81 protein-coding genes and 1 riboswitch are annotated in these 85,662 nt (G+C 52.7%); of the genes, 15 read left to right on the forward strand and 66 right to left on the reverse strand.

Annotated features, from left to right (window positions below):
• The 10 genes from B5F29_RS13775 to glgA all read right to left on the reverse strand — a co-directional run.
• A partial coding sequence (locus B5F29_RS13775; protein ID WP_143449164.1) for a hypothetical protein occupies positions 1–181 on the reverse strand: 181 nt, incomplete at its 3' end.
• Between the two features lie 354 nt (positions 182–535).
• Positions 536–1,969, reverse strand: coding sequence for a tyrosine-type recombinase/integrase (locus B5F29_RS13780; protein ID WP_087155202.1), 1,434 nt, complete (start codon positions 1,967–1,969; stop codon positions 536–538).
• Complete coding sequence (locus B5F29_RS13785; protein WP_162608441.1) at positions 1,953–2,639, reverse strand: Spy0128 family protein; 687 nt, start codon at positions 2,637–2,639, stop codon at positions 1,953–1,955. Before B5F29_RS13785 ends, B5F29_RS13780 begins: the two co-directional genes overlap by 17 nt.
• A 1-nt stretch (position 2,640) precedes the next feature.
• On the reverse strand, positions 2,641–3,411 hold the full coding sequence (srtB, locus tag B5F29_RS13790) for a class B sortase (protein WP_087155204.1): 771 nt from the start codon (positions 3,409–3,411) through the stop codon (positions 2,641–2,643).
• Between the two features lie 211 nt (positions 3,412–3,622).
• Positions 3,623–4,777, reverse strand: coding sequence for a QVPTGV class sortase B protein-sorting domain-containing protein (locus tag B5F29_RS13795; RefSeq protein WP_087155205.1), 1,155 nt, complete (start codon positions 4,775–4,777; stop codon positions 3,623–3,625).
• Between the two features lie 150 nt (positions 4,778–4,927).
• Positions 4,928–5,617 (reverse strand): signal peptidase I, encoded by a 690-nt coding sequence (gene lepB / locus B5F29_RS16890; RefSeq protein WP_242955677.1) that lies wholly within the window; start codon positions 5,615–5,617, stop codon positions 4,928–4,930.
• Positions 5,610–5,840 carry a hypothetical protein gene (locus B5F29_RS13805; RefSeq protein ID WP_087155206.1) on the reverse strand — a complete coding sequence of 77 codons (231 nt, stop codon included), beginning with the start codon at positions 5,838–5,840 and terminating at the stop codon, positions 5,610–5,612. Before B5F29_RS13805 ends, lepB begins: the two co-directional genes overlap by 8 nt.
• 5 nt (positions 5,841–5,845) lie before the next feature.
• Entirely contained in the window at positions 5,846–9,988 is a 4,143-nt protein-coding gene (locus tag B5F29_RS13810) for a DUF7604 domain-containing protein (protein WP_087155207.1), read from the reverse strand.
• Between the two features lie 360 nt (positions 9,989–10,348).
• Positions 10,349–11,188, reverse strand: a complete 840-nt coding sequence (locus B5F29_RS13815; RefSeq protein ID WP_087155208.1) for a tyrosine-type recombinase/integrase — start codon at positions 11,186–11,188, stop codon at positions 10,349–10,351.
• A 268-nt stretch (positions 11,189–11,456) separates the two neighbouring features.
• The gene (gene glgA / locus B5F29_RS13825) at positions 11,457–12,908 is read right to left on the reverse strand and encodes a glycogen synthase GlgA (RefSeq protein ID WP_087155210.1); all 1,452 of its coding nucleotides are present in this window, start codon (positions 12,906–12,908) and stop codon (positions 11,457–11,459) included.
• Positions 12,909–13,074: 166 nt separating this feature from the next.
• Here glgA and B5F29_RS13830 point away from each other — a divergent pair, with 166 nt between their 5' ends.
• Positions 13,075–14,715, forward strand: coding sequence for an ABC-F family ATP-binding cassette domain-containing protein (locus B5F29_RS13830; RefSeq protein ID WP_087155211.1), 1,641 nt, complete (start codon positions 13,075–13,077; stop codon positions 14,713–14,715).
• A 75-nt stretch (positions 14,716–14,790) separates the two neighbouring features.
• Complete coding sequence (locus B5F29_RS13835; RefSeq protein WP_087155212.1) at positions 14,791–16,170, forward strand: alanine/glycine:cation symporter family protein; 1,380 nt, start codon at positions 14,791–14,793, stop codon at positions 16,168–16,170.
• A 51-nt stretch (positions 16,171–16,221) separates the two neighbouring features.
• On the opposite strand, the gene B5F29_RS13840 is transcribed toward B5F29_RS13835, so the two are convergent.
• Complete coding sequence (locus tag B5F29_RS13840; protein ID WP_087155213.1) at positions 16,222–16,545, reverse strand: PTS sugar transporter subunit IIB; 324 nt, start codon at positions 16,543–16,545, stop codon at positions 16,222–16,224.
• A 33-nt stretch (positions 16,546–16,578) separates the two neighbouring features.
• Positions 16,579–17,604, reverse strand: a complete 1,026-nt coding sequence (gene galE / locus B5F29_RS13845; protein ID WP_087155214.1) for a UDP-glucose 4-epimerase GalE — start codon at positions 17,602–17,604, stop codon at positions 16,579–16,581.
• Positions 17,605–17,747: 143 nt separating this feature from the next.
• On the opposite strand from galE, the gene B5F29_RS13850 reads away from it, so the two are divergent.
• Entirely contained in the window at positions 17,748–18,269 is a 522-nt protein-coding gene (locus B5F29_RS13850) for a hypothetical protein (protein ID WP_087155215.1), read from the forward strand.
• Here B5F29_RS13850 and B5F29_RS13855 read toward each other — a convergent pair whose 3' ends face one another.
• Positions 18,270–19,178, reverse strand: a complete 909-nt coding sequence (locus B5F29_RS13855; protein ID WP_087155216.1) for a radical SAM protein — start codon at positions 19,176–19,178, stop codon at positions 18,270–18,272.
• Between the two features lie 113 nt (positions 19,179–19,291).
• On the opposite strand from B5F29_RS13855, the gene B5F29_RS13860 reads away from it, so the two are divergent.
• Positions 19,292–20,419 carry an AI-2E family transporter gene (locus B5F29_RS13860; protein WP_087155217.1) on the forward strand — a complete coding sequence of 376 codons (1,128 nt, stop codon included), beginning with the start codon at positions 19,292–19,294 and terminating at the stop codon, positions 20,417–20,419.
• Here the strand turns inward: B5F29_RS13860 and truA are convergent.
• From truA to B5F29_RS13970, 22 genes are all read right to left on the reverse strand, one after another.
• Positions 20,416–21,159 (reverse strand): tRNA pseudouridine(38-40) synthase TruA, encoded by a 744-nt coding sequence (gene truA, locus B5F29_RS13865; protein ID WP_087155218.1) that lies wholly within the window; start codon positions 21,157–21,159, stop codon positions 20,416–20,418. The two genes, B5F29_RS13860 and truA, sit on opposite strands and share 4 nt — an antisense overlap.
• Positions 21,160–21,167: 8 nt before the next feature.
• Positions 21,168–21,698: a cob(I)yrinic acid a,c-diamide adenosyltransferase gene (locus B5F29_RS13870; RefSeq protein ID WP_087155219.1), complete on the reverse strand. Its 531-nt coding sequence runs from the start codon at positions 21,696–21,698 to the stop codon at positions 21,168–21,170.
• The gene (cbiB, locus tag B5F29_RS13875; protein WP_087155220.1) at positions 21,686–22,654 is read right to left on the reverse strand and encodes an adenosylcobinamide-phosphate synthase CbiB; all 969 of its coding nucleotides are present in this window, start codon (positions 22,652–22,654) and stop codon (positions 21,686–21,688) included. Before cbiB ends, B5F29_RS13870 begins: the two co-directional genes overlap by 13 nt.
• Positions 22,630–23,235, reverse strand: a complete 606-nt coding sequence (locus B5F29_RS13880; RefSeq protein ID WP_087155221.1) for a histidine phosphatase family protein — start codon at positions 23,233–23,235, stop codon at positions 22,630–22,632. Before B5F29_RS13880 ends, cbiB begins: the two co-directional genes overlap by 25 nt.
• Positions 23,228–23,608 carry a bifunctional adenosylcobinamide kinase/adenosylcobinamide-phosphate guanylyltransferase gene (locus tag B5F29_RS13885; protein ID WP_087155222.1) on the reverse strand — a complete coding sequence of 127 codons (381 nt, stop codon included), beginning with the start codon at positions 23,606–23,608 and terminating at the stop codon, positions 23,228–23,230. The genes B5F29_RS13880 and B5F29_RS13885 overlap by 8 nt, the downstream gene beginning before the upstream one ends.
• Positions 23,605–24,369, reverse strand: a complete 765-nt coding sequence (locus B5F29_RS13890; protein ID WP_087155271.1) for an adenosylcobinamide-GDP ribazoletransferase — start codon at positions 24,367–24,369, stop codon at positions 23,605–23,607. Before B5F29_RS13890 ends, B5F29_RS13885 begins: the two co-directional genes overlap by 4 nt.
• On the reverse strand, positions 24,366–24,908 hold the full coding sequence (locus B5F29_RS13895; protein WP_087155223.1) for a bifunctional adenosylcobinamide kinase/adenosylcobinamide-phosphate guanylyltransferase: 543 nt from the start codon (positions 24,906–24,908) through the stop codon (positions 24,366–24,368). The genes B5F29_RS13890 and B5F29_RS13895 overlap by 4 nt, the downstream gene beginning before the upstream one ends.
• Positions 24,902–26,272: a cobyrinate a,c-diamide synthase gene (locus B5F29_RS13900; protein ID WP_087155224.1), complete on the reverse strand. Its 1,371-nt coding sequence runs from the start codon at positions 26,270–26,272 to the stop codon at positions 24,902–24,904. Before B5F29_RS13900 ends, B5F29_RS13895 begins: the two co-directional genes overlap by 7 nt.
• Complete coding sequence (gene cobK / locus B5F29_RS13905; RefSeq protein ID WP_087155225.1) at positions 26,269–28,302, reverse strand: precorrin-6A reductase; 2,034 nt, start codon at positions 28,300–28,302, stop codon at positions 26,269–26,271. Before cobK ends, B5F29_RS13900 begins: the two co-directional genes overlap by 4 nt.
• A 1-nt stretch (position 28,303) precedes the next feature.
• Complete coding sequence (locus tag B5F29_RS13910; protein WP_087155226.1) at positions 28,304–29,365, reverse strand: cobalt-precorrin 5A hydrolase; 1,062 nt, start codon at positions 29,363–29,365, stop codon at positions 28,304–28,306.
• Positions 29,362–30,501, reverse strand: coding sequence for a cobalt-precorrin-5B (C(1))-methyltransferase CbiD (gene cbiD, locus B5F29_RS13915; protein ID WP_206414219.1), 1,140 nt, complete (start codon positions 30,499–30,501; stop codon positions 29,362–29,364). The genes B5F29_RS13910 and cbiD overlap by 4 nt, the downstream gene beginning before the upstream one ends.
• 14 nt (positions 30,502–30,515) lie before the next feature.
• On the reverse strand, positions 30,516–31,577 hold the full coding sequence (cobT, locus tag B5F29_RS13920) for a nicotinate-nucleotide--dimethylbenzimidazole phosphoribosyltransferase (RefSeq protein WP_087155227.1): 1,062 nt from the start codon (positions 31,575–31,577) through the stop codon (positions 30,516–30,518).
• The gene (locus B5F29_RS13925) at positions 31,574–31,867 is read right to left on the reverse strand and encodes a GNAT family N-acetyltransferase (RefSeq protein WP_087155228.1); all 294 of its coding nucleotides are present in this window, start codon (positions 31,865–31,867) and stop codon (positions 31,574–31,576) included. Before B5F29_RS13925 ends, cobT begins: the two co-directional genes overlap by 4 nt.
• A 15-nt stretch (positions 31,868–31,882) precedes the next feature.
• Complete coding sequence (locus tag B5F29_RS13930; protein WP_087155229.1) at positions 31,883–32,512, reverse strand: precorrin-8X methylmutase; 630 nt, start codon at positions 32,510–32,512, stop codon at positions 31,883–31,885.
• Positions 32,512–34,008: a cobyric acid synthase gene (locus B5F29_RS13935; RefSeq protein ID WP_087155230.1), complete on the reverse strand. Its 1,497-nt coding sequence runs from the start codon at positions 34,006–34,008 to the stop codon at positions 32,512–32,514. The genes B5F29_RS13930 and B5F29_RS13935 overlap by 1 nt, the downstream gene beginning before the upstream one ends.
• Positions 34,009–34,015: 7 nt before the next feature.
• Complete coding sequence (gene cobD / locus B5F29_RS13940; RefSeq protein WP_087155231.1) at positions 34,016–35,110, reverse strand: threonine-phosphate decarboxylase CobD; 1,095 nt, start codon at positions 35,108–35,110, stop codon at positions 34,016–34,018.
• Positions 35,111–37,504 carry a uroporphyrinogen-III C-methyltransferase gene (cobA, locus tag B5F29_RS13945; protein ID WP_087155232.1) on the reverse strand — a complete coding sequence of 798 codons (2,394 nt, stop codon included), beginning with the start codon at positions 37,502–37,504 and terminating at the stop codon, positions 35,111–35,113.
• Positions 37,505–37,513: 9 nt separating this feature from the next.
• Positions 37,514–38,245: a precorrin-3B C(17)-methyltransferase gene (cobJ, locus tag B5F29_RS13950; RefSeq protein ID WP_087155233.1), complete on the reverse strand. Its 732-nt coding sequence runs from the start codon at positions 38,243–38,245 to the stop codon at positions 37,514–37,516.
• Positions 38,246–38,248: 3 nt separating this feature from the next.
• On the reverse strand, positions 38,249–39,427 hold the full coding sequence (hemA, locus tag B5F29_RS13955; RefSeq protein ID WP_087155234.1) for a glutamyl-tRNA reductase: 1,179 nt from the start codon (positions 39,425–39,427) through the stop codon (positions 38,249–38,251).
• Positions 39,427–40,182 carry a precorrin-4 C(11)-methyltransferase gene (gene cobM, locus B5F29_RS13960; RefSeq protein WP_087155235.1) on the reverse strand — a complete coding sequence of 252 codons (756 nt, stop codon included), beginning with the start codon at positions 40,180–40,182 and terminating at the stop codon, positions 39,427–39,429. The genes hemA and cobM overlap by 1 nt, the downstream gene beginning before the upstream one ends.
• 3 nt (positions 40,183–40,185) lie before the next feature.
• A complete protein-coding gene (gene cobI, locus B5F29_RS13965; protein WP_087155236.1) occupies positions 40,186–40,884 on the reverse strand; it encodes a precorrin-2 C(20)-methyltransferase in 699 nt (232 codons plus the stop codon).
• Positions 40,885–41,016: 132 nt separating this feature from the next.
• A riboswitch (cobalamin riboswitch) is annotated at positions 41,017–41,221 on the reverse strand.
• Positions 41,222–41,289: 68 nt separating this feature from the next.
• A complete protein-coding gene (locus B5F29_RS13970) occupies positions 41,290–41,904 on the reverse strand; it encodes a helix-turn-helix domain-containing protein (protein ID WP_087155273.1) in 615 nt (204 codons plus the stop codon).
• A gap of 185 nt (positions 41,905–42,089) precedes the next feature.
• On the opposite strand from B5F29_RS13970, the gene B5F29_RS13975 reads away from it, so the two are divergent.
• Both B5F29_RS13975 and B5F29_RS13980 read left to right on the forward strand, forming a co-directional pair.
• Positions 42,090–42,485 (forward strand): BlaI/MecI/CopY family transcriptional regulator, encoded by a 396-nt coding sequence (locus tag B5F29_RS13975; RefSeq protein WP_087155237.1) that lies wholly within the window; start codon positions 42,090–42,092, stop codon positions 42,483–42,485.
• 12 nt (positions 42,486–42,497) lie between these two features.
• Positions 42,498–44,300, forward strand: coding sequence for a BlaR1 family beta-lactam sensor/signal transducer (locus tag B5F29_RS13980; protein ID WP_087155238.1), 1,803 nt, complete (start codon positions 42,498–42,500; stop codon positions 44,298–44,300).
• Positions 44,301–44,318: 18 nt separating this feature from the next.
• On the opposite strand, the gene B5F29_RS13985 is transcribed toward B5F29_RS13980, so the two are convergent.
• Positions 44,319–45,302 (reverse strand): penicillin-binding transpeptidase domain-containing protein, encoded by a 984-nt coding sequence (locus tag B5F29_RS13985; RefSeq protein WP_206414220.1) that lies wholly within the window; start codon positions 45,300–45,302, stop codon positions 44,319–44,321.
• 135 nt (positions 45,303–45,437) lie between these two features.
• Positions 45,438–47,294 (reverse strand): ATP-dependent zinc metalloprotease FtsH, encoded by a 1,857-nt coding sequence (gene ftsH / locus B5F29_RS13990; protein WP_087155239.1) that lies wholly within the window; start codon positions 47,292–47,294, stop codon positions 45,438–45,440.
• Positions 47,295–47,483: 189 nt separating this feature from the next.
• Between ftsH and B5F29_RS13995 the strand changes: the two genes are divergently transcribed.
• A complete protein-coding gene (locus tag B5F29_RS13995; RefSeq protein WP_087155240.1) occupies positions 47,484–48,449 on the forward strand; it encodes a carbohydrate kinase family protein in 966 nt (321 codons plus the stop codon).
• A gap of 66 nt (positions 48,450–48,515) precedes the next feature.
• A complete protein-coding gene (locus B5F29_RS14000) occupies positions 48,516–48,821 on the forward strand; it encodes a hypothetical protein (RefSeq protein WP_087155241.1) in 306 nt (101 codons plus the stop codon).
• Between the two features lie 47 nt (positions 48,822–48,868).
• On the opposite strand, the gene ybaK is transcribed toward B5F29_RS14000, so the two are convergent.
• Entirely contained in the window at positions 48,869–49,354 is a 486-nt protein-coding gene (gene ybaK / locus B5F29_RS14005; RefSeq protein ID WP_087155242.1) for a Cys-tRNA(Pro) deacylase, read from the reverse strand.
• A 132-nt stretch (positions 49,355–49,486) separates the two neighbouring features.
• On the opposite strand from ybaK, the gene B5F29_RS14010 reads away from it, so the two are divergent.
• Complete coding sequence (locus B5F29_RS14010; RefSeq protein ID WP_087155243.1) at positions 49,487–50,251, forward strand: ABC transporter ATP-binding protein; 765 nt, start codon at positions 49,487–49,489, stop codon at positions 50,249–50,251.
• Complete coding sequence (locus B5F29_RS14015; protein WP_087155244.1) at positions 50,244–51,047, forward strand: ABC transporter permease; 804 nt, start codon at positions 50,244–50,246, stop codon at positions 51,045–51,047. The genes B5F29_RS14010 and B5F29_RS14015 overlap by 8 nt, the downstream gene beginning before the upstream one ends.
• On the opposite strand, the gene B5F29_RS14020 is transcribed toward B5F29_RS14015, so the two are convergent.
• Both B5F29_RS14020 and B5F29_RS14025 read right to left on the reverse strand, forming a co-directional pair.
• The gene (locus B5F29_RS14020) at positions 51,044–51,994 is read right to left on the reverse strand and encodes a P1 family peptidase (protein ID WP_087155245.1); all 951 of its coding nucleotides are present in this window, start codon (positions 51,992–51,994) and stop codon (positions 51,044–51,046) included. The two genes, B5F29_RS14015 and B5F29_RS14020, sit on opposite strands and share 4 nt — an antisense overlap.
• A 21-nt stretch (positions 51,995–52,015) precedes the next feature.
• Positions 52,016–52,621: an ECF transporter S component gene (locus B5F29_RS14025; protein ID WP_242955678.1), complete on the reverse strand. Its 606-nt coding sequence runs from the start codon at positions 52,619–52,621 to the stop codon at positions 52,016–52,018.
• Between the two features lie 370 nt (positions 52,622–52,991).
• Between B5F29_RS14025 and B5F29_RS14030 the strand changes: the two genes are divergently transcribed.
• Complete coding sequence (locus tag B5F29_RS14030) at positions 52,992–53,273, forward strand: autorepressor SdpR family transcription factor (protein ID WP_087155247.1); 282 nt, start codon at positions 52,992–52,994, stop codon at positions 53,271–53,273.
• Positions 53,260–53,916, forward strand: coding sequence for an SdpI family protein (locus B5F29_RS14035; protein WP_087155248.1), 657 nt, complete (start codon positions 53,260–53,262; stop codon positions 53,914–53,916). The genes B5F29_RS14030 and B5F29_RS14035 overlap by 14 nt, the downstream gene beginning before the upstream one ends.
• Before the next feature lie 74 nt (positions 53,917–53,990).
• Here B5F29_RS14035 and B5F29_RS14040 read toward each other — a convergent pair whose 3' ends face one another.
• The 5 genes from B5F29_RS14040 to B5F29_RS14060 all read right to left on the reverse strand — a co-directional run bounded on the left by B5F29_RS14040 (position 53,991) and on the right by B5F29_RS14060 (position 58,526).
• Positions 53,991–55,040 (reverse strand): ABC transporter permease, encoded by a 1,050-nt coding sequence (locus B5F29_RS14040; RefSeq protein WP_087155249.1) that lies wholly within the window; start codon positions 55,038–55,040, stop codon positions 53,991–53,993.
• On the reverse strand, positions 54,934–55,941 hold the full coding sequence (locus tag B5F29_RS14045; protein WP_087155250.1) for an ABC transporter ATP-binding protein: 1,008 nt from the start codon (positions 55,939–55,941) through the stop codon (positions 54,934–54,936). The genes B5F29_RS14040 and B5F29_RS14045 overlap by 107 nt, the downstream gene beginning before the upstream one ends.
• Before the next feature lie 13 nt (positions 55,942–55,954).
• Positions 55,955–57,121, reverse strand: a complete 1,167-nt coding sequence (locus tag B5F29_RS14050) for a COG1470 family protein (protein WP_242955679.1) — start codon at positions 57,119–57,121, stop codon at positions 55,955–55,957.
• Positions 57,122–57,298: 177 nt separating this feature from the next.
• Positions 57,299–58,168, reverse strand: coding sequence for an SseB family protein (locus tag B5F29_RS14055; RefSeq protein ID WP_087155252.1), 870 nt, complete (start codon positions 58,166–58,168; stop codon positions 57,299–57,301).
• A gap of 16 nt (positions 58,169–58,184) precedes the next feature.
• Positions 58,185–58,526: a cupin domain-containing protein gene (locus tag B5F29_RS14060; protein WP_087155253.1), complete on the reverse strand. Its 342-nt coding sequence runs from the start codon at positions 58,524–58,526 to the stop codon at positions 58,185–58,187.
• Positions 58,527–58,713: 187 nt separating this feature from the next.
• Here B5F29_RS14060 and B5F29_RS14065 point away from each other — a divergent pair, with 187 nt between their 5' ends.
• Entirely contained in the window at positions 58,714–59,229 is a 516-nt protein-coding gene (locus tag B5F29_RS14065) for a transcription repressor NadR (protein ID WP_087155254.1), read from the forward strand.
• A 98-nt stretch (positions 59,230–59,327) separates the two neighbouring features.
• Entirely contained in the window at positions 59,328–60,386 is a 1,059-nt protein-coding gene (locus B5F29_RS14070) for a PTS transporter subunit IIC (protein WP_087155275.1), read from the forward strand.
• A gap of 23 nt (positions 60,387–60,409) precedes the next feature.
• Here B5F29_RS14070 and B5F29_RS14075 read toward each other — a convergent pair whose 3' ends face one another.
• The 5 genes from B5F29_RS14075 to B5F29_RS14095 all read right to left on the reverse strand — a co-directional run bounded on the left by B5F29_RS14075 (position 60,410) and on the right by B5F29_RS14095 (position 66,781).
• Positions 60,410–61,774 carry an MATE family efflux transporter gene (locus B5F29_RS14075; protein ID WP_087155255.1) on the reverse strand — a complete coding sequence of 455 codons (1,365 nt, stop codon included), beginning with the start codon at positions 61,772–61,774 and terminating at the stop codon, positions 60,410–60,412.
• A 4-nt stretch (positions 61,775–61,778) separates the two neighbouring features.
• Positions 61,779–62,204, reverse strand: a complete 426-nt coding sequence (locus tag B5F29_RS14080; RefSeq protein ID WP_087155256.1) for a MarR family winged helix-turn-helix transcriptional regulator — start codon at positions 62,202–62,204, stop codon at positions 61,779–61,781.
• A 152-nt stretch (positions 62,205–62,356) separates the two neighbouring features.
• A complete protein-coding gene (locus tag B5F29_RS14085) occupies positions 62,357–64,099 on the reverse strand; it encodes an ABC transporter ATP-binding protein (RefSeq protein ID WP_087155257.1) in 1,743 nt (580 codons plus the stop codon).
• Entirely contained in the window at positions 64,096–65,874 is a 1,779-nt protein-coding gene (locus B5F29_RS14090; protein ID WP_087155258.1) for an ABC transporter ATP-binding protein, read from the reverse strand. Before B5F29_RS14090 ends, B5F29_RS14085 begins: the two co-directional genes overlap by 4 nt.
• Before the next feature lie 289 nt (positions 65,875–66,163).
• Positions 66,164–66,781: a TetR/AcrR family transcriptional regulator gene (locus B5F29_RS14095; RefSeq protein WP_087155259.1), complete on the reverse strand. Its 618-nt coding sequence runs from the start codon at positions 66,779–66,781 to the stop codon at positions 66,164–66,166.
• Positions 66,782–66,932: 151 nt separating this feature from the next.
• Between B5F29_RS14095 and B5F29_RS14100 the strand changes: the two genes are divergently transcribed.
• Positions 66,933–67,286: a DUF3784 domain-containing protein gene (locus tag B5F29_RS14100; protein WP_242955680.1), complete on the forward strand. Its 354-nt coding sequence runs from the start codon at positions 66,933–66,935 to the stop codon at positions 67,284–67,286.
• A 10-nt stretch (positions 67,287–67,296) separates the two neighbouring features.
• Here B5F29_RS14100 and B5F29_RS14105 read toward each other — a convergent pair whose 3' ends face one another.
• The 16 genes from B5F29_RS14105 to B5F29_RS14175 all read right to left on the reverse strand — a co-directional run.
• Positions 67,297–68,148 carry a nitroreductase family protein gene (locus B5F29_RS14105; protein WP_087155276.1) on the reverse strand — a complete coding sequence of 284 codons (852 nt, stop codon included), beginning with the start codon at positions 68,146–68,148 and terminating at the stop codon, positions 67,297–67,299.
• Positions 68,149–68,234: 86 nt separating this feature from the next.
• Positions 68,235–69,395, reverse strand: a complete 1,161-nt coding sequence (locus B5F29_RS16895) for a Wadjet anti-phage system protein JetD domain-containing protein (RefSeq protein WP_242955682.1) — start codon at positions 69,393–69,395, stop codon at positions 68,235–68,237.
• Positions 69,322–72,801, reverse strand: coding sequence for an SbcC/MukB-like Walker B domain-containing protein (locus B5F29_RS14115; RefSeq protein WP_143449165.1), 3,480 nt, complete (start codon positions 72,799–72,801; stop codon positions 69,322–69,324). The genes B5F29_RS16895 and B5F29_RS14115 overlap by 74 nt, the downstream gene beginning before the upstream one ends.
• Complete coding sequence (locus B5F29_RS14120; protein ID WP_087155277.1) at positions 72,761–73,432, reverse strand: DUF4194 domain-containing protein; 672 nt, start codon at positions 73,430–73,432, stop codon at positions 72,761–72,763. The genes B5F29_RS14115 and B5F29_RS14120 overlap by 41 nt, the downstream gene beginning before the upstream one ends.
• A 4-nt stretch (positions 73,433–73,436) precedes the next feature.
• Complete coding sequence (locus B5F29_RS14125) at positions 73,437–74,852, reverse strand: Wadjet anti-phage system protein JetA family protein (RefSeq protein ID WP_206414221.1); 1,416 nt, start codon at positions 74,850–74,852, stop codon at positions 73,437–73,439.
• Positions 74,849–76,810 (reverse strand): SUV3 family DEAD/DEAH box RNA helicase, encoded by a 1,962-nt coding sequence (locus B5F29_RS14130; protein WP_087155262.1) that lies wholly within the window; start codon positions 76,808–76,810, stop codon positions 74,849–74,851. Before B5F29_RS14130 ends, B5F29_RS14125 begins: the two co-directional genes overlap by 4 nt.
• Positions 76,811–76,993: 183 nt before the next feature.
• Complete coding sequence (locus tag B5F29_RS14135) at positions 76,994–77,335, reverse strand: hypothetical protein (protein WP_087155263.1); 342 nt, start codon at positions 77,333–77,335, stop codon at positions 76,994–76,996.
• A 182-nt stretch (positions 77,336–77,517) separates the two neighbouring features.
• Positions 77,518–81,951: a suppressor of fused domain protein gene (locus tag B5F29_RS17325; protein ID WP_087155264.1), complete on the reverse strand. Its 4,434-nt coding sequence runs from the start codon at positions 81,949–81,951 to the stop codon at positions 77,518–77,520.
• Between the two features lie 42 nt (positions 81,952–81,993).
• Complete coding sequence (locus B5F29_RS16900; RefSeq protein ID WP_143449166.1) at positions 81,994–82,209, reverse strand: hypothetical protein; 216 nt, start codon at positions 82,207–82,209, stop codon at positions 81,994–81,996.
• A 4-nt stretch (positions 82,210–82,213) separates the two neighbouring features.
• Positions 82,214–82,417: a hypothetical protein gene (locus tag B5F29_RS16905; RefSeq protein WP_087155265.1), complete on the reverse strand. Its 204-nt coding sequence runs from the start codon at positions 82,415–82,417 to the stop codon at positions 82,214–82,216.
• A 35-nt stretch (positions 82,418–82,452) separates the two neighbouring features.
• Positions 82,453–82,701 carry a hypothetical protein gene (locus tag B5F29_RS14150; protein WP_087155266.1) on the reverse strand — a complete coding sequence of 83 codons (249 nt, stop codon included), beginning with the start codon at positions 82,699–82,701 and terminating at the stop codon, positions 82,453–82,455.
• Between the two features lie 9 nt (positions 82,702–82,710).
• The gene (locus B5F29_RS14155) at positions 82,711–83,715 is read right to left on the reverse strand and encodes a hypothetical protein (protein WP_087155267.1); all 1,005 of its coding nucleotides are present in this window, start codon (positions 83,713–83,715) and stop codon (positions 82,711–82,713) included.
• A gap of 13 nt (positions 83,716–83,728) precedes the next feature.
• A complete protein-coding gene (locus tag B5F29_RS14160; protein ID WP_242955681.1) occupies positions 83,729–84,004 on the reverse strand; it encodes a hypothetical protein in 276 nt (91 codons plus the stop codon).
• Positions 84,005–84,018: 14 nt separating this feature from the next.
• Positions 84,019–84,720 (reverse strand): hypothetical protein, encoded by a 702-nt coding sequence (locus tag B5F29_RS14165; RefSeq protein WP_087155268.1) that lies wholly within the window; start codon positions 84,718–84,720, stop codon positions 84,019–84,021.
• Positions 84,721–84,766: 46 nt separating this feature from the next.
• On the reverse strand, positions 84,767–85,147 hold the full coding sequence (locus B5F29_RS14170) for a hypothetical protein (RefSeq protein WP_087155269.1): 381 nt from the start codon (positions 85,145–85,147) through the stop codon (positions 84,767–84,769).
• A gap of 6 nt (positions 85,148–85,153) precedes the next feature.
• The coding region (locus tag B5F29_RS14175) for an NADAR family protein (protein ID WP_143449167.1) at positions 85,154–85,662 on the reverse strand (509 nt) is incomplete at its 5' end.

An 85,662-nucleotide genomic window follows, 5' to 3' on the forward strand; every position in this document is an offset into this window, starting at 1 on the left:
TGACCGGAAGGGTTTTCGTGCCCTGGAGAAATTCCAGGAAGCGCTCCCGGCACTCCTGGTTGAGTTTCCAGAACGGGATCCTCAGTTTGGGGTCACTCACCACCTCTGCTAATACATCCTCTCTGGACACGTGGAAAGGTTTCCAGTTCCCCTGCATATTCATTGTTTCGTTTTGTTTCAATTTTCCTCCTTTTCCGCTTCCGTGGACAAAAAGGCGCCGCAGACGGCAGGACATGCTGGTAGGTATCTGTCCACTTTCTGCAATTTTATTTTCTTTTTTAATCCGGGAAATATTGGCGGGAACCCGCCGGAACGTTTCCGAAATTATCTGATGGGCTTAATGTAGCATATCCCCTCACCAGGTGCAAGGCCCTGGATGAAAAAATATGAGATCTATAAATATGACAGATGATAGAAACGGCAAATATATAAACTCAAAAAATATATAAACACCGGATACAGAAACGCAAAATATGGCCGGGAAAGCCTGGCATCCCGGAGCAGTCCCGATTCTCCACACTTTCCTGACCGTATATCATCCAAACATTTTCTTTACCAGTTCACTTTTATCCGTCACGTTTTTCGGCATATACCTCCGGATCACCTGCTGGGAGGAAGCGAACCCCATCAGCTCCGCGATCATGTCCGAGCTGGCTCCGGCACGAACTGCCCGGATCGCATAGGTATCCCGGAGCATGCGCGGCGTTACGGAACCCATGCCGCAGGCCTGCGCCCGGCGCATCAGCACAGCCCGCATCCGGTCCATGCGCACGGGCTTTTTCTCAGAGCCGCCCAGCACAAAGCCGTCCGGTTCCCCGCGGTATTCCCGCTTTACCTGTTCCAGCTGCTCCGCAATAAAGTCAGGTACCGGCACTTCCCGCCTTTTCCTTCCGCTTAATGCTTCCAGTTCATAATGACGTTCTTCCGCGCCTCCGGTCCCCAGCTCTCTCTTCACGGCGACGAAATATTCCAGGCGAAGTCTCCTTCTTTCCAGGTCCACGTCCCTCCAGCGCAGCGCCGCCGCCTCGCTCAGCGAGATCCCGGTATAAAGCACCAACCGGAACCCGAGCCCGATGGGGTACCCTTCTTCATCCTGGTAAGCAGACAGCTCCGGTTCCAGTATCCGCACCTGTTCCTCGCTCAGCCATTCCTGCCGTTCCCATACGTTTCTGCCCTGGAGGGTCCAGGACGGCCCGATGCAGGGATTGCGGTCGATCAGACCGGACTTCTGCGCGTCCTTCATGCACCCGCTTAGTACAGACAGGGTGTTGCGCACGGTTCCTTCCGTCATATGACCGTTCTGCGTCCCGGCCAGGGGCATGCTCTCCAGCCCCCGGAGCCATCCGGAGACTGCCTCTTCCGTCAGGTCTTCCAGCTTCCGGTCTCCCAGGGCAGGCAGGATATGCCGCTCCATAGTCTCCGCGTACATGCGGATCGTGGTCTCCTTCACCACATGGGGCAGTACGCTGCGGAGCCATACATACACCCAGTCTTCCAGCGTAACGATCCTGGAGGTATCACCCTTCTGGAAAGCTTCCCTCTTCGCTTCCAGCGCTCCGTCATACTGGCGCTCCAGGTAGTCTCCTTTTCCCGGACGGATCCGGTCGCAGCCGCAGCTTTTTACCTTGCCGTTTTTCAGGTCTCTGGTGGCAATGCTCTTTTCCCTGCCGCAGTCGCAGCGGCAGATGACTTTCTGGAGTGTCGTGTGATTATCCAAATCTTCCGCGATGACCGTCAGTTTTCCAAACCGTTTCCCTATCATTTTATCAGCCGTAGAACGAATGCAGCCGCAGCTTTTCCTGCGGCCGCTTTTCAGCAGATATCCTTCTACCCTGCAGGTATTGCCGCAGTCGCAGCGGCACTCCCAGAGTGCCACCCGCTGTCTGCCGGCCTGGCCGTAACCGGCGAATCCGGTCACCACCAGTTTTCCAAATCGTTCCCCGGTAATATCCCTACCGGTCCTCGACATTCGTATCCTGCTCCTTTCCGCGGTGATATCCTGCCGCCAGGATCAGCACCACCAGGGAGACCACGGCCAGGAATATCCACAGCGTCAGGTTGGCGCTGTCGCCGGTCTTCGGTGTGGACACTGCGCTGGTCTGGGATACGGGCGTCGCCGTCCCGGAGCTTTCTCCGTCGGAATCGTCCCCGCCGCCTCCGCTGCTCCCGCTGCCGCGGTAGCTGTTCTCAAAGCGGATCGTATCCGTCTTCTCCGTGCTGTCTCCTTTCACTGCCCAGAGCTCCGCGCTCAGGCCTCCGTCCTCCGCGTTCGTCACGCGGACTGTCACCTGGTATGCCGCGGTGTCATAAGTACACCGGGAATGTCCCATATCCTTCTGGGTGATCCGGTATGTATAATCTCCGGGTACCGTATAAGTGATCGGCCCGAACAGCCTCTCGCTCGCTCCCAGCATGCTCAGTGTCGTCTCCGCGGGCATGGGCGCGCCTTCCGTCACTGCTTCCAGTACCACCTGGTATTCCGCGTCCTTCGGGATCGACCGTCCGGATACGGCTACCTCCACCGGGATCGATACCGATCCGGTACTCCCCGCTGCCCGCGCCGGAACCAGCAGCACGGCAAACAGAACCGGAAGGAGCAGCAGCGCGCAGAACTTCTCGATCTTCTGAATCATCTTCATCTCAGGCACCTCCTTCCTGTATTTCATTCATCGGGTCCAGCCGGCCGAATACGATCACCCGGCCGTTGGTCTCCGCCTCCGCGCAGGTGGACAGCCCGATGATCCGGTCGTCTTCCGTCATGCCGATGTCCCGGTACTGTGCCGCCTGTTCTTCTATATAATCCAGCAGCGCACCCGTCCCTTCCCCGTTTACCGCAGAAATATTATAAATCTGCTGGTCATAGGCGTCCGCCTCCACACAGGCGAACAAAGTGATCGAATACGTGCTGTCCGGCAGGTACAGAGTACCTGCCGTATGTTCCTCAAAATACGTCCGGTCCGTGAATTCCACTACGTCTCCGAACATGGCCCCGTTATCCATATGGTGTCCATATACCAGCGTATACGGATCGGAAAAATCCGGACTGTTCTGGCTGGCCATGAAGATGGCTCCGGACAGGGCAAAATCCCCATACACGTCCTTATTCACATACTCCATGTCCGTTTCCCCCTGGACCACCGGATAATCGATGTGCGTGCCGTCCACCGTCAGCCAGGCCCGCACGTCCGGGTTGATCTGCTGCAGCTCGGCAAGCGTGGGATTCCCCGCCTCCGTGCTGTCTCCGGAGGGTTTAAACTGCAGGAGGTCGTTGGAAACGAACGCGCCCCGGTACACTGCCCAGGTGTCCCAGAGGGAGTACGCCCCGTACACGAACATCAGGGCGATTAAAAGCAGGGCAATGAAGCTGATGAGCCGGTTGCCGGCCCTGGCAAGTCTGGCGGCTGCTCCCATGGGGTCCTCCTTACACTGTCTGTGGTATGTCCGGCCTGCAAGGGGCAGGCCGGGGCATGTGGTTGTCAGTTACATCAGTTATCATTCACTGTGATTAATTGATTCATTACAAGTAAAATATGTATCTTCGGTTATCGGGTTATGTAACCGTATCCGTATATCCGTCGGCAAATGGAATGCTTAGGAAAACGCTGGTTTAATCAGCATGTCCTTAGAATTCGCTGTGTCTTCTGCGCAGGAACAGGAACGCAACGCCTGCTGCCGCGACTACCATGATAGCGTAGGGCGCGATGGTCATGGCGATGCCGGTGGGGGTGGAAGCAGTCTTGTCGTTGGTGTATACAACAGACACATCAGCATTGATGCCATCCTCTTCTTCGACCGTCAGGCCTCCATTCAAATTATACGTTACTTCATCGACAGTTGCCGTAGTGGTATAACCCTCTTTCGTACCATAGCTTTCTACAATCGTGTATGTATCTTTTGCGCTCAGGCCATAGATGGTAATCGACTCATTATTGCCAAGGGTAACAACGGTACCCTCGTTATCTCCGATTATTCTATCTTCCTCCCCTTGTTGTCTGAGAACAAATTTGTCGTTAACATTATCGGCATTGATCGTAACTGTAAAATCAAATTCATCGTTTAGATTTGCCACGTTTCCGGTGATTTTTTTGGTAAGTGTCAAATCGTATACAGTATCTTCTCCACTTTCATCCTTACCATATTTATTTGTGAAACTGTCATCTTTATATGCAGAAGCTTCAGGATTCTCTCCAGCATTTACCAACATAACATAGGCAACTTCACGATCAGGTATTTTATCATTATTTTCATCGATATAATTTCCGTCCTGATCAAGTTTATTTTGAATATAAACGTAAAGGTCTTTTGCTTCAGTGCTGTAGGTGACTCCGTCATACGGATTTGTGCTATCCTCTGCAACGGAATATTTATAAATACCAGGCGCATTATACATACTAAGGTTAACTTTAAATGTAGCCTTCTCATCTTCTGTACGATCCACAGTCGGTACCGTCGTACCCGGATCAAAATTAGCGCCTACAGTTTGTTCTATATCTCCCGTTGTACCTGCCTGGACCGGGATGTCACCAATTGTCTGTTCTCCAACATTTGTAGCTCCAGTAATCGTGAAACCGAACGTTACATCCGGAGTCATGATATAAGCCGGAATCTTCAGATGCTTGGTGATAGTAAAAGTATCGCCCGTAGAATAAACATACTCCGATTCCGCCGGATCACCCTGTTGTGCAAACGCTGTCATCCCTACCATGGATACCATCATTGCTCCTGCCATCACGGCTGCCGCCAGCCGGCGGGAAATGTTTTTGTGTTGATGTTTCATAACATTCTTCCTCTCTTTTTCTTTTTATAGGTTTGCCTTTCGGCTGTGTATCGGCGGTTTCCCGCCTCTATCTCAGGAAAATCTGCGGACAATTCATGCCGACATATCCAGTCTCCGTACCTTTCCTGTGATATTCTTTAAATGTTCCTCTTATAACCCGGACCTCCGGATCACGGTAATCACTTTGCCTTTGATCTCGTCCCGGCTCACCGGGCCAAAGTACCGGCTATCCCGGGCTCCTTCCCGGTAATCGCAGAGGATAAAGTATTCTCCCTCCGCCATCGTCACCGGATAGTCAGGTCCATTCTCATACCGGGGCGTGGAATAATAGATGTCCGTTTCCAGGACAGTGCTTCCGTTTACCACCAACGTTGCTTCTTCCGTCACTTCCACGGTGTCCCCGCCGCGGGCGACCACGCGTCCCACGTACTGTTCCCCGTCCTTCTGGAATACCATCACGTCGCCGCTGACGTAATCATCGGCGAGCCGGTAGTACAGGAGCAGATCCCCTGCGGAGATGCGCGGGGACATGTCGTCATCCGCCATGGGCGTGACTCCGAACACGAAGCCGAACAGCAGCGCCAGCAGCACCGCCATGGCGGCCAGCCTGGTAATAAAGGAGACGATATCCTCCGCGTCCGCGCACCGTCTGCGTTTCCGGCGGATCACTTCCTCCGGGGTAACAGGCACGCTGCCTGCCCTGCTGCCTCGTTTGCCGTGCCGCTTTATCTTTTCCCCACGGCTTTGGTTTCTTTTCTTCACCGGTTTCCCGGGACTGTCTCCCCTGCCCGCCGTGGCAGGAGGCTTGTCCCTGACAACCGGACATTTATGTTCAGCCATGGGCATCACCGCCGCCCTTCCGGTCTTTTACCCTTGCCAGCGCCTGGCCGCGTTCATCGATCAGCGCCTGGTAGTAGGCAGCCTGCTCGTCATAGACCAGCTGATAGGTACGCTGGAGATTTTCTATCTGCCTCCATACATCTGCCTCATCCACGCCGCCGAATATCTTTCTGCGAAACTTCATATTGGAAAGTAAATCTGCAATATTCTGCATAGTACGCATGACAATCACCTATCGCGTCGACGGCTGATATGATAAATAAAGAAGCCTCCGAGTAATACCAGTCCCGTAACTGCAGCAATTGCGGTCATCAGAACGAACGGCGTATTGTTTTGGTTTAATCCGGTAGGTACACCTGTATCAAGTGAATTTATGACTGTCACATTTGTGTCCTTTGTTATACTACCTGACGCATTTGATTCATTAGACCAGCTTGTATCATCCACAGTGATTCGAGCCGTATAATCACCTCTAGTCTCGTTAACCATGCAATAATATCCGTGCGGGATCTCAATTGTCATTTTTTGGTTGTCACTCAACGTAAATGCTGCTGTTTCCCCGTTAAAGGACAGATAAAATCCATCATCTTCAACATTTCCCGTAAAACGTTTGGCAGTTGCTGCAATTTTTACATACTCATCCTCAGTTATCTCTTCCGAGACAGCTGATGAAGTCTTTTTGATTGTCAATGTAAAATTAAATTTCTCAGATGTATTGCCAAGATTCCCTTTAACTTCTTTACCGACAGTCAGCACTTTATCCTGATGCTTGTAAACATTCACAATACCGACCAAGCCTCCCGAGGCTGCTACAGTCGTACTTCTAGGTCCATCATTACTAACATACCCATAGTCCCCCACCTCGTCAGGAAAATCGGATTCATCTGTTTTTTCTGAAACGTTATAACTACCCAACGGAAGGTCTTCAACGGTTGCACTGCCCACTCCATTCTCATCTGTCTGAATCATTACTTCCTTGACAATATCTGTATTTTCAGAATTTTTTCCCTGAATTATAAATGTAAATTCTTTTCCGTTAAACACGCTCAAATCTGCATCTTCATCGCCCTCAATCACAATCTGTTTGCAAATCTCCAGATCCGCTTCAGCGGGCGTATATATGTTTGTAAATGATAATATATTATCAACCGTTGACGAAAGCGGCGGCGTTGTCTGCGAAGGGGTATTTGTCGTAACATTATATCCTTCCGGCGCTGAACAGTTTTCTTCCACTACATAAGTTTTTCCCACTGTCAGTCCTGTCACTTCCGCACTGTAAGTGCCGTCGCTATTCAACTGAAGAACTATGTTATTCTTTACAATCGTATTACCATCCTTGATCGTAAAAGTAATCAAACTAGCCGCAGCCTCTTTCTCTTCCGGAGTTTCCAAACCCCCGAAGTCCTTTTTAATGATCAAACTGGTAGATGGAACCTGTACAACAGGCATGGGATATTCCACTGAATGGCTGTTAATCGGCGTTGTATAAGTCAGCATCGCCTCACCGTCAACATTGGAATAGAAACCGTTCTCTCCAGCAAACGTTCCCGTATCTGGTTCGCCGATCATACCCGACGGATAACCGGTCGCCGCATATTCTGTAAAAGCCTTTTCTGTTGGCACGATTTCCAAATGTAGCTCATATGTATAACCCGGAAGTAACGAATATGTATCCATGAATTCGCATTTCAAAGTCTTCGTGGCGGAATCATAACTGATTTCCTTAATAACATTGCCAACATTTTCTGCATCGTATCTGTCGGTAACAATTTCTCCATCCACAGTATGTTTGACCAACAAATAAGGTTCGGCTCCGACCGGTGCTTCCACATATGAGGTCAATATGTCTTCAATCATGACATCCGTCATCGAAAGTGAAGTAATCTGTGCCTGTATTTTTTCAAAGCTTTCTACCAAGTCATCTGAATCAGTTGCTGTGAATCCCCAAAAATTTTCATTGTCTTCAGAGGCACCGGTCGCCTCGCGAACTGCATTTCTTACAAGATCCAAATAAGTATCCGCACTACTTTCATTGCCCACTCGGATTGTAAAAAATCCATTTACAAAGTCATAATTTCCAGCTTCTTCTACTGCATTACCAATATCATCCGGCTGTGTGTAATTTCCACCTCCCGTCTGACTGCCATTACCTGTATAATGAAATGTTGGCTGTCCGTCAGAAAGAAATACCACATATTTCACTGCATCTGGCCGAGATTCAATAATAGCTGCACGCCCTGATAACAGCCCCGCCTCATAGTTTGTTCCACCATAACTATGTTGATTTGCTGCATCAAACACTTGTGAAGCATCATTGGTCCAACTCAAACGCATAATACCGTCGTTATAATATTGTGTATCCGCTATAGAATCGCTAAATGTGACAACAGAGAAACGGGCATCCAGGTTTGTATTATTTGCCAACGCAGTTGCCAATGTCTGCGCCTGATCAGCTACAATATACTGATACGATTGATAGCTCTGAGTTTTAGGGTAATACGTCTGATCCGCCATACTACCCGACTGATCCACAATAAAAAGGACATCTACCTTTTGATTCTCTGTTGCGGTACCAACTGATCCTGAAACCGTCAACGCAAGATCATAAGTTTTCCCATCATCGTTTGTGACTGCCGCTTTAGAGTATGTTGGCTCAGGCTCATATACTTCTGTACTGTTTTCATCTGAACGGCGGTAAATCAGCTCCAGGGAATCCCCTTCATCGCCCTCGTTATCTCTTGTATAAACTCCCGTTTCTCCTGGGAAAACACTGTCGTAAAAACGAACTTTATCATTTTTTGCCAAACCATCCAACCCATCTTCTATCCACTCAACAGAGCTGACCGGATGTCGTTCTCCATTTTTAATAATCAGAGTCGCATTACGAAATACGTACTCCTCTCCATTTATTAAAATAGTCTGGATTCCATTCTCTGTAACAATCTCTTCAAAGGATATTCGCTCGTTATAAGTTAGTTGATAGGAAAGATTATAGCTGTCAGAAACATTCAGTTCATTCCCATCTGTATCCACAATCGTAAATTTAATTTCTTCTATCACATCCTGACCGATGAGTTTATCTTGTATCCAAGTGATTGTAAATGTCGAAAACGACTTCACATCAAACTCCGCCACCACTGCTGGATTCTCAATGCCGTTTTCCACTGTGTCTGCCACATCATCCAGTTCACTCAGCAGTGCTACGTCTTCGGACACTTCTGCTTTCTCAGCAGCAGCATCGCTCAATGCTACCACACCGTCCACTTCATCAGAAGTTGTGGCGGTCGCAACTGTTTCAACTGTAACAGATGCATCTCCATCCTCAGCCAGATGATGTACCGTCAGAGTGCTTGCATCGATATTTTCAGGAAGCGCCTCTTCCGAAAGTTCAAAACGCACGGATACCGGCACTGCAGGCTCAATCTCTTCTTTCGTATCTTCATCCGTGAAATAAACATCCAGGGCGATCATGCCGTCAAAAACGGTCTCTGTCTGCTCTTCCACCGCTGCGGCTGCCTTGCCCAGTTCTTCTTCATCCGTAACAGCATCTGCATGCAGCACCGGTGTAATATCCCCATCAAAAGCATCTTCCGGCACTTCAACAAATACTTTAACCGTCTGTCCGTCATGTGCCGTTTCTGCCATATAAGTAGTTGCCGCAGTGTCTTCAGCGTCTTCTGCTGCGTCGGTTTTACCCCCGGCATCTTCTGTCTCTCCGTCACCAGTCTCTCCCGTCACCACATCACTCTGCTCTGTCCCATCCGTACCGCTCTCCCCGGTCTCTGTCTCCGTCCCGGTTCCTTCGCTTCCGTTCCCATCCGTCTCAGTCCCGGGCGCGATTGTAGTTCCATCTGTTCCATCATCAGCAGCTTCCGTGGTTCCGTCTGTCACATCTCCTTCAGTCTCGCCGCTCTCACCGGTCGTGGTATCACCGGTTCCGGCCGCCCCTTCTGTTCCTTCCGTACCGCTGGCAGGTGTCTCGCTTCCGGGTACAGTCGTCCCTTCTGCTCCTTCCGTACCGCTGCCGGATGTCTCAGTCCCGGTTCCGGCCGTCTCGGTCCCGTCGGTTCCGGTCGCATCCGCAGCGCCGCCGGTCTCGGTACCTGTCCCGGTCCCGTCTCCGGGCACAGTCGCCGTATCTTCACCGGAGCCTTCGTCCCCGACGCTTGTAACTGCTGTGTCTTCTTCCACAGACACATCCGTGTTCTCAGTCTCTTCCCCGGCAGCCGGCTCCGTCTCTCCGCCTGCTCCCGTGTCCTCCTGGACATTCGTGGCGCTTGCGGATACGAAAAGCTCTTCACTGTCCACTACAGACAACATCAGAGTCAGCGCAAGCAGCACTGCCAGGAATCTCTTCGCTTTCTTCCACATAATGCATTCTCCCCGTCTGTTAGATTCGGATACTGCTGCCTGCACTACTTAATGTTTATTCTGTGGTGATTATGGGCAGGGACGTCTGCCGGACCGGGCCTGCCCGGGAAACATTTCCGCAGAAAAGCGCGTATAAACGCGCAAAAACCAGGCCGATGGGAACGGCGGATGCCCATCGGTCTGGTTTGCGTGTCTTTCTTCCGGTATTCCTTCAAAAACAGGGATTTTTTTGCGGGAATATCCTTGCACTTATAGAAATACCCTGCTATAATAATTTCAAATGTAGTACATTTTTATGTAAGTACGGATCGCTGTCATACACATAATAAACATTAAGTTATGTGTATTTTTTTATGCCATTCACACGACCAGCCCCAGTGCGGCGATCCGCCTGGACTGCTCTTCCCCGCTTACCATGGTATAGATCCTGGTCGTATCGATGCTGGAATGTCCCAGCAGGTCCGCCAGATGGGACAGGTCTTTTTCTTTTTTATAATAAGTGCACGCGAACAGGTGCCTCAGGTTATGGGGAAATACTTTCTCCCTGCTCACTCCCGCTTTTTCACACAACGCTTTCATCTCGTGCCAGATATTGCTCCGGTCCAGGGGCCGTCCTCTTCTCGTGACGAACAGGCTCCCCTTTTGGATATTTCTTTCTTTCATATATTTTTTCAGGACGCGGCACAATGGCGCCGGCAGCAGCACAGTCCGGACTTTTCCTTTCAGGGTGACCTTCGCCCGGCCTTCCTTTACTGCCTCCGCCGTTATGAAACGCAGTTCGCTCACACGGATGCCCGTGGCGCAGATCGTCTGCATCAGGTAATACAGTCTCTGGTCCTTTTTCTCTCCCGCGGCGAACAGCAGGCGGAGGTATTCTTCCCTGGACAGCTCTTTCTCCCGGCTCCGGAAAGATACTTTCTGTATCTTCAGCAGTTTTACCACACAGTCATACCATCCCTGTTCTTTCAGAAAACGGTTCAGCGCGACCAGCATGGAATTGACGCTGGCAGGAGCATACTTTTCGATCAGGTACTGCTTGTATTCCATCACCTTCTCCTTGTCCACCGGGGCGTCCTGCACAAAAGAGAAGAACACATCCACATCGTGTATATATTTCCCGATCGTGGCCCTGCTCCTCTCTTCTTCCGCCAGCTGCGCCTGAAAGCGCGGGATCATGCTTCGTTCCAGATTATGTTTCATTTTCGTCTCCTTCCTGTCTGTCCCGGATACTGTGCCGGGAAAACATTCTCATTATGTCCACATCCGATCTCAGTATACCCTCCCTATATTTTTTGCACAAATGCAGTAAACACATTTTTATATTTGCATTATTGATTATCTTCTTTTCTTCATTTATATATCCCGCCCCGCGGCACAAAAAAAGCGTCCACCCCTGCGCTGGGAATGGACGCAAAAACTCCCCGGTCCTGAAACCGGGGAGTCACTCTTCCAGTCTCTGAAGTCTATCCTACCAGCCGATCAGCCAGGAATAGATTCCTTCATATTTGTAGCGGGACGCATCCCAGGAGAAGTCTTTCTGCATTCCTCTTGCGACCATCTCGTCCCACTCTTTGCGGTGCACGAAATAGGTGTATTTCGCGTAATTGATCACTTCCATCATGTCCCAGGGATTGTAATTTCCGAAGGAGAAGCCGTCTCCGGTGCCTTCGTACTCGTTGTACGCCTGTACCGTATCCTTCAGGCCCCCGGTCTCACGGACGATGGGCACCGTGCCGTAACGGAAGGAGATCAGCTGGGTCAGTCCGCAGGGCTCGAACGCGGAAGGCATCAGGAACGCGTCCGCGGCCGCGTACAGCTTATGGGACAGTTCATCCGCATAGTAGATGTTCGCGGAAACTTTATCCGGATACTTCCATGCATAGTGGCGGAACATGTTCTCGTACCGCTCGTCGCCGGTGCCGATCACCACGAACTGGGTATTGTCGTCCACGATCTGTTCCATCACTTCCGCGATCAGATCCAGGCCCTTCTGGTCTGTCAGACGTGAGATCAGCCCGATCATCATCTTGCCCTCGTCCACCGTCAGTCCCAGTTCTTCCTGGAGCGCTCGCTTATTGGCCGCCTTGCCTTTATGGAAATTCTTGAGCGTATAATTCTTGCTGATCTTCTGGTCCGTCTCCGGATTCCAGATATCATAGTCGATGCCGTTCACGATACCTCGCAGGTCCATATGTCTCGCTGACAGCAGTCCGTCCAGACCCTCGCCGTACTGCGGCGTCTGGATCTCATACGCATAGGTCTCGCTGACCGTCGTGATATAATCCGCGTAGACCAGCCCGCCCTTGAGCATATTGGCGTCTCTTTTGTACTCCAGCTTGTCCGGCGTGAAGACATAGTCCGGAAGGCCGGTCAGCCCCTGCATGGTCTCGATATCCCAGATACCCTGGAAACGCAGGTTATGGATCGTCATGATCGTCTTGATCCCCCGGTAAAATTCTCCCGCCGCAAATTCCGTCTTCAGATAAACCGGGATCAGACCGGTCTGCCAGTCATGGCAGTGGATCAGATCCGGGCGGAAACCGATAACCGGGAGGATCGACAGTACCGCCTTGTCAAAGAACGCGAATTTTTCAATATCTGTACGGAAGTCCCCATAAGGTTTGGATCCTCCGAAATATACCAGATTGTCGATAAAATAATAAGTAACCCCTTCATACTCATACGTCATGATCCCCACATGCGCGCCGGGATTGTAACTTCCTGTCCCCATATAGAAGTGAGTGATATACTTGAAATTATTCCGGAAATGATCCGGGATACAAGTATAATTCGGGATCACCACCCGAACGTCCCACTCTTCCTTGTTAAACCCCTTCGGCAGCGCCCCGCATACGTCGGCAAGTCCGCCTGTCTTGACAAATGGCACACACTCAGACGCTGCAAACAATATTTTCTTCATAATATGAGTTTCCTCCCATAAGAAATATTTTGATAATCTAATGATATCATATTATAAGAGATTTCAAAAGCCTATTTTCTCGATTTTTTCTTGAAAAACGTGCATATTTATGTATAATGGTAAAAGTGGCTTTTTAATATGAATCAATTTAATATGAGGAAATTCTATGATAAGTGCAAACAACATAACTCTGCGTCTGGGCAAGAAAGCCCTGTTTGAAGATGTCAATATCAAATTTACAGAAGGAAACTGCTACGGCCTGATCGGCGCCAACGGCGCGGGCAAGTCCACGTTCCTGAAGATTCTGTCCGGCGAACTGGAATCCACCAGCGGCGAAATCGTCATCACTCCGGGACAGCGTCTTTCCTTCCTGAAACAGGATCATTTCCAGTACGACGAATATCCGGTTCTGGATACCGTCATCATGGGAAATGAACGCCTGTATCAGATCATGAAAGAAAAAGAGGCGATCTACGCCAAAGAAGATTTCACCGACGAAGACGGCATCCGCGCCAGCGAACTGGAAGCGGAATTCGCCGATATGAACGGCTGGGAAGCCGAGTCCGACGCGGCGACGCTGCTTAACGGACTGGGTATCGAGACAGATTACCATTATTCCATGATGAAAGACCTGACCGGCGCGCAGAAGGTGAAAGTCCTGCTGGCGCAGGCACTGTTCGGCAACCCGGACATCCTGCTCCTCGACGAGCCTACCAACCACCTGGATCTGGACGCCATCGCGTGGCTGGAAGAGTTCCTGATCAATTTTGAGAATACCGTGATCGTGGTCTCCCACGACCGTTATTTCCTGAATAAAGTCTGTACGCATATCGCGGACATCGACTACGGCAAGATCCAGCTCTATGCCGGAAACTATGACTTCTGGTATGAGTCCAGCCAGCTTCTGATCCGTCAGATGAAGGAAGCGAATAAGAAGAAGGAAGAAAAGATCAAAGAGCTGCAGGAATTCATCTCCCGCTTCTCCGCCAACGCTTCCAAATCCAGGCAGGCGACATCCAGAAAGAAGGCTCTGGAGAAGATCCAGCTGGAAGAGATCCGTCCTTCCAGCCGTAAATATCCGTATATTGACTTCCGTCCCAACCGGGAGATCGGCAACGAAGTGCTGACCGTAGAGGGTATCTCCAAGACCATCGACGGCGTCAAGGTGCTGGACAACGTCTCCTTCATCATGGGACATGACGACAAGATCGCCTTCGTGGGCAGCAATGAGTTCGCGAAGACTACGTTGTTCCGCATCCTTGCGGGAGAGATCGAACCGGATGAGGGGACCTACAAATGGGGCGTCACCACCTCCCAGGCGTACTTCCCGAAGGACAATACCAGGGAATTTGACAACGACGATACCATCGTAGACTGGCTGACCCAGTATTCCGAAATCAAGGACGCCACTTACGTGCGCGGTTTCCTGGGCCGGATGCTCTTCGCGGGCGAAGACGGCATGAAGAAAGTGCGCGTGCTCTCCGGAGGAGAGAAGGTACGGTGCATGCTCAGCAAGCTGATGATCTCCGGAGCCAACGTGCTGATCCTTGACGAGCCTACGGACCACCTGGACATGGAGTCCATCACTGCCCTGAACAACGGATTGATCAAATTTCCGGGAGTGCTTCTGTTCTCCTCCCGCGACCATCAGATTGTCCAGACCACCGCGAACCGGATCATCGAGATTATGCCGAACGGCTCAATCATCGACAAGATCACTACCTACGACGAATATCTGGCAAGCGATGAAATGGCGAGAAAACGTACCGTCTATAATACCAATAAAGAGGAAGAAGAAGATAATTGACAGACAGCCTGCTTCCGGTACAACGCTGTACCACGGGGGCAGGTTTCTGTTGTTTTTAGAGAAGGAGGAAAAGTTATGAATCAAATTGTGGAAATCATCAATTTCATTGACAACGCCATCTGGGGCTGGCCCATGATCATTCTGCTTTTGGGCACACATCTCTTCATGACCGTCCGCACCGGATTCATCCAGCGCAAAATCGGCACCGCCATTCGTCTTTCCGTAACCAAAGACACAGATGCGGAAGGAGAAGTCAGTCAGTTCGGCGCCCTGACCACCGCGCTCGCGTCCACCATCGGTACCGGAAACATCATCGGCGTGGGTACGGCGATCGCCCTGGGAGGCCCCGGCGCTGTATTCTGGTGCTGGCTGACCGGTGTGTTCGGCATCGCCACCAAATATGCCGAATCCCTGATCGCCGTCAAATACCGGGTCAAGACGCCGGACGGACGTATGCAGGGAGGCGCCATGTACGCCCTGGAGCGCGGCCTGAATATGAAATGGCTGGGCATCCTGTTCGCTTTCTTCGGAGCATTCGCTTCCTTTGGTATCGGCTGCGCCACCCAGGTAAATGCCATCGCTACCGTATGCCAGGAAAATCTGCATATTCCCATGTGGGCAGCGGGCGTCGTTGTGGCGGTATTTACTTCGCTGGTTATCTTTGGCGGGATTAAATCCATCGCCAACGTATGCGAAAAACTGGTTCCTTTCATGGCCATCTTCTATGTGCTGGGATGTCTCATTATCCTGGGCATCAACTACGACTTTATTATTCCGGCGCTGCAGACTATCATTACGCTGGCGTTCAAACCCGGAGCCGCCGCCGGAGGTCTGGTCGGAGGAGGCATTATGCTTGCTCTTCACTACGGAGTCGCCCGCGGTCTGTTTTCCAATGAATCCGGCATGGGTTCCGCTCCTATCGCCGCCGCCGCTGCGCAGACCCGCAACCCGGTACGTCAGGCGCTGGTCTCATCCACCGGTACTTTCTGGGATACTGTGGTCGTATGCGCCATGACCGGTATGGTGCTTGTTACCAGTATCATGAAAAATCCCGGCATCGACGTCTCCAACATCGACAACGGCGGCGTACTGACCACGCTGGCTTTTGACCAGATTCCGTACATCGGACCGGTGATCCTTGTTCTGGGCCTGGTTCTCTTCGCGTTCTCCACCGTCCTTGGCTGGGCCTACTACGGAGAACGCTGTGTTGAATACTGCATGGGCAAAAAAGCGCTGATCCCCTACCGGGTACTCTACATACTGGTGGCGGCCATCGCTCCGGTCGTAGCTCTGGATCTTGTATGGACCATCGCGGATATTCTGAACGCCCTGATGGCCGTGCCGAACCTGATCGCAGTCCTTCTGCTGTCTCCGGTCATTGTCAAAGAAACAAAGAAATATCTGAACGATCTGGATGCCAAACACCACGAAGAAGTACCCACGATCGAACGCTGATGACAAAGACGCCTGCGCAGTTCCTTATGGAAACTGTACAGGCGTCTTTCATCATAACCCTCTTTGTTCTCTGAAGCGCCGGATCTCTTCCAGGGCCTCCTGCATGATCCGGTCCCCTTTCGCCATCCCGTAATCACGGGTGTCCACCGCAAGAACCGGTATCTGCTCCGGCACACGCTCCCGGATATTCGACAGGGCGCAGCGGACCTGCGGACCCACCAGGACAATATCCGCATCTTCCTGATCTTCGTCAAGCCCTGCCAGAGACGCGATGATAACATCCGCATCTATCAGATTGGCACGGCACCATGCCAGCATACGGTCTTTCAGAATGCTGGCGGAACTTCCGGAATAGCATACCAGTATTATCTTCATTCTGACTCTTCCCTCTTTCGCAGCGCTGTCTGTTTATTCCTGCGTATTATATCCGTCCGGATTCTGCGACTGCCATCTCCAGGAATCCGCGCACATCTCTTCGATGCCGTACTGAGCGGTCCATCCCAGCTCATTCTTTGCTTTCGTAGGATCACAGTAACAGGTGGCGATATCCCCTGCCCGGCGGGGCTTGATCTCATACGGAAGTTCTTTGCCGCAGGCTTTTCCAAACGCCGCGATCACCTGAAGCACGCTGTAGCCATGGCCTGTGCCCAGATTGTAGATCAGCACGTCTTTCTGATCTTCCTTGAACTTCTCCAGCGCCTTCACATGGCCCTTTGCCAGATCCACCACATGGATATAGTCGCGCACTCCTGTGCCGTCCGGCGTATTATAGTCATTTCCAAACACGCCCACACATTTCAGCTTGCCGATCGCCACCTGCGCCACATAAGGAAGCAGATTGTTGGGAATGCCTTTCGGATCTTCGCCGATCAGCCCTGACGGATGTGCTCCGATGGGGTTGAAATAACGAAGCAGGATTACCTTCCATTCAGGATCTGCCCGGTGGATATCCATCAGCACCTGTTCCAGCATGGTCTTGGTCTGTCCGTATGGATTGGTAGGATTCTGTTTTGGGCAATTCTCCGTGATGGGGATCTCTACAGGATCACCGTACACGGTGGCGGAAGAACTGAAGATAATATTTTTCACGCCATATTTTCTCATCGTATCGCAGAGGAGAAGTGTTCCGGTCATATTGTTATGATAATATTCAATCGGCTTCGCCACAGACTCTCCAACTGCTTTGTATCCCGCGAAATGAATCACCGCGTCCGGCTTCTCCGCCTCAAATATGCGGTCGACCGCCGGCTGATCCAGAAGATCCGCTTCATAGAACTTCAGATCTTTTCCCGTGATCTGGCGGACACGATCCAGTGCTTTCGGACTGGCGTTATACAGGTTGTCCACAACAACGACTTCATATCCCTCATTTAATAATTCCACACAAGTATGGCTGCCGATATACCCGGCGCCACCGGTTACCAGTATCTTCATCTTCCTTTACCCTTTCTGAAAAAAGTTTTATGTATTCAGTGTAGCACACTTTATCTGCAATGGCAAATCTTCTTGACGCTTTCTCAAAATTCTCGTATTCTGATACCAGAATATAAACTATATTGCGCAGGAGGAAATAAAACGTGAAAAATCAATTATTTGAAGAAGCAAAACGTTCCGATACCCTGAGCCGCAGGCTCATTGACAATCTGCTGGAATCCATGCAGTACAGCAGTATTTCTTTTATCAACTGGACCATTGATGTTCTGAGAATTCTGCGTACCAGAATCGAACGGGGCGACAAGATCCATGACGAGGTGTCCGGTGTCCTGTATACGAAAAAGTCCTTTCAGGAATTTGTAAAAAAGAATTTTTCTTCCTATATCTACAGCCAGGTCTTTTCCGACCCGAAAAAAGCAGAAAAAGTCTATTTCACACTGGAAGCATGTGAAGGGGGCTACAATCTGGTCATCGCGCCTTCCTCCAAAGAAAAAACCTATCGCTGGATCTCCAGTCTCAGCGAGCGCTTTTCCCTGGTAGAGATGATCGCCACCGGCATCGTCTATATCAAGGACATCCGGAACAATTCCTATATGCCCTTCCTCTCCCAGAACGGAAAATACTGCCGTTACGATGAACAGGCCGGGAAGATACTGGAAATATAATCAGAGAATTCCGCTGCCGTCAAAAGCCGGGATAAAGCTCTCGCCCACACAGCCGCCTTCCTGGATATACGCCTGCGTCATACCCAGGAATCTGGCATAGTCCACGACTTCATGATATTCTTCTTCAGTCACGGTACGGTTCAGTTCCGGATATGCCGCTACTTGGGAGAGCGGTGTATACTGGCTCAGGATACTCACATAGATCTTATTTCCATAAGTATCCCACAGATATTCCAGCACGTCTTTGCTGTCAGAAACGCAGCCGGGAAGCACCAGATGGCGCACGATCACGCCCCGGATCATCATGCCGCGCGGGTCGAATACCGGATCTTTGGCCTGCCTCACCATCTCCCGAAGAGCGAGATCTGCCCATACAGGATAATCTTCCGCGTTAGAATACCTCCGGGCCAGATCCGCGCTCCGGTATTTCATGTCCGGAAGCCAGATATCTACAAGTCCCTCCAGACGCTTCAGGGTATCCGGTTTCTCATATCCGCCCGTATTGTATACAACCGGGATTTTTAAGCCCTGTTCTTTTGCCAGTACCAGCGCCGGGATCACTTCTTCCAGAAAGTGCCCCGCCGTCACCAGATTGATATTATTGGCGCCCTGGCTCTGAAGCTTCAGGCAGATACCTGCCAGCTGCTCCCTGCTTACCGCTTTGCCTGCCTTTCCCCGGGAAATTTCATGATTTTGACAAAATACACAGCGAAGCGCGCAGCCGGAGAAAAATACCGCCCCGGATCCCTCTGTTCCGGACAGGCAGGGCTCCTCCCAGTAATGCAGTGCGGCACGCGCCGCGCGGATCTCTGGTCCCATGCCGCAGTATCCCGTCTGTCCGGACGCACGGTCTGCTCCGCATTCTCTCGGGCACAACGTACATGCCCTGTTTTTCTTATATTTCTCCATTCTGCATCCTTTCTTTTCCGTACCCCGGATTACTCTTTTTGTCCTCTTGAAGAATTTCTCTGTCGGACGTATACTACAGACAGAAACTAAATGTATAAGATAAAGGAGATATTATGAAAGAGAAAAAAGATCTGATCCGATACGCAATCCTCTGCATTGTCGTTCTGTTTCTGGTGATCCACTACTGGGATCTGGCCATGGCCTGGATCGGTACCTTTCTGAGAGCTACACAGCCGCTGCTGGCCGGCTGCATCATCGCTTATATTTTAAATCTGATCATGAGTTTTTACGAGCGCAACCTGCTGAAGAGCCCGAAGATGCGCTTCACGCTGAAACGCAGCGCTTCGATCTGTCTCTCTATTGTAACCCTGGTGCTGATCCTGTCCCTGATCGTCAATATGGTTCTGCCGGAGCTGCGCTCCTGTATTGACGTGCTGCTGTCCAGTATTCCTGCCGCTTATAATCTGGTTGTGGATTTTCTGGATCAGTATCCGGAACTGACGGAACAGTTCCCGGAATTATTCAGCACGCAGATAAACATACAGAACGTACGCAATATTCTGGAACAGTTTTTCTCCTGGCTCAGTTCCGGAGTAGGCGCCAGTGTATTTGGATACATCAGTTCCTTTTTCTCAGTGATCATCAATTCCTTCGTGTCCTTGATCTTCGCTATCTATTTTCTGGCCTGCAAAGAATGGCTGGGGCGGCAGTTTAACCGTCTGCTGGATACCTACATTCAGATGCCGGTAATCAAAAAAAGGTTCTTTTACGTGATGGACACACTAAACAACAGCTTTCACCGCTTCATTGTAGGGCAGTGTACAGAAGCGGTGATCCTCGGGACTCTGTGTATCATCGGCATGATGATCTTCCGTTTTCCCTATGCGGTCATGATCGGGGTACTCATCGGCGCTACCGCGCTGATCCCCATCTTCGGGGCATATATAGGAGGGGCGGTAGGTTTCATCATGATCGTCACCGTATCGCCGATCAAAGCTCTTTTCTTCGTGCTTTTTCTGGTGGTTCTCCAGCAGCTGGAAGGGCAGCTCATCTATCCCCGTGTGGTCGGTTCTTCCATCGGACTGCCCGGCATCCTGGTCTTCTCGGCAGTTACGGTTGGAGCTTCCCTGTTCGGGATCGCAGGCGTGCTGTTGGGGATTCCTCTGATGGCAGCCGCCTACCAGATCCTGAAGGATGATCTGCGCGCAAGAGAAAAGCCGGTGAAAAAAGAAGAGGCTTAGGAATATTCCACGCTCAGAAGCGTCAGCCCCTCCGGCGGCATCAGACGGCCTGCGTCTGCCCGGCTGCCCGATTTCAGAAGCAGATCCATCTCTTCCGGGCTCCGCAGACCCAGTCCTACTTCTACCAGTGTCCCGGTCAGGATACGTACCATATGATAGAGGAAGCCGTCTCCGGTAAAACAGATCCGGATCGCGGCTTCTTTTTGTTCAATGCGGATCTCATCCAGACGCCGGACTGTAGATTTCTTAAACCGTCGGGGATTCAGTGAAGAAAATGCCAGAAAGTCATGTTCCCCGCACAGATGCCCTGCCGCTTTCCGCATCCGCTCCACATCCAGCGGTTCCTCGATCCGGGTCATGAAGCGGCGTCCGAATACATTGGGGATCTCGGAATTCCAGATCGTATAGACATAGGTTTTGCGCACCGCGTTCAGCCGGGCGTGGAAACGGGGCGCCGCTTCCTCCACAGACAGCACGGCGATGTCTTCCGGCAGATACCGGTTCATATAGCCGCGGATCTCCTGCGGACTCATGCTGACCTTGCAGCGAAAACTGATCACCTGCCCGGCGGCATGCACTCCTCCGTCCGTTCTGCCGGAGCCGTGGACTTCCACCGGTTCTCCGGCCATCCGGCCAAGCAGAGTCTCTAATTTCCCCTGGATCGTCTGATCTGTATTGCCCTGTACCTGCCAGCCCCGGTAACGGGTCCCTTCATATTGTATAACAGCTTTATAATTCATGAATTCTCCTACATCTCAATCCCTTTGCGCGCCGGTATTCCCTGGTCAAAGGGATGCTTGATCTTCTTCATCTCCGTCACGTAATCCGCCAGTTCCAGCAGTTCTTCTCCCGGATCCCGTCCGGTTAATACGATCTCCAGATGGTCCGGACGGTGGAACAGAAAATCCAGCGCTTTTTTCTGATCGATCAGTCCGTGATTATAAGCGCTCATAAACTCATCCACGATCAGAAGATCATATTTTTCTTTCACCGCCCGCGCCGCCGCATCCAGAAAAAGCTTCGTATAGGCCGCTTTCGCCTCTTCTTTCTGTTCCTCCGTCATGTTCCAGAAAAAGCCGAAACGTTCCGGGCAGAAGCAGCAGGTGACGCCGATGGACTGCAGCATATGAACTTCGCTGGACCTGCCGTCTTTCATACACTGGCAGAACATGACTTTCATATTGTAGCCTGCCGCGCGAACAGCCAGCCCCACTGCCGCCGTGGTCTTCCCTTTCCCGTCTCCGCAGTAAATATGCATACATCTTTTTACACGATCCATAAAACCACTCCTTTCACCACCATAAACACGATCAGTGTCAGAACAGCCGTCGCGTACAGCAGCCGGTTCACCCGGCGAATATCCTCATATTCCACCGGGCGGTCCGGATCGCCGATGGTAGGCTTCTCATACAGCTTGCCAAAATAATATGCGTTCCCGGCCAGCTGAATATGCAGCGCTCCCGCTGCTGCCGCCTCTGTATGGGCAGAATTGGGACTGCTGTGATTGCGCCTGTCTCTTAAAAATATCTTCCAGGCATTACCGGCGTCCAGTCCGCAGAACGAGGCAGCCGCCGACATCAGCGCTCCCGACAGCCTCGCGGGGATATAATTCAGCACATCGTCGAATCTGGCCGCCGCTCTTCCGAAATACAGATACTTATCGTTTTTATATCCCACCATAGAATCCATGGTATTGACCGCCTTGTAGAAGAATCCCAGCGGCGCGCCTCCTATGGCGAGGAACAGCAGGGGCGCAATGACGCCGTCCGACGCGTTCTCCGCCACCGTCTCTACGGCTGCCTTTGTGACTCCGGTCTCATCCAGCACTTCCGTATCCCGGCCGACCACCATGGATACGGCATATCTGGCCTGCTTCAGATCTCCCCGCGATAAAGCGGTATAGACTTTCATGGTCTCATCCTTCAAAGCCTTTGTGGCAAGAAGCTGGTAACACATGACCGTCTCCAGGACAAACCGCACCCAGGGATGGATCCGGCCTGCCAGATACAGAAGTCCCCATGCACATCCTGTGGTGATCCCGGCAGTCAGCGCCAGAAGAAATACCCCGGCAGTCAGTTCTCCATTTTTGTTTTTCGGAAACACTCCTCGAAGCAGCTTTTCCAGAGCGCTGATCAGCGCTCCCACCAGCCGGATCGGGTGATAGAGCCAGTGCGGGTCTCCGATCAGCAGATCCAGCACAAACCCCAGCACTACGGCAAGTATCGATAGTTCCATAATTCCGTCCCTTCTACAGGCGTCAGAAGATATCCGCACCCGTTCTTTACCTGAAAGTCAAAATAATCTTTCTTAGGAAATCCGAAAGTTTCCAAAATCGCCATGATTGTGCCGCCATGGGCGACGATGGCCGTCCGGTCTCCGGCATCTTCCCGGACTGTTCCGTGACCGGACAGCGTCTTAAGTTCCTGCGCGATCCGGGCAAAAGCCTCCCTGCACCGTTTCCGGAAGGCGGCCTGGTCTTCCCCTTCCGGAAACGGCAGCGTGCCGCCGCTGTCAATCCATGCCTGATACCGCGGATCCCCGTTCAATTCCCGGTAATTCCGGTTCTCGAACGCGCCAAAATCACACTCCCGCAGATCCGCCACCAGTATGGGCTCACATCCGGGCCATAGAATCCCGGCCGTCTCGAAGCACCGTCTCATAGGACTCGCATAGATTCTGGATGCCGGAGGGTATTCTTTCTCCTTAAGGCCCAGGATTCCTTCTTCGCAGAGGGATTCATCTGTCCGGCTGCCGATGTACCGGCCTTCCAGATTGCCTGCCGTCTTGCCATGGCGGATCAGCAGAATCTCACCCATGTTTGATCACCGTCCCCAGACCGCAGACTACCCGGTGCACTTCCTGCGCCGCCTGCGCCACTTTGCAGCAGACGCGCCCTGTCTTCTCCCGATATGCCCGGTCGAACTGATCCACCGGCACCACGCCGTATCCCAGTTCATTGGTCACCAGCACGATCTGCGGATTTCTTTCCAGCAGCTCCTCCAGGGAAAACTCCCGTCCCTCCTGCATAAGCCTGCGGATATATTCATGAAAATGATAGAGCATCCCGGCCTCATAGATGGCTTCCAGCGGGCACTGCGCGCCGTCCGCGGCCTCCTCCGGACGGATCCTGAACTGCCGGAACGCGTATGCTTTTTTCCCCTGGAAACATCCTCCCGTCACCAGTATCATAAAAATTTACCTCCCAGCATCACGGCCAGGGCTATGGCAAGTTCACAGCATTCCAGGAAAAATCCCGCGATATCTCCGGTGGTCCCGCCAAATTCCTTCATCGCCATGTGATAATAATAAATATATACGGCTCCCGCCGCCAGGAACATCAGAAGCGTCAGCTTCCAGTCCGTCATGCATCCCAGCACCGCCGCCAGCACAAGCCATCCCGCCAGCACCACATAGACGACCCTCTTCGCCGCCGCGTCCGCGAACATACTAAGCGAACCCTTTTTATTGGCACAGGGAAAGGCCGCCAGAGCGATGCCGCTGAGCGCTCTGGAAACAATGCATCCCAGCGCTGCCACCGGCAGAGACGCCGCGCCGATCTCGCTCCACACTCCCAGCGCCAATACAAACCATACACAGCCCATAATCACCGCGAAGGCGCCGGCGTTGGAATCTTTCAGAATCTCCAGCTTCCTCTCCCGGGGCTGATAGGAGCTGAGCGCGTCCATGGTATCCAGATATCCGTCCAGATGGATGCCTCCCGACACCAGTACCGGGATCAGTACCAGTCCCGCCGCGCGCATCAGGGAACCAAAGCCTGCCGCCTCGCAGATCCGGCCATATATCCAGACCAGAAGCCCTGCCACGGCTCCTACGCCCGGAAAAAAACATACCATATACTTCATGTTCTCCTTCGTCCAGTCCGCCCTGGGCACCGGAATCTTGGAAAACATGGCAAATGCCGTCAAAAAACTGTTCCAGACCACTTTCATCCTGTCCACTTCACTTTCTCCAGATTTCCCTTATGAACCACCGGGATAGAATAGACCACTTCCACCACCAGATCCGCTTTCTCCGCGATCTTCTGATTGATCTTCCCAAGATACCTCTGATACCTCCGCGTCTCCGGATCGTACCGGATACCATCGGAAAAGATCTCGTTGGACACCACCACCAGATGGCCGCACTGCTCCTGCACCGCGCGGATGCCCTCCATGATCTCTTCCACGCAGCGGTCTTTCGCTCCGCCTTCCTGGTACATCTCGTTGGCCGTCAGATTGGACATGCACTCCAGAAGCGCCGTCCCATAACCTTCCGCATGAATATTTTTCAATCCCGTATAGCACTCCAGCGTATCGAACTCCTTCTCCCTGCGCATGGCCCGGTGACGGGCGATCCGCCGATGGCATTCCTCGTCGAAGGGATACATGGTCGCGATATACAGGTATGGTTTTGTGCGCAGCTGCAGCACCAGCCCTTCCGCAAACTCGGATTTGCCGCTGCCGCTGCCTCCTGTCACCAGTATCAGCATCTGTGATATTCCCCGCATTTCTTTAAAAATTCAAAAGCCGCCCCGGGATTGGAATAGTAGAACAGATGGGGAAATCCCGCGTACAGGGTCTCTCCGGCGCACACACAATTCCACTCCCTGCGTCCCGCCGGTTTTCTGGCGTGAAAACTCTCCCCGCACTGTTCGCTGTCCCAGTAATGAAACTCATGTCCCCGGATAGTCGTTCCCTCCGGGCCCAGCAGCTGATCCTCCCTGGCTTCCAGCGTAATATAGCCGAAACGTCCCAGCCGGTCAGTTTTATACGCTTTCGCGTCAATCACACCCGCCATAGGGTAAAAGGCGCCGTCCGTTCCTTCCAGTTCCCGGTGCAGGTACAGGAATCCCCCGCATTCCGCGATACAGGGCATACCTCCTTCCACTGCCCGGCGGACCGCCTCCCTCATGGTTTCATTGGCGCTCAGTCTGGCGGCGTGAAGTTCCGGGTAGCCGCCGCTTAAGATCATGCCGCTTATCCCTTCCGGAAGCTTCTGGTCTTCCAGTGGGGAGAAAGGCACCAGCTCCGCGCCCATCTCCTTCAGCAGTTCCAGATTATCCAGATAGGTAAAGCAAAAAGCCTCGTCTTCCGCCACCGCGATCCTGGGTTTCCCAAGATCCGGCGCAAGGTTCGGCACAGGCGGACGCTGCGCCTGTAACTCCGAAGCCTCTCCCGCAAGCTTAAGGAACGCGTCCAGATCCAGCGTTTCCTCCAGCACTCCGGCAAGGCGGTTCAGCTTCTCTTTCAGTTTTTCGATCTCTCCCGGCAGCTGAAGCCCCAGATGCCGGCTTTCCAGCACCAGCTCCGGAACCTTCGGCACATAACCCAGGACCCGGATCCCCAGTTCTTCTTCGATCTGTTTCTTCAGCGCCTGATAGATCATGGGAGAGACCTGGTTCAGAATCACAGCGCGTATATGGCTGTCACCGCGGTATTCCAGGAAGCCTTTGACCAGAGCCAGCAGGGACAGGCTGGCTCCTCTGCCGTTTACGATCAGCACCGCCGGCATATCCAGCGTGCAGGCTACTTCATAGGTGCTTCCTTCTGTCTTCACGCCGCCCAGACCGTCGTAATAGCCCATGACTCCCTCTGCCACGGCCACATCGCATCCTGACGTGTTTCTGGCGAAAAGATAACGGGTCGTTCCGGCGTCCGTGAAAAACGTGTCCAGATTCCGGGATTTGGTGCCGATCACTTTTCCATGGAACATGGGATCGATATAATCCGGTCCGCATTTGAAGGACGCCACCTTAAGCCCCCGGTTGATCAGGGCCTGCAGGATCCCGCAGGTGATCAGCGTCTTTCCGCTGCCGCTGGCAGGCGCCGTGAGCAGGATTCTCGGTATCTTCATGCTTCTTCGCCTCCCCTGCAGGTGATGATATAGATGGGATTCTGCCCGGTCATCAGATGATAGGCGCCCAGTTTCCTGGATCTGGCCGTATTCACGGACAGGATCTCCTCCTCGATCAGCGGCAGTTCTTTCAGGCACTGCATCACTTCTCCCACAGTCTCCAGGGTCACTGTGTTGATCACCAGACGGATCCCTGGATTTTTTCCCAGCAGACATTCCAGGATCTCTTTTAAATTCCCCGCCGATCCTCCGATAAACGCGTGGGTCGGAGCGGGCAGGTCTTCCATGGCTTCCGGAGCCAGTCCTTTCACCACCCGGATGTTGGGTGTACAAAATTTTCTCTTATTCTGCTCGATCAGGCCGCAGGCTTCCGCATTTCTCTCGATGGCGTACACCATGCCGTCCGGGGCCTGGAGCGCCATCTCTACGGTCACGGAACCGGTTCCCGCGCCCACATCATAGACCACCGCGTCAGAAGGCAGATGGAGCTTCGCCGCAGACAGGCAGCGGACCTCGCTCTTGGTCATGGGCGCTTTGCCGCGCAGAAACTCCTCGTCGCCGATGCAGGAACGGGATGCGTCGGTGGCCTCCGGATTCTCAATCAACGCCACGCAGAGGCCGTCGTATGTCCCGTCCGCCAGATCCGCCGGCGTTCCCGACGAGATCTTCTCCTCCGGATATCCCAGCCGTTCTCCCACATGAATCCGCACATGGGAAAGCCCGTATTCCTCCAGTTCCCGGCACAGTCTGCCCACGCTGTCCCCCCTGCTAAGGAGAGTAAACGTCTTCCGGTGAGTGCGCACGGCACCCGGAAGATTCGCGTTTCGCCCATGGGCGCTCTTCAGGCACACATCCTCCCAGCTTGTACGAAGCCTGGAGCAGAAATACACCACGGAAGAAATCCCGCAGACAGTCCGGATCTCATACCCTTTTCCATCCAGCGCGTCGTAGAGCCGCTTCGCCCCGCTGTAGAATCCGATATCTCCCGACAACAGCACGGCCACATGAACGTATTCCGGATGAAGCTCCATATAATCGACGATCTTCTGAGGATCATACGCATTATAGGAGGGCTTGTCTTTGTGAACCGAGGACTCCAGCATCCTTCCGGCGCCGATCAGCAGATCTGCCTCTTCAATGGCCTGCTCCGCCTCCAGCGTCATGCCGGACGGGGTTCCCATGCCGATACCTACAAGAGACACCGTCCTTGCAGGAGGTTCATCCCGGACCTCTTCCGCCGGCTGTTCCGGCTCTGTCTCCTTCGCAAGCCCCAGCCGTTCTTCCAGTATATGCACAGTCTCCGCGTAAGAATATCCCGGCAGTTCCTCCGGACGGCCGATCAGCACCACCTGCGCCCCGGCCCTCCCGGCGGCCCGGATCTTCTCTTCAAACCCTCCTGCTTTCCCGGTCTCTTTGGTGACCAGGTATCTGCAGTCGAACTGTCTTAACATGGCAGCGTTCAAATCCTCACTGAAAGGTCCCTGCATGCAGATCAGATTCTTTCCCCGGAATCCCAGCTTCTCGCAGGACGCGGCCACCTCCGCCGTGGACAGGACTCTGGCGTAGACCCGGTTCTCATAATCCGGAATCGCCGTATATTTATACAGTTCCTTGCTTCCCGTGGTGGCCAGGATATTCCCCTCGGTACCTTTCAGATATTCCACCGCTTCATCCACGGATTCCGTAATGACAGCCTTTCCGGACAATTCTCCCAGATCCGACGCTTCCCGGACCAGCCGGATGTACTCTGTGCCGGTATTCCCGCATGCCTGCGCCAGGTTCTTTGACACCACGGATGCGTAAGGGTGTGTGGCGTCTACCACCAGGACAGGATCCTGCGCCCGGATCCACTGTTCCATCTGGCCTTCATCCAGCCGTCCCGCATGAACCCGGAGGCAGGGGCGCTCCGCGATCAGCGTCTCTCCGTATTCTGTCGCCACGCAGGCGATGACAGAGACTCCCCGCCCTGCCAGGTATTCCGACAAAGTCCTTCCTTCTATGGTTCCTGCAAATATAATTACTGGTTTCATCTCATTCCTCCATACAGAGTGTATAGTCCGTCAATGCAGCGGCCAGCGTCATGCCGTTTCCGGCGGTTTTCCGGATCAGGAGACGGCGCGTCCCCGCCAGCCGGAGCGCCGAGCGCTCGCAGACATTGCCTACGCCGGTCACGTTCTTTACAAAACCGGATTCCGTAAATCCGTCTTCTGATTCCGCCTGCTCCAGCTCTTCCGCCGTGTAAACATGAAAAGGGACTCCCAGGTCTTCTGCCAGAGCATGGAGTCCCGCCTCGTCTTTTTTCAGCTCTATGGACGCGACTGCGCAGATACTTTCCGGAAAAATCTCCCGGCGTTCCAGCTCTTCCCGCACAAATCCTTTCAGAGCTTCCCCATCCGTTCCTTTCTTACACCCGACCCCCAGCGCCACTGCCCGGGGAACCAGGTGAAGCGTCCTTTCAAACGGGCGGCTGCGCCGGATATCCACGGCAAATCCCAGATCTTCCTTTCCATTCAGATCCAGCTCTTCCGGGATCCCGCCCAGCACCGGAAAGGCGCTGTACATTCCTACTCTCCGGCCCTCTACCAGTGCCGCCGCTATCTCTTTCGCCATGGGCATGGAATCCAGATACATATCTCTCCCGGCCGCGAACGCATCCACCGCAAACTTGCCGTGCAGGTCGGTGGCCGTGGTGATCACCGGCTCCGCGCCCAGGATCCCGGCAGCCAGAAGCGTCAGAGCGTTCGCGCCTCCGATATGTCCGGACAGAAGCGAAATCGCATGTCTGCCCTGCTCGTCGACGACGATCACCGCCGGATCCGTCTTCTTGCTCCGCACATACGGGGCGATCGAGCGGACACAGATCCCCGTGGCACCCACAAAGATCAGGGCGTCTTTTTCCTGAAACTGGCGCCCGGTCCAGGAGGTCAGGGAATCATTTAACAGGCAGATTCCTTCCGCTTCCGCCTCCTCCCTGGAGACGCCTTTCCTCTTCAGCCACACTTCACAGCTGATCCCCTGCTCCCCGAATCCCTTCCGGAGCTTCTGCATGATTGTCCCGCTGTTCTTCGTAAAACCGATCAACGCTGTCTTCATGATCTCTGCTCTCCGATCTTTTCTACCAGACTGTCTACATGGACGGTCTGCCCCAGGACGCCGTACACCTTTGAAAAGGTGATCACGCCCGTTTCCAGGCTTCCCTGCGCCCTCTGATTCACATAGAATTCCATCTTGTCCATCAGCCTGCCCATGACCTTTTCCAGATATCCCGCTTCCTTCAGATACTTCAGCGCGTCGTCCGTGGTCACACACTCCATCATCCGCTGCAGAAGCGGCAGCGGAGCCCCCGACAGGGCCGCATGGACGGTAAGCAGTTCCATCCTGGCGTCCGCATTGTGAGAGTGGGTATTCATGATGCCTCCCGCCAGCTTCACAAATTTTCCGATATGCCCCACCAGCAGCACGCCCTTCGCCCCGAACTCCACGGCCGCGTCCAGCGCCTCGCCCACAAAATTGCTGCACTTGACCGCATCATCCAGATTCAGCCCATGGCCGTACTCTTCCAGAAAATCCATGCCGTAATTACCCGGAACGATCAGCAGATACTTCATGCCGTTCGCCAGCTTCTGGCGGATCTCTACCCGGATCGTATCGATCAGCGCCTGCTCGCTCATGGGTTCCACGATGCCGGTAGTCCCCAGGATCGAGATGCCTCCCACGATCCCCAGTCTGGGATTAAATGTCCTGGAAGCCAGCGCTTCTCCTTCCGGTACGGAGATCACCGCCTGAAGTCCGCCTTCATAGCCCAGTTCGCGGCAGATCTGCTCCAGATTTTCCCGGATCATCTGCCTGGGCACCCGGTTGATGGCCGCTTCCCCTACGGGCTGCTCCAGCCCCGGCTTCGTCACCCTTCCGACGCCCTCTCCTCCGTCCAGGAAGATGCCCGGCTCTTCCGTCCTGCGGACAACAGCCCGGATCAGGATTCCATTCGTCACATCCGGGTCATCGCCGCCGTCCTTGCGGATCGCGCAGCCGGCCTCCTGTGATGTGCGCACCGGTTCCAGTACTTCCAGATGGAGTCTGACCCCGCCCGGCGTGGTCAGATCCACAGCCGGAATCTCTTTCCCGGAAAGCAGCATATATGCGGCGGCCTTGGCGGCGGCTGCCGCGCAGGACCCGGTAGTATAGCCGTATCTTAATTTTCTATGGTTTTTATATACATACTGTTCCATGAAGGAGTCTCCTTCTATACCTGGTGTTCGTATGCCTCCACATGAGCTCCGTCCCAGGTAGCGATATGATAATAAGCGTTCAGACCCTGGTCGATCAGAGAAAGTCCCATGATCGCTCCCGTTCCTTCGCCCAGGTGCATCCCCGCATGCAGAGGCGCCTCCATACCCAGACGTTCCAGCACCAGATGCGCCGCCGGCTCCGTCGAGCAATGTGTCGCCAGCATATATTCTTTCGCCGCCGGGCAGAGCATGCCTGCCAGATATGCAGATACCGCGGAGATAAATCCATCGATCAGGATCGGCATATGTTCATGGGCCGCTCCCAGATAACACCCCACCATCCCGGCGATATCCAGGCCTCCCACCTTGGAGATCACATCCACGGCGTCTTTCGGATCCGGATTATTTACCTGAATCGCTTTCTTGATGGCACGGATCTTCCGGTCCAGTCCCTCGCTGGACAATCCTGCTCCGCGGCCGGTCACATATTCCACATCCTGGTCAAAGAGCACCGCGGCGCAGGCGGAGCTGGTCGTCGTATTGCCGATCCCCATCTCTCCGGTCACAACCAGATCATATCCTGCTTCTTTCATTTCCTTTACCAGATTGGCTCCGGTAAGGATGGCGCGGATACATTCTTCTTTCGTCATAGCCGGACCTTTGACAATATTTCCGGTACCGTGGCGCACTGCCATATTCCGGATCCTGGGGTGTTTCCCGTCTGTCAGGCATCCGATATTCACCGGAATCAGCTCACAGTTCGCCAGATTGGACATGACGCAGGCAGTGGAAAGACGGTCTCCCATGTTCTCCAGCACCTGAATCGTCACGGAGCTGTCGGTCTGGGTCACCCCTTCTTCCACAACTCCGTTGTCCGCTCCCATAATAAGCACCACTCTTTTATCCGGATGCGGGCAGGACGTCCGGCAGATCCCGGCAATCTTCACCACCGCCTCTTCCAGCCATCCCAGGCCCCTGAGAGGTTTGCACAGGGAATCCCAGTTCTTCCATGCTTCTTCCATAACCTCCCGGTCCACCGGCTCTATTCCTTCGATCAGTTCTTCCAGTGTATTCATGATTCTTTTCCCCCTTCTTTCACGACCATAGCCTCATATTCCGGGTGCTTTGCGAACCAGCTCTGGGCATACGTGCATCCCAGGATCACTTTCTTTCCCTGCTCCGACAGGTACTTTGCCGCCGCTTCCATCAGTTTTCCGGCGATTCCCTGCCCTCGCAGAGAGTTATCCACATAGGTGTGGTCGATATTCACCGTGTCTTCGTTCACTGCCGGAAAACTCACCAGGGCCATTACCTTCTTTTCCGCGTCCCACAGCTCGATCCGGTCCTCCCGATAATGAAATTCCATACGTGCTGCCCCCTGTTATTCTTTACTGTAAAGCATGGCGTTGCAGATGGTCGCCGCAATATTGCTGCCTCCTTTGCGTCCTCTCGGCACAATATAAGGCGCCCCTGCCGTCATAATCAGTTCTTTGGCTTCCACCACGTTGACAAAGCCTACCGGAGCCCCGATGATCAGCGCCGGTTTTACTTTTCCTTCCCGGATAAGTTCATACAGGCGGATCAGCGCCGTCGGAGCATTGCCTACGGCGAAGATCACTTCTCCCGGAAGCGAAGCGCCCCGTTCCATACAGATAGCCGCGCGGGTACAGCCCCTCTCTGCCGCCTCCTTTGCCACGTCTTCATCAGACATGAAGCAGTATGCTTCCCCGCCGTATTCTTTCAGTTTCTTTTTGTTGATGCCGGACCAGGCCATACGGGTATCAGTCACCACCGACGCCCCCCGGCGCAGCGCTTCTATGCCCAGCTTCGCGGCATTTTCCGAGAAGCAGAGATTGTCTGCATAATCAAAATCCGCGGATGTGTGAATGCATCTTTTTACAATGGAAAATTCCGGCTCCGGCCAGGTTCTTCCGTTCAGCTCTTCCGTGATGATCTCCATGCTGCGTTTCTCGATGTCCGCAGGCTTTACGATTTCTATTTTATCCAGCATCAGATTCCCGCCTCCAGTATCTCATAGATTTTTTTCATATCCAGTGATCTTCTGACCAGATCGGCCAGCTTGTCATATTCCTGCTCTTTATGCGCCTGAAGATCGAAATCTTCTCCCGTGTATTCGAGTCCTTTTCGTTCCATCAGGCGGCGCACCGTCTCCTCCGCGAACCCTTCCGTATCGAAAATGCCGTGGAGATAACTTCCCAGAACGCTTCCATCCTGATTGGCAAGGGCGTCAATCCTGCCGTCTGCCAGGCGTACCAGCTCCCGGCAGTTTCCCAGATTTTCCGTGACTCCCATATGGATCTCATAGCCGGTGACCTTACGGCCTTCCCAGCCGCTCCACAGACCCGCGCCGCGCTCCATGACACCTTCCGTCTGTGTCCGTGTCTTTGCCTCGCTGAATACGGTCCTGGTGTCCAGAAGTCCCATACCCCTCATGGTTCCTCCATGCTCCACGCAGTCCGGATCTTCCAGCTCTTTGCCCAGGATCTGGAACCCTCCGCAGATCCCGATCACCGGCGTCTTTTTTTCGGCCTGGCGCAGGATCAGAGCTTCCATGCCGGACTCCCGGAGCCACTGCATGTCGTCCATCGTATTTTTGGTCCCCGGGATCAGGATCAGATCCGGGTCGCCCAAAAGTCCCGGCTTCTGCACATACCTGAGCGATACCCCGGGCATACGCTCAAACGCGGCAAAATCCGTGAAATTGGAAATATGCGGCAGATGGATCACCGCGATATCCAGTCCTTCGCCCCGGTCTGTACGGAGCAGCCGGTCGGAAAGACTGTCTTCGTCGTCAATATCCAGCCGTTCCATGGGCACCACTCCCACCACCGGAATCCCGGTCTTGTCCTCGATCATCCGAAGCCCCGGTTCCAGTATCTTCACATCTCCCCGGAATTTGTTGATGACCAGACCTTTGATCATGGACTGTTCATCCTCCTCCAGCAGCTTCACCGTGCCGTACAGGGCAGCGAAGACGCCTCCTCTGTCTATATCTCCCACTAGGAGCACCGGAGCGCCGGCCATCTTCGCCATCCCCATATTTACGATATCATTCTCATGGAGATTGATCTCCGCGGGACTTCCCGCTCCCTCGATGACGATAATATCATAGGCCTCGCTAAGCCTCTGGTATGCCTCCATCACGTCGGGAATCAGCTGCGTTTTATTCCGATAGTAGTCCATGGCGTCCATATTTCCCCGGACTTCGCCGTTTACGATGACCTGGCTTCCCACGTTGCTGGTTGGCTTTAACAGGATCGGATTCATATCCACCGTGGGCTCGATCCCCGCCGCTTCCGCCTGCATGGCCTGGGCGCGTCCGATCTCCAGTCCGTCCTTTGTAATATAAGAATTCAGAGCCATGTTCTGGGACTTAAACGGCGCCGTCCTGTACCCGTCCTGTTTAAAAACTCTGCAGAGACCGGCGGTCAAAAAACTCTTTCCAGAATTAGACATGGTTCCCTGTATCATGATTGCTTTTGCCATCTCGTCATCATCCTTTCACACCGGCTGCCCCGTCTGAAGCGACCTTTTTCAGAGCCTGTTCCATGGCTATGGACAGCTGTATATTTTCTGTCCGGGTCTTCACCGCCACCCGGTAATATTCTCCATCCAGTCCCCGGTAGTTGCCGCAGCGCCGGATCAGGATGCCCTCCGGAAGCAGGCGTTCATAGAGATCCGTAATCCCGGGCGCCCGGAAAAACAGATAATCCGCCTGGCCGTCCCAGACCTGCAGGCCCAGACGTTCCAGATCCTCCTTCATCCGCTTCCGTTCTTTCCTCACCAGCGCAACGGCTTTCTCTTTATATTCCTGTTCTCTAAGAGCGGCGACTCCTGCTTCTGACGCCAGCACGCTGACTCCCCAGCACTGTCCCGCCCGCTCCATGCCTTCCAGCAGATCCTTGCACCCGCTGATCCCGTACCCCAGGCGGATCCCGGGCATGGCATACATCTTGGTAAAGGATTTCAGAATAAACAAGTGCGCATACTTCTTTGTCTCCTCAATCAGGGAACGCTCCTCCTGACCGGTAAAATCCAGGAAACATTCATCCAGCACCAGAAAAATTCCCAGATGTTCTGCTTTTTTAAGAATCTGAATCAATAATTCCTGATCCGTCAGAATTCCTGTAGGATTATTCGGATTGCAGAGAAACATCACATCGGGACGCTGTTCCATCTGTTCCAGGATATCCTTCCGGACCTCCAGATCCGCTTCCATGCGGTAAAACAAAAGCTCCGTACCTGTCTGTTTCAGCGCTTCCTCATATTCGGAAAAGGTGGGCGCCGTCAGTAACGCTCGTTTCGGACGAAGCGCATAGGCCAGCCGGTAGATCAGATCCGCGCCTCCGTTTCCGCAGATCAGGAAATCCTCCGGAACTTTGTGGTATTCACTCAGAGCGCCTTTCAGTCTCCGGCACAAAGGATCCGGATAATGAACCGCCTGGTCCAGCGCCTCCGTCACAGCCCGTCGGACGCCTTCCGGCATCCCCAAAGGGTTGATATTGGCGGAAAAATCCAGAAGAGTCCCTTCCCTGCGGAAACGTTCCAGACTGCCGTCATATATATTTCCTCCGTGCTGAAGCTCCATCTAACCGTCCCTCCGGTCATACAGCAGTACGTCGCGGATGCCTTCCGCCGTATAGACCACCGCGGACTGATATACCGGTATGCCGGCTTTTTCCGCCGCCCGTTCTGTCACCGGTCCGATGCAGACCACTTTCGCCGCGAAATCCTGTCCTTCCGTCATGGATGCGAACGCGCGTACGGCGGATCCGCTGCAGAACGTCACATAATCCACTTCTTTAAGGATTCTTCCCAGTTCTTCTGCCTTGCGCATATCCACTGCCGTGTGATACAGGGCAATATCTGTATAAGGGATGCCTGCATTCTCCAGAGCTTCCGGCAGTTCGCGGGACGCTTCCCGCGCCCGCATCAGGAACACATGATCGTCCTTTCCCAGCATGGGGACCCATTCTTTGGAAAGATCCCTGCTGCTGAAAGCAGACGGTACGAAATCCGCCAGGATTCCATGCTTCTCCAGTTCCCTTCTGGTGCCGTCTCCGATCACGGCAAACTTCACCGGCGCCAGACCGCGGATATCTTTTCCGCATTCTCTGAGCCGCCGGAAGAACAGCTCCACGCCATTGCTGCTGGTAAATACGATCCAGGTACAGGCGTCCAGCGCTTCCATGGCACGCGCGACATTTTCATTATCCTCCGGCTCTGTACGGATCAGGCTGAACCTTATGGCCTCGGCCCCCTCTTCTTCCAGGACGCCGCACAGGTTCTCCGCCATCTTCTCCGTGGCCGTCACCAGCACCCTCGTGCCGGACAAAGGCTTCCTGCCAAACCAGTCCACCGCCTCACGGACGGACACGACTTCCCCGATCACCGAAATGGCCGGGCTCTCGATCCCTGCACGTTCCGTCTCTTCGGCAATATTTTCCAGAGTCCCTGTCACCACTCTCTGGAGCGCCGTCGTCCCCGCCTGTACCACGGCTGCAGGAGTCTTCGGGTCTTTGCCGTACTCTATCAGCTGCGCCGTAATATTGGGCAGATTTTTAAGTCCCATCAGGAAAATCAGCGTACCTTCTTCTTCCGCCAGAGTACGGTAATCCAGAGACAAATTCTGTTTGTGCTGCCCCTCATGTCCGGTGATCACGTGAAAAGAAGAAGCATAATCCCGGTGCGTCACCGGAATTCCCGCATAAGCCGGAGCGCCGTAGCAGGAAGATACACCCGGCACAATCTCAAATTCGATCCCGGCCTCCTTAAGCTCCTGGGCTTCTTCTCCTCCTCTTCCGAAGATAAAAGGATCCCCGCCCTTTAAGCGGACTACTTCTTTTCCTTCCTTCGCCTTGCGGATCAGCAGCTGGTTGGTTTCCTCCTGTTTCAGATGATGATGGGAGGAACGTTTGCCCGCATAGATCAGCTCCGCGTCCGGTCTCGCCTCATTCAGGAGAGAATCCGTCGCCAGACTGTCATAGACGATAACATCGGCCTCCCGGATACAGGAAAGGCATCTCTTTGTCACCAGGTTCAGATCCCCCGGGCCGGCTCCCACCAGCCGTACTTTACCCTGCCGGATCCGGTCAGCCATTTCCCGTCCCAGCGCAACTCCCTGCTCCGGATCAGTACCGGTCTGCCTGCTGCCGGAAACTCTCTTCGCGTGAACACAATCCGGCGCATACAGCGCTTCCATATAAAGGGTTCCATCCTCCATCCGGGAAAGCGCCGCGGCAGGAGCGTTGCAGCTTCCTCCGATAGCGGACAGGTATGCCCGTTCCGCGCTCAGGCAGACATACGCCTCCGGATCATTGATCCGTTCCAGGATCTCTTTCAGGTTCAGATCGCCGTCACGGCTCTCCACAGCCAGGATCGCCTGTCCTGCGGCGGGCAGGCAGACCGATGGATCCAGATGTTCAAAGAAATACTCTCCGCCGGACGCCATCTCCAGACGCTCAAGGCCTGCGGCGGCCAGGATGATCGCGTCATACCGGCCTTCCGACAGCTTTCTCAGTCGGGTCTGTACATTCCCCCGGATCATCTTTACCTGAATCAGAGGATTTACCTTGCGGATCTGCAGCTCCCTGCGAAGGCTTCCGGTACCCACCACGCTTCCCGGTTTCAGGTCTTTGAGGCGTGTCCCGTCCAGAGTCACGACTACATCTTCCACCGGTCCGCGCGTCAGCGCCGCGCCGATCCCGAGACCTTCGGCAAATTCCATCGGCATGTCTTTGGCGCTGTGCACTGCCAGGTCAATCTCCCCCCGCAGCAGGGCGTCTTCCAGTTCCTGGGTAAAGACGCCTTTTCCTCCGAAAGATGTGAGCGACCGGTCCAGCTGCTCGTCACCCTGCGTAGACAGCTCGGCAATCTCCACTTCCAGGTCCGGAAATGCTTCCAGGATCTTTTCTTTCACTATATTGGTCTGGACCAGGGCGAGCATGCTCTTCCTGGTCCCTATACGTATCTTCTTCTGCATGACGCCTCCTTACAGACGGTATCCGCGCGGAGTGATCATCCTGCCGTCTTTTACATAAGTCTGGGAGTTGCCGATGATGACGACGCTGAACATGTCGATCTCGGCGTCCTTTAAATGCCCCAGCGTCGTAATGCAGGAGGACTCCCCTTTTCTTCCCGCATGGCGCACAATGCCTACGGGCGTTTCTTTATCCCGGTATTTCATCAGAATATCCGCCGCCTGCTCCACATATCCGGTTCTTTTCTTACTCTTGGGATTGTACAGACAGACGATCATGTCCCCCTGTCCGGCGCAGTCCACCCGCTTCATGATCAGATCCAGCGGCGTCATCAGGTCGCTCAGGCTGATCACGGCAAAGTCGTGCATCAGCGGCGCTCCCAGTACCGAGGCAGCCGCGCTGGCGGCCGTCACGCCCGGGACAGTCTCGATCTCGATATCCGCGTGTTTCTCCGCGGCCACCTGGTAGATGATCCCGGCCATTCCGTAGATCCCGCTGTCTCCGCTGGACACCATCGCCACAGTCTGGTCTTTCTGCGCTTCTTCCACTGCCATCTCACAGCGCTTTACTTCCTGCATCATAGGCGTCGCGATATAATGTTTGTCCGGGAAAAATTCCTTCAGCATCTCCACATACGTGGTATATCCCGTCACCACGTCCGCTTTCTTGATCACTTCCACGGCTTTCACCGTCATATGTTCATATCCGCCCGGGCCAAACCCGACCACATATAATTTACCCATTTCCTAGTTCTCCTTCATATGCTCAAAAAATGCTCTCAGCTCCTTAGGATCGGAATTGTCACGAATCCTGTAGAACATCTTATCAATGGCATGTTCAAATCCTTTCTTTTCCGCCTCCTGAAGCATCCATTCTTTCAATGCGCGGACCTCCGGCAATGCCTGCTGGAAGATCATCCATCTTTCAAAATCCACTCTGGATTCTTCCAGAATATGATCCGCTTCCACGGCCTCGTGCATTTTTTTCTCATTATTGGTCTTTGCCAGCTCCCGGAAGTCGTCAATGTCGTATCTCCGAATGCCGGGCAGCCACTCTGTCTTTTCTTCGATATCGATCGGTACGGCCAGATCCACCAGCACGCGGGGCTTGGAAATCCGCAGACTTCTTGCCAGCTTTTCATAAGTCAGCGTATAGTGCGGACTGCTGGTGGCGCTGATGATAACGTCCATATCGTCCACCAGATCATAGCGGTTTTCATATTCCATCACCTGGTAGGCAATTTTGTGATGATGGTCTTCATGCGCCTGCGCCAGATTGCGGGAAGTCAGATAGACACGTACTCCTTCAATACACTGCAGGTTTTTCAGCACCGTGCTTCCGATCTTCCCGGAAGCGCCGATAAGCATGACATTTTTTCCGTGAAGCGTGCCCAACCCCTGCTCCGCAGCTTTGATCGCCATCGTGGCTGTAGAAACTGTAGTCCTGGAAAGCTCCGTCTCCGTTTTCACTTTTTTCGCCGCTGTCACCGCGAAGCGAAACAGCGTATTCAGATAGACGCCGCAGGTACCCGTCTTCCTCGCCTGGTCGTGCGCCCGTTTCACCTGGCCCAGGATCTGATCCTCTCCCATTACCATGGAATCCAGTCCCGCGGCCACCCGGAACAGATGCGCCACCGCGCCGGTGTCGCTGTAAAGCCGGATATAGTCGCCGATATTCTCCACATCCGCCGCGTCCGCGAACTCCAGAAGCAGCTCCTGCACACGGGTAAAATTACTCTCTTCCCGGTCTGAATAAGTATAAATCTCCGTCCGGTTGCAGGTGCTGATCAGGATACATTCCGTGGCAATCCCGCGCTCCACCGCCTGACGCATCAGTTCGCGCTGCTGCTCCTCCGGGAAAGCAAACAACTCCCGGATAGCGAGAGGTGCCACCCGATGACTGATGCTGATCAGTGAAATTCCCATCACTCGCTCACTCCTTTTCGGAACTCCGTCGTAAAGGTCTTATCATACAGTTTGGACAATTCATATTCATCGCCGAGGAAATCTCCCACCACAGTCAACGCCGTCTTGGTGATTCCTGCGGCTTTTACCTTCTCCGCAATATTCGTCAGATCTCCGATGACGATCTTCTGGTCCTCCCAGGTGGCTTTATATACCACAGCCACAGGAGTGTCCGGGCGGTATGCCTGACGCAGGATCTCGCTCATCTCGTCCAGCATGCCCACGCTCAGGAAGATGATCATCGTCGCGTTGTGCTGTGCCAGGTCCAGAAGCTTTTCCTTGGGCGGCATGGGAGTACGTCCTTCCATACGGGTCAGGATCACAGTCTGGCTCACACCGGGCAGAGTGTATTCTTTCTTCAGCACGGCCGCCGTGGCCAGGAAGGAGCTGACGCCCGGGATCACCTCATATTCGATACCCAGCTCATCCAGCCGGTCCATCTGCTCCCTGTGGGCTCCATAGATCGCCGGATCTCCGGTATGGACCCTGGCCACCTTCAGGCCCTTCTCCTCCGCGTCCTTCATGACTTCGATCACTTCATCCAGATGCATCGTGGCACTGTTGTAAATCACCGCGCCCTCTTTCGCGTCCGCCAGCACCTGCGGGTTCACCAGAGACCCCGCGTAGATGATCACGTCCGCGCTGTCAATAATTTTCTTTCCCTTGATCGTCAAAAGCTCCGGATCCCCGGGACCCGCTCCGATAAATGATACCATTCTCTATTTTCCCTCTTTCTTTATAATAACTGTCGTAAAGTAGCTGTATTCTCTGTCTGCATCCAACGGTCCGACATATTCGTCTTCCATCCCCACTCTGGACAGAACGGTGGCGTGGGACAGGGGAATGTTTCTCTCCTCCATCATCTGACGCAGTTTGCCGATGCTGTTCCCGGCTTTCATCACCACAATATTCTCAAAGGAATCAAACGCGGTCTTAAGCGCGGCGTTCTCTCTGGCTGACGGGACGATAGCCAATGCTTCGTTGCCCTCCATCAGGGCCACCTGGGCACGGGCTGCGCCGCTGCAGAAGGAAGGAATCCCGGGGATAATCTCCGTCTCGAAACCCTCTGCCGCCAGGTAATCGTTCACATACATATAGGTGCTGTACACCGACACATCTCCCAGCGTGATCATGGCAATATCTTTTCCCTTGCGAAGTTCGTCCGCCAGCAGTTCGCAGGCCGCCTGACGGCATTTCTTTCTCTCTTCCTCGTCAGGATGCATACGGAAGACCACTTCCATGATCTCTTTCCGGTCCAGATCCACCACCGGTCGGATGATCTCCAGAGCCGTGCTGTATTCTCCTTCTTCCTTTACCGGTACCGCGATGATATCCGCGCTGTCCAGGATTTTTTTCGCCTTCAGCGTCAGAAGTTCCGGATCCCCGGGGCCCACGCCGATTCCATAAATCTTACCCATCTCTGTTCTCCTTATTGTCCATTGCAAAAAAATAGCCCGCATACCGAAGTATGCAGGTCTCATCGCGCATCGTATATACCGCGAACACAGGTGTCCGTCATGGCTGCGGTCAGGATCTGCTTTCTTCGGAAGCTCTCCCTGTCTCAGAAAGCAGGTTTCCTGACTTACGTTCGCAGCTCTATCTCTCCTTCTCACCGGCGCCGCGTCTTCCTGCGGCGTCTTCCTGGCAATGGCTTTATAAGATATCGCTCCCGCTTACAGTGACCGGATCGTTCAGGACTTCCACCTGATTCCCTTTTCCGCCCGCCTTTGGGCGCACTTTCTGATCATTTTTGTCCACGGACATCATATCACATCCGTGAGCATTCGTCAACGAAGCGGCTCCTCCCGCGTATTCAAATATTTTCAGCAAGCTGTGCTTTCCCTCACCTTCCAGATATGACGCCAATACCTCAACGCAAGGAATATCGCACAGACTGCAGTCACAATATCCGCCAGAAAATATCTCAGTCCGGCCTGTCCAAGAGGGAGCAAACCCGGAAGTAAGAATATGGAAAAAATCATAAGCCCGCCGGCAAAGATCTGCGGTCTTTCCAGTTTATGCCTTTTTCCCATATCCGCCGACGTGATAAAAAGCAGTATCATGCCGGCTATCAAAGATATCATCCAATACCACGATGCCTCTGTACTGTACAATCCGGAAGAATAACCGTCCCAGCCGCCGTTCATCAGGATAACCGCTCCCCAGCGTCCGAAAAACATCCTGGAATCTCTTTGCCGGCGTTTTTTCTTTTCTTCCCGAAACCGCTGCTCTTCTGCGGGTTCCCGCGGACCTACAAGTTCAGAAACATTCATCTCAAACAGAGCGGCAAGTTCTGCCAGATTGGCCGCTGTAGGTTTAGTTTTTCCCGCCTCCCATTTGGCGACAGCCTGTCGGCTGATTCCCAGTTGATCAGCTACATATTCCTGGGACATCTGGAGCTGCGTACGTCTCGTCTTAATATTTTCGCCCAATGCCATATCCATATCCCCCTTCCGGCCCTGATGGTATAATTCGTATTTCATGCTTATTTTACCATGGAACACAGGTTGCGCACCAGCAACTATCACGCAACCGGCGGCTTCTCCCGCATTAAAATTGACATATTTTCACACAATGATTATAATATCTTTATTACGTGTGTAAGATTTAAGGAGGAGTTCCTATGTCAGATCTGCCCCAGATTTCGGAAGCTGAATTCAAAGTCATGAAAGTCATATGGAAATACGCGCCTATCAGCACCAATGAGATTACAGACCGTCTGACCAAGTCCACTTCGTGGAGTCCGAAAACCATCCAGACCCTGATCAAACGTCTGGTAACCAAAAAAGTTCTTTCCTATGAAAAGCAGGGACGGGTATTCGTATATACGCCTCTGGTAAATGAAAAAGATTACGTGAGCCAGGAAAGCAGATCTTTTCTGCAGCGTTTCTATGACGGCAATATTGCCACCATGCTTTCAGCTTATATTGAAAATGAACGGTTGTCAAAATCGGAGATTGATTCTCTCCGTTCCCTTTTGTCCGGTAAAGATACACAGGAGGAAAGAAAAGATTTTTAAAGGAGAAACCGCATGGCGCATTTTATCATCCGTTTTTTATTTTGTAATCTTCTGATCTGCCTGGCTGTGGGCGTCCTTCTGGGCGCGAAACAGCTGTTCCGCCGCTGTCTCACTAGCCATATGCAGTATCATCTGTGGTTTCTGCTGCTGGGAATCCTGGCAGTCCCCTTCCTGCCGATTCGTCTCTCCGGATTCCTGCCGTTTTTCTCCTGGTTTGAAAAAATGCCTGCCGCATCCGCTTCCCCCGCCGGATCTGCCGCAGCGCAGGCCGGCACCATCAATCAGGCTGTTTCCGGGAACTGGATGAATGATTTTACCCTATCTGTCGCCCGGGATGCTTCTATCGCAGGAACTCTCCTGAGTGTTCTGTGGGTCCTCGGTATCCTGGCGATGCTCCTGATGATCGGCAGATCCCGGATTCAGTTTCATGCAGTCAGAAAATCGGCGCTCCCTCTGGAGAACAGAAAAATTTATCAGATATATCAGGACTGTCTGTCCGAGATGAAGATCCGAAAAGCCATTCCCATTTACAGCGCGGCATTTCTGACTTCACCCGTTATGGACGGTCTTTTTCTCCCGCGCGTTTATGTGCCGCTTCCGCTCATCTCCGATTGTCGGGAAAACGAACTGCGGTACATCCTGCTCCATGAGCTGCAGCATTATCGGCGCCGGGATGCTCTGGTCAATTATCTCATGGCAGCCGCCGGCGTTCTGTACTGGTTCAACCCTGTCGTATGGTTCGCTTTTAAGCAGATCCGCACAGACAGAGAGATCGCCTGCGACACTTCTGTTCTGGAAATAATCGGAGAGGACTCCCGCATTGACTATGGCAATACCCTGATCAATTTTGCCGAGAAAATATCTTTTTCACCGTTTCAGTTTTCTCTGGGAATCAACGGAAACGCGGCTCAGATCCGGAAAAGGATCCTGAATATCGCCGGCTACCGCCCTGTCACTGTCAGGAGAAAACTGTACGGACTTCTCTCCTGCGTTCTGACCGCCATTCTTCTGTCTGGATTTCTTCCCGCCCTGTCTTCAAGGGCTGCAGACACGGACCGGTATCACGGCCGGGAAAACGTCCGGAATATCTCCGACCTGGATCTGAGCACATATTTTGGCGCCTATGACGGGAGCTTCGTGTTATATGACGCCGCTTCTGATTCCTGGCAGATCTATGAGAAAGAAAATGCATCGACCCGGATACCTCCCGCTTCGACTTATAAGATCTACAGCGCCCTGTTCAGCCTTCAGTCAGGCGTCATCTCCCGGGAGGATTCGCGGATACCCTGGGACGGGCAGGATTATGCCTTCGATTCCTGGAACGCGGATCAGACTCTGGAATCTGCCATGTCTGATTCTGTTACATGGTATTTTCAGGAGATCGACCGCAGGCTCGGTATTTCCGCTATCGATAATTTTATACAGGAAATCGGCTACGGCAACGAAACTGTCAGCAGCAGCGCCTTGACCTACTGGTATGATTCCTCTCTGAAGATCTCTCCCATAGAGCAGGTAGAGATGCTGGAAAAGTTTTATAATAATGATTTTGGATTTTCGTCTGAAAATATTGAGACGGTCAAAGATTCGATCCGGCTCTTCTCCGGCGGAAACGGCGTACTCTATGGAAAAACCGGCACGCTGGCGTCTGAAGGCCAAAACGTATGCGGATGGTTCATAGGATTTATCGAAAGAGAAGACGCCCCTCTGTATTTCGCCGTCAATATACAGGATGAAGACAGCGCGGCGGGTGCCGCTGCGGCAGAGCTTGCCTTTTCGGTTTTGTCCGACATGGGGATCTGGGATCAGGACAGATAGGGGGAGTGCCGCCTCCCCTTATCTACTGTTTTCGCAATAATCAGATATAATCTGAACGGCAATATCCCTGGCCGCGGCGCTGGTGGCATCCCTTTCTTCTGACTGCCCCAAATATACGCAAAAATATACGGGTTCTTCCGATGTTTCCGCAAATCCTGTAAACCACGCATCCACAGTTATACCGTCCGTCTTTCCCATTCCTGTTTTTCCGTACACAGGAATGTCCGTCCCATACTCCTCCGGCAGACGCATAACTTCTTTTAATATCTCTATTGTTTCTTCTGAATACGTACTGTTTTCTCCAAAGATCCGTTCCATGACCTCTGTCTGTTCTTTCGGAGAGATCTTAAGCGAAGACTCGATCCAGAATCCGGTCAGCGCGCGGTTGCTGTTATTTGTATTCTGTTCTCCCTTCCAGTCAGAGATGTCGCAGTTCCCGTAAGCAAGCTTTTCCAGTTCCTTCTGCATTGTCTCCCGGCCGATCTCGTCTATGACCTCCCGGAAATACCAGACACAGGAAGTACGGAACGCGTCCTCAAATCCAATATCCCGGTTCCAGTCCTCGTTCCAGAACATCTCTCCGCTCCATGTCCGCACAGAATCGTCCGGCAGGATGATCCCCTGCTCCAGACCGATCAGGGAAGATATGATCTTGAAGGTAGAGCACGGTGATCTGCGTGTCCCGGCCAGTTCGCCATTGTATACGGCATAGCGGTTTTCCGCGCGGTCGTAGATCACCGCCGCTCCGGTCAGCCCGCCAAAATACGAAGACCAGTCTTCGTCCATGGTCTGAGGTTCTGCTTCCTCTTCCGGCTCCTCTTCCGCATCTTCTTCCTGCGGAATATTCTGCGGCCTATCCTCAGTAATATCCTGCGGCTCTTCGGAAATATTCACAGGTTCTGCAGGCGGTTCTTCCGGTTTTGCATTCCTCCATGATGATACGGTCAAAATCAGAATGATAACGCATATTGCCGCCCCCAGTCCGAGACAAACTTTTTTCATCGGTGTTCCTCCTGCTTTTCATTTATTACATTCGTAAGATTTGTATTCAAATATTACATCCGTAATAGTAAAAAGTCAAGTCTTCTTGAAAAATACGCCAGACCTTTTAAGTCTGACGCATTTTCAGGTTTTATTTTAATTTTCTTCCGTATTCCCGGCGATTTTCTCCGGCTCCGTCCCCAGGATTTCCATAAATTCGTCTCCTGTGATCGTCTCTTTCTCATAAAGATATTTCGCCAGTTCATGCAGCTTCATCGCGTGTGTTTTCAGAAGATCCACAGCTTTTTCATACTGCTTTTTCAAAAGCTGGTTCACCTTCTCGTCCACCACTGCCGCAGTCTCCGCCGCGCACGCCAGGGAAGCGTCGCCGCCCAGATACTGATTGCCCACCGTCTCCAGCGCCATCATGCCGAACTCATCGCTCATGCCATACCGGGTGATCATGGCTCTCGCCAGTTTCGTCATCTGCTCGATATCATTGGAAGCTCCCGTGGTAATGGAACCGAAGATCAGCTGCTCCGCAGCCCGGCCTCCTGCATATGTAGCAATCTTATTTTCCAGTTCTTCCTTGCTTAAAAGGTGCTGTTCCTGCGCTTCCACCTGCATGGTATAACCCAGTGCGCCGGAAGTACGGGGGATAATCGTGATCTTCGTAACCGGAGCAGAATGAGTCTGCAGCGCCGCCACCAGCGCATGACCGGTTTCATGATAAGCCACGATCATTTTCTCTTTATCAGACAGCACCGCATTCTTTTTCTGATATCCGGCAATTACCACTTCAATACTTTCTTCCAAATCTGCCTGGGTCACATACGCCCTTCCGCTTCGCACAGCCCGGAGAGCAGCTTCATTGACCATATTGGCCAGCTCGGCTCCTGACGCTCCGGCTGCCGCTCTTGCGATAGCATTAAAATCGATATCGTCTCCAAGTTTCACTTTCTTGGCATGAACCCTGAGAATAGCCTCTCTGCCGTTGAGATCCGGCAATTCCACCGGTATCCTCCTGTCAAAGCGGCCCGGACGGAGCAGGGCCGGATCCAGGGTCTCCGGGCGGTTGGTCGCCGCCAGAATCACGACGCCTTTGGAGCTGTCAAATCCATCCATCTCTGTCAAAAGCTGGTTCAGTGTCTGCTCTCTCTCATCATTCCCTCCGATGCCGTTTCCGTCGCGCTTCTTCCCGATCGTGTCAATCTCGTCAATAAATACAATGCAGGGCGCTTTTTCATTGGCCTGTTTAAACAGATCTCTCACTTTCGCGGCTCCCATGCCCACGAACATCTCCACAAACTCGGAACCGGAGATGGAAAAAAACGGGACTTCCGCTTCGCCCGCCACCGCTTTTGCAAGGAGAGTTTTACCCGTTCCGGGAGGCCCTACCAGCAGAGCGCCTTTAGGCATCTTTGCCCCGATTTCCTGGTATTTATCCGGATTATGCAGGAAATCCACAATCTCCTGCAAAGCATCTTTGGCCTCTTCTTCACCTGCCACGTCGCTGAATTTAATGCCGGTCTCGCTGGCCACATAGACTTTGGCATTGCTTTTTCCAAAAGACATGGCGTTTTCAAAACCGCCTCCCATTTTCTTCATCAGACTTCTGGACAGAAGCTGTCCGATGGCGATAAAGATTACCAGCGGAATCACAATTGAAAGAATCCCGCTCAGAAGAGGCGACATTTCTTCCTCGTGCACCTCTCCGAATTTACACCCGGACGCATACAGACGGTCAACCAGAGAAGTATCCGAATTGAAAGTAGTTGTCCGATAATAGGTCGGCTCTTCTTCCTTGTCTGTGAAATAAATATAATCCTGCTCCACCTGTACGACAGCCACTTCTTTTTCATCCAGCATGTTCAGAAATGTCCCATAATCCACTTCCTCAATCTGCTGCTTAAGAATGCTCGGAAAAAGAAATGTGTTCAGCAGAATCATGATCACAAGCACGATACAGTAATAAAATATCAGGGGCTTTTTAGGGGGTTTTACCTGTTGCATCAACTTCACTCCTTATTATCCTATAATAAACGGCACTGGCCGCCGCCAAACATACAATATCATATATTTTCTCTTCACTCAATAAACTAAATATAAACTGATGAATATAAACTAAGTTCCATTTTTCTCTTTTCTTTTCCGATAATATTCGGTACAATAAAGGCATCAAACAATCGGAGGCGTTTATCTATGAAGACATATGATGTGATCGCTTTGGGCGAACTTTTAATCGACTTTACGCAGAATGGATTGAGCGAACAGGGAAACGGTCTTTTTGAAGCCAATCCCGGCGGCGCTCCCTGCAATGTGCTTTCCATGCTGAACAATCTGGGTAAAAAAACATCCTTTATCGGAAAAGTAGGCAACGACCAGTTTGGTCTCACATTAAAACATTCTCTGGAAGACCTGGGGATCGGCACAGAAAATCTGTTGATGGACGATCAGGTACATACAACTCTGGCTCTGGTTCATACTTTTGAAAACGGAGACCGGGATTTTTCCTTCTACCGCAATCCGGGTGCGGACATGATGCTTCGCGCAGATGAACTGAATGAAGAACTGCTGCAGGATACCCGCCTCTTCCATTTCGGGACTCTCTCCATGACCCACGAAGGCGTACGGGAAGCAACAAAAAAGGCCGTTCGAATCGCAAAAGAATCCGGCGCACTGGTAAGCTTTGATCCCAACTTAAGAGAGCCTCTGTGGGATACTCTCGACAATGCAAAAGAACAGGTTCGCTGGGGTCTGGGACAATGCGATGTGCTGAAGATCTCTGATAATGAGATCCAGTGGCTGACCGGAGAAAAGGATTTCACCAGGGGCGTTGCGAAGATTCGTGAAGAATTTCCGATTCCGCTGATTCTGGTATCCATGGGAGGCGACGGAAGCCGGGCATACTATAACGGCGGGTATGTGGAAGCAGCCCCATTCCTTCAGAAGAATACCATCGAGACCACCGGAGCCGGAGATACCTTCTGTGCCTGCGTCATCAATTATGTACTGGATCACGGACTGAAAGGACTGACAGACGATCAATTAAAAGAGATGCTTACCTTCGCCAATGCCGCCGCATCCATCATCACCACACGCAAAGGCGCTCTGCGTGTCATGCCGCAAAAGCAGGAAGTGCTGGATTTTCTCGCTGCACACTCATAAAACAGCCGATTATTCCGGAAGGCATGAAATTACTGCCCGTCATTTTATTTTTAAGGAGGGATCTATATGGATTTCTTAGACAAAATCAATGAATTTGCCAGAACAGCCGCTGACAAAACCGGCGAAGCCATCGACACCGCCCGGCTGAAAGCCCAGATCATGAACGATACCAAATCCATCAAGGAGCTGGAGGCAAAGATCGGCGAACATTATTACAAAAAATTTGCCGCCGGAGAACCCGTAGATGAAGAAGTCATGGAATACTGCACCGCCATCTCCGTCCATAAACAGAGCATAAAAGAAAAAGAAGCGGCTCTGAGCACGGAACGGACAGTGTCCGGCAACTTTGCGGATGAGGATCCATTCGCATAATCTTAAACACATTTGGGACTGTGCATTTTGCACAGTCCCAGGCACTGTCACTCCGCAACCACATCCGCATATTCCGCTCCCGCGGCTTTTCTCAGATCTTCCGGCTTAAGTTCCAGCTGTGTTCCGATTCTTCCTCCGCTGACCACAATCTTTTCCAGCTTTTCAGCGCTCGCGTCAATCCTGGTCACATACTGTTTCTTCATGCCGACTGCCGTGCAGCCGCCCCGGATATAACCGGTCACCTGCTGGATTTCTTTTACATGGATCATGGATAGGGATTTCTCCCCCACTACCTTTGCCGCTTTCTTCAGATCCAGTTCTTTGTCTATGGGAATCACAAACACAAAATAATTCTTGCTGTTTCCCACCGTCACCAGCGTCTTATATACCTTTTCATATGGCAGATGCAGCATATCCGCAATCTGGAGCGCATCTACGAACTCTTCGCATTCATACGTATGCGCTTCATAAAGGATCTTCATCCGATCCAGGATACGCATAGCATTTGTCTTGATCTCTTTTGATTTCGCCATGATTTTCCTCCGCACAAGATGTTCTCTACAGGCTATACTTTATCACATCTGCGAAGAATTTCCATACTTTATATTATAATTCGACCGAAGGCGCGCCCGCAAGCGTCATCCGGTTCCGAAGGAGGCCTGCTCATGGACACTCTGATGAATGTCAGTCACGTCAGTTATGCGTACCATACCCTGAGCGGGGAGACCATGGCTCTGTCAGATATCACCTTTTCCGTGGGAGAGGGGGAATTTCTGGCCATCGTAGGGCCCAGCGGCTGCGGCAAATCCACGCTGCTCTCCCTCCTCTCCGGTCTGATGGAACCGGAACAGGGCACCATCGAGATCCGTCAAGATACCGAAGAAGGCAAGACCCAGATCGGATATATGCTCCAGAAAGACCATCTTTTTGAATGGAGGACCGTCTACCGCAATGTCATCCTGGGACTGGAGATTCAGAACCGGATGACACCGGAAAATCTTTCCCATGTGGATCAGCTTCTGGAAGAATACGGCCTGTCCAGATTCAAAAATGCCCGTCCTTCCGAGCTGTCCGGCGGTATGCGCCAGCGCGCGGCGCTGATCCGGACGCTGGCCCTGGATCCTCAGCTTCTGTTGTTGGATGAACCGTTTTCCGCCCTGGACTATCAAACCCGTCTGAATGTCTGCGACGATGTATATCAGATCATACAAAAAGAAAAAAAGACCGCGGTGCTGGTCACCCACGATCTTTCTGAAGCTATCAGTATGGCGGACCGGGTCCTGATCCTGTCCAGCCGCCCCGCCGCCGTCCGCAAGACCGTCGAGATCCGATTCACCGCAGACGGGCTGACTCCCATGGAGCGGCGGCAGGCTCCGGAATTCAAAGACTATTTCAATGAAATCTGGAAGGAGTTGAATCACTATGCCTGATGTTTCTCTCCGCCAGGCGGAATATATCCGCCGCCACCGCCGCCACCATCATCTGGTCGCTCTCTGCCGTTTCCTGGCTTTTGCCGGCTTCCTGGTCCTCTGGGAGATCAGTGTCAATCTGGAATGGATCGATGCCTTTATCTTCAGCAGTCCCAGCCGGGTACTGCAGACAATTCTGGAAATGGGCGGTGACCACACCCTGTTCCGCCATACCGGCATCACTCTTTATGAGACTCTGCTGAGTTTTGCCCTGGTCATTCTGGTCAGTTTTCTGGCAGCGACTCTTCTATGGTTCTCCAGTTCTCTCTCCGAGATCCTGGAGCCCTGGCTGGTCATACTGAACAGTCTGCCCAAATCAGCTCTGGCCCCGCTCCTGATTGTATGGCTGGGCGCCAACATGAAGACGATCATCATCGCCGGTATGTCCGTGGCAGTATTTGGCAGTATCATCAGCATGTATACAGCGTTTCGCACTACAGATGAAGAAGAGATCAAACTGATCTACACGCTCGGCGGCTCCCGCATGCAGGTGCTTCGCTGCGTAGTATTTCCATCCAGCGTACCCGCCATCATCAGCATCCTGAAGGTCAACATCGGCCTTTGTCTGGTCGGCGTCATCATCGGCGAATTCCTGGCCGCCCGGGAAGGGCTGGGATATCTCATCATATACTCCAGCCAGGTATTCAAGCTGAACTATCTGATCGCCGCCCTGATCATCCTTTGCCTCATCGCCTTCTGCCTGTATCAGGCGATCCAGAAGCTGGAGCACCATATCCGGAAAAACAGAAAACTCTAGATTTCCTCCTGCGCAGTACGCACTGCCTTCAGGATCGCCTGTTCCATTACCTCCGCAGCCAGCGTTCCTGCCATATTGATATCTGCTTCCACCTCTCCGCAGGACGCGGCATAGATCGTGTCTCCGTCCGCCATCGTCCCTACCGGATAGATACAGCGGGCGTAGGCACATCTGGTCATAGAAGCGATCTTCCCCATCTCTGCTTTGGAAAACCTTCCGTTAGTCACTACAGCGCCAATCGTGGTATTTCCGGCAAACAGATCTGTCTTTCGGCTGATTTTATACATCTCCCGGCAGCTGTCTGCAAAACCGGTTCCATCTTCGGTCCGCAGCCCGGCGATCCTCTGTCCGCACGAGGGATCTACAATATCTCCCAGGGCATTGACTGCCACCACCGCCGCCATCTTAAGCTCCCCTGCCTGCACCGCACAAATACCCAGTCCGGACTTCATGGCCCGCTCCATTCCATAGAGCTTGCCCACCGAAGCGCCGGTTCCTGCGCCTCTGCTTCCGCAGAAAGGACTGTTATGCTCTGCGTCCAGACACGCGTCATATCCCATACGGGCGTCCGGCCGCACATCGGCTCTTCCCAGGCCCAGATCATAGATACAGGACTGGCAGACCAGAGGCACCTTCGCAAACCCGGTGTCAAAACCGACTCCCCGTTCTTCCAGATAACGCATGACGCCGTCTCCGGCCGCCAGGCCGTAGGCAGATCCTCCGGAAAGCACGATGGCATGGACCGGATTGTCCGCAGTAAGCGGATCGGCCAGAAGAGTCTCACGGGACGCAGGCCCTCCGCCGCTCACATCTATTCCTACCCTGGCTCCCTGATCAAACAAAAGTACCGTGACTCCTGTCTTAGCCTCCTCATCCTGAGCGTTCCCTATCCTCAGGCCTTCGATCCGGCCTGCCGGAATCTCCTGCAGTACATCGCTATGCAGCATTCTTCTTATCTCCTCCTCTTCTTATACCTGTTTCAGCGCCACCGCCAGCGTCCGCGACACAGCGCCTGCGATCACGCAGCATACAGCCGCCTCAATCAATCCCTGGACACCCACAAACGCCACCACGAACAGGAAAGGGTTGGTCGTTCCAAAGGTCTGTGCAAATCCCTGGATATAATCCGTCTGATAGAAAAATACAACCAGGGAAGTCATGTAAAGCACTGTATTCAAAACCGGGCATGCCAGACTTGCCGTCAAATATGCTCCATTCTTCATCACCTTTCTGGCGGCACGGAAGATCAGTCCGCACAGCCACCCTTCCAGAACTCTCGGCACAATACATGTAAACGCCGTCGCCGCAGGATTTATGCTGAACAGCATAGTTCCGAAAAAGCCAATGCCGAAACATTGCATCAGACTGGTAATTCCAAAAGCCAGGCCGCATACGGCACCCCCTTTCGGCCCCAGCAGGATAGCTCCGACCGCCACCGGCACGGTCAGGAAAGTGATAGACAGACCCAGGGTCTGAAAATACCCCAGCGGCGTAAAGGCCATGATAAAGATGATCGCCACCATCAATGCCAGTTCCACCATGTACAAAGTGCCCGTTGTGTTGTTATTCCTCATTTTTTTCTCCTTCCGGCTGATAAAACGGCGCATACGCGTCCCCTGTCTTTCAGCTCTTTAAATTTTGGGGATTCTAGAAATTGGTGAAAACGCAGTCAGCCTGCATACAGAACAGACATACGGCCTTATATGAGTTGCCGCCTTGGTCGGCACTTTTTAAACCGGATGTCCATATGAATCAAGATATCAGAAACAGTATATGGCGATGCGTTTTCTCGCAAGAATAACGTTCCCTTATAATATAACACACCAGTTCAAAATAACAACCATATATTTCTGTTGACGAAAAAGAGATTCTGTGATATCTTTTATTTAGACATTTAGAAAATCATCTAATTATTATGAAAAAATGGAAAAAGGAGGCATGTTTATGGGATTTCAGGATAGTTTCAAAGCGCTGTCCGACCCTACGAGGCGGGAAATTCTTTCTCTTCTTCGCGCCGGTCCCATGACGGTAGGCGAGATTCTGGAACACTTTGATATGACCGGAGCCTCGCTCTCCCACCATCTCTCGGTCCTCCGGCAGGCCGGTCTGATCGATGATGAGAAAAAGGGCAAATATATCTTCTATACTTTAAATACCACCGTACTGGACGACATCCTGAAATGGATGATGTCGCTGAAAGGAGTGTCTGACCATGAGGAACACTAAACTTCGTATCGTGAATTATGTCATTGCCGTCTGCAATCTTCTGCTGGCCGGCGTCTTTTATCCGCTTCTTCCGGACCGGATCCCCATGAACTGGAGCTTTGACGGTACCGCTGCCTACAGTGCCAAGTATGAAATATTTCTCATGTGCGGCATGGGTATCCTGATCGCTTTTCTCCTGGATGTACTGCCCAAGATTGATCCCAGACGACAGAACTACCAGAAGTTCAGCTCATATTATGACAGTTTCTGCATAGTTATACAGTTATTCCTCCTGGCCATGACCGGAATCATCCTGACAGAAAGCTTCCGTCCCGGAACAGTCTCCGTCCAGTATGTCGTCATGCTCGCCGTGGGACTGCTGTTTATGTATATCGGCAACATCATGCCTAAATTCAAAAGCAATTTTTTCTGCGGCGTCAAGACGCCGTGGGCCCTGTCCAGCGAAGAAATCTGGCGCAAAAGCCAGCGCCTGGGCGGAAAATGTTTTTTCATCGCCGGGATACTGGTCATCTTCTCCCTGCTGCTCCCAAGCCCTGAGACGGCGTACGCGGTCGTTTTAGCTGCTGTCTTTGCGGCCGCTCTGATACCCTGCGTAATGTCCTATGTGTGGTGGCGTCAGGAGCAAAACAGTGAAAAGCACTGAGACTTATTTCGACAATAGACGGCGTCCTGCTCCTTTGTGGAGGACAGGGCGCCGTCTGCGCAGAAAAAACTTTTCTATTTCGCCCGAATCTCCTGCCGCATAAAGCACACGTAGGATCCGGCAAATGTAATCAGCATCAATGCGATCAACCCCGCCAGGTGAGGCCATACCAGCAGAAGGCTCTGTCCCAGGCTCAGATATCCGCTGATCGCTCCGGACAGGGACTCTACCGTGATCACATTCACGGAACGCACACTGGGATTCATAATCGTCGTTACGGCCTCGCTGTACAGATAATACGGCGAAAGCCTGTTGATATCCAGCTCCAGTGTATAATTTCCATAAGAATTGTAAAGCGCCTGCATCTCATTATTCACGGGATACACCAGATTGGCGATCATGCTGGCCACCAGTCCCATGAACAGCGCGCAGAACAGCCACACTCCGATTGCCGCCATGGCGGAGGCCGCCGCATTCTGACAGATCACCGAAAACCAGAGCGATAATCCCAGCCAGAAACTGATATAGACTGCCGTAAAGAGCAGAAACACAAAAATTCTGGCGATCTCTTCCAGGCTGGGCGGCACCCCCAGGCACAGAAGCCCCAGAGCTCCGATGGAGACGCCCATGGCAAATACCATCGTGAAAATCAACGTGGTCCCTGCAAGAAATTTCCCGTTTATAATAGAATCCCGGTAGATAGGCTGAGCGGCGATGCGGTACAGCGTCCGCTCGGATTTCTCTCCGCTGATTCCGTCAAATCCCAGGATCACGCCTACAAACGGTCCCAGGAGAGCGATAAAGGACATAAAAGAGGGTATAGAACTCCCGCTCGTAGTGTACAGGGCCAGAAACAGATAATCCGATCCTTCCGAAGAAGTGATACCGGTAAGCGCCCCATAAAGGCTGGCATAGCTGGTCACACAGACCAGGACCAGGATCATCAGAAACTTTTTGCTTCGGATATGATCCATCATTTCCTTCTGATAAAGCGCGTGAAGTCCCCGGATATTATCTTCATTCCTTGCGAAAACCGCGTCCAAGCTTCGGAAAACGCGTTCCCAAAGCTGTCCGGGACTGCTGTTCTTTTTCGGCTTTTTCAAAATACCGGCTGTAAATTTCATCCAGATCTCCTCCTTTCTGACGAAGCTGCAGCAATGTATAACCGTTTGCCGCCAGCGCAAGCGTCGCTTTCCTTCTCAAATCCTCTCTGGACCGGACGATCAGCAGCTCGCCCTCCCTTTCTACAGAATCAACGCCTTCCATTCTGCTCATAAGCTGAACCAGCGCGTCATTATCCGGCTCGGCGGCAAGCTCCAGCGTATATCTGCCTTCACTCTCCATCTGCCGGCCCAACTCTTCGATTGTCCCGCAGGCAATCAGACGCCCGTCCACAAAGATACCTACCCGGTCGCAGATCTGCTGGATCTGATATAGCTGATGGGAGGAGATCAGGATTGTTCTGCCGTCTTTTTCTGAGAGTTCCCGGATCAGTCTCAAAAGATCCCGCATACCCTGAGGATCGATGCCCAGCGTCGGTTCATCCATGATAATGACCTCCGGATCCTTAATCAATACATCCGCGATACCCAGCCTCTGTTTCATACCTCTGGAATATGTTCCCGTCTTTTTATCCGCCGCATCTGTCATACCGACCCGCTCCAGAAGGTTTTCCGTCCGTTCCCGGATCACATCTTCCGGCAGACCGTTCAGGCGTCCGGTAAAATACAGATTCTCACGTCCGGTCATATCACTGTAAAATCCCACATTGTCCGGCAGATATCCTACAATCCTTTTCACATTAATCGGATCCCTGGTACAGTCTTTTCCGTCTATCCATGCCTGTCCGTCGCCGGGTTCCGTCAGTCCCAGAAGCATCAGGGTAGTTGTGGTCTTTCCTGCGCCGTTTGGCCCCAGGAGGCCAAATACTTCGCCTTTCTGAATCGTCAGATTCAGATGGTCCACCGCTACTTTCTCTCCGTAACGTTTTGTCAGACCTATGGTTTGAATAATCGTCTCCTTCATGGCTGTTCACCGCCTAACGTCTGCCATATTTTTTGAACACAGCACCGACTCCTGCTACCAGGGCAAGGATAATGACGATAGCCACAATCCCCCATATCGTATCCGTTTTCACAGACACACGGAATTCTGCCGTATCAGATGTCTCCGAACAGCTTGCCGTAATCGTCGTAACGTAATCTCCGGTCATAGCCGAGTCGCCCGGCGTCACGTGAGCGGTAATTTCCTGAGTAGCACCCGCCTCCAGGACTTCGATTGAAGATTCGTCGAACGTCACCGTCCAGTCTGTGGGCGCAGAAGAAGTCAAAGTAATATTCTGTAAATCCACATTACTGTTATTGGTAATACTCAGTGTCACATCCGATTCCCTGTTGGCATGAGCGTCAAAACTCAAAAGACCGCTGGGCGTGGAAAGTTCCAGCGCGTAAGTTCCGGTAATCGTCACGGTCAGCTCTGTTTCCAGCGTATCACTGGCAGATGTGGCACTGATAGGGATCGTATAGTCTCCGGCCTCCACATTCTCCGGCGGCGTTACGGACACAGTAAGTCCCTCGCTGGAAGCAGCCGCCACTTCAATGCTTGCCACCTGTGTGGATTCGCCGCTGGGCTGGAAAGATACCTGCCATCCTGCCGGAGCCTGCGCTGACAGGCTGTAGGACTGATCCGCCGCGCTGTTGTTCACAAGAGTTGTACTGAAGCTGAACGCCGTCCCGGAAGCGCCCTCCTGCTCCGGATACTCTGCCTCAAAGCTTCCCTGTCCGTACTGTACTTCCTGGATGCTCAGAACCAGATCCGTCACATCCGTAAGCTCTGTGTCGGAAGTCGCCTGCAGCTGGACTGTGTAGTCGCCTTCCGCCGCGTCTTCCGGAATCTCCAGATTAAAAGTAACTGTAGATTCCGCCCCGTTCTCCACATGGACTCTGCTGATCTGGCTTCCGCTTCCGCTGAAATAACCCTCCCAGCCGTCCGGGATCGATACGATGCTCAGATCCGCGTCCAGGCCGCTGCCGCTGGTATTGGACACATACATGCTGATCGTCTGACTGTCTCCGGCCTTTACCGAGATCCCCGGATAATCCGTGTAAAACTCCAGACCGCCCGCCGCGAAAGCCGGGAATGATGAAAACACAGTGAGAAACAACAGCAGAAATGCTGCAGAAATTGAGTAGATTTTTTGTCTCATAACCATCTTATCCTCCTAAAATAGATATAGCTATTTTAGGAAATGTTTATGTTCATTTTGAGGAAATATTTTGAAAATTCTGTGTCCTGGTTCCGGCTTTTTCTTCTGTTTATCCGCGGAACAACAGGGCAGGGATACCATTGATGAAAACGGTATCCCTGCCCTGTAAACTTCTTCTTACGACGGATTCTTACTGACTCCGAATTTCTGTAAAAGCCTTGGCACCATCTCTTTGGAAAGCGGAAGGGACATGCCCATGGGATTCAGCATATATGCCTTCGCGTCGTTGACCCAGAATTTCGTAATATCCGCGAACGGGATCTGGATCGGGCGGAGCGTTTTATTTCCTTTGGCATATTTCTGATATTCCCAGATATCTGAAAACAGTGGAAAGAAAATGTCTCCATTCTGATGCTTCAGATAAGGAATCCTGCATTCTTTCAGATTTACTTTCTGTTCCTTCTCCTGTCCTTCCGGCGGCAGGACTGCCATAAAGAGACGGGATTTCGCCAGATTGGATCCGAACTCTTCATCCAGCTCCTGCAGATGCTTCATATCCACCCATTCTTTTTTGCGGCGGGCTTCCTGCATCAGATACAGTCCGGTCAGCTGCAGATTAGGCTGATAAAGAGCATTTTTCCCCACCTTTTCCTCAAAGCCTTCCGGAAGAATCCCGGAAAGCTCCACAGTCAAAAGCTCACTGCCTTTCGGGCAATACCCCACCGCATTGACTCCGATAAACGGCAGAATCCCTATATGCTGGCGCACATGGTTCAGATACATCTTTTTCTTCGGACCCTTGGGTTCCCTGGCATTTACCGGGACATAGATCTCCTGTACCTTCAATTCTCTGACCTGGATCCGGATGCCGTCGTCTTCCAGCTCTTCCGCCGCTTTTTTGGCATCCTCCTCATCCTCATAAAGACGCACCCTGTCATAAAAGTTCTCTTCCTCGCATTCCACATAGGGCATGTTGGTGAGCGGAGAAAACATCGCATAAGCTTTATTTAAGTCTTTGATCTTTTTCGCAATAATATCTGTCGGCATTCTGTATCCTCCGGTCTTATTCGTTATATACCAGAGCCATCATCACCAGTTCTTCATCCGAATCATTCTCAAATCCATGGCTCTGCCCGCACTCGATCAGGCACACATCATCCGGGCCCACCGGGATGCGGCTTCCATCGTTGTCAATAAATATGCCGTGACCGGATATCACATAATATGGCTCTGTCTCTCCGATATGTTCATGAAAACCGATGCTGCTGTGCGGCTCCATCTTTACCAGCGCATACATCCGTCCATGTCCGTTAAGCTCCTCCGGCTTCAGGATGTGGTGCATCTCCAGACGGCCTTTGCCGCCGCGAAGTCCTTCCACGGTCTTGATCTCTGCTTTGCGTACCATATCAGTTTCCTCTTTTCCTGAATTTCTATTATACTAATGTATTATAGCATGCACACGCCGACTTTACCAGTGCGAAAACATCAGTAAGATGCTGGACGCATCCCCGGACTTATAGTACACTGTATACATATTCACTGGCCGGAACAGTTCTTTCTGCTCCGGCATGGGAAATGCACAGGAGGCTTTCATGGACGGAAAAGAACGCAGAGAACGGATCATAGAAGAACTGGGAAAGGCAGATAAACCCTTGTCCGGCAGCGCGCTGGCAAAGCAGATGGGCGTCAGCCGCCAGGTAATCGTACAGGATATCGCGCTGCTGCGCACCCGGTATCCTATCCTTGCCACAGCCCAGGGATACCTGCTCTACGAACCTGCCGGGAAAAAATACGTCCGCGCTTTTCTGGTGCGCCATACGAAGGACCAGATCCGCGATGAACTTATGACGATCGTCTCCCTGGGCGGGCTGGTGCTGGACGTGGCAGTGGAGCATGACGTATACGGGCAGCTTCGGGCAGATCTGAATCTGGCTTCCCCAAAAGACGTGGAACTTTTCTGCGAACGTCTGGCACACAGCCGCAGCGGTCCGCTCTTCCCCATCTCCGACGGCATCCATCTGCACACTGTAGAGGCTTCTTCGGAGCATGCCCTGGATCAGATCGAGAATATTCTGCTGAAAAAAGGGTATTTACTCAGAGAATCATAATTGACTTTTCCCAACAGCTGTGATATCTTATTCAGGATATTACAGCTGTCTTGTCACCTGTAATGGTGCAAAGGAGGAAAGTTATGAGTGAAAAACAGATGTCTGCCGTCCGGCAGTTTATGAAGCGGAAAAATATCGTGTTTTCCGCCAGACGTTACGGAATCGACGCCCTCGGCGCCATGGCCCAGGGCTTGTTCGCCTCTCTGTTGATCGGTACGATCATCTCCACATTGGGCGAGCAGGCCGGGATCCCTTTCCTGGTCACCGCAGGCGGCTACGCAAAAGCCGTATCCGGCCCTGCCATGGCGATCTCTATCGGATATGCCCTGCAGGCTCCCCAGCTGGTGCTCTTTTCCCTGCTGGCTGTGGGCGAGGCCGCCAATGAACTGGGCGGCGCCGGCGGTCCGCTGGCCGTACTGGTAGTCACGATCTTCGCCGCGGAATTCGGCAAAGCCGTATCCAAGGAGACGAAGATCGATATTCTGGTGACTCCTCTTGTCACGATCCTGATCGGCACCGCCCTGTCCGCATGGTGGGCTCCCGGCATCGGAAGCGCGGCGAACGCGGTAGGCCAGCTGATCATGTGGGCCACAGAACTGCAGCCTTTCTTTATGGGCATCTTTGTATCTGTCATCGTGGGGATCGCCCTTACGCTGCCGATCAGCAGCGCGGCCATCTGCGCCGCCCTGAACCTGACCGGGCTTGCCGGAGGAGCCGCCGTAGCAGGCTGCTGCGCCCAGATGGTAGGATTCGCCGTGATGAGTTTCCGGGAAAACCGCTGGGGCGGACTGGTGGCCCAGGGACTGGGTACCAGCATGCTGCAGATGGGCAATATTGTAAAAAATCCGCGGATCTGGATCCCGCCCACACTGGCATCCGCCATCACAGGCCCCATCGCCACCTGCATCTTCGCCATGCAGATGAATGGCCCGGCAGTCTCGTCCGGCATGGGTACCTGCGGGCTGGTAGGTCAGATCGGCGTCTACACGGGATGGCTCGCAGACATTGCATCCGGCGCCAAAGCTGCCATCACACCCATGGACTGGATCGGCCTTCTCCTGATCTGCTTCATCCTGCCTGCCGTGCTGAGTACATTTTTCTGTGAAATTCTCCGCCGTATGGGCTGGATCAAAAAAGGAGACCTGACGCTGGAATAATCCGGCGCAGGTCTCTTTTTCTGTCAGCTGTACTGAGGTACGGATGTCCTGGAAGGCTGTTTTTCCAGTTTCTTTCTTATCCTGATCCAGAGGATTACAGACAGGATAACCGCGATATAGTCCGTCACAGACTGTCCCAGGATCACACCGTCCAGTCCGAACATGGCGCGCAGCAGATACAGAAGCGGGATCAGCAGAATACCCTGCCGGAGCACAGAGAGCACCGTCGCAGGAAACGCATGTCCCACAGACTGCATGCAGTTCATATTCACAAACAGGAAGCCGATCACCGGTCCGGACAGCATATAGGCCACCAGCATTTCTACCCCATAGGCTATGACCTCCTCATCGCTGATGAAAATCCGGATGATCGGTTCCCGGAGCAGAAAATAAAGTACCGTGGCGGCAGCCCCCGCTATAAGGCAGCACTTCTTGGTATACCGTTCCACACCCCGGAACCGCTCCATATCTCCCATTCCGTAGCTGTATCCCAGAAGCGGCTGCACGCCGTTTGCCAGTCCCATCTGCAGGAAGGTGATAAACATGTTGGCTTTAAAAACGATTCCGATGGCCGCCACCGGGGAATTTCCATAAGCTACCAGAAGCTGGTTCAGAACGATCGTGGACACGCTCATCAAGGCGGAAAATATCGCCGTCGGAAGCCCGGAAGAACAGGTCTGGGTCAGTATGCCGGCCCCGGCTTTGAAATATTTCCAATGGATGGAAAGGACATGGCTTTTCTTCAGGAAATACCACAGATAATAAGCGCTCGCCATCACATTCCCGATGGTCGTGGCGATGGCGGCTCCCGCAGTGCCCTGTCCCAGGACAGATATAAAGATCGGATCCAGCACGATATTGGCGATGGTACCGATCATGCTTCCAACCATCGCCTCTTTGCTGGCACCTTCCGCCCGGACAATAAAACTGGCCGCCGCAGACCAGATAATGAACGGCGCGCCGTAAGAGATATGGAAGGTATAGCCTCTGGCAAATTCATAAGTCTGTTCGTCTGCTCCGAAAAGAGCCAGGATCGGATCCATGAAAATGATCAGGACCGCCGCGAACAGAATACCGATGATCAGGGAAGCGTAAGTCACAAAAGAAGAGGTATTCTTCGCCCGCTCCTCCTTCTTCTCTCCCAGCGCCCGGGACAGCACGGCGCTGCCTCCCATGCCCAGCATATTGGCAAAAGCCATCATCAGGATAAATATAGGATTCGTCAGGCTGACCGCCGCCACCTGCAGCGGATCTCCGGTCTGCCCCACGAAAAAAGTATCTGCCATATTATAGAGCACAGTCACCAGACTGCTGATCACGCTGGGCACCGCCATCTTCATCACAGCCTTCGGAATCGGCGCCTTTCCCATCAATTCATGTTCGTCCATATGTTCATTCCTCCCGTTCCAGATTTTCCAGCATCTTAGCCGTAATCTTCATAAATATCTCCTGCTCCTCCGGTGAAATCCCTTCCAGCAGGATCTCTTCGGATCTTACGATCTCCCGGCGCAGGGCATTCTGGATCTCTTCCGCCTTTTCTGTAAACACGATCTTCTTATACCGTCCGTCATCCTCATCCGGGATGCGCACAATAAGCCCCTCTTCTTCCAGGTGTTTCAGCACTTCCGTGGCTGTGGACGGACGCAGGCCAAACTCTTTTTCGATCTCTTTCTGATAGACATTGTGTTTCTCGCTCTCCACCAGAATATAATCCAGGATATTTCCCCTGGCTCCGGAGATGCCCACTGTTTCCTGCACTTTTCTGGAGCGTCTTCTCAGCCGGTTGGAGATCCGGTTGATCATCTTTCCTGTTTCCATTTCCATGGCCTCCCGTCTTTTTAATTACTTCGGTTCCTAACTATATTAGTGCAAATATTTTATAATGTCAATAAAAAGAACTCTCTTTTCCAAACGGGGCGCCAGGACGTATTCCATACGTCTCCCGGCGCCCTGTCGTCTCTAAAGCAGCGTCACAGATTCCACTGCGCGCTCTCTGTCTGCAGTTTCACCATCCGGGTATAGATCCCGTTCTTCTGATACAGTTCTTCCGGAGTTCCCTGTTCCGCCGCCGTTCCGTCCGCAAGCACCACGATCCGGTCCGCGCTGCTCACCGTGCGCATACGGTGGGCGATGATCAGCACCGTCTTGTCTTTCACCAGTCTGGAGATGGCCTCCTGCACCGCCGTCTCGTTCTCCACATCCAGGGATGCAGTTGCCTCGTCAAGCAGGATGATCGGCGCGTTTTTCAGAAGCGCCCGCGCGATGGAAATCCGCTGGCGCTCCCCGCCGGAGAGCGTGGAGCCGTTCTCGCCCACCATGGTCTGATAGCCGTCCGGCAGTTCCCGGATAAATTCATCGCAGCGGGCTGCCCGGGCAGCGGCGTATACTTCCTCGTCAGTGGCTCCTCTCCGCCCCAGACGGATATTTTCCAGAATCGTATCCCGGAACAGCACCACATCCTGGAACACGAATGAATAATGCTTCAGGAGCGTTTCCGGATCAATTTTGGAGATATCCAGGCCGCCCAGCGTGATCTTTCCTCCCTGGATATCCCAGAAGCGGGCCGCCAGCTTGCACGCCGTGGACTTTCCGCCGCCGGAAGGTCCCACCAGCGCCGTGACCTGCCCCTGTTTCGCGGTAAACGACACATCCTCCAGCACGCCTTCATCTTCCCGGTAGGCAAATTTCACATGATCGAATACAATATCAAAATTGTCCGGATCGCACTCGCTGCTTCCGGTCTGTACCGGCTGCTCCAGGATTGCGCGCATCCGGTTGATGTTCAGCTTCGCGCTGAATGTGGCGGCGATATTCTGCAGCACCAGCCCCAGCGGATCATACAGCCTGGCGGCCGCGAACAGAAATCCCAGGAAATACAGGAAACTAAGCTCTCCCTTCGCCATCAGCCCCACGCCGGTAAGCACGGTAGTGGCCAGCCCGATCCGCAGGAACGCCTGTGCCGAGCACACAAATACGCCTGTCATCAGCTCCGAGTGGATCGCGCAGCGTTCCGCCTCTTCCAGCCTTTCATCCAGCCCTTTCAGATAGGCCTCCTGACGGCTGCATGCCTTAATATCCCGGATATTTTCCAGGCATTCCTGTATATTATCCGCTACGGCACGTTTCGCCAGAATATTTTTCGTCCCGAAGGTATCCTGCAGCTTTTTGGATCCCGCCGTCAGAAGCACCGCCACCGGCAGTACCCAGAGCGCGGCCGCCGCCATCCTCCAGTTAAAGCAGAACATACAGATGCCGATAAACAGCGTGGAGAAGATCGACGCGAAAAGCTGCGGAATATAATGGGAAAACATCTGATCCAGACTGGAGCAGTCCGCGATCATCGTAGCCGTCAGGTCGCTCAGATCCCGGTTCCCGAAGAAACTCAGCGGCAGTTTGCGAAGAGTTTCTGCAAGACTGACCCTCCGGCTGGCGCTTTCCTGATAAGTAGCCAGATACAGCGCCGCATACTGGAAATAGTGCAGTATGAACAGCACCGCAAGCACCAGAATCGCCATCCCCGTATATACCCACCATCTGTCCATGGTATTTTCACCGTTCTCCAGGACGTTCAAAAGATATTGAATCGTCGCCATAATGACTCCCACCGGGAGCATCAGGCTGATGTTGCAGACAAAGCACCAGAGGACCGCTTTAACAAAGTCTCTCGCCCCTTTCTCACTGAGCGCAAATACATGCTGCAATCTGTCAATCATCTGGATTCCTCCTTTCCGACCTTCCACCGGGCCGCCTGCTGGTAATCTTTCCACATCTCCGCATACAGGCCGTCTTTTTCCAGAAGTTCTTCATGATTTCCCTGTTCTTTTAGTTTTCCTTTCTCCAGTACCAGGATAGAATCCGCATTCCGCACAGTGGTCAACCGGTGAGCGATCATCAGCACCGTTTTTCCTCTGGTCAGTTCGCCGAACGCCTTCTGGATCAGGGCTTCATTCTGCGGATCCGCAAATGCGGTGGCCTCGTCCATGACGATGATCGGAGCGTCCTTCAGGATTGCGCGGGCCAGAGCGATTCTCTGGGCTTCCCCTCCGGAGAGATAGACGCCTTTGGTTCCCACTACCGTATCCAGCCCCTGAGGCAGCTTCTCCAGGATATCCGCACACTGAGCGGCCCTGGCTGCCGCTTCCACTTCTTCCCGGCCCGCATCCGGCCTCGCCATACGGATATTTTCCAGGAGACTCACCTTAAACAGCTTCGTGTCCTGAAAGACAAACGCCACCCGGCGCATCAGATCGCCGCTCTCCATCTCCCTCACATCCACTCCGCCGATCCGGATGCTTCCGCTCTCCGCATCCCAGAAACGGGGAATCAACGCGGCCGCCGTGGATTTTCCTCCGCCGGAAGGTCCTACCAGGCCTACAACAGAACCCTCTTTTACCCGGAAACTCACATCCGAAAGCGCCGGCCTCTCCGTGCCGGGATAGCGGAACGTCACATGGTCAAACACCACTTCCGATCCATGGGGCTTTCCGAACCTCTTTGTCTCTGGAAGCGGCTTCTCCTGCAGGATCTCATCCAGCTTCATCATAGCCTCATCTGCTTCCATCACAGACTCGGACGCATACATGATTCGGTTGATCATACCTCCGCAGGCAGGTCCGAACAGCGCATAGAATATAAAATTTGCCAGCACTTCCCAGCCGTTTCCTCCGGAAGCCAGCAGAAGCGCCGCCGGGATCAGCAGAGCGAAACTGCCGTTGATGCAGGTTAGAAAAGAGGTCTGCCCGTTCCTGCAGCTCATGGCGTATTGGCTGGCCAGGTCGCTGTAGGACTGGATGGCTGCGTAAAATGCTTTGAAAGAATACACCGTCTGCTGAAATACTTTCACCACCGGAATGCCGCGGACGTACTCCACCGCTTCTCCGCTCATCTTCTCGATCTCTCTCTGGTAACGGTGAAAAAATCCCGCGTTCTTTCCGCCCATCATGCTCATCATACACGCCATGGCCAGCACCATGGTCAGCAGGCACAGAAGGCCCATCCGCCAGTCAAAGACAAAAAGCAGGATAATGGCCGCCGCCGGAGTGACCACCGCCGCCGTCAGATCCGGCAGCTTATGCGCCAGCAGATCCTCCGTCAGCGCCGCGTTGTCATCGATAATCTTCCGCAGCCGTCCGGACTGGTCTCCGGTAAAGAAGCCAAGAGGCAGGTTCATCACATGTTCCGCTCCTGTGCGGCGGATATTGCGGGCTGTACGGAACGCCGCGATATGCGTGCACATCAATGCCGCGAAATACACCACAATATTCGCGACCGCGAACCACACGGCCATCCATCCCCAGCGGATTACTCCCTGGACTCCGCTCACATCCGGGTAGGCCGACAATACGCCGCGCGCCACCAGCCATACGCAGACATAGGGCGCCAGTCCCAGCACCGCCGCGACGCCGGACAGCGTGCATCCCAATATGGTGAGCTTCTTATGTCCTTTGGCATAGCTCAGCAGCTTTGATAAATTTGACTGTTTTTTCAAGGAACTCCCTCCTTAATTAGATTTTGTAACAGTTCAGAACGGCGGGAAAAGGGGCAAAAGCAGGCGTTAAGCTTGCTTATAAGCATGCTTTTGTCCCCCTTTTCACATCGGATGGACATCCGATGCTTCTTGTCCGGCCAAGGCCGGACAAGAAGATGTGCCGTTCTGAACAGTTGTAAGTTTTTTATGATACAGGAAGCATGTGCTTCCGAATATCTAAGATTAGTTTAGACTAACTTATCTTTCAAAAGAAAGGGCGGAGCCGTCCTCTGCCCTTTGCTTCCATGGGTTACTGTCCCATGATCTTCATCCAGCCCGCCGTATAAAATGCCCTCATCTCTGCCAGATAGTTTTCCGCCTCATGAAGAGGCATCTCATGGATAATCAGTTCAAAAAAAGCGTTAAACATCCCTGTGATCAGGATATGCTCCAGCCTCGGGTCTATCCTCGGCGAAGGGCGCCCCAGCCCTTCCAGAATGTCCTGGTAATCGTGCGTCGCTTTCGTCTCGATCTCGGCCATCTCGTCCGCCATACCCGCAAAGCGAGTTCCCTCCGAGCAGCAGAGAATCAGCTTGAATTCTTCCAGGTTGTCATAAGCGTACCGGAGCATCTCCAGCATACAGGCCCCGCTGATATCTCCCAGGTTTTCCGGCTGTTCTTCCGGCGGCAGCGCCGCAAAATCTTCCTGCGCCCTGCGGAAGAATCCCATAAACATCTCATACTGCCTGCCCACCAGCGCCTCGAACAGTTCTTCCTTGCTGCGGTAATATCCGTAAAACGCGCCGGTCGTCACTCCGGCCAGCTTTACAATCGTTCTTAAGGAAGCGCCGAGAAATCCTTTTTCCAGAAATTCTTTTTTCGCCGCTTCATGTATCCGCTCCAGCGTAGCGGATCTCTCTTCTCCCATCCGTGATCCCCCTGTCGTTGTCTGTATTTAGGATATAACGGTGTTATATTTATGTCAAGAACTGCAGTTGAGAAGATTCCTCAGTATTGAAAATCGTCTCGTGCGAAAAAAAGACACCCTTGACGACGACAATGGCAGCAGGTAATATAAAATGAGAATTCCAGAAAGGAGAGTCCCCATGGCTCAGGTGATCACAATCTCCATCGATTTGATGATGGCGCTTTGTATGTTTTTATTTGGAAGATATTTTTATAAGTCAAAGGGGAAAGCATGCAATCTCCTGACAGGGTACAATATGTGCTCAGAAAATGACAGGAAAAGCCCGGATGAAGAAAAAGCCATGTGCCGCATCTATGGAAAAATCATGACGATTATGGCTGTTCCGTTTCTGTGCGGAGCAGCCATCGATCTCGTAAAACCCGGTATCGGGTGCATATTGGCATGGGGGATCTGGATTATTCTTTTTATATGGCTATGTATAAAAAGGACAAAATTAGAGAAGTGAAACGGCAGATTTAAAAAGAGAGCCGGTGTATCCGCTCCGGTTCCACCTTCCGCTGCGTTCCTCTCGCATACGGAATCTGAGGATATCCAAAGCCGATGATCATACCCACGTAATGATCTTCCGGGATCTCCAGCATCCCCCTGATCTTTGGCATCAGATTCAGGACGCTGAGCGGAAACGTCATCATCACGGTTCCAAGACCCCTGGACGCGCACATGATCTCAAAATAAGTCCCTGCGATAATAACATCCTGTACAGGTTCTCCTTTCCCCAGCGGCGCATGAGGGATCAAAATATGAGGCGCGCCGCAGAACAGCATGTCCGGCCGCACGGTCTTCTCCCACTGTTTCATGTCCTCATAGGCGTCTTTCCCGAACCCTTCCGGATAGATGCCCTGCTCCGCAAGTCGCTCCATCTCTCTATAAGCGATGTTTCGAAAAGAATTCATCTGTTCTGCATCGTCTATCAAGGTATATTCCACCTGCTGCTTATTTCCACCATTCGGCGCGTTGGCAAGCCTGCACACCATATCATGGATCAATTCTTTGGAAACACCGCGCTTCTGATACCGGCGGCAGGAGCGGCGGTTTGTCACGACCGCATCCACAACTTCCGCCGCTGTGTCCGGATCCGGCGCGGCAAGACTGTCTTCCGGTCTGTGTCCGAAGATGCTTACCGCGCCCTCCGGACAGACCGCCAGGCAATGCTCACATCTCCAGCACCCGTTCCATCCGAATTCTTCAAACGCTTTCATATGGGGACGTTTGTCTTCTCCCATAAAAAGTATGCCGCCGGGACACACCTTCGTGCATTTCCCGCAGCCGACGCACTTGTCGCTGACCATAAATTCGGCCTTATTCATACAGTCACACTTCTTTCTTTTTAATATGATTGTAATTCTTTCCTTCTTAAGAAAAAGTAGGCACTTTTTGGTAACTGTCAAAAAAGTCAGCGGCTGCATGCAGCTGCCAGCAGCATCTCCTGCTCCACCGTCTTTCCGGTCCGCAGGATCGCCTGTTTCAGCCCGTCCAGCTCTCCCGCATCCATGTTTTCCAGCTTTTCTTTTGCGCTCTCTTCCAGGTCGATTCCTGCTCCCATACGAATCGCTTCCTCGAAATCCCGGGCTCCCATACGGTACGGAATCAGTTCCGGAAATAAATGCCTTTTTATATACTGGTAAATCCGTATCCCGCCATAGTCCATATCTCCCCAGTGCAGATACTTTACTCCTGCCGGAAGTACGCTGCATAATCCGGACAGGAACCGGAGCTCTTTCGGGGAGAAAAATCCATGACAGTATATATACAGGGTATCTTCTGCATAGGCCATGTTCTCATAATTTGTTTTATTTTCAATGGTCATTACCGTGCTCACACAGCCGGAGCACCCGGAGATCTTTGCATGCTCCAGTGTCTGGGCATTCAGTACACATCCATAGCGGAGCATCGAAGTATCCGCCTGAACTTCCATGATCTGATACTGCAGAGGCCCTTTCCATTCCAGAGTCTGGGAATAAGTAAGGATCCCGCAGGCGGCCAGAAGTCCATCGTCCGTCATGCCTTCTTCATAGAACGGACATCCGTACAGGCCGTTTTTCAGAACTGAGATCACTTTTTCCCGGCAGCCTCCGCTCCGGAACTTTTTAGAATTTTTAAATACCATACAGCTGAATACCCGCTCCCATACGGGTTCTTTCAGCTCTGTCAGCGTATTCAGGCACCGGAACAGATCCGGATCCTCCGGCTCCTTCACAATCTTTCCGGCTTCCAGTCTCCGGATCAGGTCTTCATAGTATGACCGGAGCCACGGAACCTCCTGCACCGGCGCGCTCCAGGCTCTCACTTCTTCCAGATAGCGGAGCTGTCTCTGCCTGGAATCCTCCATGCCTTCTCTCTGGCAGAGCTTTTCCACTGCCGCCACCGGAAGATCGATCCTTTTCACATCGCTTCCCATGTCCCGGTACGTGACCTGGATCAATCCTTCCTTTTCCAGCGCGCGGATCTGCTCCATCAGCGCTTTCCGGCCTCCTACTGTATCAATAATTTCCTGCGTGATCTCCGGATGCTTCCAGCCCGTCAGTTTCCCCGCCCGGTAGGCCTCCGTATCCATCTTCCGGATCCACAGCTTCGCCAGCGTCACCGGCCGCCTCTTCTCCGCCATCCGGTTCTCCTTCCACCATTCTCAGATAATCGCCTTTATCAATATGCATCATGGAAATCTGATTTTTATGCCTGCGGAATCCGTAGACACAGTCCACGTTCCGGATCAGCGACTGAAGCCTTTCGTCCGGCACGCAGACGATCAGCTGCAGCTCCAGCTCCCGTGCGTAGCGCAGACACACTTCGCTGCGCTCCTTGTCCATCTTGGAGAACGCCTCATCCAGAAGCACCAGGCGGATCTTGGAATCCCTGCTGCTCTGCTGCATATAGAGCATGGCAAAACCCGCCAGCAGCGCCACATATTTGGGATTCTGGCCCTCTCCTCCGGAATCTCTTCCGGCCATTTCGTCCACCGGGTTCTTCTTCACAACGCCGTGTTCATCCTCCACCCGTTCGTACATGCGGAAGGTCAGATAACTCCGGTAATCCGCATACCGCTCCATCTCCTGTTTCTGTCTCGCAGTCTGGCGGGGATCCTGGTCTGCGGCCGGAGGCATGAATTTCTCCGTCAGCAGCTGGATCTTCTGCTCGTATTTCCGGTAAAAATCATCGTCTCCCAGGCTCATCTGGCCTTCAAAGCCCAGGTCGTCCGTCACCTTGCTGTCCAGTTCCTTCGCGGTCAGCATCTCATAGAACTGTCCGTTCTCATTTTCCGCCGGCAGAATCTCGATCTGGTAAATACTGTCCGAGAAACGGATCTTCGCCAGCAGCCGGTTGATCTCCCTGGCATGCCGGTACGCCGCCTTGATGTCTCCATGGATCGTGGCAATTACATTTTCCCGCAAAGTATGGTAAACCAGATCGCATTGCTTCCGGAATTCTTCCTGGTACTCAGGCTCAAAATCCTGACGGCACTGATCCAGCACGCGGTCGTAGACGTCATTTTCCTGCTCTTCGCCGCTGAAATCATAGGACGGATACTCCCGGTTGAAGCGCATCCGCGCTTTCATACGGCTTTCTCTCTCTTCCTGTTCCCGCTCCTTCAGCTGCATAAGCTCCCGGTTTTTCTGGCTCCGATAGGTGCTTTCCGCCTGCGCGGTCAGGGCCTCCTGCACCTCCGCCTCCAGATCTGCATTTGCTGTAAATCCCTCCGTCAGCTGTTCCAATTTTTCCCGATAACCGTCGATGTCTTTTTCCGCACGGATCTTTTCTCCGTTTTTCTGCAGAAGTCCTTCCTGAACCGAAGCAAGGTTCTGTCCGGTCCCGGAAATTTTCTCCTTCAGTTCCTCTCTTCTGCGTTTCAGATCCGCCACCAGCGTGCCGTCCTCCAGTTCCTTCAGCTCGTTCTGCAGTTTTTCCTGTCTTTTCAGACATTCCTCCAGCTGTCCGGCTGCCCTGGACCAGGCGGTAAGCTGTGCCGGATCCTGATTCAGCGATTCGTAGCTCTGAACTTCTTTCAGACCATGTTCCTCGATTAAAAGCTCCTGAAGTTCCTGCTCCAGCCTGCGTACTTCCTGCTCCAGTTCTTCCAGCTTTGCCCGGGAAACCTTCGTGCCGATGCAGGCGCGCAGGGTATAATCCTTCTTTTTCAAATGGAGGAACCGATAGCCGCTGTAAGAATAGCAGTCCGGCGTCACGCCGTCGCGCACCTGGTGAAGTTCCTCCACTGTACGGCATTTTATGATCCTTCCCAGATAATATTTCAGGCACTGGTCCACATACGGCTCTTCCGCGCGGACCGCCTCATAAAGAGACCCTTCCAGGGCCTGCGGCTGATCTCTGCGGACCGCCGCCGTATTGATCAGCTCCACGTCCTCATACTGGCGCATCCCGCGGAACAGCTCCGCCGCCGTGAGCGCATATTCCGGCGCAGTAATCAGGCTGTACTTAACGCGCCCCATACGGCCTTCCACTGCATTCTTCCACTCTTCGTCCACAATATCAAAAAGATCCGCGAAGACATATACCGGGATTCGTTTGCCGTAGCGCATCTTCAGCGCGTCTTCCAGTTTCGTCCTTGCCTGCTTCAGACCTGCGTCATACGGTTTCCGGTCATTTTTAAGATCCTCCACGATCTCCTTTTTCTCTTTCAGCTCCGGCCCCAGCTCCCGTTTCCGGATATTCAGCTCCTGGATCTCTTCGCTCACCGCGTCTCTGGCCTCGCCAAGCCTCCGGCGGAGCTCACCGCAGCGTTCTTCCGTCACATTCCCTTTTCGGAACTCCTCGATCAGCTGAAGCGCAGGATTGCTCACATAGTCCGACGCCGGGCCGTCCTCCGTCCAGCCGCCAAGGCCGTCCAGGATCCTTCTCCACTGACGGCTGTTTCCTGCCAGAAGTTCCGCCGTACGGCCGACCTCGTCCAGTTCCCGTCTCTTCTGTCCGTAGTCGCTGGCTTTCAGTCCGGCTTCCACCTCCACAAGTTCCGAGCGCAGATCCTCCTGTGCCGTTTCCAGCGATATTTTTTCTTTTTCCAGTTCTTCGATCCGGCGGACCGCATCGGAAAGATCCTGCGTTCTGGCTTCCAGACGCGCCTTCTGCCCTTCAATCTCAATGATCCGGAGAATGGATTCGATCCGCACCATGTCCGCCCTGGTCTTCGTCAGGTTCACATGCGCCTCATGGACCGCGTCCAGCAGCCCAATCCGGTGCTCCAGGTCGTCCACGCGCTCCTTAATCTCCCGGTACGCTCCCAGCTGGTCGCTGATGGTACCGACCGTATCCTCCCTGCTCTTTGGAAACATATAATCCCGGATAAACTGCCCCGTACCGTTGGTCATCCGCAGTGCGATCGCGCTCTTTTCCATCGTCGCCAGGCGCCGCGGCTCCACATAGCCCAGGATCACGTCGCACAGCGTGTTGATATATGCCTCATTGGACGGATACAGCCGGTTTATGTCTCCCCTGCCCCGGTTCCAGGAAGAATTCTTTCGCTCCTCGGTCAGCTTCCGGATCTTCGCTATGGAATAGGGGACTCCGTCCTCGTCCAGATATTCATTTTCCGGCAGCGGGCCGCTGTGGCTGAAAAACGTGTATTTTTTTATATCCTGGTCCATTTTTCCCACTTCAAATGCCGCCCCGAAGCAGGTCGTAATCTTTGTCCCTGTGTCTGTCAGCTCCAGCACGATATGCGAGCAGAAATCCATATGCTCACGGTTCGCCGTGCCGTCCTTCTGTGCTCCGCGCAGATAGCTGAGCACGCTTCTGCGGTTCCTGGCGTCGTCCGCCGCTTTATTCAGGAAAGACGGGGACAGGCTTCCATACAGGATCACCTGGATCGCGTCCATGACCGTAGATTTCCCAGATCCGCTCTTACCGCTGAACAGATTGACATATTCGTGGAATTCCAGCACTTTATGGCTGATTCCGCCCCAGTTGTTAATCAGCATCCGGGTAAATATCTTCTTCGCCTGTTTCAAAGTCTTCCTCCTCTTCCGTGTCCTGCACGTTCTGCTCTTCCTGAAGTTCTTCCCGGTATTTTTCTACCAGATCGCGGATATCCGCCGAAGTGCAGTACAGGTTCACCGTTCCGTAAATATAGATGGGCGTATGGTCTTCCACATCCCGGACTGCTCCCGGCAGATCAATCATCTGATGCATACGCATCAGATACAATGCTTCTTTCCATTCTGCCGCCGTCAGTTTTCTGGTGATCAGGTTCGTATTTTTCCCGTATTCCCGGATCTCCGCCAGATTCGTTACGGTTGCTTTCAACCCTTCTCCCAGAATCTTGTCTCTGTAGATCAATTTGAGCAGCAGCACCAGCAGCGTCGTGGTCATGCTCATACGCTCCGCAGCAACGCCCTCTCCTTCCAGCCGGAAGATATGTTCCTGAGGATCATGCTTCAGCCCGCATCCCAGCACAGACAGATAATCTTCAATAAATCCCCGGTGGCGCATACAGATCTCATACCTGGGATTGTCTCTGGGCGTCAGTGTCACCGGATCGTATTTTACCTGCAGGATGCAGGTCTGGCGAAAGAGATCCCGGATCGTCTTCTTCAGATTTTCCGCCTCCGTCACCGTCAGTTCTTCCAAATAAGATACCATGCCGTCATTTCCTCCGATCTGCATTCTTTACGGTCAGGGAAGAGAAACGGAATCCTTCTTCCGTCTCCACTTCTTCCCCGATCTCGATCTCCTGGCGTCCTTCCGACTGTTCCGTCATTTCCTGCCATATGAAAAACAGTTTTTCCAGATCCTCCATGGACCGGACCGTATCTTTTCCGGCCCGGAACACGCCGTCCTTCTGGCTGCGGTTCCAGAAATCACGAAGTTCCTTTCCCGTGTAAAGCGGGCGCAGGACGAACTCTCCCAGTTCCTCTTTTTCGGCCTGAGGCGCTTCTGCCACCGCCCCAGGCAAAAACGCCTCTTTCTCCTTGTCTCTCCGGCTGTAAAAGCTCTTCTCCGTAATCACCCGGTAGGACGACGTGACCTTCATACGCGCCGCCAGTTCCTCCAGCAGTTCTTCTTTCCGTTTCCCATGGTCCAGAAGGTTGACCAGCAGGACCGTCTGGTCCTCCTCCTGCGCTCCCTCCTGCAGAAGGTAGCGGATACGCGCCGCCGCGCGTCCCGCAAATACCGTTTTCTGCTCAATCAGCTGGTTGTACCTGCGCTCCAGTACATCGAATTCCCTCTCAATCTGATAAAGCAGGTCCATCGCTTCTGTACAAAGCTCCACAGCCCTTTCGGCTCTCGCCGCCGCGGGAGTCCCCTCCGGCTCTTCTCCCCGCCTCAGCTCCAGTTCCTGGCGCCGGAGTTCATTTTCCCGCAGATTCCGGTCGATCAGCTCCTTCACGGCCTCTTTGTACCGGTAAAAGCTGTCCGTAGTGGTCAGGATCGCATATCTGCGGCTGTCCGTATTATTAATCTCTTTGACCAGAACCTCCTGAATCCCCCGGAAATCTTTTTTCCTGGATAATTCATCAAAATATCCCCGCATGCCTTCCTGCATATTGGAAAGCATCTGCGTCAGGCGCCGGGAAGTTTTCCAGGCGCTCTTTAACATCTCATTATTTTTCTCCGGATCTGAACTGTAGGTAAACAGATAACTGTAGACCGCCAGCACACTCTCCCTCTCCGCCCCGTCCTCTTCGCTGGACAGTTTCTGGAACAGTTCCACGAACAGGCGGCTGTATTCAGGAAAGGACAGCACATAGCTGTTCAATGTCTCGTCAAAGTCTCTCCGGAGCCATCCCCAGTCCACAAAATGTCCCAGGCAAACGGAAGCCATATTGCTGCGGGTCAGAAGCTCGCCTTCTTCGTCGAACCGGTCCTGATCCCAGTCAATCGTGGTCTCCGTCAGTTTTTCATTGATGACTGCCCGGCATTCCTGTTCGGTCAGCCCCAGCACAGAATAGGATCTGCTGCTTTCTTCATGAACTGCCACCAGGAAAGACACATAATATCCCATGTATTTACTTGCAAATAGTTTATAAAAATCCGGCGGGATCTTTCCCATCAGACTCATCGGCTTCTTCCTTTCCTGTTCCTGCTCGCAGCAAAACACTGGTCGCATACCCGGAATTCATACCCGAGCGGCAGTGTCCGCCCGCAGTATTTGCACTTCTGGATATAATTCTTCTTGTCCCTCACCAGATACCTCATAATCCGGTCCTCGGTTTTCTCTCTTTCCAGCTCCAGCCGCTCCACATCCATGTTTTTCCCGATCCGGTTGGAAAACTGATGATAGAGATCCAGCATTTTGTAATAGGTCTCATATTTCATCAGCCCGGCGTCCGTACACATTTCCAGCGTAGGAAAATCCAGGCAGATATCCGCCGTGTAGGTCTGGCAATAATACAGCCAAAGCCATACGATATCCCGGTTCTTAATATCGATGGAGCAGGTCAGCATCCGGTACAGCGTATGCTTGTCCTCAAAGCCGTCGATATCCTCCCGCGCCTTGTACGCCCGCTCATACAGAAACAGAATCTCGTCGATGCTGATCTTCTCAAACGGCGGCTCCGGCTCTACCGATTTCCATATTTTCAGGATCGTATTCAGCGGCTCTGCCATATCCAGCAGCACATGAGGGAATCCCAGGCTCACCCGGCTGATCTTCGGCTCTGTATTTTCGAACTGCGCACGGATATAGTCCAGAGCCTCCCCTCCCATGGCGTTGACGTACCCGGTGTCATACATCCCGTACCGCCCTGCTCTCCCCGCGATCTGCTTTACTTCAGAGACGTTTAAGGGGCGGCGGCTCTTGCCGTCGAATTTATCCGTCTGCATAAAAACGATCCGGCGCACCGGCAGGTTGAGTCCCATGCCGATTGCGTCCGTGGAGACGACTACTTTCGTCTTCCCTTCCGTAAAAAGTTTAATCTGACGGCGGCGGATCTCCGGAGGCAGGCTTCCGTATACCACGCTCGCCTTCCTGCCCGACGCTTCCAGCCTCCCTGCGATATCCAGCACCGCCCTCTTGGTAAACACGATCAGCGCGTCCCCCTGCTGTACGTCTTCCGGGAACCGGAACGGCACATCCTCGCATTCCAGGCTGGTCATGCGTTCGTATCTGCGGATTTCATAGGAGTCATGGCAAAGCGTAATCAGATGCGTGATCACTTCTTCCGCCGCAGGACTCATACAGATATGGATCTCCGAAGCCTTTACGCCCAGGATCGCCCTTGTCCAGGAATGTCCCCTGTCTTCGTCCGCGATCATCTGCGCTTCGTCGATCACTGCCACATCATACGTCTGGTCGATGTCCAGCATCTCAATCGTAGACGACACCACCCGGCTTCCGTCCTCCCGGATGCACTCTTCTCCGGTCAGCATCGTACAGGCCAGCCCAAAATCTTTCATCTTTTCGTAGACCTCCAGCGCCAGCAGACGCAGCGGTCCAAGATAAACGCCGTGCTCCGCCTCCCTGAGACGCTCCAGCGCGTGGAACGTCTTTCCGCAGTTAGTAGGCCCGACGTGCAGGATAAACTTCCGCTCCATCTCCAGAGCCTCCGGAAACTCCATCTCCGGCCGGGTGGGCACGAGATCGATAATCTGGCCCCTGACTCCGTATTCCGAATAGTGCCTGCACAGGTCTCTCAGCGTCCGGATACAGATTTTCCCCGGCATCTCCGTCCGCAGGTAATCCAGGAATTTTGTCGTGATGATTTCCTGCTCTTCCTCATCCAGAAGCGCCAGATCCAGGCGCACCAGTTCCGGAAGCAGAAAATCCCGGATCCTCATGACGGCGATCTGGTTGTCCTGCCGGAACGCGTAGTAGGAAAGATTCCTGATCTGCCGGTGATAGTCCTCCAGACGCACCTGTGTGATTTTTTTTGAACTGGAATTCTGCAGTTCGTGGGACAGACTTCTGATCCGTCTCTCATACGTCTTCTTTCCGTCCGTGTTTTTCTTCTTCAGCTTTTTGGCGCTTTCCTTATACTCTGAAAAGTACAGCTGCACCAGTTTATCTTTTTGTACCATGAATCCTCCCTCGTATGTATGGGATTCCGCTTCTGCAGGATTCCCTCCGCGGACGGCTCTCTTTCTGCCGCCGCACCAATATTTTTAGTATATAACAAATTGTATGGATTGTGGGAATTTTTTTCAGAATTCAAAACGGGGCTGCTGCACTGCCGTGCAACAACCCCTGCCATGCAATAACCTCTAATTTAATTCTCCTACGGCCGGCTGAAGATATAACGTCAGAATATCTTTCATACGGTAAATGGATGCCGAAAAACCATCCGCAATCCATTTCCAGTTTTGGCTTCCGCCTTCCGAAGATTCTCCATCATAGACGGGTTCCGATCCCATCAGTTCTGTAACCCGGCTGATCCACGTTTCGGTTTCTTCATCCGTTTCCTGAAAAGCATCCTCCTGCACACTCTCCTGGTCCGTCTGGGAACCGGCGTCTGTTTCAGAAGGAGGAACCGTGTCTTCCGCAGTGCAGCCGCTGAGGAACAGAACGGCGATGATTGCGGCTGCAAAAATTTTTATCTTTTTCATTTTCTTCTTCTCCTTTCCTGTAAATGCATTTTATATTTCCCCGAATTTTCCTTGTTATAGTATAGACAATTTACAGAGAAGAAAAATTTCGAAAAGTCCGTTTAAAATGCAAAAATGGAAAGCCTGTTATAGATCCAGAAACAGGGATGCAGAAGATAGAATGGCAGCCTGCTTCGTCCTCATCAATCCCACCAGAAGTACCAGACAATGGACTGCCGCAGCACATCGGCCAGAGCGCCCACTGTCGGGTCGTCCTCCTGATCCACGATGTCCGGGCAGAAACCGTACTGCTCTACGGCCAATTCCATAGCCTGATCTTGGGAAATGGGAGCAGGGAGCAGGAACTCCAGCTCGTCGTGGCTCATAGCCGCAGGGATTGCGCCATGTTTCTCAAACCAGTATTTTGCCACGGCCATCAGCTCCGGCGTATCGGGGCACTCGTTCCAGTTGCCGAAGGGCAGGTAGGCAAAGATCTCCCAAGGGTTCTTCACTGGGATTTTAGCCAGAATGAGAGGATAGGTCATATTGTTGTTGGAATTCCAGTAGCTTGAAAAGCGACGGTTATCGTATCCGCCCTCCATCTCGCCCAGGACATCCTCATCCCAGTCCATATCGTCATCCTCGGCTTCTTCTTTGCGCTGCCCAATCATTTTCTCCAGAACTGCCTTACTGTTCTTGATGGGGGCTGAGAGCATTTTCTTCCGGTATTCGGCAACTTTGTCTGGGTCGAAAGCATAGTCGTCCTCGCCGTCGCTGTCCGGGTCAGAATTCATAATCAGGCATTCCCACAGGATTTCGTCATCCGCCTTAATCAGAACCGGCACAAATCCCTCTTTGACACTTTCTCGTTTGGCATAGTTGTATGCCGACATGATGGGATCATCGTCCGTCATCGAGGGGAAATAGGTACATTCACAATCCAGATATTCCATCATGGCTTCAGCAAGTTCCGAAGGCTCCAAAGTGTCCTCATCGAAATCCTGTCCCTGCCAGTTGACGAACCGCTTTTCTATGACTTTTGCCATAGCCTGATAATAGTTCTCATCAAAGGGAATAAACAGATAGGCTTCATCCTGGAACTTATCGGAATAATATTGCTCTGATCCAAAATATTCCAACGCATAGTTGTCAATGTCGCTGGGGAAATAAGGGCTGTCCGCCTCCCCATAGTAGTATCCGGCAAAGGCTGCCCCCTCCTTGTTGAACAGCGCCCCAAAGAGCTGTCCTTTCAGCTGGTCCCGGATAAAGCCACGCAGATCGGCGCGGCTCAGATCCGCCATAAACGGCTGCACCTGCTCCCAGTACCGCTCCATAAATTCCACGCTCATCAGGTCATGCTCCATGCACCACCGCAGATAAATTGCCATGTGGTTGTAGGCATTGATTTCATCCACCGGCAATTTCTTTTCCCGAACGGATTCCAGGTGCCGGGCTGCGTCATCCATTTCACCGTCAAAATCATCTGTACAAAGGGCACCTCTGGTGATGGCACTCTGGCGGGTAGGATTTACGACAAAACTGATGCCTGCCATCTTTTTCAGCAGAGCGTCCGCGTCATGCTCCATCTTATATTCCATTTCATTCTGATAGAGAGGGATCACCTGATAGAAGTTGATCTCCTCGCCGTCCGGCAAAGTGCAGACCTCGCCGCCTTTCTCCACGCCCTGGGGACCGGTCAGAATAGCGGCTCTGAGCTTCGTGTTCTCTGCAAAAGGCGATTGCTTGTCCATCGTATGGCCAAAGCCCAGCCAGGTATCGCCGGCGATGGGCAGACGGGCCAGCACCTTCAAGAGACCAATAGGCCAGTACCACCGCTCCTCCTTCAGGGATTCCTCATCCAGTTTCCAGTCCGGCGGCAGCGCGATAGCCAGCTCCGCCCGCTCCAGCTTGTATTCCGCCAGTTCCTCCGGCACATTCATCCGGTGAGCGCCCATGCCGATCGTCACCAGTGTGCAATAGTCCCGCTCCTCAGAAGGTGAAACAACGCAGATGTCCACATGGATGTCGGGGGAAACCAGCTCATGGAACACATTCTCAAACTCACCAAAGGTGTTTTTGATATGCTGCTCTATCGCAGCCATCTCATCCTCCGTATAAACCTCCGGTTCCCTATTTCCCGTCGAGGACCAGATGGCATCCGCCTTTGTTAAGTCTGGGTTCAGAAAAAGCTGAAAATACTGGTCGTCTCCCGGCTGTTGGTAGACAAGACCAATACGTCGGGTCTGATCCACAAACACCGCTATCAGGATGCCCTCTGGTTCTCCTTCAGGGGTGTGGTTCAGCCATTCCCCGCTGTCCAGCCGTTCCTTGAGCTGCCGCAGCCAGTCAGTTCCCATCTTAGAGAGTCCGGCTTCGTTCATACGGAAAGAAAGCTCCACAAGATGTTCCTTCACCGGATATTGAAATTCACAGCAGGGGGAATTTTTCTCATAGCCATACCGCTCTGGGCAGAACAGCTCGTAAAATTCGGCAAGTCCAGCTTCGTCCACTAGAATGCATGCCAAGGCGCGTTGTTTGTCATCCGCATCCTTGTCCAGTCCCTGCTGGAGCGTTTGGTCAGCGCCAGGGTCGATCCAATGGTATTCCATCTGTTCCAGGGTGGCTCCGGATTTGATCTCCTGCCGCAAGGTCAGGAACTCATAATCCCCCGGTTCCAGTTCCAATCCTTGTTTGACGGCATCCAGCGCACCAACTTTATCACCAAAATACGCCCGCAGTTTGCCCACTTGCAGCCAGATCCAGGGATAGTCCGGCTCCTCCTGAATGCCCCGCTCCGCATATTCCAGTGCTTCTTCCAGCCTGCCGCAGTACATCAGCGCCACAGAATACCGGTAGTACCAGGTAGCGCAGCCTGCGGCGTTGGATTCCGAATCCTTCATCCACTGGGCTGCCTGATAGTAATGGATGTAGTCGTCCAGATTGTTGCAGGCGAAGGCGTACCAGAGAGCGATCTGCAAATCCTGGTGTGCCTGTTTTTCGGTGAATTTTCCTTCTTCTACGCCGTTTTTAATAAAATCCTCCAGCCAGCGGAGCATTTTTCCAAAATAGCCGGAAACTCCTTCATCAAAGGATTCCAGCGTTTCAATGTCCTCTTCCGAGAGCAGGGAGCCGGTTTCCTCATGAATATCAGGCTCCGGTTCCTTCTCATCCAGCAGCGGCACACCGCCCACATCCCGCCGGAAAGCGTGGAAGTGAGCATAGGGCAGATCGCTCCCCTCAAAGAATGCCTGCGCCGCTGTTAGTACAGCAGACAGATCCCAGGCGATGAAATCCAGATACCCATGATACAGTCCGGTGGCTCCGCCCAGGAAGGTCACGGCTTCCGCTCCGGCTTGGTTCAAAATTGCCTCTTGCAGCGCATCCCGGAAATCCAGGATATTTTTGCTTCGCTCCTCGCCGGTAAAGCCCGCCAGGGGATAACAGAGGAAACCGGCTGCAATGCCGTCCCGATGATACTCGTCCACCACATCACTGCGGGCACCCAGGTAGTCGTTGATGAGCACCGGCAGACGGCAGGTGCCGGTATAGACATCCAGCCGCCAGTCGGCCTCCGGATCTTTTACCGGTTCCAGTTCATAGGCAAGATAACTGTTTTCCAGATAGTCGCTGCCATTCCTCCAGAGGGAGAGTCCCATGCTTTGCAGCAGCTCCGGCAGTTGGGAAAGGAGCATGGCCGGTTCGCCTTTTGGCTGAGCATAAACATCAAACCCAGCAACAAAAGCGATAGCGGAAACTTCTCCGATGGTTTGATCCACCAGCATAGAAAGCGCCCACCAAACCCGGTCCGTATCCTCTTTCAAAAGCGGCGTCAGCTTTTCGCAGCAGAGGATCAGGCTCACCCGCTGATCCTCTGTTTCCTCTGCCCACATCTGCACATCCTCAGCCCGAACTTCGATCTCTCCAGCCCGCAGCTCGAACCCCTCGCAGGGCTGACGGCCTACCCAGATATTCCAATGCTCAAGCACCGCTTCCGGGGCCTGCTTCTGGAAGTACACGAGCGGGAACAGGCGGGAGCGAAGGCCCTCCGGACTGAGGATCAGTTCATATTTTTCTCCATTGAAGCCCAACTCAAAAGCTGTATCCCGCAGGGCAGGTTTGAGAGCGCTGCTGCATTTTTCAATCAGTTCCTCGCCGCGCTGGTGCATTTTGTCGGTATCCATGATTTGACGCAGCGACCCTTCGATCTGAGTAAAGGCTGCCCACGATTCCTGCGTCTTTTCCCGGAAGTTCTTTTCAAACCGGGGCAGGGACAAACGGCGGCGGCAATCGTCTATGTACTCCTGGGTATCTTTGTCTCCGGGGCGGGCTTTCAGGGCTTTTTCAAAGTAACGCAGGGCGGGGCCTTCCTCATCCAGGTAATAGTAAGCGGAAGCGATCCGGTAATTCCAGCAGTGATCGCCTGCAAAATACTCCTCATGGGGAGCCAGAAGCTCCAGAGCCTTTTCATACAGCACCCGTCCTGCCTCTCCGATTTCTGCCGCGCCAATATACGCCTTGGCCAGCTCGCTGTCCAGCTCTGGGGTACGCTCCCCGGCGGGGATGGCCTCCAGAGCATCCATCACCTTCTGAATTTCATTCTGTTCAAACCACTGCCGGCATTGTTTCAATAAATCCATATCACGGCCTCCTTTTTCATTTTTCGGTCAAATAGGTTTCTCTTAATAAGCAGAGCTTGTAATTTCAAAACTAAAATTCATATCCGTATTTATGGTTGCTTCTTCATTCGCTGCTGGTTGTATCAAAAATTCAAATGTTGGTTCATAGTCCCCGTCCTGCAAGGTTTCTCCGCCCAAAATCTCGATATGATACCAGCCATTTGCAAGCTCAATCATCGGCTTATTATGCACTCTATAATAAGAAATCAGATCTTTCACCTTTTCAGACGTAAACTGTTGCAATACCGGTCATTGGAATTACAATTCCTTCGGCCAAGACCCTGTCGCCGCTTTCGTTTGTGGTAAACTCCGTCGCCAAATCATCTGAAAGATGATTTACCTGCTTCCAGTTTTCCAGCAGTAAAATGTCACCAAGAATAAAATAATTGACAAGATCGTTTAATACTTCCGTAAACTTATATATCATCCATTATGCCTCCCTTTTCATGGAGAAATCTCTTTTCAAATATCCCAGTCTATGAAATCTTCATGGTTCAATACAAAGTGCTGATACAGGCACTTCAGATTTTCCTGTTCATCCCGTGAAAGCTTCGCCCCGTTTTCATACTGCAAAGTGTCGGCATACAGGATAAAACCATCCACTTTTCCTGATGAAGCCCGAAACTCACCGTTTCCAGTAATGGCAGCATCATCACATTCAAATGTAACCGAAGAAGAATTGGTATGGATTTTCATAATTGCTTCGATCATTTGACAATATCACCTCTCATCTCCGGGCGAACCCATTCTCCACCCGGATGTCTGCACCCGGATAACAGGACGGAAAAAATCATAGTCATTGTGGATCTCGTTATCCTCCCGAACCTCCGGTTTGCAGTGAGGGGAACAAGGCAAATATCCAAGCAAAGGTCCCATGCCGCCGCAGATATTGCAGCCTCCGTCGCCGCCGCAGGTGGTCAATGTTTTCCCGTCTACCAGCTCCCGTTTATAGGGGTCGTAGGCGATAGACAGGCCAAAGAAGTTGGGCTGCTCCATGTCATATGGCTTGCCCTGATCTTCCTCACTTTCAAAGTGGTGCAGATGCATGGAGTAGTCCAGTCCATCCCCCCAGGGAAACAGGGTGCGGCATCCGCCTCCGCACAGATAGGCCCACTCATCTGGCGTGGGAAGGCTGGCTGCCAGCTCCCACAATAGGGACCGCTGAAACTCCGGGTAGGCCATTGGATGGCACAGCCACGCCCGCCAGCTATCACCATTGCGTTCAAAGCGGGCCGTTTGGTGGATCTCAAGGCTCTGGCTGTTCCGGCCCGCCAACTTCTGCAGGCTCTCCAGCCAGTCCGGGTGAGCGGTGATGCGGGGGTCGTTCATGGATACGCTTTCCCAGCCGATCTCCTCCAGTTTTCTGCCCACGAACATGGGGCCGATGGTCACCTGGCGTACTGGGGCCATGCCTTGCCTTAGAAATTCCTCCGCAGTGCCCTCATATTCGATTTCTGCAAAAATATCCGCCAGTTCCTCTCGGTTGGCCTTGTCCATCCCTTGGACAAAGCCCTCCCAGCCAAGCGTCACGGTATCGCCAGGGACAAAGACAAACTCCCGGCCGCCTCTTTCAAATAGACCGGTGGTGCAGCTTTGCCCCCAGCGGGAAAAGGCGTATAGTTCCTTGAATGTCAAATTGTAACGAGCCGCCAGGGTCTGCATCATCCAGAGCTTATCGGACAGTATTAATTTATCAAATTGTGGGCGAAATAAATTCTCGTTCATAGCAAGTCCCCTTTCAATTTGCTCCGGCAGGCTGGGATTCTTTTTCCACAAAGCATACCGCCTCCGTTAACAGCGCGGGAAGCTGATTCCTTTCTGCCGTTTCATACTGCTGGACTGGATGCGTCCAATCAAAATTTTGAATGATAGAAATGATGTACCGGTCCTGATACCAGCCCATATCCAGCAGAAAACCGTTCAGATATTCCACTTGCAGCATATCTTCTTTTTGTGTGATATCCAGAAAGATGATCTTTCCAGTGCCAAAATCCATTCTGGACCAGCTTTGCACAGCAAAATTCCTCCTCACGATTCTCCGAAATGCTCCAGATATAACTCTCGCACGGAATAGGGGCCTACAAGAGTCTTTTTCTGTCGGCCATCCCAGGAATATACATGAATTTTGCCACCATCCCCAATGTACCGCTGTTCCTCAAAGGGTGCGGGAAAGGGGAAGCTTTCTACGATGCTCCAGTCAATCTTGGGCTTCAGCCCATCAAACTCCTCGCGCTTGAGCCTTTTGAAATTGAACACCAAGGCCGCTCCAATTCCATCGAAAAGCAAATCTGTGTATTCTCTGGGGGTAATATTCTCGCTCACGCTGGCAGCTTTGATGTCCACATTCAGAACCTTGTCGCCGCAGTTTGTCCATATTTTATTGGGAGAGAACCAGGTAGTCCGATTCATGCCGCCTGCAAAATCCTCGCGGAAATAGCTTCTGTTTGCGCTGTCCATCTCGACCCCTTCCCGAAGCGGACCGTTGTATGGGGAAAGCGGAAAATATCGGTGTTTTGCCGGGTCAAACTGGTCAAACGAAATGTTCAACAGATACCCATGCTTCTCACTGCGCATAAGCTTGTGTGGCTTCACAATGTTTTCTTCGATGAAACTCCAAATGTACTCGTCCACATGAATAGATACACGAGGGCGACTGAATAATGTGATTTTGTAGTGATCCTCTCTGTCCATTCTCTCCGTATTGAACCAAATACGATAAATTTTAACCATAGTTATCCCCTCACATGATTTCTGCCAACGACACTTCTGTTTCCGCCTAAAAAAGCAGTTCACCGAAAAACAGCCTATGAATCACAGCAGATACTGTTTCAAATTCTGGCTTGCTGAGAGGAATGTAGTGAAGGACGATTTCTCCATACAACTCCGTATTGATGTGGTGTTCTTCCAGATACCGCAGAACCTTTCGGTTGTTCCGCACGATATTTAGACAAAAACTGGTATTATCAAGGGCATATTCAAAACAGTCCGGGTCAATCAACTGACCATTGGCTGGATCATTCATTTCCAAGCGGAGTGCGTCCGCGCCGGTCTTGCGGGAGAGTGTAAAGCAACCATCCTCCCATTCAAAGAACAGGCAGGACAGCCCTTTATCATTGTCCAGCTCCCAAGTCATTCTTTTTGCAAATAATTCCATCATTTTACCTCAGACTGCGTTCCAGTCGCACAACATTTCATTCTGCGTGACCCGGCGCAGCTCGTCCCGTACTTCCATTAGAGCAAAGCCCAGCAGGTTTTGCCCCCGCCACTTCATCGGGTCCTGAGCCTCGGGGGAGCTGGCTGCGAGACGAATACCCCAGATGTTATCATAGGGACTGGCCTCCACCAGCATATTATCTCCGGTGGAGAGAAGAAATTCGCGCAGGTCGCGGTTCTGGCTGAATTTGCACCAGTTGCCATTCAATACAATGGCGTATTTGAACTTGTCCCACACCTTCTGATCAAAACCCCGCACCTTGCGGCCCAGGGCCTTGATCTGTTTAGGGTCACTACACTTCAATATCTGCTCCTGGATTTCATTATCGCCAAAGAGCTCCGCCTTGGCCGCCATCATATACTGCTCCATACAAAGATAGGTATTGGTAATGGACCAGAAATCCTCCATCCACCACTGGCTGAGGCAGCTTTTTGTCAGCTGGCCGTCCTCGGAAGGCT

It is taken from the genome of Lachnoclostridium sp. An196 (assembly GCF_002160135.1).
Classification (GTDB): Bacteria; Bacillota; Clostridia; order Lachnospirales; family Lachnospiraceae; genus Hominiventricola; species Hominiventricola avistercoris.

Excerpts from the sequence above, each read along its gene's own strand:
- B5F29_RS13780 (WP_087155202.1), bottom strand. The coding sequence starts at position 1,969 with ATGTCGAGGACCGGTAGGGATATTACCGGGGAACGATTTGGAAAACTG.
- B5F29_RS13785 (WP_162608441.1), bottom strand. The coding sequence starts at position 2,639 with ATGAAGATGATTCAGAAGATCGAGAAGTTCTGCGCGCTGCTGCTCCTT.
- srtB (WP_087155204.1), bottom strand. The coding sequence starts at position 3,411 with ATGGGAGCAGCCGCCAGACTTGCCAGGGCCGGCAACCGGCTCATCAGC.
- B5F29_RS13795 (WP_087155205.1), bottom strand. The coding sequence starts at position 4,777 with ATGAAACATCAACACAAAAACATTTCCCGCCGGCTGGCGGCAGCCGTG.
- lepB (WP_242955677.1), bottom strand. The coding sequence starts at position 5,617 with ATGGCTGAACATAAATGTCCGGTTGTCAGGGACAAGCCTCCTGCCACG.
- B5F29_RS13805 (WP_087155206.1), bottom strand. The coding sequence starts at position 5,840 with ATGCGTACTATGCAGAATATTGCAGATTTACTTTCCAATATGAAGTTT.
- B5F29_RS13810 (WP_087155207.1), bottom strand. The coding sequence starts at position 9,988 with ATGTGGAAGAAAGCGAAGAGATTCCTGGCAGTGCTGCTTGCGCTGACT.
- B5F29_RS13815 (WP_087155208.1), bottom strand. The coding sequence starts at position 11,188 with ATGAAACATAATCTGGAACGAAGCATGATCCCGCGCTTTCAGGCGCAG.
- glgA (WP_087155210.1), bottom strand. The coding sequence starts at position 12,908 with ATGAAGAAAATATTGTTTGCAGCGTCTGAGTGTGTGCCATTTGTCAAG.
- B5F29_RS13830 (WP_087155211.1), top strand. The coding sequence starts at position 13,075 with ATGATAAGTGCAAACAACATAACTCTGCGTCTGGGCAAGAAAGCCCTG.
- B5F29_RS13835 (WP_087155212.1), top strand. The coding sequence starts at position 14,791 with ATGAATCAAATTGTGGAAATCATCAATTTCATTGACAACGCCATCTGG.
- B5F29_RS13840 (WP_087155213.1), bottom strand. The coding sequence starts at position 16,545 with ATGAAGATAATACTGGTATGCTATTCCGGAAGTTCCGCCAGCATTCTG.
- galE (WP_087155214.1), bottom strand. The coding sequence starts at position 17,604 with ATGAAGATACTGGTAACCGGTGGCGCCGGGTATATCGGCAGCCATACT.
- B5F29_RS13855 (WP_087155216.1), bottom strand. The coding sequence starts at position 19,178 with ATGGAGAAATATAAGAAAAACAGGGCATGTACGTTGTGCCCGAGAGAA.
- B5F29_RS13860 (WP_087155217.1), top strand. The coding sequence starts at position 19,292 with ATGAAAGAGAAAAAAGATCTGATCCGATACGCAATCCTCTGCATTGTC.
- truA (WP_087155218.1), bottom strand. The coding sequence starts at position 21,159 with ATGAATTATAAAGCTGTTATACAATATGAAGGGACCCGTTACCGGGGC.
- B5F29_RS13870 (WP_087155219.1), bottom strand. The coding sequence starts at position 21,698 with ATGGATCGTGTAAAAAGATGTATGCATATTTACTGCGGAGACGGGAAA.
- cbiB (WP_087155220.1), bottom strand. The coding sequence starts at position 22,654 with ATGGAACTATCGATACTTGCCGTAGTGCTGGGGTTTGTGCTGGATCTG.
- B5F29_RS13880 (WP_087155221.1), bottom strand. The coding sequence starts at position 23,235 with ATGGGTGAGATTCTGCTGATCCGCCATGGCAAGACGGCAGGCAATCTG.
- B5F29_RS13885 (WP_087155222.1), bottom strand. The coding sequence starts at position 23,608 with ATGATACTGGTGACGGGAGGATGTTTCCAGGGGAAAAAAGCATACGCG.
- B5F29_RS13890 (WP_087155271.1), bottom strand. The coding sequence starts at position 24,369 with ATGAAAGTGGTCTGGAACAGTTTTTTGACGGCATTTGCCATGTTTTCC.
- B5F29_RS13895 (WP_087155223.1), bottom strand. The coding sequence starts at position 24,908 with ATGCTGATACTGGTGACAGGAGGCAGCGGCAGCGGCAAATCCGAGTTT.
- B5F29_RS13900 (WP_087155224.1), bottom strand. The coding sequence starts at position 26,272 with ATGAAGATACCGAGAATCCTGCTCACGGCGCCTGCCAGCGGCAGCGGA.
- cobK (WP_087155225.1), bottom strand. The coding sequence starts at position 28,302 with ATGAAACCAGTAATTATATTTGCAGGAACCATAGAAGGAAGGACTTTG.
- B5F29_RS13910 (WP_087155226.1), bottom strand. The coding sequence starts at position 29,365 with ATGAAGACAGCGTTGATCGGTTTTACGAAGAACAGCGGGACAATCATG.
- cbiD (WP_206414219.1), bottom strand. The coding sequence starts at position 30,501 with ATGGAACAGTATGTATATAAAAACCATAGAAAATTAAGATACGGCTAT.
- cobT (WP_087155227.1), bottom strand. The coding sequence starts at position 31,577 with ATGAATACACTGGAAGAACTGATCGAAGGAATAGAGCCGGTGGACCGG.
- B5F29_RS13925 (WP_087155228.1), bottom strand. The coding sequence starts at position 31,867 with ATGGAATTTCATTATCGGGAGGACCGGATCGAGCTGTGGGACGCGGAA.
- B5F29_RS13930 (WP_087155229.1), bottom strand. The coding sequence starts at position 32,512 with ATGCTGGATAAAATAGAAATCGTAAAGCCTGCGGACATCGAGAAACGC.
- B5F29_RS13935 (WP_087155230.1), bottom strand. The coding sequence starts at position 34,008 with ATGGCAAAAGCAATCATGATACAGGGAACCATGTCTAATTCTGGAAAG.
- cobD (WP_087155231.1), bottom strand. The coding sequence starts at position 35,110 with ATGGAGCTTCAGCACGGAGGAAATATATATGACGGCAGTCTGGAACGT.
- cobA (WP_087155232.1), bottom strand. The coding sequence starts at position 37,504 with ATGCAGAAGAAGATACGTATAGGGACCAGGAAGAGCATGCTCGCCCTG.
- cobJ (WP_087155233.1), bottom strand. The coding sequence starts at position 38,245 with ATGGGTAAATTATATGTGGTCGGGTTTGGCCCGGGCGGATATGAACAT.
- hemA (WP_087155234.1), bottom strand. The coding sequence starts at position 39,427 with ATGGGAATTTCACTGATCAGCATCAGTCATCGGGTGGCACCTCTCGCT.
- cobM (WP_087155235.1), bottom strand. The coding sequence starts at position 40,182 with ATGGTATCATTTATCGGAGCGGGTCCCGGGGATCCGGAGCTTTTGACG.
- cobI (WP_087155236.1), bottom strand. The coding sequence starts at position 40,884 with ATGGGTAAGATTTATGGAATCGGCGTGGGCCCCGGGGATCCGGAACTT.
- B5F29_RS13970 (WP_087155273.1), bottom strand. The coding sequence starts at position 41,904 with ATGGCATTGGGCGAAAATATTAAGACGAGACGTACGCAGCTCCAGATG.
- B5F29_RS13975 (WP_087155237.1), top strand. The coding sequence starts at position 42,090 with ATGTCAGATCTGCCCCAGATTTCGGAAGCTGAATTCAAAGTCATGAAA.
- B5F29_RS13980 (WP_087155238.1), top strand. The coding sequence starts at position 42,498 with ATGGCGCATTTTATCATCCGTTTTTTATTTTGTAATCTTCTGATCTGC.
- B5F29_RS13985 (WP_206414220.1), bottom strand. The coding sequence starts at position 45,302 with ATGAAAAAAGTTTGTCTCGGACTGGGGGCGGCAATATGCGTTATCATT.
- ftsH (WP_087155239.1), bottom strand. The coding sequence starts at position 47,294 with ATGCAACAGGTAAAACCCCCTAAAAAGCCCCTGATATTTTATTACTGT.
- B5F29_RS13995 (WP_087155240.1), top strand. The coding sequence starts at position 47,484 with ATGAAGACATATGATGTGATCGCTTTGGGCGAACTTTTAATCGACTTT.
- B5F29_RS14000 (WP_087155241.1), top strand. The coding sequence starts at position 48,516 with ATGGATTTCTTAGACAAAATCAATGAATTTGCCAGAACAGCCGCTGAC.
- ybaK (WP_087155242.1), bottom strand. The coding sequence starts at position 49,354 with ATGGCGAAATCAAAAGAGATCAAGACAAATGCTATGCGTATCCTGGAT.
- B5F29_RS14010 (WP_087155243.1), top strand. The coding sequence starts at position 49,487 with ATGGACACTCTGATGAATGTCAGTCACGTCAGTTATGCGTACCATACC.
- B5F29_RS14015 (WP_087155244.1), top strand. The coding sequence starts at position 50,244 with ATGCCTGATGTTTCTCTCCGCCAGGCGGAATATATCCGCCGCCACCGC.
- B5F29_RS14020 (WP_087155245.1), bottom strand. The coding sequence starts at position 51,994 with ATGCTGCATAGCGATGTACTGCAGGAGATTCCGGCAGGCCGGATCGAA.
- B5F29_RS14025 (WP_242955678.1), bottom strand. The coding sequence starts at position 52,621 with ATGAGGAATAACAACACAACGGGCACTTTGTACATGGTGGAACTGGCA.
- B5F29_RS14030 (WP_087155247.1), top strand. The coding sequence starts at position 52,992 with ATGGGATTTCAGGATAGTTTCAAAGCGCTGTCCGACCCTACGAGGCGG.
- B5F29_RS14035 (WP_087155248.1), top strand. The coding sequence starts at position 53,260 with ATGAGGAACACTAAACTTCGTATCGTGAATTATGTCATTGCCGTCTGC.
- B5F29_RS14040 (WP_087155249.1), bottom strand. The coding sequence starts at position 55,040 with ATGAAATTTACAGCCGGTATTTTGAAAAAGCCGAAAAAGAACAGCAGT.
- B5F29_RS14045 (WP_087155250.1), bottom strand. The coding sequence starts at position 55,941 with ATGAAGGAGACGATTATTCAAACCATAGGTCTGACAAAACGTTACGGA.
- B5F29_RS14050 (WP_242955679.1), bottom strand. The coding sequence starts at position 57,121 with ATGAGACAAAAAATCTACTCAATTTCTGCAGCATTTCTGCTGTTGTTT.
- B5F29_RS14055 (WP_087155252.1), bottom strand. The coding sequence starts at position 58,168 with ATGCCGACAGATATTATTGCGAAAAAGATCAAAGACTTAAATAAAGCT.
- B5F29_RS14060 (WP_087155253.1), bottom strand. The coding sequence starts at position 58,526 with ATGGTACGCAAAGCAGAGATCAAGACCGTGGAAGGACTTCGCGGCGGC.
- B5F29_RS14065 (WP_087155254.1), top strand. The coding sequence starts at position 58,714 with ATGGACGGAAAAGAACGCAGAGAACGGATCATAGAAGAACTGGGAAAG.
- B5F29_RS14070 (WP_087155275.1), top strand. The coding sequence starts at position 59,328 with ATGTCTGCCGTCCGGCAGTTTATGAAGCGGAAAAATATCGTGTTTTCC.
- B5F29_RS14075 (WP_087155255.1), bottom strand. The coding sequence starts at position 61,774 with ATGGACGAACATGAATTGATGGGAAAGGCGCCGATTCCGAAGGCTGTG.
- B5F29_RS14080 (WP_087155256.1), bottom strand. The coding sequence starts at position 62,204 with ATGGAAACAGGAAAGATGATCAACCGGATCTCCAACCGGCTGAGAAGA.
- B5F29_RS14085 (WP_087155257.1), bottom strand. The coding sequence starts at position 64,099 with ATGATTGACAGATTGCAGCATGTATTTGCGCTCAGTGAGAAAGGGGCG.
- B5F29_RS14095 (WP_087155259.1), bottom strand. The coding sequence starts at position 66,781 with ATGGGAGAAGAGAGATCCGCTACGCTGGAGCGGATACATGAAGCGGCG.
- B5F29_RS14100 (WP_242955680.1), top strand. The coding sequence starts at position 66,933 with ATGAGAATTCCAGAAAGGAGAGTCCCCATGGCTCAGGTGATCACAATC.
- B5F29_RS14105 (WP_087155276.1), bottom strand. The coding sequence starts at position 68,148 with ATGAATAAGGCCGAATTTATGGTCAGCGACAAGTGCGTCGGCTGCGGG.
- B5F29_RS16895 (WP_242955682.1), bottom strand. The coding sequence starts at position 69,395 with ATGGATACGGAGGCCTACCGGGCGGGGAAACTGACGGGCTGGAAGCAT.
- B5F29_RS14120 (WP_087155277.1), bottom strand. The coding sequence starts at position 73,432 with ATGGTATCTTATTTGGAAGAACTGACGGTGACGGAGGCGGAAAATCTG.
- B5F29_RS14125 (WP_206414221.1), bottom strand. The coding sequence starts at position 74,852 with ATGAGTCTGATGGGAAAGATCCCGCCGGATTTTTATAAACTATTTGCA.
- B5F29_RS14130 (WP_087155262.1), bottom strand. The coding sequence starts at position 76,810 with ATGGTACAAAAAGATAAACTGGTGCAGCTGTACTTTTCAGAGTATAAG.
- B5F29_RS14135 (WP_087155263.1), bottom strand. The coding sequence starts at position 77,335 with ATGAAAAAGATAAAAATTTTTGCAGCCGCAATCATCGCCGTTCTGTTC.
- B5F29_RS17325 (WP_087155264.1), bottom strand. The coding sequence starts at position 81,951 with ATGGATTTATTGAAACAATGCCGGCAGTGGTTTGAACAGAATGAAATT.
- B5F29_RS16905 (WP_087155265.1), bottom strand. The coding sequence starts at position 82,417 with ATGATATATAAGTTTACGGAAGTATTAAACGATCTTGTCAATTATTTT.
- B5F29_RS14150 (WP_087155266.1), bottom strand. The coding sequence starts at position 82,701 with ATGATCGAAGCAATTATGAAAATCCATACCAATTCTTCTTCGGTTACA.
- B5F29_RS14155 (WP_087155267.1), bottom strand. The coding sequence starts at position 83,715 with ATGAACGAGAATTTATTTCGCCCACAATTTGATAAATTAATACTGTCC.
- B5F29_RS14165 (WP_087155268.1), bottom strand. The coding sequence starts at position 84,720 with ATGGTTAAAATTTATCGTATTTGGTTCAATACGGAGAGAATGGACAGA.
- B5F29_RS14170 (WP_087155269.1), bottom strand. The coding sequence starts at position 85,147 with ATGATGGAATTATTTGCAAAAAGAATGACTTGGGAGCTGGACAATGAT.